Consider the following 115,343-nt stretch of genomic DNA (forward strand, 5'->3'; position numbering starts at 1 on the left):
CCATGCCCCGTTTTTAAACAAATACTAAAAATGATTAAATTCAAAACAATAACTCTGTTTTTAATGTTATTTATGTCAATTGGCTCGGCTTTTTCTCAGACCAAAAATGAAAATTATAAAGGTAACTATTTTCCAGTTGTAGGACCTATGCCATTAGTGGTTGATGGAATTTTAGACGACTGGGATAATAAATTATCTGTATCTAAAGTTTCTTATGAAAAATATGATTTGAGTCTTCAATACACAGCGTATAGGCGTGGTTGGCCTAGAAAGGACTATATTGCTTTAGGTTTAAAAGTGAAAGGAGACAACCCAAAATTCTTAGCAGATAAAATAAAGTTCAATCTGAGATACATGTCTGCACCTGGTAATTTCGTTACGTATAGAGAATGTCATCGGTACGGAAGGAAACTTAGTATAAGTATAAGGAAAAGGTGTTTAGAGTATGGTGATATCGTAGAGAAGAAAGTGGCATTTAATTTTGATTATATCTCTGAGTTAGATCAATTCACTATTAGTAAAGATTCGCTATGGGACGAAGCCAGAGGACATTATAACTCTGTAACAGGGTATCAAGAAGCAAGCTACTATGATGGAGAGTATACTTATTTCGAAGCAATCATACCTGTTCCCAAGGCTTCATCAGGTCAGAAGCCTTATTTAACAATGTTGTTTAGCAATGCCCTTTTTTCAGAGACATATAAGGGGTACGCAGGTCAATTTCGTTCAGTTGCACAATGCGGTAAATTCTGTCCTCATCCATCTGGTTGGGTAGAACCACCCAAAGTAGGGGCAGTTCAGATATCTGCCTCACTCAGCGCGCCTGGTTCATCATACTCAGTAGCAGCAACCACCAACTTGAAAGAGGTTGCCATTTCTACGGATGCTGGAGTCAATACAGGCACAGATCCTGAAGCCGAAATGACTTTGATGATTTATAATACTGATGACCTTAACGCAATCACTGAAGGCCCTGTATCAGTGTTTTCGGGTGATATTGGATTAGGCGTAGGTATCGGCGGAACTTATGTCCAAAGCTTAAATAGTGATGTGTGGGGGGTTGGATTATCTGCAGGGTTTGTTGGTTTACCTGACGCACAAATGGGGATCAATACTGGTGTATTGATTAATAAATTCGATACCGAAGCTGAATTAATAAACATGATAAAGATGTTTAATAATCCAACTGCTGAAAGATGTGGTTTGAGTGTCCCATGGTCATTTTTAAAAGGGAAACGAGTCATGATCAAGTCTTGGGGGCGTGTGGTAAACATTAGCCATTATAATCATGTCCCCGCTTGTACAGCCGACAATGCAAAGCCTAGCGAATATAACTGGGATAAAGGGAACACAAATAATAAAAATGATATCATAGTGCTTGATAGCTTGATTTATGAAAATGGATGTTATGTTTCTACAACTTGTTGTGGATACAAATATGAAGTTAATAAGGAGCATTGTAAATGGCCTAAAAATCGACCATATGAAAAGAGTGATCCTTACATTGGTCTCCTAGAGGCATTACATCACGGTTGGCTACATTGATTTTATTTTGCTAAAATTATGAGGAGTTAAATATATTGCAATATACTACATATTTTGAAATGGCTGGATTGAGTAATATACAACTCATATTTATTTCCGCATCTTTATTTATTCCATTATGTGCAACTTTTATTAACTTAAGAGCAGATAAACTTGTTTTACCTGGTAAAGTAAAACGTCTTAAAAGCTTTTCTCTAATTTTTGGTTGTATTACTGGAACAATTGGTCTTATAGGCTCTTATGGTATTATTCGTGATTATAATGAATTAAAAAATCAATATACTTATGGAAATATTGAAGTAGTGACCGGTTTAGTCAGAGGAGTAACACTTCAGAAAAAAAATGGAGATAAGGAGTCTTTTGTCGTAGGTAATCAAAAATTTTCATACTCTCATAACGAGGCCTCTAGTACTTTTAACAAAACACGTAAAGTTGGTGGACCTATTGTTGAAGGTTTACCTGTAAGAATAACTCATTATGACGGAAAAATAATCAAACTTGAGATTGGTAAATAGCTTGATACTTACGTATAGAGTCAAGTATTCATAATCCTCAATATAATAGCGGCCTTAATATGGGCCGCTTATTATGATAAATGTCGTGTAACAAACACTTCAAGGCTACCATTTTACAGAAATACCTTATGTATTAGTTGGTATAATTAAGCCCCCTAAAACTGAAGGAAGTTCAACCTGGCAGCAATACGACAGCTATTTATCATACGCTAGCCTAAATCCCATTTGTTCACGCTGAATGAGCATTCCACAAACCATTGATTCCATTAAAAGTAACAGTGAGCGAACCTTGCCTTCCGTACATTGCTTTTTGTCTTCTCTTGTCGCCCTTCTCGCAATCTCACTTTTATTAAGTCCATAGACATAGTGAAGAATAAAAAATGTCATTGGCCTTGGATTTTCCTCATCCATCATACAAGCAACCAACTTATCAATGACTAGAGCATCATCATCACATAGCTTATATCTTATGTCTGGAGTCACAGGCAGGACATTCGATAACCCACACATCTGTGTATACCAATGACAACCAGTATTGTTGTGTGACCAGTTCCCCCACCCTCTTAACAGTACTCGTGTACGTTCTAAATCTTGATCTTTCATATTGATACCATTACTTCAATTACATGTTGGTGTGAACTAAGCTGACTCGTAGAAATACTCAAAATTAGTACTCATCACGTCAGCTTTGGCCTTGTAGACTTTCTCAATGTCGTATAGGTCATACACCGTCCAGTTCTGCGGAGAGTGATAACTTTCTAACGTTTCTAAGCGAGATAGTCCGATACGTTCGATAAGTCCACGTCGGTACTCTTTCGAATTCCCCGATTTGTTCCCGTTGCATTCGTAGCACTGGCCATGGGCATTGTCTTCATTGAATCTAAGTTCAGGGGCTGCGCCTACAGAACGAAAGTGGCCGCAACACAGAGGCAAGTAGCGTCCACAGCTAGCACACGGTTTTCCGCTATCGCGTAACACGATAAAACGGTTAAATTGTTCTTGAGCTTTTTGAACTCGATACCCGTATTTCTTAATTTTCATTTGTCAGCCACAGCCCCATAAGTCCAGTAAAAAGAGCCGTTAGGTAGATGAGAAACAAACTATCGAAATGGAAGCCACGCCCAGCGAAGAGAAAGCTGAATTGCAAGAATGCTGACGATACCACTGCTATCGCACTAACCACCGTAAATAAGGCAAATAACAGACGTATCATGCGAACTCCATAAAGCGATATACTGCGTTTTGCATCTCTTGCTCGTCGTTAAATACTTGAAAAAGTGATTGGTTCCATATGACGTTAAAACAACCTTTGTAAATTTTTTCGAATTGTTCTTGGTCTGCGTTCTCAAAAGCGATAGACCAAGGCCGCTTTACTGTTCCTCCATTGGGGAGCATTTCTAAATCAAAATAACCAGCTTCGATCATCACTTGGTATCGGTAGTTCTCAATACACTTGTAAGCCTCTGGGTCGCAGTGACTTTCTCGCTGTTTTTTTATTTTCGATAAGACGATGTTGGCAATCTCAATACCATGTGTTTCATACATGTCTTCTCGTCCAGCCAACTGACAGAATTGCTTCGCAGTTTCATGTGCTATGTAATGCTCTGGTTCGCTGATTAGGCTTACGTCGGGAGACCAATACTCGAATCCTAGGTGTATCAACGCAAAAAATTTACGGTGGTGATCCAAAACACGGGCTTTCGCTTTAGACTTAGGCTTAATAGCCACAACGCGTCCACGCATCGTAGCAGCCTTTTCGCGCATTTCAGGTGTTGCGTACTGAATATAACCACCAGTACCAATTGCACCGATGATCTCTGTCGTTTCTTTTTTTGCCTTCACAGTTGAACAACTACGCACGTTTCAACTCCTTAAAGTGAATTCTTGGTTTCGCCAACTTTTGAGCCTTTTTGGCTTTCTCTATCATCAAGTCGATACGAAATTGAGTGTTCTCAGAGTCATCATCGTTAGCCGCGATCATCTGCTCATAATCTTTGAGAGTAATGCCATAATCATTCACTATGTCGTTTAACATCTGATTAGCTAACTCACGCGCTTTGCGCCACTCTCCACAATTGTGAAAGTGCTTGTAGATATCCTCATATTGTTCACTAGCAACTTTCTGATTTGCCATATTCAGGCTTTGCAACTTACCCTCGATAAACGGCAGATCAGATGGAATGCCCCACTTTTTAGAACCGGCATACCAAAACTTCGGTAGGTAGTAGATCATCTGTCCCCCTGCAATCGCTCTCGGATTTGTCGTTGTTGCTGGATGAATCTCTTTAGCTTTTCAATATCCGCTTGGAAACTGACAATAGCTTTCTCACCACCAGGAATGTTCCATTGCTGATGCTGCATAATGTTCTGCTGCAAACCTGCTACTTTAGATTCAGCTAGATGTATTTCGTTCTCAATTTGGGCTGTACAGTCAAGCTGGATTGGTGACTCTAGGTTTTTATTGCATCGTCCCTTGTTCTGCTCTTTGGCTAACCAAGAATTGATAAATCTAGGGATTCCACTTTTGGTCTTGCGTCTGGTGGGATTAGATTTCAACCAACCAAGCATGTTTCGAAATTCCTGATAAACATCTACAGACGGATACAGCTTTCTGAACTCGAATATGTCCTCCATGTACACGGAATAAATCTCACCACGACGATTCGTTGGAAATTCAAATTCAGATTCAGGTTTTCTGGTTTCAAGCAATTCATCATTGCTTGGAATAAGATCTTTTAAAGGATCAATGGTTGGTTCTATGACTGGTTCTGTTACCCAATTTTGGGTACCTTTCAAATCCGTTTTTGGGTACCTTTCAAGTCCAATTTTGGGTACCTTCGGAAGGTGTCCATTTTCGGGTACCTTCTCTTCAGGGCTCGTGGTTCTTGATGATTTTGGGACTTGATGCTTCACATCGTCTTCTATGCCTAACAATTCCCATACAACAACCTGATTCGTTGACCCCTTTCTTTTCCCAGAATCTCGAATGATCCCAAGCTCTTGCATTACCTTTAGGTTCGAACGAATTGTTTTGATGTTTAAGCGAGTATCGAGTTCTATACGCTCCGCACTCGGATATGCTCTATGATACTCATCAGCTCGATCGGCAAGAGATAGAAGAATTAACTTCATCGTGGCCTTGATATCTTGTCGCCACGCCCAATCTGTAGCTCGTCTACTCATATTCTTGACTTCCAGCGCTACGCTGCGCTTTTCTTATACGCCTAGAGGTAAACCAACAACCCTCTCACCAATCGTTAAGCGTTTGACTTTTATGGCGGTCAAACTCGCGCTGCTTTTCCAGCAATATATTCGTAAGCCCCTGATAACAATCAACGGTCTTTCCTGCCACGACTAACTCTTTAACCGTAAACTCTCCATCTCTGATGACGACTTGAACTGGAGCAGTGATTGTTACGATTTCAGAAACGGGAATTAATGATTTATCAATTACGCCTTTTTTCATTTGTCCATCCCATAAACTCGAATCGCAGCTAACTTGCTCGCGATAACTCGTGCAGCTGCTTCAATAGCAGCTGACTTAATAGCTTTCGCTTCTTTGTTGTCGATCATTTGGTCATCTGCGAGTGCTCGGCAAATCTCGACATTCGCTTCACCAAGTGCAGCCATCTCTTTGATCTGGATTTCGCTAAGCTCTTCCGCGTCAAGTTCGAGTTCCGCCATAGGAACAAACAAACCACCGCGTTGGCCTGCGCGATATTGAGCCAGAAAGTAGGTACCAGCGTGGATTTCCATTGCTTCTAGATCTTCATCATCGAAAAAACGGCAACCGTTTCGTTCATAGAGCTTGTTGTTGAAGGTGGTTTCAGACATACCAATTGCGCCAGCTAAAGCACCTCGACCTCCCTTGGTCTTCTTGATGATTTCTTTGACCACTTCTTTTTTCGAGTCAAATTTCACTAACATAATCAATAACTCCTTGTAGTTATGCAGTTTTCTTTGGTGCTGTATTATCTGGAAATACATCTTGGAACTTGCATTTAGCACCCAAAGAGCAGAGAGCATTAATTATCTGCCAGCATGTTTTTAGATTCGGGCTACGCCCTTTTTCATATCGATTAACTGTTGCTTGATAAACACCTAGCTCATCAGCAAGTTGCTGCTGAGTTATTCCTAAATTGGTACGGTAATCTTTAATTCGGTTCATATGTCCTCCGTCACATGAGGACATTTATACCAATTTGGAATTCTACATGCAATCGATATATTCCATAACGGTTGTTTTTAAAAAATACCGCAGTGGCATAATTAGCGAATGAAAACAAATTGGAATGAACTGGTTAAATCCAGGATGAAGACCTCAGGCATAACCCAATCAGATCTTGCTGAATTAATGGGAGTGGCTCAGGGAACTATTGCTCGCTACTTAAACGAGAAGCGAGAACCAAGCCTTGATACGATTGCCGAAATGATGAAGCACGTCGGACTTAGTCAAATGACTTTGCTTTCTGACGGCTCTGTTACACCTGATGGTTTTGCTAATGTAAAATCAATAGATGACCAACCTGAAACCAAAGGGCTATTCCCTTTAATCAGTTCGGTGCAAGCGGGACAATGGAGAGAAGCTTGCGAACCGTATAACGTTAAAGACGCACAAATGCTGGCAACAACTGAGAAAGCGAGTTCAAGTTCATTTTGGCTAACAGTTGAAGGCGATTCGATGACCGCACCGCCCGGTTCACCACTTAGTTTCCCTACGGGTGTTCGCGTTCTAGTCGATCCTGAGGTTGAAGCGGTTAATAAGTCACTGGTTGTTGCCAAGCTTGATGATGTTAACGAAGCCACATTCAAACAACTCATCATTGACGCTGGACAGAAGTTTCTCAGTCCGTTAAACCCATCATTCCCCAAACTGCCAATTAATGGTAACTGTAAGATTGTAGGTGTAGTGGTTGATGCTAAGATTAACGTCAAACTTACCTGAGCATAGAATCTACACAGAGTAATCCCCCCACCAATTTGATGATAACCGCCCTAGTGGCGGTTTTTTATTGTCTAAAATCTGCCCCCCATATTTCAGAATTCATCCTACCATCAAAAATAATTCCATTTTGGCATTTACATTTAAATACCATTATGGAATATTGATTATACCAAGGCGATGCCTTGAGGCTCTTTAAAACTGTTGGAAACCCAAAATAAACTGATACGCCCCGCTTTCGATGGCGTGAAACACTTAAACGGATGAGCGAGACCACTAGGTGGTACAAAACGTTTGAGAGCACCTATCAGCAAAGGGCTGATAGATGAGTAACGAAAGTAAATCTACGGTCACCCGACATAGTGAGGTGACTAGACCTATCCCATAGGTACTCTAGTAGTAACGGGCTTTGGCTTTCTTATGAGAGCCATTTTGAAATGCTCTTAACGGTCGGTCGATTTTGATAGTGACAACCGACTGAGCCTTGATAAATCGCGTTAGGGGCATTTCAAAATTGCGGTATCGGACCAGTCTTTAAGATCTGTGTATTAATTTTTATCCGGTACCGCAATTTACCCTAGTACACACACGTCCCAACAAGCACAAGACTTTCTTTAGAGGTATTAAAGAGCGCACCCATTGCAACCTCTCTCCCACCTAGCCAGCTCTGGCTTATGCGTGCTCTGTTTAATGTCTCTACTGAGGAATTGACTGTGGACAGACCTTCCCAAGAATCCGTTGAGCAGTTCTGGCTCTCGGTAAAAAAACTACCGCACGATCGAAAAATTATGACCGATTACTGCCGGAAGCATGGTTTCCGTAGTCCTGACTCGGTTGAAGAAAATTTTGAAACTGCATCTTCCCTCAAAATTCAAGGCAGCTTAGCTGTATAAGGACACCTTAAAATGGCTGATAAGTATTTCAAATTAACCTGTAATAAAAAGGTATCGCACAAAGCGGTAAAAGAATCTGGCGATTTGGAACCTGTAATTCACTACATTAAAGCCGCAACCCAAGAACTAGCCAAATCGGAAGCTGTTTGCAAGGTTGAAGCAACTCATCCACTATGCACCGAAAATGAAAATTCCGGATACAGTGATTTCTTCAAAGGCGTTAAGGCCGAAAAAATATCAGAAGAAGATTACAACGCAGCAATTATAGAATTAGAAGCCAAGGGGGTTGACGAAGGCGAGTTCATTCACTCAGATGAACAACAAATAAATGTTCCGGATACCCCGTACCCTACCCTAGGCCAAGATGGATACTACGACACAAAAGATCCTCAAGTTGAAGATTCCTCTTTCATTTACAGTAGCGAAACCGACAGTATGAAAGCTGCTAAGGTCTTCATTCTGAGAGTTGGCCATAGCCAATATGCTTACGGATTCCGATTTAAGTTTGGTGACTTCGATAAGCACGAAAAAATGAACTTAGATCGAACCGAAGAAAAACGTGACGACGCGATTGATAAAGCGGTGGAACGCCTTGAAAAATTCCTAGATTACCAAGATGAGTTTGGCCCCGAAGACCAAAAAACCTTTATCTCCGCAACGATGAAACATGATTTTTATCATGCATTCCTAGAACCTAGTGAACTGTTTATAACAGCACTATCACAGCACCCAGACGCAAAGAACGCATTAGAAGCCCACAGCGATTATTTAGAAGTTGTTGAAGGTCATTTTGCGGACATCTGGCCTTTAGATAAATCCCCAAATCAAGCAATTGAGCATGTGAACTCAATGGTAACGATTGGTGTTCTATACGATTTAGAAGCTTTCACCGAGAGCTTTAAACCTTACCTTCCTGCCGTACTAACCGAGAAAACGAAAGAGTCGATGAAACATATTGAAGATGTTATCGACAAGCCAGCAGCCAATGAATACATCATTGAACCTAACTGCTGGAAAGCCGCTCTCCCTGTAACCGATGAATTACACGTCGTTATTGCAATCCGAGATTGTGGTGACGAGGGGTGGCAATATGCTGTCGAAGGCAATCAGAAAGCAGAACGCGCATTCGGTGACGCTAACGACTTTGGCTGTGAGTTTGCCACCACCCGAAAAGAAGCGATCAAGATGGCTGGTCAGGCAATTATTGACGCTCTGTACAAGTACGATAGCTCATTAAGTCTAGCTAAGATTTTTATGAAATCTCCATACATTCAGGAGTTCGAAGAAAATTGCATTGAGGTGATGGATAGCGAAGACTTACCACCTAACGAATGTTCACCAATAGAAAATGCAGTACGTGAACGCCTAGCTCGTCGCCCTACAGCAAGAATGACAGAGGGCGAAGTAAAACTCGCTATGGATGCACTACAACCTCACATCACAGCTCAAACCGACATCGAAGAACTAGTGGAGACAATTAACGGCTTGGAAAGATGTGGGGTTTTATTTAATGAAAGTGAGGCTGAGTATCTAGTGGCCAGATGTACGGTTACTAAAAATAACATTCAACACAAACCAGCACATAATTTAGAAAATGAGTATGAATGCTTTATTGCTGAAATATTTTCTCGCATTAGTGATGGTAGCCCATATCTAACAACAGAGCAGTATGAAGAGGCAGGAGAGAAGCTTGCTGCCGTAGTAGATGAACTCACTAATTGGCACAACGGAGAACGGGAACACAACGGTAAATACTTAACTTTCGTTAAAGACAAAACACTAGAAAACATACGCAACATTGATTTTGATGATGCAAGCGAGGTGTCAAAATCATTTCTAAACATCCGAACTCTTCGCGCTGTCTTTCGAGAAAATATCGAACTTATTGAAAGTATGGAGCCAGCATCCAACACTCTGATATCAGAAGTAGAGCATCCATCTCTCTTGCTCGCCATAGCTGAACGCTTGGCACATGAAAATCACGCAGTAACACCTGAGCGTGCCTATACCCACTTATTAAAAATCATTACCAAAGACACCGACATTAACGCTTTAGCTGATTACATCAAACAGCTTAAAAATCCGGTGATCATTTGGCATTCAACTGAGTCGGTTAACCTAGTAATGAAGTTTACCGGCCAACCCAAAGCCGATGGTAATAATGAGCTTTCAAGTGGCAATAATGAACAAAAAGAAGCCCAAAAGTTACCAGAACAAGACAAAAAAGAACCAACCGATGGTAGTGGAAAGCCTAAGGTTACCAAAAACGCACCTTTATCCGAATCTGCTAATGATGAGCATCTTGCCGATTCTGATAACAACATTAGCGGCACTGACGTTCCTCAAAATATTGTAGAGCAAGAGCCAGCTAACGATCCTGAAATTCCAGATGTCGATTTAGACGAAAGCAATTCAAATATGGGTATTTGGAATCAGTCATTTAAAACCGATTTGAATTTCACTAAGCAAGACCCATCGACAGGTCGATTATCCATCAATGCTCAATACCGCCAAATGAAAGCAACCGAAATATTTGGTCCTCGTGGCAAAGGTTGGGGTGTCGATGTTAAGCGGGAGTGGATTGAGGACGGTTTGCCAATTTTCGCTAACGGTACGTATACCGGAGTGAATGAGTCCGTCCACAACATGGAAGTTGAGCTTTGGTACATCCACCCTAACAGTGGCGAACGATGCACATTAACAGCTTTTGGTGAGACTGAGCGTTTCTATTGGTCACACAATTACAGTCGCATGATCAAAAACGGAGAGTGCCGTAAAAAGTCACTTACCGACGCGACAGGTAAAGCGCTTTCAATGTTAGGCATTTGTGGTGACGTATACATGGGTGAATACGACGATGAAAACATCATCAACCGTTCGCAAATGACGAAGACAACCGACAATGCGCTTAAACAGCTTGAGTTTGATGCGAAAGCAACACAACAGGCGCTAGATAAGGCTAAGTCATACACTGACAAGTTCTCTACTGCTCCTTCTCTGGCAGAAATCAAGCGACTTCAAAAGCTAGCTGAAACAGCTCTGGATGCAATCCCTACCCACGACAAGGCAAGCAAAGCCAAGAAAGACAAAGCGCTTTCTCGAATCGCGGAGCAAGCAGAATCGGCAATAAAAGACTTCAACGCTGACATTAAAGATAAGGATCAGGCAAATGGCTGATAAGACAGAAAGCATGAACAATATTAACCAGCAGGTCTTTGACCTGTTGGAGCTGGCCAAACAAGAAGAATGGGACGAGCAAACCATTGCGGATAATTTGGCAGGTATCGAGTGTTCTATTGATGACAAACTCATGGCCTACCGTCGATACATGGATAAGTTAGAAACAGCAGCGAAGCTGGCAGATGCGGAGAAAAAAGTATATGCCGAGCAAGCAAAACCATACGGTGACCGCGCCAAGTCTTTAAAAGACGAACGCAGTCGAATGACCTACCCGCTTCTGAATTTATTCCAAATGTTAAATATCGAAAAAATGAAAGGTGCATACGGTACTTTTTACATCAAAAACAATCCAGCCAAACTTCGATACGAGGAAGCACACCTTCCTGAGAAATATCTAATACGCGAAGTTCGTTTTGTCCCTGATGAGGACGCAATAAGAAAAGCGCTAGATGATGGTGAAGAGCTAGATTTTGCTTGGTATGAGTCTCAGCCTCAACAAGTCGTACTGAGAAAATAAAAATGAGTATATTCACCCTACAAATTGAGCCTCACTTAGCTGAGGCATTTTTTCACTACTTAAAACAACGGGGCTATTCAATCTACCCACCAGTGAGCCCTTCTTCACCACAAGTAGCGAGGCGTGGTTCGAGCCGACACACTCTATCGACTAAGCCTACGGGTACACTCGTTGTCTCTATAGGGCTGCATCTTGAAGCAATGAAATTTCTCACTACTATAAAATAAGAAACCTATTGCATGAGCTAAATATAAACAACCAGTCTCATCGAGACGCTATTACCGTCGCTCGTCAATCTGCAAAAAACAGAGGTAATGCTATGAGTAACTCATACAAAGAAGAACTAAATGAACGTTTGATAAATGTCGTGAACACTAAATGCAACATTTTAGGGTGTGATAACTGTGACCTAAAATGGGATGGTGGTTGTAGCGCTACAAACTTGGAAGCAAAAATCATCGAAATTGAAATCAAAGAAATGAACTCTGACACAAGTTCAAATGATTAGGTAATCGGAGACTTCTAAAATGCGTGAAATGACCATTCCCCAATACAAACGCAATTATTATCCTGCTCTTTGCAGCCAAACTATTCGAAATTGGATCAGACAAGGAATCCTTCAGGCTCGTAAAACACCTACCGGCCGCTGGCTCATTTGCATACCTGACGCAGCGAATGACCCAGAGTTAACTACTACACCCAAAGCAGCACAGCTTCTAAAGTTGATGAACGGGGGCAGTTAACCTATGAATGCTCGCAAGCGAACTACTGGTCGTGAGCGCATTCCCAAACACTTGTATGTAGAAAAACGAAAAGGCCAAACAAGGTATCGCTTTACTCTTATCGATGGTACCAAAATGCTAATGCCAGCTGAGTTTTCTTTAGATGACATTATTGCAGCAGCTAACGCATACAATGACGAGCACAGACCAGCACAACACTTCCAAATTTCCCCTAGATCTAGAAAAGACAAATTCAACCGCCCGATGAATGAGTGGCTTGAGCATGTAATGGTTAGAATTAAAAACGAAGAAGAACTGTCAGCAGAAATCCTTAGACAAGTATCGAGTGATATAGCTCGACTTAATGAGTTTTTAGGAGACAAGTTTTCCAAGTCAATTAACTTAGAAACCATGAACGACTTTCTAAATACATATTATGGTGATAAATCCAAAGAGGTTTATAACAAGAAACTTTCTCGATTAAAGAAGATCTTTAGCTATCTAGCAGATGAATCCGCAATTGGTGAAAACTTCATGTTGAACAAAAAACCGAAACGGCTAAATGCTTCGGATAATAAGAAAGAACGCTTGGATTTAGATATAGAGGCATTCAAAGCAATTGAAAAAGAGGCCCCTCTATTTTTAAAAGTAGCTATGGGGTTATCGATTCAATCGACTCACGCAGTAGCTGAACTACATAGAATAAAATACCGGATACCAAAACCAAAACCGGATACGTGTGGAATTGTCTGGTTTGATACTCCAAAACCAGAGAACGGAGAAATGGTATTTGGTACCTTGTACATACACCGAGCAAAGGTTAAGAATGCTAAAACGTCTTATGTTGCTATTCCGGTGACAAGCGCTATTAAAGAAGTTGTAGAGCTATCTAAAACAGATAAGCTACATTGCCCTTACGTAGTGCATCGTAGACCTGCAAGAAACAATAATATAGCTAAGCAGTGTGACCACCGTTACCAAGTAACCAGTCGCATGATCAGCGAAACATTTTCCAAAGTACGCGACGAACTCGGTTTGTACTCTAACGTAGAAAAAGCAAAGCGCCCTACTTTCCATGAAATCCGGAGACTATCGGCAAAACTCATCGATGAAATGGGTGTAAACCCTCGCCAACGCATGGCACATGCCAGTGATAGAACCACTCAGATTTACACTGATAGTCACGACGTAGAATGGCATGAAGTACCAGCCATAAGCGTCGCAATATAGCCCATTTCAAGCGCTGTACAAACTACTGTATTTTACCACCTTTTTACCACCCTTTTACCACCCCCTCGAACTTTACTCAGTACTAACGCAGAGTAATAACAAGGGGAGAAAAAAGGACAAAAGAAGGAATTTCACTTGAATATCAATAAGTTACAGACACAAAAAAGCCCACCAGAAAGGTGGGCTTCTTCTAAAATTTGGTGGGTCCGGGCGAACTCGAATCGCCGACCCCTACCATGTCAAGGTAGTACTCTAACCAACTGAGCTACGGACCCAAATTTTTCATTCCTGACCATTCAATTCAGAATGGTGCGTCCGAGTGGACTCGAACCACCGACCCCCGCCATGTCAAGGCGATACTCTAACCAGCTGAGCTACGGACGCATATCTCTGGAACGAGAAGGATATTAGCTATATCCGATCAGGGGTGCAAGCATAAATTCATCAACTTTGAATCGTTTGGTGAAAATGTAAACTCAACACCCGTTTTCAGATGATTTTATCGGCAAGCCCTTCGTCTATTGGGGATAAAAGTGTGATCTATATAACTTTTACGATTTTGTTCAATTGTCGTAAGGCACTTCACTTAACATCCAAATTTGTAATGTCTGGGAAATATCAGGGCAAAAACCAAACAGAATTTGATATTTAGGCTCAAATGGCTCACCAATGTAGGTAGTGCGGATCAGTTTACCCGTTTTAACATCGACTTGAGTACTTACTCTTCCTTTAAAGTTTTGGAAAATCACAAACTGCTCGCTGTGATAAACCATCTGTTCACGATAAAACAAAAAGTGGTCTTGTGGCGTCTCCGTCAGTTTGCACTCCAGCGGCTTTAAGCTCTGCATTCCTTGCACGTATGGAGCTAGCAGCAACAGTGCAAATATCCATCCATATCGCATACGACTTCCCTATTCCGCTTTCTTTCTCAAAGTATAGGTCTTGGCGTATTGGTCGATACAAAAAAGGCTTTGATCTACACAAATCAAAGCCTTTAGGTTTATCGTTTGAGTGGTTGTATTAGTCGTCAGACTCAAACACCACATTGTAGTTTTCAGTATAAGTACAATTAGGTTGACGACTGCAGGTGAAAAATCGTCGTCCTTTAAATTCACCTTGGCTGGCAGTTTTGATGATCATCGGACTGCCGCATTTCTTACAAAAACGCACTTCTTTCTCAGGCTCGATCAAATCAATATGCGCCGCCAACAAACGGCGTAAACGCCCCACTTGATAACTGTGTTTTACAGAAGTTCCGATCAGAGGCAAGTTGGCAGATTTACATACGTGCATCAGCAACTTCTGACGCTCCACCTTACCTTTATTCAATTGCTGCCCGTTATCAAACTCGATAATTACGCGCGGTTCTAACGTTCTTGGGTCACAAATTACGTAGTCGAAATAACTGCGCGCGATGCGATTATTGGCCACGAAAAACTGCTTTTTATTCTTGATGTCTTTCGGAGCAACCAAAGTAGACATGTTCACCTTGGCAAACACGACAGCATGCTCTCCAACTGCGGCTCTTAGCGCGTTGAAAAAAGCACCTTCTTGCCCTCTTAGTAACGGACCTTTCGCACGATATGGATAGTCACGCGTGTCGTCGTGCTTAATCACGTACTTTTGAATAATAAAGAAGAATACAACCAGAAGAACAACAATGATAAAGATGTTGGTCATAGATAAAGTGCGCCCAAAACAACTAGTTGCTCAAAGCGTAAATGGAAATGCTATACAGAGCAACAAAACCTATCAATTTTGAGGTGCGATGACATAAGCAATGAAGAAAAGTTCGCGGAGGATAAGCAAAAACAAGCCAATCTTTCTAGGGATTGGCTCTTGTACGTTGTGCCTGATTAACAATCATTAAGCGTTAGCGTCTGGTTGATTGTCTGGCATGGCATCAATGAAAGTTGGCAGTTGGTTGCAAGCATCTACAATTGCGTTGATAACCGGATAAGGCGACATATCAACTCCAAAACGTTGCGCGTTGTAGACTTGAGGCACAAGGCAAATATCAACGATGCATGGTGAGTCAGTCACACTGTATTTACAGTTTCCATGCTCTTCTCGATATTTGGCCAGTTTCTCTTCTAACGCAGCAAAGCCTTGTTTGATCCAGTGATGAATCCACTCCTCTTTCTGCGCTTGTTCACAACCTAGTGTTTCTTCCAGATACTGCAAGACACGCAGATTGTTTAAAGGATGAATTTCCATGGCGATGTCCTGCGCCATCGCCAACGCTTGATAACGTAATGGCGTTTGTTCAGGAATGACCGACACATCTGGGTAATTTTCTTCAAGATATTGAATGATCGCGAGTGACTGGTTTAAGCGTAAGTCGCCATCCACCAGCACAGGTACCAGCTCTGAAGCGTTAAGATCGTGGTATTGCTCATTGTGCTGTTCACCGCCATTGCGAACTAAGTGAACAGACACTGAATCATACGCCAGTTGCTTTAAATTCAAGCATATACGCACTCGATATGCCGCCGAAGATCGCCAATATCCATAAAGAATGATGTCATCGCCCATGGCTTGTCCCTATTTTGCTGTTTAATGTTTCAAGTATTGACTAACTTGCTGATCAATAGCACCAAAAATAGTATTACCTTCAACATCAAACATCTCAAGTTTGATCGAATCACCAAACGACATAAAGTTTGTCGTTGGCTTGCCATCACGAATGGTTTCGATCATACGGACTTCCGCGATACATGAATAACCAACGCCACCTTCCTCAATCGAAGTGCCATGGTCAGTGCCTTGCTTGTTGGACACCGTGCCAGAACCGATGATTGCGCCAGCCGATAGTGGGCGCGTTTTTGTGGCATGAACGATTAAGTCTGCAAAGTCAAAAGTCATATCAACGCCAGCGTTAGGGCGACCAAACGGCTTGTGGTTGTAGGTGGAAACCAATGGTAAATGAACTTTGTTTTCATACCATGCATCGCCCAATTCATCAGGGGTAACCGCTACAGGAGAAAACGCCGAAGACGGTTTAGATTGGAAGAAACCAAACCCTTTTGCGAGCTCCGCAGGAATCAAACCACGCAGCGAGACGTCGTTCACCAACATAATGAGACGAATAGACTCTTGCGCCTCAGCAATGCTTGCGCCCATCGGAACATCGCCAGTTACAACGGCAACTTCGCCTTCAAAATCGATACCCCATTCGTCGCTGGCAAACTCAATATTGTCGCAAGGGCCAATAAACGCATCTGAACCACCTTGATACATCAATGGGTCAGTCCAAAAACTCTCTGGCATTTCTGCGCCGCGCGCTTTACGAACCAACTCGACATGGTTGACATAAGCACTGCCATCCGCCCACTGATAAGCTCGAGGTAACGGAGACTCACAGTAATGCGCCTCAAACTCTTCAAACCCAGTGACCGTGCCATTGTTCAGCGCGATGTAAATTTCTTCCAACTGTGGTGCAACAGCTTCCCAATTATCAAGTGCAACTTGCATGGTCGTTGCTAGATTTCTCGGGTGGAAAACTTCTGTTGCGGGCACGCAGCGCGTTAAGTCTTTGCTCACGACCATCAACAGACCGTCTCGAGTGCCATTTTTCTTGGTTGCTAATTTCATCCTTGCCCCTTACTTCTCTTGCCAGCTATAGACGTATTCTTTGTTTTCTACTTTATCCAGTTCATCCGAGAACTGGAGTGCATGACGGGTATCGATCATGACTGCGACCTCATCCGTAAACTTCTTCTTATATTCTCGACCCGCTTTAAACGCTTTAGGATGTGGGCCATGAGTAAAGCCTGCCGGATGAAACGTCACCATACCCGCTTCAATGTTATCGCGACTAAAGAAGTCACCTGCGTGGTAGAACAACACTTCGTCATAGTCATCATTGTTATGGTAGAACGGTACTTTAAGTGCTCCCGGGTCGCTCTCAATTGGACGAGGAACAAACGTGCACACCACAAATCCCGCTCCTACAAATGTAGTATGCGCCGACGGTGGCAAGTGGTAGCGATGTGACATAAGTGGACGAATATCACGCCAATTCACTTTCACTACCGCTAAGTCGCCATGCCAACCAATCGCATCTAACGGATTAAACGGATAGGTAATCACACTGACTTTATCGTGGCGTTTTACCTGAACCTCGGTGCGGTTTTCAGAATATTGCGCACGAAACTCATCATTGATAGATGGAACTTCCAACACCGCAGGGTCAAATACCGCGTGATTCCCTACCATGCCCTTTTCAGGCAAGGAATACGCTGCATCGGTGTTTTCAATCATAAGAATGAACATGGGTTCACTCGGCTCTAAACGCCAACTCGTTGAGCGCGGGATCATGACGTAATCCCCTTCGCTCACTTTCATATGACCATAGTCACAGTAAAGATCTGCCGTACCTTGGTGGATGAACAGCAGCTCGTCGCCATCAGCATTTCTTACCAAGAAATCCATCTTTTCATCCATGCGCCATACGCGTATTTTACAGTTCGCGTTGTGCAGCAAGTGCGGTACTGACCAAGGAGAGATTTGACTGGCTTTATCCACTAAGGTGAAGTCAAAAGCGCGTGGGCGTAAGTCACCTTCCCACTCACACCAACCGGTTGGCGCATGTTGATGATGAAAATGTGCCGCAGGGCCGAAGAACCCACTTCGGCCAGCTTCACGTTCATAAATTGCCTCATCCGGGAAATCCGCATGTGCTTGTTTAGAGCACACTCCCTCCCGATGCGGAAATGTGATCCATTTATGCATCGCTTAGTACTCCTCGGCGAATTTGATCTTCTTCAATCGATTCAAATAGCGCTTTGAAGTTACCTTCACCAAAGCCTTCATTGCCTTTGCGCTGAATGATTTCAAAGAACACAGGACCAATAACAGTCTGAGTAAAAATTTGCAGCAAGATTCCGTCTTTCATTGGCGCGCCATCAATCAAGATCTGCAAATCACGAAGTTTGCTGACATCCTCAGTATGGCCTTCAACGCGCTCATCGACTTTCTCGTAGTAGGTGTCTGGCGTTGGCATAAAGTCCATACCGCGGTCACGTAACGTTTGCACCGTTTGATAGATGTCATCCGTTGTCAGTGCGATATGCTGAATGCCTTCCCCGTTGTATTCGCGGATAAACTCTTCAATCTGCGATTTGTCATCCGAGGATTCATTGATTGGAATGCGGATTTTGCCACACGGCGCCGTCATTGCGCGGCTGACAAGGCCAGTCAGTTTACCTTCGATATCGAAGTATCGAATTTCTCGGAAGTTCCCGATGCGCTCATAAAAACCAGACCACACATCCATATTACCTTGCTTAACATTGTGCGTGAGATGGTCTATCTCGTACAAGCCAACGTCTGATTTTGCTAAGCGATCGTCTGCATCGTCATAAAAACGGAAATCGACGTCGTAGATGCTCTGCTTGCCATAACGATCAACGAAATAAAGCAAGCTTTCACCAATACCGTAAATGGCAGGGATACTCAGTTCCATCGGACCAATTTCAGTTTTGTATTCTGTGCCGCCGTTTTGAATAGCATGTTCAAGCGCAACCGTCGCGTCTTTCACACGAAACGCCATCCCACATACAGATGGGCCGTGAACTTTAGCAAACTCTTCCGCCTGGCTATGAGGCTGGGCGTTCACGATAAAGCTGATGTCACCTTGTCGATACAACCATGCTTCTTTCGAACGATGTTTGGCTATTTCAGCAAAACCTAGCGATGTAAATAACGCTTTTAGTTGTTCAATGCCTTTGCTGTCAGCAGCTGTGTATTCAACAAACTCAAATCCGTCTGTACCTAATGGGTTGTATGTGTCCACCATGACTTTCTCCTTGCGTCACTAATTTGTTTACAGCCTCACTGAGCTGTTTGAACTGATTTTTCTAACTTGGCGCAGGTAGAGAGAAATTGGAATACATAAGCCGAAATCTCTATTTCGATGGGTCTTACGGAGAAATGTAAAATTAATGTTACACCGCAAGACCATCAATGTACCCGGTTAAAAAGAAACCAAAATCAAATTGAATTTCAATCAATTAGGTTGATATTTTTCGATTTACGCCACATTGCCAAATGTAAACAACTTGTTACCATGGCGATTTTTATTGGCACCTAGCGACTTTAGATAAGTCTTTGGTTTCATTTAAAGAGAGGTTGGAAAGAGTGAAACAAGCGAGAGTTTCAAGACAACAAAGCGCAAGTAAAAAGCGGCCAAGCTCTTATTGAACTTGGCCTATCCAGTTGGCAGTGCGAGGATATGAGTAAACAGAGACGTCATTAATCCACAAATGTGATTTTGCTTCAAATACACCCTACTTATTTACAGTGCACCTTGCAGCAATTATTGACTGCTTTCATCAGTTACATATTTGCTTCGAGCCATAGTGCATTACTGTCTCCGCTCTCAATTACCAAATTGTCACTTGCTAAACCACTTTCGTGATTGCGTCGTCACTTCTGGCATTATCCTCGGTCAGAATCGTGTCAGGCAGTGATTTTCTTTGATTCAACGCAGCTTCACCTACATAAAGCTGTGCAATAAGAGAGATTCTGTTCCCTTTCGAGTCCGTGCCATTGATTTCGAATTCACATCGTTTCTCGGTATCGCCCTCGACCCCAAAAGAAAGAGACACCCAAATGACACAAATTAATCAAGAACGTCTAGTTGAACATTTCTGCCAACTGGTTCGTATCGACAGCGAATCTATGAATGAAAAACAAATTGCAGAAACGCTGGCTGAGCAACTGGGCGAACTAGGCTTTACGGTTCACAAACTTCCTGTACCAGAACACATTTCTAATGGCTTCAACGTGTACGCACGTTTAGAAGGGAAAAAAGAAGGCTCAATCCTAATGAGCTGTCACATGGATACGGTAACGCCGGGCATTGGTATCGAGCCGATCATCGAAGACGGTATCATCCGCTCGAAAGGCAACACCATTCTTGGCAGTGACGACAAATCTGGCATCGCTGCCATCATGGAAGCAGTGCGCTGCATCCAAGCTGAAAACCTAGAACACAAAACGCTCGAATTGGCGTTCACCGTACATGAAGAAGGTGGCCTGTTCGGTTCTGAATACTTCGATATGTCTCACGTAACCTCAACAGAAGCGATCGTACTGGACACAGGTGGCCCAATTGGAACTATCGTAACGGCTGCTCCGGGCCAACAAAAGACCGTCGCAACCATCAAAGGCCGCCCTGCACATGCAGGTCTTGCACCGGAAGAAGGCATCAGTGCGATCATGGTTGCGGCAGACGCAATCAACCAAATGAAACTGCTTCGCATCGACGAAGAAACCACAGCGAACATCGGCATGGTCAACGGTGGTCAGGCAACCAACATTGTGATGCCAGAGCTTAAAATCGTTGCTGAAGCTCGCTCTCTAAATGGAGAGAAACTAGAAGCCCAAGTCAACCACATGATTTCAACATTTGAGTCGGTATGCGAAAAACATGGCGCAGAAGTCGAAATCGAATCTAGCCGCGCGTACGACGCCTTTGTTATCGAAGAAGACAACGCGCACGTAACCGCAATCAAAGCGGCGTTTGCAGATATGGGTATCGAAGCGTTCACGAAAGGCACTGGCGGCGGCAGCGATGCGAACAACTTCAACAAGAAAGGTCTGACAACCGTGAATCTATCTACGGGTATGGCTAAAGTACACACCACGGAAGAGTTCATCGCCGTTGACGATATGGTAAAAATATCTGAGTTCGTTAAGCATTTTTTGGTGAAGTAGCCTCGCTCAAATATTTAGATTAACTTCCGACTTTCATCCCCTTCTCGCCCTGCGCGAAGGGGATTTTTATTTTTGCCCTCCATAAATATTCTTCCCTTAATGCCAACTTGGCAATCAACCGCGATAAAAATTCTACTAGCTCACTTTTTGAGACCGAACAGCCCGGCTTTTAGCACCTTGTTACAACCATGTTAAAACTCGATTGTGCAGACAATTTATACAATATACATTTTGAGCACCTTTCAGGATGAATAGAGTGAGACAAGGATGAAATTACCTAAACTACTTTTGCTAGCATCGATAATGAGTCCGATACTGGCTACACCGAGCTACGCAGTGCCGTATCCGGCTGGCGTGACGCTTGCAGAGACGCAAGAAATTACGCTCAACAACGGGGCGGAAGTCACCTCTATCGATCCTGCAAAACAAGCCGCGGAGCCTGCGTTCAACCTTGGTCGAGACTTGTTTGAAGGCTTAACCATTCAGGACAAACAAGGCAAAACGATTCCTGGGATTGCAGAATCTTGGACGGTGAATGACAACAATACGGTTTACACTTTCCACTTGCGCGATGCGAAATGGTCAAACGGCGACGCAGTGACCGCTCAAGATTTTGTCTACAGTTGGCAACGATTGCTCGACCCTAACACGGCATCACCTTACGCTTGGTTTGCCGCCATACCGAATATCCTAAACTCGCAAGCCATTATGAAAGGCGAAGCAAAACCTGATTCATTGGGCGTGAAAGCGTTGGATGAAAAAACCTTCCAAGTCACTTTGGAGCAGCCAATTCCGTTCTTCATAAAACTCCTGAGCCACCCCGTTCTTGCTCCGGTTCATCAAACAACGGTAGAGGAACACGGCAGTAACTGGACACAACCTGAGAACATCGTAACCAACGGCGCGTTTACCGTTTCGGAGTGGAAGGTAAACGAGAAGATGGTAATGAAGAAAAACCCGCACTATTGGGATGCAAACAACGTCGTCTTAGATAAAATCACTTGGCTGCCGATCGGTGATGCGAATGTCGTGCTAAATCGCTACCTAGCAGGCGAAATTGATCAGGTCATGTCGATTCCTGCCGCACAAAAAAGGAAACTAATAAGCAAACTACCTCAAGATGTGGCTGATACAAGTGCTTCGCTAGGTTCGACTTTTTACTACCTAAATACGCAAGAAGGGCCGACCAAAGATCGTCGAGTTCGCCAAGCCCTCTCCTACGCCATTGATCGCAATCTACTGACTGATTCGATTTTAAGAAATGGTGGCATTCCGATGTTCACGCTAGTACCACCGCAAACCGATGGGTTTCAATCGCACACACCGGAATATTCAAAGTGGGACCAGATCCAACGAATTGACGAAGCAAAGCGTTTGTTAGCAGAGGCAGGCTACAACCAAAGTAACCCACTTAAGTTGACGTTTACCGTCCCGACTTTCTCGATGGATGTAAAAATGGCGACAGCCATGGCGGGCATGTGGAAGAGCCGTTTAGGCGCACAAGTCACCATTAAGCAGTTGGAACCTAAAGTCTTCTATGCCTTGAAAGAACCCACAGAAATTACGCGCGGCGGTTGGACAGCCGACTACAACGAGGCATCGACTTGGTTAGATATCTTCGTCTCAAATGGCGAGTACAACGATTCACGTTACCACAACCCGAAATACGATGAGTTGATGTCGCAATCTAAGACCCTGAGCGACCCATCTGACCTATATCTACAAGCAGAAAGCATGTTGATTGATGATATGGCGATAATTCCAGTTTACCGTCCCGGCAACGATCAATACCTGATCAAGCCTTATGTCGGTGGCTACGAGCGCACTAACCCCGAGTCCTCGTACTACCGCAAGAATGTCTATGTGAAAGTCCACTAAAGGCATGTTTCGGCCTGTGTCGATAAGGTAACTAGCACTTACATTGCCAATACATGGCATACCTTCTCGAACCTCTCTTTCCTCGGTAATGAGCACAGGCCAATTTTTTTCACCTTTTATTCGACGCGGCGGGATGTGGCGTCGTTTTACCAAAGGATGATGGATCATGATTTGGTACATTCTGAGACGGCTAGCCATCGCCGTTCCAACCTTGTTGTTTATTGCGCTGGTTTCTTTCTGGTTGATGCACATCGCGCCGGGTGGCCCGTTTGATATGGAACGCCCAATGCCAGAAATCGTGCGCGCCAACATCGAAGCAAAATTCCACCTTGATGAACCGTTTCTGGTTCAGTTTTGGATTTACATTACAAACTTTGTGCAGGGTGATTTAGGCCCAAGCTTTGTTTACCAAGACTTCTCTGTCACTCAACTGGTTGCCCAATCTTGGCCCGTATCGGCAATGCTTGGGATGCTTTCTTTTTGCATCTCAGTCCCACTTGGGATGCTGCTCGGCACTATTGCCGCATTAAAGCGCAATAGCCGTTTGGACTACGGATTAATGACACTCTCGATGACGGGCGTGGTTGTTCCTGCTTTTGTTTTGGCTCCCGTGCTTGTCACCATTTTTGCGATTCAGCTTGGTTGGCTCCCCGCTGGTGGCTGGGAAGGTGGGCAATTAGCTTTTCTTGTTTTGCCGGTATTAAGTCTCGCCATTGGATCAGTCGCTAGCATCGCGCGTGTCATGCGAGGCGCGATGATTGAAACCCTCAATCAGCCTTACATTCGCACCGCAAAAGCGAAGGGATTATCGACCGCCTACATCTTGTTCCACCATGCACTGCGTCCGTCATTGATCCCCGTCGTCGCTATGCTCGGGCCTGCGTTTGTCTCTGTCGTGACGGGCTCTGTCATCATCGACATCTTTTTCGGCACTGGTGGTATGGGCCAGCACTTTGTCTCTGGTGCACTGAATCGCGACTACGGCTTAGTAATGGGCATCACCTTAATTGTCGCCTCACTCACCATCTTCTTTAATCTTGTGGTCGATTTGTTGTACACGGTGATCGACCCACGTATCCGAGTTTAGGAGTCAAACATGTTATCGATTAAGAAACCGGATACTCAATCCTTACAAGACCAAGTCGGAGACAATATCGAAGAGGTGGAAGGTCGTAGTTTGTGGCAAGACGCCTGGGCTCGTTTTCGAAAAAACCGCGCCGCGATGACATCGGTTTATGTGCTCACGCTCATCACTTTGTGCATCACGTTTGGCCCCTCGATTGCGGCCTTTGGACACGATGAGATTGATTGGGACGTACTCGCCGACCCATACGAACTAGGGAAGCCATCACTTAGCAGCGGCCATTACTTTGGTACCGACGATCTCGGCCAAGACCTGTTTGCCCGCACGATGCAAGGCGGTCGCCTTTCAATTTTAGTTGGCTTTGTGGGCGCGTTAGTCGCCGTCGTTATCGGAACGATTTGGGGCAGCATTTCAGGCTACCTAGGCGGCGTTGTAGATAGCGTGATGATGCGCATCATCGAAGTGTTGGATTCAGTACCATTTATGTTCATGGTCATCCTTTTCGTCACCCTCTTTGGCAACAACATCTACCTGATTTTTATCGTAATTGGCATGGTGTCATGGCTGGGAATCGCTCGCGTGGTACGCGGCGTGACCTTCGGGATTAAAAAGCGCGAGTTCATCGAAGCGGCACATTCCATTGGCGTGTCAAAGTTCACCATCGTTCGTCGTCACGTGCTGCCAAACGTATTGGGAATTGTAATGGTCTATTCATCGCTCATGGTGCCCGGTTTCATCATGTTTGAATCCTTCTTAAGCTTTTTAGGCTTAGGTGTTCAACCGCCAGACACCAGTTGGGGAATACTGATTTCCGAAGGTGCAAAAACCATTGACGTTGCCTTGTGGATGCTGCTTTTTCCATCCCTGTTCTTGGTCACAACCCTATTCTGTTTCAACTTCATCGGCGATGGCTTACGCGACGCTCTTGACCCAAAAGATCGATAAGGACAACTCCATGCTATCTATTGAAAACATGAACGTGCGCTTCGATACGCCAGACGGACAAGTGCAAGCGGTCAGTAACCTTTCCTACTCTATTAAAGCAGGAGAAACGCTCGGCATTGTGGGTGAATCAGGCTCTGGTAAAAGCCAATCGGTATTTGCGCTGATGGGGCTCACCGCCGACAACGGTAATGTCTCCGGTGAAGCCTTATTTCATGGCGAGAACTTACTCTCAATGTCCAAGAAACAGCTCAACCGTATTCGCGCCGAGAAAATCGGCATGATCTTCCAAGATCCCATGACCTCTCTGAATCCATTTATGAAGATAGGTAAACAGCTAAGCGAAGTGTTGATGGTGCACAAAGGCATGAGTCGCAAGCAAGCCATCGCGGAATCAATACACATGTTAGATGCGGTGCGAATCCCATCGCCGGACACTCGCCTGAATCAATACCCGCACGAGCTGTCTGGTGGCATGCGCCAACGTGTGATGATTGCCATGGCGCTCCTGTGTAAACCAGAGCTGCTCATCGCTGATGAGCCAACCACCGCATTGGACGTGACCGTACAAGCCCAAATTTTGACTCTGTTACGTGAGTTACAAAAAGAGTTCAATACCGCGATATTGCTGATCACGCACGACATGGGCGTTGTTGCCGAAATGTGTGACCGCGTGTTGGTGATGTACGGTGGACAAAAAATGGAACAAGCGGATACGGACACCCTCTTTGCTCAGCCCGCACACCCTTATACCCAAGGCTTACTGAGAGCAATTCCGTCGATCACCGAAGACATGCCTCGTTTGCCAACCATCCCTGGCAATCCACCGAGCGCCTTGATTAACCACCAAGGCTGCCCGTTTAGAGATCGCTGTGATTACCGACTCGCTCGCTGCCAAGCCGAAACGCCGAAGTTTATGCCGCTCAATGGTCGTCAATCCATCGCCTGCCATGTCAAAGCCCAAAGCAGCATTTCACTCATCCACCAGTCGGCTTAAGGAAACGTTATGAATCAGAAAGAAGTGTTATTGTCCGCTCGCGACCTGCAAGTGCATTTTCCTGTTTCGCGACACCTCATTCCGAGCCGAAGAAAGATCGTACAAGCCGTCAACGGCATCGATTTGGATGTTTATCGAGGCGAAACGCTCGGCATTGTTGGCGAATCAGGCTGCGGAAAATCCACCTTAGCGCGTGCTCTGCTGCGCTTAGTTGAACCCACGCACGGTAAGCTCACTTGGAAAGGTGAAGACATGCGTGGCTTCAGCAAAAACAAGTTAGCACGTCGTCGCCAAGAATTTCAGATGATATTCCAAGACCCATCGGCGAGCCTCAATCCGAGATTGACGATTTCAGAATGTATCGCAGAGCCGTTACTCACACACCAACCTCAACTCAAACGCGCCGAAGTCGAAAAACGCGTCATTGCGATGATGGACAAAGTGGGTCTGTTGGCAAGCCAACGTAACCGATATCCGCATGAGTTTTCTGGCGGTCAGTGCCAACGTGTTGGCATCGCGCGCGCCTTAATTCTCAATCCGGACTTAGTGGTGTGTGATGAACCCGTCAGCGCATTGGATGTCTCGATTCAAGCGCAGGTCATTAATTTGCTCGACGACCTTAAACAAGAAATGGGACTGACACTGGTGATGATCGCTCATGACCTAAGCGTTGTGCGTCATATCAGCGACCGAGTAATGGTGATGTACCTTGGCAAACCAATGGAAGTGGGACGCTACGACCAAGTGTTCGACGATGCTCAGCATCCCTACACAAAAGCATTGCTTTCTGCGGTACCGATTGCCAATCCGCAACTTGCACGCAACCGCGACATCCAATTGTTGCCCGGAGACCTCCCTTCTCCGCTCAACCCACCCAGCGGTTGTGTTTTTAGAACCCGATGCCCAGAAGCTACGGAACTATGTGGGCAGCAAAGCCCAGTCAAAACAGGCACTGAGCAACATCATATTTACTGTTCAAACATGATTTAGGACGTTTTCATGAATACAACAAACTCGGTTAACCAACGCCTTTCATCGCTACGCGACGCAATGGCAAACTACAAGGTTTCGGCCTACATCGTCACAAACAATGATCCCCACAATAGTGAGTATTCCGCTGACCATTGGGCTGGACGCACGTGGATTTCTGGCTTTACTGGCTCGGCTGGTAATGTCGTCATAACTCAACAAGGCGGTGGATTGTGGACAGATGGTCGCTACTACATTCAAGCAGAAGAACAATTACATGGAACAGGGTTAGACCTTTTCAAAGCGCGTCAGCCGGAAACCCCCACCATTCCTAAATGGCTTGCGAATACCCTCGACGAAAACAGCGCGATTGCCGTGGATGGACGCTCGATCAGCTACGCATTTTACCAAGAACTTAAACAAGCGCTTGAGCCAAAGAACATCGAGATTGTTCTCGACCTCGATCTGATAACGCCAATCTGGACTGACCGCCCGAGCAGACCGAGCGCAGAAATTTTTGACCATCCGGTTGCGTTTTCTGGTGTAGAAACCAAACAAAAACTCGCAGATATTCGTAAATGGCTCAATGAAAACCATGCGGACTGTTTATTGGTTTCAACCCTTGACGATGTGATGTGGACACTGAATATTCGTGGCGGTGACACGCTTTACTGCCCGGTTTCAGAATCCTACCTTATTGTCGAGCGAGACCGCGCGACGGCGTTCATCGATAAACAAAAGTTACCAGCCGAGATAGAGAAGAATCTGACTACGCAAGGTGTGAGCGTTCGTCACTACGAGTACGTCAGCCAGTATTTGAATCAGCAATGTGAAGGCTTGTCGCTTGCTTTTAGCCCAGTTTATACCGACAGCTTGCTGGTTAACTCCATTGAGCAGAACCTTTCACTAAAGCCAATGCCTTGCCCGGTCACCGATATGAAAGCCATCAAAAATCAGACCGAGTTAGCCAATCTCGAACAGTCATTGACGGACGATGGTGTGGCTGTCGTGAAGTTCATGAGCTGGTTAGAAGACCAAGTCCCAAGCGGGCTTGTTACTGAGCTGTCAGCCGAGGCTCAATTGAAAAACTATCGCCGTCAAACTCGCCATTATGTGAACGACAGTTTCCGGACGATTGCAGGCTTCGCCGCACATGGCGCGAAAATGCATTACGCCGCCGATGAAGAAAGCAATGCCGTTGTCAATGAAAGCAATTTCTTCCTTGTAGATTCTGGCGGTCAATACCTTGGCGGCACAACAGACATCACCCGTACTTTCCACTTCGGGTCACCGACCATTAAACAGCGCAAAGACTACACGTTAGTGCTGAAAGCGGTCATCCGACTGACTCAGACTCGATTTATGAAAGGCTCTACGGGTGCCAATCTCGACATCATGGCGCGAGGTGTGCTGTGGCAACATGGTATTGATTACAAATGCGGTACAGGACATGGTGTGGGTATTTGTTTGAATGTCCATGAAGGGCCACAAAACTTCTCGCAAAGCCACCGCGAAGTTGAGCTAAAACCTGGCATGGTGATCACCAATGAGCCCGGTATTTACCGTGAAGGTGAATACGGTGTTCGGATCGAAAACATCATGAAAGTGGTTGAAGTCGAGCAAAATGAGTTCGGTATTTTTTATGGCTTCGAGACCATTACGCTGGCACCAATCGCCACGAACATGCTTGATGTCTCTTTGCTAGGCCATGATGAAATTAACTGGCTAAATCAATACCATTCTCGCGTCTACCAAGCACTCAGCCCTTCTCTTGATGAGCACGACAAAGCTTGGCTTCAGCGCGCAACTCAGTTTGTAGAACTTTAGACAAACTGCCCTATCTCCCGATTTCATTTTCATTTCAAACTCCCTGTTTGATTGCCAGCCTTCGGGCTGGCTTTTTTTATCCGCCTATGTGCGCACCTCTTCTTGTTGCTGAAAGCTTTTCTTTGCACAAATAAATGCCAACGATTAACGCTCATTAGTCGTCACAGAAAGCACTACATACGCTCCGCCGATGACCAGATACAAAAACGCCCTGCCAATATGACAGGGCGTTTATTTGTGTAAAAATGCGTTACTCTCGGCAAGCTTCCGCGTCAAAATCTACAACAATCGCGGCATTTTCAAAACTGCCAGAGACTTTGATATAGCCCCAATAATTGGCTTGGCTTGAAACGGTTATGCACTCTTTGTTACCAGCATTGTCTGACCAACCATGTAGGTTTGAACCATCTGGCCAGCCTAGGTTGCTGTATTCAATTTTGAGGTCACCCGTGCCATTGCCAGTTGAGATAGCAATATTCGCATGTTCATTAACTGCCGGCACACTCAGCCAAATGGTTTGCTGATTTGACAAACAGACAGGCTCTCCAGCATTTAAACGACCACCACTCACTTTGCTTTGTACCGCGCAATCTTGCGGAAGCGTACTACTACCGCCAGTCGCCGAAACCGTCACATTGTGGGTCGCGATAGCTGTCAAACCGTCATTATCTGTCACTGTTAAACTGACCGTGTACTGACCTTCACTCCCATATTGGTGCGTCGGCTGGGTTTGTGTGCTGATCGTGCCATCACCGAAGTCCCACAACACACTGACGATTTGCCCGTCTGTATCCGTACTGTTCTCACTGTTGAATGTAATGCTTTCACCGACTTTTCCCTCATTGTTTGCGGTTATTACTGCATTAGGAGCGCCACCTGAAACCAATGACTGTTGCCACTGTTCAAACTCGCTCTGGTATAGGTTTGCCCATTGATTGATGGTCGCCTTGTAATTGCTCCAATTACCTTGGCGTGTTTCCACCAGCATTTGGTTTACATCATCTTTATGTCGCTCGAACATAAATCGAACGGCCAGATAGCCCCAGCGATAAATTCGGTCAACATCAAAGCCATCATATGTGGTTTCAAAAACCTCGCTCAAGGTGTAAGTTGAGCCGTCTCGAATCGTATCTAACGCCGCTTGATTGTCTTTTTCGTTTGCGATGTATTCTGCAATGCCTTCACTCCACCACACTACCTTTTCAGTTGGATGACCAAAACCGCCATAAAGGTCGAATCGGCCATCTAGGTAATGCACGTATTCATGTTCTAAGTTCCAAACAAAATGGTCAGGGTTCGCATAAGACGCTTCATAAGCGACAAAGTTAGGAATATTGCCCGGCTTGGACGGGTCACCCTCAAGGTACATGCCGCCGTTGTTGGTACTGATATCAAAGATTGGCCCCGCATATTTGCCGTAGTCATCGCTGGAATCAAAAATATTCACTTGAAGCTGTGTATTATGATCATCAGCGACTGGCTGCTCGCCTGTTTCCAAAGATTGATGAAAATACCCTTCTTCGTAACCCATTTTGCTACAAGCGGCCACATGCTGCTCTTGCGTCATGTTTTGCGACAGAATACGGATGGTTGAGCTACAAGTGTAGGTTTGCGATAACACCAAACCTTTGAGCTTGGTTTCGAAATCACAAATTCCGTACTCGCTGCATTCGGCGTAGTACGAGACCGTATCCGCAGCAGCAAGCCAAACGGCATCGCCTTTTCCGTACATCTCGTAGCGAGCAAAAATATCTTTTAATTTGCTACTCACCGTTGTGGCGGCACTGCCCGAATATTTGGTCAGACGCCCCAATTCGCGACCCGCATTTGCCACCATGAACTCGTCACTCGCTCCTATCGAGGACTCTCTCAACGCAAAGTCACCCAATGCTTTTGCAAGTTCGGTTTGGTTACCGATGGTTTGCAAATATTGGTCGTTCCACTGACCACCAAATAAGATGGTGAACACCCCATTCACCGCGTTGCGCATGTACCAGTTTTGAGCGTATTGGTCATTCCAGCGCGTCAGCCACTCCGTCACTTGCGGTAAATAAGCGTGTTGCAGCCCCGCACTGTCCATCGTGATGATCACTTCACTTAATACCTTGCCGTGCGGGTCGCTGTTTTCGTAAAAATTAGCGTTGTTTACAAACGCGTCTACCGCCTCTTGCACTGCGGGCGTGACCCAAGCAACAAACGAGATATTGTTGTTGTAAAACTCGGCGTAATAGCCAGCGCGCAAATACAAGTACAAGGCTTCAAGCTCATCACTACCGCCACCAGTATAGGCTTTCGCCAAAGTCACCGTATGCTTTGCCACGTTGTACATGTGGTCAGAATCAAACGCCGCTTCTTGCACTCGGCTTTGAGCAGAGAACAGCTCGTTGATGCAACTTGCACCTTGAGTTTTTATCGCGCTGATCAAGTCGTTGCTGTTGGTGGTTGTGAACAATTCTACGTCACAAACCACGCTTGCCGCTTCAACCGATTGGGTTGCCCGCGTACGTAAGGTCTGTTTCGGTAGCTGTGGTAACAATTCTGTCGGTGCATACTCAGGCTGCGCCGTTTCTACACCATGTTCGTGCTGATGATGTTCAACTTTCTCTGTGACTTGCGCTACTGGCTCGCTCATTGCGAACGCAGCAGTGCTGCTCAGGGTTGCCGCAATCGCGACGCTGAGGGTTTTCAGTTCCATCTTTGTTCTTCTATATAATGTGTTCCTTAAATGCCGATACCACGTGACATCACTTCGTGCTCTTTTCACAACGAAGAGCACCCTCATATAAATCTGATTGAGCTTTAAAATAAACAATTCATTAACAAACAAATTTAGCGGTATCACTTTTTAGTACCCAATTCGCCACACTACGAACTTTATTAAAATCGATTTGCTCAATAGACTTTGATGAACTAGCACTTAAAGACGCTACAACGAAGGATTTTGGCGTTATGAAAAAACCAAGCTACACTGTCGCTCTCCCAACATATTTAGAATGAAATCTATGACCGATGCCGATATCGAACTTCAGCACCTGTGGTTAGAAATCCAAACGCAACGCTGGCAAAACGTGTCCCGTTTTTTATTCAGTTACTACTGCTATAAAAACAATTTAGTAAATAAAAACAACAAGGTTTGTTGGGAAACAGCCCGTGATTCGTTGCCAGCCTCTATCTGCCTTAAAACTCGTAAACAGGCGGTGATTGAGCCTTTAATTCCTGAAGAAACCGTGGTTGGTTTGCTCAAAGCCATCAGCAAAGATGGAGAGATGACGTTTGATGTAATGACGGCTACGCTTAACGCGTTTTTGCACTATGTGGTGATCAGCAAACAGGAGAAGCTACAACTTAAACCCAACATGCCAGCGAGTTGGTATCAGCAGCATCACAAGCCTGTATTCGCCCGTTTTGAGCAAGCGGGAATAGAAATTCAACAAATCAAATAGCCCCCCTATCGAGCCGCAGACGTAAAAAAGCGCCCACAAGGAGGCGCGTTCGGTCAAAGGGTGAGTAATTCCTGGACGAGAAAGCTCTGAGCAACCGAAAAAGGCTTATTTATTCTTGAATCCCACGAATACGGACATTGCGTCTGCGTAAGATCTCCAACGTCACGAGCAAACACACGGACATAAAAATCAGCAAGGTTGCAACAGCCAAAATTGTCGGGCTGATTTGTTCTCGGATCCCTGACCACATCTGCCTTGGGACGGTTTTTTGTTCTGCGCCTGTTAAAAACAACGCCACGACCACTTCATCAAACGACGTGCCAAACGCAAACAATCCACCGGAAATCATGCCGGGACGGATCAACGGAAAAGTCACGTGCCTAAAGGTATAAACCGGATTTGCGCCCAAACTGGCCGCCGCTTTGACGAGGCTTTGATCAAAACCACTCAGCGTCGCGCTCACTGTGATCACGACAAAAGGCGTACCTAGCGCGGCATGCGCTAAGATAATGCCAAAATAAGTCTGAGATAAACCCAACCGAGTGTAGAAAAAATACATCGCAGCGGCAGAAATAATCACAGGCACAATCATTGGAGAGATCAGCAACGCCATAATGGCATTTCTAAACGGCAAATTGCTGTTGGCTAGTCCCAATGCAGCTAACGTACCCAAACCCGTCGCGATCAAGGTAGCCATGAGCGCAATAAACGTGCTGTTTTTGAGTGCCAATAACCACTGCTCATTGGTGAACATTTCTTGATACCAGCGTACAGAATAGGCGTCTGCGTCCAAGTTCAGCATACCTTCTGTAAACGTAAAATAAGGGGTGGCATTAAACGACAAGGGGATGATTGTCAGAATAGGCGCAATGAGAAAGAACAGCACCAGTCCACAAAATACCAAGTAGCCTGCGTAAGCCATTCTCTCACTTTTTGAAGCGTAGTTTGGTAGTGCCATGGTTATCCTCCTACCTTAATGTTATTTATGCCAACCACACGGTTAAACACATAAAACAGCGCGAGCACGACAAACAAAAGCAGCCCACCTAACGCCCCCGCCATTCCCCAGTTGAGCGAGGTTTGCATGTGGTACGCAATCATATTGGAGATCATTTGCCCACTCCTTCCTCCCACGAGTGCCGGCGTAATGTAAAAACCAATCGAAAGAATGAACGTGAGCAACGCTCCAGCGCCAATACCCGGTAAAGTAAGCGGCATGTAGACTTTGACGAATGCAACAAGAGGGGACGCCCCTAAGGAACGAGCGGCGCGGAAATACGTTGGACTGATGCCTTTCATTACACTGTAGAGCGGCAGAAGCATAAAAGGCAATAAGATGTGTACCATAGAAACAACCGTACCAAAGGTATTGTGTATCATCTGAATTCGCTCAGACGTTAAACCAGACCAAATCAGTAAATCATTAATCACCCCCTGATTTTGCAACAACACAATCCAAGAGGTCGTACGGACCAATAGTGACGTCCAAAAAGGCAGTAGCACCACAATCAACAGCAAGTTGGCGCGTTTGTCTGGCAAGTTTGCTAACAGATACGCCACGGGATAAGCCATCAACAAACAAATCACGGTAATTAAGATCGACATCCAAAAGGTTTTAAAGAAAAGGTCAACGTAGATCTGCCGTTTTTCTGGTTGCGCTTCAATCTCGCCCATTTCGTTCACCTGCATATCCAATGCCGCAAGGTAATGGTTGACGGTTATCGCACCGCTCAGGTTCTTAAAAGCAACCCAATGTTTTGCATCCGTCCAGCGTTTATCGAGCCTACTCAGTTCTTTTATTGACGTAGGAAGCACTTCTAAACGAGACAATTTTCGTCCAGTTTTCATCATCAAACTGCGCATGCCAGAGACTTCTATGTTCATGCGATTGGCGATTTTAGGCAGGGCTTTGGTCTCATACAGTGCCAGCAGCTCAACCGAAAATACCTCTACCACTTCGGAATCTGGCAATCCTTGATAATCCCAATGCGCTAACGCTTGGATTGTTTTCGGCAAGGCCTGCGGAATATCTCGGTTGTCGACACTGCGATAAAGCATTTCTAAAATAGGAAACGCAAATGTGAGCAAAATAAAGCATACCAACGGCAACGTCAGCATGATTGAGCGTAGGTTTTTATTGCGCTCCGCTTTTTGTAGTTGGGCTCTGAGATCGCTCTGTTGGTGATTCACATGTCGTTCGATTTCCAGTACCGAATCTAACGAGGTTAGCTCTCGACTCATGCCGCCACCTCCTCGGTTTCCGGTTGAATCGCATCTAGCGCATGGCAATCTGTACTTTGCCACCCAATTCGACAAACCGTTCCCGGAATAAGGTTCAGATGCGTTCGGTTGTCGTTCGGCACTTTCACGACAAACTGACCAACCAGTTCAACGTCGACCACTAACCGATAATGATCACCGTGATAAATTAACTCACGCAGCACGCCTTCAATTTGGTTATCACACGATTCGTCATCAGGCTGGATGGAAATTTTCTCTGGTCGAATAGACAAGGTGGTGCGCTCGCCGTTTTGGGTCACTCGAACCGGTTTGGCAACGAAGTGAGCGGGGCCGACCTGGACTTGGCATCGCTCTGATTGCCACTCTTTTACCACACCCGAAAGCTGATTATTTTCACCAATAAACTGAGCGACGAACGCGTTACTCGGAGATTCATACAGCTCCGTTGGCGGGGCAAGTTGCTGCACTTCGCCTTGATTAAAAACTGCGATTCGGTCAGACATAGTGAGCGCTTCATCTTGGTCATGCGTGACATACAAAATCGTAATACCGAGCTTTTCGTGCAGGTGTTTAATCTCCATCTGCATTTGCTCACGAAGTTGTTTGTCCAACGCGCCCAAAGGCTCATCCATCAGGACGAGTTTCGGTTCAAACACAAGCGCCCTCGCTAACGCGACACGTTGTTGCTGCCCGCCAGATAACTGCTTTGGATAACGACTAGCAACGTGCCCCAACTCGACCATGTCCAGTGCGCTCTGTACTTTATTTTGAATGGTTTGATTATCGAGCTTGCGCACTTTTAGAGGAAAAGCGAGGTTCTCCGCAATCGTCATGTGAGGAAACAGCGCGTAGTTTTGAAATACCATTCCGATGTCGCGTTTATGTGGCGCGAGATTGTTTACCGGAACGCTATCAATGTAAATCTCTCCGCCTGTTGCCGTTTCAAAACCCGCCAGCATCATCAGACACGTTGTTTTGCCTGATCCAGAAGGCCCCAACATGGTGACAAACTCTCCGGGTGCGATGTCTAAGTTGAAGTCTTTAACCACCAAGTTTGCACCGTCGTAGGTTTTCTTAACATGTTGAAAGCTCACATAATCCTTGTTTGCTGTGCTCATGGCATCCCTCCGTTCATTTTTGTATAGCGAAAATAAGTAGAGCGCCACAAAGCGCCCTACTCACTAGCTCAATTACAGATTGTATTTTGATAGGTCTAAGCGGGTAGCAAGCGCGTGCTCCACCATCTGGATCACTTGTTGACGCTCCTCACCTTTAAGCAGTTGGCGCGGTGCACGAACTTGCTCTGAACCACGGCCACACACTTGTTCAGCAAGCTTAATGCATTGAACCAGCGTAGGAATGGTGTCGAGACGCAGCAGCGGTAAGAACCAACGGTAAATCTCTAACGCTTCTGCATAACGGCCTTGGCTCGCCAGCTTGTAAATTGCAACGGATTCTTCTGGGAACGCATTGGTTAAGCCAGAAATCCAGCCTGTCGCTCCTAACATCAGCGACTCAAGCGCAATATCATCAACACCGCTGAACACGGTAAAACGATCATCGAACTTGTTGTAAAGCTCAGTGATACGACGCGTGTCGGTAGTCGACTCTTTGATTGCAACAATGCTGTCAAACTCAGCCAGCTTCGCCATGATATCGAGATTTACATCGACGCCGTACGCAACAGGGTTGTTGTAAATCATGATAGGCATCTCTGGTGTCGCTTCTGCCAGCGTGCGGTAGTAATCATATGTTTCGCTTTCAGACGTGCGGTAGACCATCGCAGGCATCACCATACACCCGTCGATACCAATTTTGTGCGCGTCTTGCATGTAATCGATAGCCGCTGTGGTAATTGACTCTGCCGTACCAGCAATAAGAGGAACACGACCATTAACCACTTCTTTGGCAGCTTGTAGCACCTGACGCTTTTCTTCCGGATATAGCGCGCAGTTCTCACCTACCGTACCAAGGCAAATAATACCGTTCACACCATCTTTAATTTGGTTATCGATAACGGTTTGTGTTGCGTCTAGGTCAATGGACTGATCTTGACGAAACTGCGTACTGACCGCCGGATAAACACCTTTCCAATCTACTTTCATGAACTTCCTTTCCTTTATGTATATTGTATGCAATTTATAAAGACGAGCGAAAATGCTCAAATTTGGCTTTCAACGCCATGTTTTAACAACACCGCTTTTACTGCGGCTAAATCAGCCAAGGCACTGCCAACCGATTTATATAAGGTAATCACCTCGTCACTTTGACGCCCTTGCACTTGCTGAGCGCAAAGCTCAGGCAACTCCCCATAAATGTCTTCAGGTGTGAATACCCCCTCTTGAATTGGGATCAGCAAATCTCCCGCTTCCGCCAACACATTAATGCGACTGTCGACATACACATTCGCTCTTTGCACCGAGACAGAATCGCATTCACGCTTGTCTAAGTCGTGATTACCGACCAGATCAATGTGTGCTCCTGACTGCACATCAGAGCCATTAAACAAAGGCTGAGCAGACGCAGTAATGCAACTGATGATGTCGACTTGATCAATCACTTGCTCAACGTTTTCGACCACAGACACAGAGAACTGGCGCGCTTCTGGCAGTGATTGATATTCAGAGGAAGACAGAACCTGATCCACCGTTGCGGCAGCCTTTTCTGGGTTTCGTCCCCAAACATAAACCTGTTTGAGTGGCCGAATCGCTGCGTAAGCCCACGCAAAATAAGGGGCTAAGTTGCCAGTACCACAAATCAACAAGCGGGAGGCATTTTTGCGCGCTAAGTAATCGGCGGCTAAAGCAGATGCGGCAGCTGTACGCCAAAAAGTTAAGACTTTACCGTCCACCAGCGCGATGGGTTCACCATCTCCGCGTTTGAAGACCAACAACTTAGATGCCAAAGTATCTTTGCCTTGCAGAGGATTCTCAGGAAAGTAAGTAAATGCCTTAACGGCAATCAGTTCTTGGTTCCATGCGGGCAGTAAAGCAAAAGCTTCATACTTTCCCTCTTCTAATGACATCACTCTGCGCTGCGGAATCGTGGCAGGCTGCGCATAGATGTCTCGCATGGTTTCAATCAAAGAGTGCATACTCAAACTTTGCGCGACTTGCTGTGCATCGATGACTTTCATCACTTCTCCAAAATAGGTACGTTGAGTTCCAATGTGGGGTTTAACTCATCAATCGAGAAATAAGCCCCTACAGTTAACGCCTAATTAAGCAGCCAAGTATTGAACTCTTCATTCAACTCATCGGCATAATCAGACCACCATTCGTCGTTAATCAAAAACGCCGTTTTAAAGTTCTGAGGCGCGGTCGGCAGGTTCGCCAGAATCTCTGGGCTTACTTCTGCGGAAGAAGACTTACGAGTCGGGCCATACGCGACGTATTTAGCTTGATCTGCCAAAGGCTTAGTACCCGAAGAAAAAGCAATGAAATCGAGGGCAAGTTTGGTATTCGCGCTTCCTTTAGGAATAGCCCAGCCGTTCATGTAACCCATTTGGTGATCCCAAATGATGCGAAATGGTTGGCCTTCATCTTTACGCGCGTTGTGTATCCGGCCATTGAAAGCAGACGCGATTACCACTTCTTTATCTGCCAACATTTGTGGTGGCTGCGCACCTGTCGTCCACCAAAGCACTTGCGGTTTGATGGTGTCGAGTTTGGCAAAGGCGCGTGCTCGCCCCTCTTCAGTTTCTAGTAGGCGGTAAACTTCGTCGGGTTTAACGCCATCGGCCAATAATGCCCATTCAAGGTTACCTTGAGGTTGCTTTTGTAGCGCTCGTCGACCGGGAAAGTTTGTTAAGTCAAAAAGGTCCGTCAACTTGGTTGGTGCCGCTTTACCTTTGAAAGCATCCTCGTTCACTGCCAAGACGGTCGATACGACGATGGTGTTAATCGCACACTCGTGGATCGCCCCATCGATGAAATCCTCTTTTGCTGGTGTCCCGTCAGCGCCGGGAGGCAGAATACTCGGGTTGACAGGTTCCAAAAGCCCTTCCGCGCAGCCTCGAACAATGTCTGGTTTATCCAGCGAGACCAAATCCCAACGCACGTTGTTTGCTTCTACTTGCGCTTTAATCTCCGCCAAACCGCCACTGAAATCCTCCGATACGATCTCAACACCAGTCTTTTGGATGAATGGTTTGTGGTAAGCCTCTACTTGGCTTTTGGTGAACGCGCCACCCCATGAGACGACCGTTAGTTTATCTTCAGCGTATGCCGAGGTACCCAACAGCATTCCTGAAATCAACATCACCAGTGGTGTTTTCGTCATTCGTGACATGGTTTACTCCTTTGGTTGTTTTTCTGGAGGTATCCGTTACGGCTGTTGGACACCACATTTGTTAAATTTTCGTTAACATTAGCATTAAATATATTTTATACAATATTTAATTTTAAAATTTTTTAGGCAAATCGCTGTAGTGTGAACGGCGCAATATTCACCGATGTTGGCTTATCTGCAACGAGCTCAGAGATTAGGTCTGCAGTGATCGCCGCTTGAGTCAATCCCAAGTGCTGATGACCAAATGCCAGTAATACCTTGCCATTAAAACACTGGTCGATTACCGGCAACGAGTCGATTGTTGAAGGTCGATTTCCCATCCACTTTTCCTGCTGTTTCAACGGATTTAAACCGGACTCAAACATCGCGTTCCCCTGCTGATACAACATCTCTGCGCGCTTCATGTTTGGTGGCGATTTCACATCGGCATACTCGACCGTTCCCGCCAAACGTAAGCCTTCAAACATGGGCGTCATAATGAACTTTCTGTCCGCAGAACTGATAGGAAACGGCAATGACTCACGCTTGTCATTCATCATGAGATGGTAGCCTCGCTCAGCTTGTATCGGGACATTCACACCGGTTAACTGGCGAACCAAAGCTTTAGAATGAACACCCGCTGCGACCACAATTTTGTCAAAAGACATTCGCTGAGTATTGACCAAGACATCGCCGTTTTTACTTACTGAGTCTACTTCTTCATGGACAAGTGAACCTCCGAGTTTTTCAAATGCATTACTTAGCTCAACGCAGAGTGCATAAGGGTTTATTGTATGTCCTGTTTCTGGGAAAAAGACGCCAAACCGAACCTTTCTGCTGAGTTCAGGAAGCCGACGTCGGATTTCGTTTTGCGTCCAAATCTCGTACCGAACACCTTGTTCCGCTAACGCATCAAGCGTACTTTGATAACCTTCAAACAAGCTTTCGCTTTCAAACGTCAGCAGTGAACCATCCATCTTAATCAGCCCACTTTTTCCGATCGAATCTAATAGCAGATTCCAACTCTGAACGGCTCGCGTGTTAAGGCCTGTTATCGCCTGCGTGGAAGCTTTTGCCGCTGAAGGTTTCGCTTTCAATAAAAAGCGTGTCATCCACCCTACGGTATTGGGCAAGTCTTGCCAACGAATAGAAACTGGACTTGTCGAACTCAATAACATCTTAGGTAATTGAGGGATCAAGGCCGGCGTGGCAAGAGGAAAAACTTGCTCGGTCGCGATGTGCCCGGCATTACCTTTCGAGCACCCATTGCCCACTCCATTCGGATCAAAAATGGTGACGCGATACCCCTGCTGTTGCAGTTTTAAGCCAATCGATAAACCGATGATTCCCGCCCCTATAACCGCGATGCTTTGATTTCTGAGTTCTTCCTTACCCAACATGAATATGCTCCAAGTCACATTTGAAAAAGCAGATTGTATACAATATATTTTACATTACGATAACATCAAGCTCGTTCGATTCAACCCATTTCTTCAGCAAGGAGAGAAAAATGAGACAAGGAACCTTTTTCTGTATCGATGCCCATACCTGTGGAAACCCAGTGAGATTGGTGGCTGGTGGTGTTCCACCACTTGAGGGCAACACGATGAGTGAAAAGCGTCAGTATTTCTTAGAGCATTATGATTGGATTCGACAAGCACTGATGTTTGAACCGCGTGGCCATTCAATGATGTCGGGCTCCGTTGTTTTACCGCCTTGCAGCGACAATGCAGATGCTTCCATCCTTTTTATTGAAACCAGCGGCTGCCTGCCTATGTGTGGACACGGCACCATTGGTACCGTGACCACCGCCATCGAAAATCGTTTGATTACGCCGAAAGAGGAAGGACGTTTGATCCTCGACGTGCCAGCCGGCCAAATAGAAGTCCACTACCAAACCAAAGGTGACAAGGTCACGTCAGTAAAGATTTTTAATGTTCCAGCTTATCTTGCGCATCAAGATGTCACGGTTGAAATCGAAGGTTTGGGAGAAATCACCGTAGATGTCGCTTACGGCGGCAACTACTACGTCATTGTTGATCCACAAGAAAATTATGCGGGACTCGAGCACTACTCCCCTGATGAGATTTTAATGCTCTCCCCCAAAGTGCGCACCGCCGTTTCTAATGCAGTGGAATGCATCCATCCAAATGATCCCACGGTTTGCGGCGTTTCCCATGTACTTTGGACAGGGAAACCAACGCAAGACGGCGCAACGGCTCGCAATGCCGTTTTTTATGGCGATAAGGCACTCGACCGCTCGCCATGTGGAACAGGCACGAGTGCACGCATGGCGCAATGGCACGCGAAAGGAAAACTCAAATCAGGCGAAGATTTCGTGCATGAAAGCATCATCGGCAGCCTATTTAACGGCCGTATTGAGGGTATCACCGAAGTAAACGGGCAAACGGCGATTTTGCCGAGCATTGAAGGTTGGGCACAAGTGTATGGCCACAACACCATTTGGGTCGATGACGAAGACCCGTACGCGTACGGATTTGAAGTGAAATAAGGACAGTAAGGAAGAACAATGAATTCGCAAAACTCACAGGTGTTTTACGCCACCAACGCCTTTACCGGTGAACGATTAACGACGGCGTTCCCCGTTCATGGAGAGATGGAAGTTAACCAAGCTGCAGAAGCTGCAGCCAAAGTTGCACGCAGCTTTCGCCGACTCAGCAACGAAAAGCGCGCCAACCTACTCTGCTCTATTGCGTCAGAGTTAGAAGCAAGACGTGAAGATATTGTCGCGTGTGCGCATTTAGAAACAGCGCTTCCACAGGCACGTTTAGAGGGGGAAGTCGGCAGAACGGCTAACCAGCTACGATTGTTCGCAGAGGTTGTAAAATCTGGCAGTTATCATCAAGCCATCTTCGATACACCAAATCCTGAACGCCAACCTCTACCAAAGCCTGACATTCGTCGCCAACAAATTGCCATTGGCCCTGTCGCCGTCTTTGGTGCTTCGAACTTTCCGCTGGCATTCTCAGCCGCGGGTGGCGATACCGCATCTGCACTAGCGGCTGGCTGTCCGGTTATTGTTAAAGGTCATACCGCGCATCCGGGAACGAGCCAAATCGTCGCCGAATGTATTGAAAACGCACTGAATAAAGAAGACCTGCCTTCAGCTATTTTTACTTTGCTTCAAGGTAACAAACGTGAACTTGGCCAAGCGTTAGTGACACATCCAAAGATTAAAGCCGTTGGGTTCACAGGCTCAGTTAGTGGAGGGCGTGCCTTATTCAACCTTGCTCAACAGAGACCTGAGCCGATCCCTTTTTATGGAGAACTCGGCGCCATTAACCCAACCTTTATTCTCCCAGAAGCGATGAAGAACAACGCTTCACTTGCCGAGCAGTTTGTCGCATCAATGACCATGGGTTGCGGCCAGTTTTGTACAAAACCGGGAGTAGTGTTCGCGTTGAATACTCCAGAAACACAAGCCTTTATCGAAACCGCTCAGGCTTTGATTCGTCAACAGTTCCCTTCTACGCTTCTCACTCAAGGTATCCGAGAAACCTATGAGAACGAAGTCGTAAAGCGGGCCGCTGATCAGGGTATTAACGTGACTTACTCTCAGGCTGATTCTCCAAATGTCGCCTCTGCGCTGTTTGTCACCGACAGCCAAAACTGGCGCACAAACCCAGAATGGGAAGAAGAGATTTTCGGCCCTCAATCAGTGATTGTTATCTGTAAGGACTTCGAGGACTTACTCGATCTAAGTGAAACACTGAGCGGCACCCTCACCGCTACCATCCACGCGACTGAAACAGATGCCCCACTCGCTGAGCAGTTGATTCCATGCCTGGAAGAAATTGCCGGACGCCTAGTGTTCAATGGCTGGCCAACTGGCGTAGAGGTTGGTTATGCGATGGTTCATGGTGGGCCGTATCCTGCGTCGACCCATGCGGCATCAACCTCTGTCGGAGCAGAGGCCATTCACCGTTGGTTACGCCCGGTCGCTTACCAAGCGTTGCCAGAAAGCTTGTTGCCCGATTCATTAAAAACGTCTAACCCGTTAAACATCCAACGCGCTATCGACGGTAAAACATCATAACAGGCAACATACACTTAGCTAAATGGTTCAAAAAGGCACCAGTTGGTGCCTTTTAATTCACTCTACTTCTCAAAACCTTATTTCGTAGTTGGCTTAAGCCGGAAAAACAATAAACTACTAGAGTTAAATGGATTGGATACAATATTTATTTTTGAGGGGAGCCTTCAATGTCACAAAAACCTGTTTTTAAGACGCGTACTCAGCTCGTTGAAGAAGCAATTCGAACTCAGATCCTGAAGGGCGAGTTAAAAACTGGTCAGCCTTTACGTCAGGATGCGTTAGCAAAAGAGTTCAATGTCAGCCGAATTCCTGTGCGTGAAGCACTAGTACAATTGGAAGCGCAGGGTTTAGTCAGTTTCGAGCCACATAAAGGCGCGACAGTGACTGAACTGTCTCCAGATAAAATCGATGAGCTATTTGAACTGCGTGCGGTTGTGGAATGCCACATTCTGGAACGTGCGATTCAAAACATGACGGATGAAGATCTAGAACGCGCTCGTGAAGTTCGTGAACGTTTCGAAGCGGTGGTAAATAGTGGCGACGAAGTGGAAGAATGGAGTAACTATAACTACGAATTCCACAAAGCGTTATACGCACCTGCCAACATGCCAGAAACCATGGATGTGATTTACAACTTAAATACCAAATGCGATCGCTACATTCGTATGCAGTTGTTGTTCACCACTGGCATTAAAAAAGCGGAACAAGAACATTTGACCTTGTTTGAAATGTGCCAGAACAGAGATATTGATGGCGCAAAATATCTGTTGAAAAAACACATTCTAGAAGCAGGTACAGCTATTCGTAACTTGCTGTTAGAAAGACAGAGCCCAAATAACTAAACAGATAACTTAGGGGAATCACGGATGAATGTTGGACCTAAATTTCTGTTGGCGGCGCTGCGACAAAAAATAAAAGATGAAGGGCTGTGTTACAGCTCTTTATCAGAGAAAAGTGGCATTCCTCTCTCGAGTATTAAACGACACCTTCACAATCCCTCTCTCGGATTGGATAAAATTCTCCTCTACCTAAACTACCTAAATACTGACCTCATCGAGCTAGCCAATTTAGCCAATCAACTCCAGCATGAAAACGAACAAATGCTGACGGATGAACAAAGTGCACTCTTTCTCGAACACCCCTACCTCCTCGACTTCATCTATATGGTGACATCTCGAAATCTTGAGCCGAAAAAGATTGCGGAAATGTACAACCTAACAGAGACAAGCCTGCGTTTTTATCTCCGCATTGCTGAGATTCTCGGTTATGTGGAGGATTTTGGTGATGGTTTGTTTTATCGCTCCGGCCGCCGATTTTTGATGGAAGAAGGCTCAGCTCTCGACTCTCTATTTCGTGAACGTTTTCAGAAAGAATCACTTTCGCATGAAGTCAGCCCCGGTATTTGTATTGGTCGTATTCGTCTGACCGAAGCGCAGCGATTGCAGTTAGAAGATGATGTTTACAATAAACTGGTCAAGTTCAATGCGCTCAATACCTCCAACCAAGATGGCGAGTTAACTAACGTTTTAATGCGTTGCACTCCAGGAACACAAATATTTTTCTCTGACGGATTACCTAATATTGATGGGAATTTATTAAAGTATGTTTCTCAGCTCAATCAACGTGTTTAAATTAAATCGCACATACCAATATTAATTCCAAACTTAAAATAAATTGAACAAGTCAGTATACTTGGTCAAACCAACCCATTTAATTGACATTAAATTCTGTTAAAACACGTTATTTAAATATCCACATATAAATATACTGCTAAAACACTAACCTACCTTCCGTTAAACCTATCACAATATTTAAATATAAATTTGCGTATAAACAGTTGAAATTTATACATTCATCAATGCTAAGGAAATAAAAACAAACAGATTAAATAATTATAAAATCATCACTTGTAGGGACATACAAATATGAAATTTCAGTATTCTATTGCAACGGCAGTTACTCTAGCGTTATTACAAGGCTGTGGCGGTGGTAGCGACGGCGCTTCTCCATCCATCAATACGTCAACCAATTCGGCATGGACGCAAGGCGATTACAGCAAAACCTCTAACGAATTTGCCAACCGATGTGAAACGCCAAGAACGGGCTTAGATCCGTACGCGGGTTACCAACCATACCCAGACAAAGCCGGTTCAGCGTTGCAAGAAAAACTCTTTTTACGTGCTTTTACCAATGAAACTTACCTTTGGTACGATGAAGTACCGGATAGAAACCCAAGCTTTTACAGCAGTGTCATTGCTTATTTCCACTCACTCGTGACTTCTGAAACAACTGCAACTGGAAAAACGAAAGATCGCTTTCACTTCGCTATTCCTTATGATGATGAAATGAAATCCTCACAATCGGGATTGGTTGCTGGGTTTGGATTTAATTGGTCGTTCATTCAAGCGACAGAGCCTCGAGACGTTCGTATTTCTTATACGGAAGACAACTCTCCAGCCGCATTAAACGGTATTGTTCGTGGAGATAAGTTAATAAAGATTGGCTCAATCGATGTGGTTAATACTTCAAACAACGCAGAAATTAACACGATTAATACCACGCTATTTAGTCCAGAAATAAATAAAGAGTATTCGTTTACATTTGAAACCGTAGATGGATACAGAAAGTCAGTAATACTGAAAGCCGCAGATGTTGCGACTTCTCCGGTTCGTAATGCGAAAGTCATCGAGCACAACGGTAAAAAAGTCGGTTACCTGCAATACAACTCGTTCGAGCCAAGTGCACAAACACCGCTCATTAACACCTTTAATAAATTGGCAGAAGCTCTGGTTGATGAAATTGTTATCGATTTACGATACAACGGCGGCGGTTTAGTGCTGCAATCTTCTCAAGTTGGATACATGCTCAGCGGCGCGGATAAAAATCGTGTCTTTAGTGAGCTTATTCACAACGATAAGATCATGAAAACCATACCTAATGGCGACAATGTATACCCATTTACTAACGTAGCCATCGACTGGGCAGCAGGCAAGTTCTCAGACCAAGTGTTGCCTACTCTAGGCAAGCAGCAAGTTTATGTGCTGACCTCTGGCGGTACTGCCTCTTCAAGTGAATTACTGATGAATGCACTGCGCGGTATTGATGTTAATGTTATCCAAATTGGCTCAACCACAATGGGTAAACCTTATGGATTCGCACCCGAGCAGAACTGTGGCACCATGTACTACACGATTCAGTTTAAATCTGCGAACGAAAAACAATTTGGCGACTTTGCCGACGGTTTTGTTCCAACACCTAAGAGCCAAATTAGCAGCAGCCTTGGTTTAGATAATCGAGTTGAAGGTTGTTGGGTAGATGACGACCTAACGAAGCCGCTAGGCGATACATCCGAGCGCATGCTATCTGCCGCACTCAACTACATGGATACAGGAACTTGTCCACAAGTGTCGCCTGCGAGTTTCAACACAATGCCACTTAACAGCGACTCTCCAGCACTTAAGGATCACCGTTCACCACTAAGAACAGAGGCTATACATGTTGAGATCAACTAGATCAAGGCGCGCAACAGCTATAAGACTTTGTGCTTGTCTTGGACTAACACTACCGATTTTGGGGTGTGAAGCAATGTCACGAGAACCTGTTGAAGCCTTAAGCACTAAAACCACGCCGGAGGCCGTAAAGGAAGTACAAGCTGCGATTGCACAAATTCAAGGTACGCCAGCACCAAGAATCGCAAGCAACGTATTTGAATCGTCTCCGCACTTGTTGATTGAGAAAGGCAGAGTTAAAGGCAAGGATAACGTGCTACTAGACGGTAGCTATACCGATTTTCCTGACCAGTACACATTGCAGATTCGCGGTACAACCTGCGGGCTGTTCCACGCGAAAACAGACCAGTTTGTGCGACTAACAGCACTGAATTGTGAACCAGTCACCAAACGTTGATCAAAAAGCCCGCTAAAAACTGCGGGCTTTTCTTATCTATTCTGCTGAACAAATACAACTAGATAAAATTATTTCAGCTCAAGCCAAGTCTTTCTTTGCTGCTTGTCCATGAATGACCAAGCCATAAAACGACTGATCTTTTGGCCTTGGCTCATTTCCACCACACGAATCGCTTTAACTCCCAGCTTTTCTAGCTGCTTACGCGTCGGACGCACGTTGTCTTTTTTCGAAATCAACGTCGTAAACCACAGCACTTGAGAGCTAAATGCTTGGCTTTCATTGGCCATTCGACGAATAAACGCCGCTTCCCCACCTTCACACCAAAGCTCGGCGTTTTGACCACCAAAGTTCAACGTTGGCTTGCCCTGCTTCACTGGGCTATTTTGCGACTTGACCCCTTTTTTTCGCTGGTTTGCTTTTAGGTTGTCGAGTTTACGCTGACTGCCCATCGCCGCATCTTCTGCTGAACGATGAAACGGCGGGTTACAGGTCGTCACATCAAAGCGATCATTTGGCTGAATTACACCGCGATAGATGTGTGACTCGCTCATTTGTTGTACGAGTTCAATTTTTCCGTTTAACGCGACGTTGCGTTCAACGATATTGGCTGCGGAGTCTATGGATTTCGGATCAACATCGCTGCCCGTATAGTGCCAGCCATATTGAGTAACACCGACGATCGGATAAATACAGTTTGCTCCAACACCCACATCCAGCGCGCGTACGTTCTGATGACGGTATTTTCCTTTGACTTCACCATCAAGCAGTTCGGCAACGCGGTGAATGTAGTCCGCGCGGCCCGGAATTGGCGGACATAAATAGTGCTCAGGAATATCCCAAAAATTAATGTCGTAATACGCCGCGAGAAGTGCTTTGTTCAGCATTTTCACTGCATTCGGATCAGAGAAGTTGATTGAATCCTCGCCTTTAGGATTCTTGATAACAAACGATGCCAGCGCAGGCTCACTGGCGATTAGCTTTTTGAAATCATAGCGACCACGATGCGCATTACTTTCATGCAAGCCACTTTTAGCAATCTTGATAAAATCCACATCGCTCTTTTCTGCCGATAGTTTCGCTTTCACTGCTGCTTTCTTTTTTACACGCTTCGGCTTGGCCTTGTTAACGTCGTTATCATGCTTTGGTTTAGCTGCTTTAGACGGAGCCTGTTTCGCGTTGTGGCTATTGTTCTTCATTCGAATTCGCTTTTAAATCGAGGTAAATCATAAACAGACGAGCATCAAATTCGAGTTGGTGATACTCAGGTTCCATGTAACAACACAGTTGGTAAAACGCTTTATCGTGATTCTTCTCGCGAGTATGAGCCAGCTCATGCACCACTAACATTCGCAATAATGCCTCCGGCGCGTCTTTGAAAACGTTTGCAATACGAATTTCGTTTTTTGACTTAAGCTTCCCGCCATGATTTCGGCTAATCACACTATGAAGCCCAAGCGCGTTGTTCACCGCATGAATTTTCTTATCGTAGACTACTTTACTGATTGGTGAGGCTTTCTTCATATAGCGGTTTTTAATCGCTATTGCATACTCGTAGAGAGCCTTCTCGCTTTTGATTTGGTGTCTATCTGGATAGCGCTTTTCGAACCAAGGGATCAGTTTTCCATTGTCGACCAATGAGCTCACCTGCTCAACGATGTTCTGAGGATAGCCTTGAATGTATCGAAGTGACGGATGCATGAGTGTTAAGTCTGCTATGACAAAATAAAGGCGCTAAATATACCTGAGATAAAGGACAGTTTCACCTTGGCTTTCGTCTTTCATTTGTATAGAAAGGTCGTTAAACTTCGCCTCCCAATGATAATGGAGAGAAATTCAATGAAACGTGTCGTTCTTTACGTCAAAGACAAATGCCCTCACTGCAAAGATGCTCAACGTTATCTTGATTCGAAAAACATTAATTACCGCCTTTGTAACGCAAAGATGCAACGCGGTCGTAAAGAGCTTGATGCACTTGGTGCTCGCTCTGTACCTGTATTGAAGATTGGTGACCGAGTAATGATCGGTTGGAATCCGAAGAACTTCGAAAAGATGTACAGTGGCAGTTAATCGCCTATAAATGGATAGTGACAAGAGCTTCTGAATTAAGAAGCTCTTTTTGTATCAGACGTAACGTTTCACAAAATCAATAAACGTCCGATCTGCGATAGATAAATACCCTTCTTTCCGCCAAGCTAGTGCCAAATCGAGCGTTACTGGTGGATGAAACGGAATGCCAAAAACCCCCTTCTCGTTTTGAGTAACAAGCTCGAGCAGGGCCGTAATGGCAAACTCCTGCCTGACGATGCTCAATATCAGCGGCAGCAAGTTGGTTTCAAAGGAAGATTTCATGCTGAAACCGTGCTCTTCACTGACATGGTCTAAAAATTCTCGATGAAAATATCCGTGTTGGAACATCACCAATTCATGCTCGAAAAATTCATCAAACGTTATGGCTTCGCGCTGCGCTAGCTCATGCTCGGGAGCAACAACGGCCACCATTTGGCTGCTGAACAAATGGTCCGTTTCTAGATCTTCGGGTACATCGTCACAGCTGATCACGCCGATATCGAGTTGTCCATTGAGCAACATTCGACGAATAGATTGCGTGCCAGCCTCAACAAGCGTCAGTTTTAGATCAGGAAACTGGCTCTTAAACGCCATCACGATTCTCGGGAAGAAGTAACTCCCCATCATAGAAGGCGTGCCAAGGCGCACTTCTCCTTTTGCTAAACCTTTTAGTTCATCAATCGCTAATTGCGCGTCGTGCAGTTGTTGAATCACTCGCTGCGCGTGAATGAGTAAGGTTTCCCCCTCTTTCGTTAGGCTGATTTTCTTATCTTCACGACGAAACAACGTCACGCCGAGTGACTGTTCGAATTTTTTTATCGAAATGCTTAACGCTGGTTGCGCGATATGAAGTGCCTTAGCTGCGTGAGTGACATTGCCATGCTCAGCAACAGCCAGAAAATGTTTCAGTTGTTTCGATTCCATAAGATCAAAAATATATCGTATCCATATTTTTAATATATTTTTTTAATCCATATCCAACTGATAGATTGATCACAATCTCCTTTATTGCTCCTATCAGGCAGGAAACATGGTCAGCTTTGGTACTCCGGAATACAAACGCATTACGCTATCTCTGGCGCTTGGCTCTTTTTTGGTTTTTTCTAACCTATACCTTTTACAACCTATGCTGCCGACCTTCGCAACGCTGTTTTCCATTTCAGAAACGCAGGTTAACTGGTTGTTTGCTGCCTCAACGTTAGCGCTTTCATTCAGTTTGGTGCCAATGGCGGTCTTGTCCGAATCCATTGGTCGTAAGCCAGTGATGATGGTTGGCTTGTTCTCTATTCCTGCCATTTCTGCGTTGATGCTACTCGGAGACTCATTTATATTTTTAGTGGCATGCCGAGCATTAATCGGAATCGCTTTAGCCGCATTTGCCGCTGTTGCCGTCGCATACATGGCAGAAGAACTTGATAAGCACGCATTTTCAATGGCCATTGGTACTTACATTGCAGCAAACTCATTAGGTGGCATCGCAGGACGTATTAGCGGCGGTTTGTTGGCGGATAACTTTAGTGTCGATGTCGCCATCGAAGTCATGATGGTTGTAACACTGATTGGCGTAATCTGCGTGCACTACTTATTGCCAAAGCAGCGCAACTTCACACCTTCATCCAGCAGCTTAAGACACCAAAATCGCGCCATTATTGGCCACTTCCGAAATCAGCGGGTTTGGTTTGCAATGCTCATCGGCGGCCTTAACTTTGCGTTGTTCGTCAATCTTTACTCCGTAATGGGGTTTCGCTTAGTTAGTGCGCCGCATAACGTTCCGGTCGGTCTGGCATCGTTGATATTCATCTGTTATCTGGGAGGAACTTTTTCTTCTCGATGCGCAGGGCATTGGAGCAAACGTTACTCTTCTATTCTAGGTATGTTCTTAGGCGCTGTGGTTAGCATGGCAGGCATGTGGATTGCGGCTTTTGAGAGCCTCGCCGCTATGCTTATCGGTCTTCTGCTGATTAGTTTTGGCGCGTTTTTTACCCATACTTTGGCTTACGGCTGGGTAGGCCAAAACGCAACACAAGCAAAAGCAACCGCAACAGCTTTGTACTTGGTGCACTACTATGTTGGCGGAAGTTTAGGTGGTTTTTTATTGCTCTACTGTTGGCAACATGGCGGTTGGCCAACCGTACTGCTTGGCGGAAGCGTTTTGTATGCCGTGATGTTTGCTGCCATTGCCTATTTAAAACACATTTGTGAAAGCGTAGATACCGACAGCAACACTGATGTAGCAAGCTTGGGAAGAAGTTAATCGACTTCTCTGCTATGCTTGCGCCAAATTCATAAAAGCAAGAAAGTCGTATGCCAACGAGCTCAACACAAGAAACACCGAATACAGATATTAAGGCGATCACGCAACAAGTCGAACAATGGCTTAATGATGTCGTGATTGGTCTGAATTTGTGTCCTTTCGCTGCAAAGCCGCAGCGTAACAAACAAATTAAGATTTTTGTCAGCGAAGCAACACAAGAAGAAGCGCTGCTTGAGGATATTCTGCTGCAACTTATTGAACTCAGCACCACCGAACCAGAAAAGCTGGAAACAACATTGGTCGTCGTACCTAACATGCTGCAAGATTTCTGGGACTACAACTTCTGCATCGATTGGGTTGAAGGACTGATCAAACAACAGGATTGGGAAGGTATATTCCAAGTGGCGACTTTTCATCCCGACTATTGCTTCGGTGGTGCAGCGCCAGAAGATGACGAGAACTTAACCAATCGATCACCATACCCAATCTTCCATCTTATACGAGAAGAGAGTATGGAAAAGGTGTTGAAGCACTACCCTGACCCTGAGTCTATTCCCGACACAAACATCGCGCGAGTTTCTGCTCTTTCAGAAGAAGAACGTAAAAAGCTCTTCCCTTATCTATTTCGTTAAGCCACAGTTTAGAACCTCAAGAGACGATTTCTAATCAGTTAGATTCTGATCTCTTGGGGATTAAAGTGCGGTTTGGTATCATTGCCCCTTCAATCGATTCAATGGACATTAGAATGCAACTGTCAAAGCTAACCCAAGAGATTTTTGATCACTTATACCGTGACATCACCGAGTTCCGTAGTACGTTCGACCTACCAGTCGCAGACGCTGCAAGCCTAGATGCACAAGCAGACACACTACACACCTCTTTGGCGATCGAAGAGCTAACAGAGCTAGCAGAAGCAGATTGTAAAACTGAACAAGCCGATGCGATTGTAGACAGCGTTTACGTTCTAATGGGTCGTCTAGTTCACCTTGGTCACAGCAAAGTAGAAGATAACCTAGCGATCAGCTACCTTATTGATCTTTTACTGAACGTTGCAGTAAACCGCGGAATCGACTTTATTCCTTGCTGGGACGAAGTTCATTCAAGCAACATGAGCAAAGTATGCCGCAATGAGCAAGAGTATACTGAGACCGAAGCCTTCTACGCAGAGCAAGGTATCAAGTTGATGGCTGTACAAAAAGGCGAATACATCATCGCAAAATGTGCGGAAGACTTCGTGTCTGAAGGCAAAACCGTACGTAAAGGCAAAGTGCTCAAGTCGGTTTACTACCGTCCAGCGGACTTAAAACCGCTAACTCAATAAATACTTGATTAAGTATTCAAGAAACAAAAAAACGACCTTATACGGGTCGTTTTTATTTTATCAGCACAAACCTAGGCTCTAATCGAAGATCAAATACGGTCTCTCGTCTATCATCACTTTTCTGACCTGAGTTTTGAACACTTCAGCGAGACCAGTCTCGGAAAGCACCTCATCCGCCCTGCCCGACGCATGCAACACACCATTACTGAGCAATAACACTTTGTCGGCATGTTTAAGGGTGCGATTCAAATCATGATTCGCCACGAGCACGCTAATACCTTGCGCCGCGATAGCATTGATTAACTGATACAACAAACCTTCTTGAGCGATGTCGAGCGGAGCGGCTGGCTCATCTAAAATCAACAACTGCGAGTATGGATTTATCGTTCTCCACACTTGTAAGCATACACCCGCTAAGCGTACGCGTTGCCACTCGCCTCCTGATAGCGTTTGAATGCTGCGGTGCAACTTATCTTGCAGTTGGACGAGCTCGACCACCATATTAACGGCATCACGAACTTTACCATCAGTGATCGCAGTGCCACTTGGCAAGGACAACGCAAGATATTGAAAAACATCGACGTTAAATGCAGGTCTAGATTGCTGACATAAGTAACCGCGAACATGAGCTTGTTCCGACAAAGATAACGTAAGCAAGTTCTTGTCATCCACATGAACTTCACCGCTCGCTCCGTCCCTGCCAGTTAATGTGCCAGAAATCGCTGCGAGTAACGTACTCTTACCAGAGCCGTTTGGTCCGACAACGTGGACGACTTCGCCATCTTTGCATTCAAATGAAAGTGGCAGTAAACGACTTCCAACCGCTATATGCTTAACGCGCATCATGACTCTTCACCAACATCCAAATGAAAATAGGCGCACCGATAGAAGTCGTCATCACACCTAAAGGCAGTTCTGCGGAATCCAGCAATAGTCGCGCACCAATATCTGCAAAAACAAGTAAAGCTGCGCCAGATATCGCCGACAGTGGCAACAAGTAACGGTTTTCTGTGCCAAACGCTAATCGCAGCAAATGCGGAACCACCAAACCAACAAAGCTAATGATGCCACCTAATGCGACGGAGCAACCAACCAACACTGAGATAGCTAAAATCAACTTCCAGCGCATCTGATGGACATCGACACCGAGTTGAGTGGCATGAATCTCTCCCAGCATTAACTTATCGAGTGGTTTACCTTGGCAACATAGCCAAACTAGAACAGGTAACATGACTAATGTTACCGTGTGCTGATACCAACTCGCGCCACCAATGCTCCCCATAAGCCAGTACATTAGCTGGCGTAGACTTAAATCGTCACTGAAGTAAAAAGCCCATGTCACGATGGCACTGGATAAAATACCCAACGCGACACCGACTAACAGTAAACGCGCTGTCGTGAGATGCATCGCCCGAGCAATACCAACCAATATCAGCGTGAACAACATCGAGCCAGCTATCGCCGCCAACATAAAGATCATAGGCGTTGGCAGCACAGGCAATGCAAACATCACCAAAACCATCGCCAAACTTGCGCCCCCAGAAATGCCAAGCACGCCCGGCTCTGCCAGCACATTCCCCAACAAAACTTGTAGTGTGGCACCAGATACGGCCAATGCAGCTCCTATCATTGCTGCTGCGACCAATCTTGGCAGACGCAAATCCAGTAATAGCTTTTGCTCAAATACAGAGAGGGATTGAAAAGGAGAAAGGAAAACCTCTCCGACCATCAAATGAATAGTAGAGAGTAAAACGAGTACGACTGACATAATCACGAGATTACGCTGCCAGCGTCGCTCCTTGTTCAAGATAAGTTGTTGAAAATCCATAGTGGCCGATAAAAACAAACGAGGCTTAACCTTACAGTTAAGCCTCGGTAGATTGCAATTAACTTCTAAGAGTAATGTTGGATTAATCGTAAACCAACTCACCCTCTTCAAAACGCGTTTTCACTTCACAAACCATCAGTGCAGCACGTTGACCAATAGCGACATGACGATTTGGGAAGACAATCGCTTCGTTATCATTTTTAGCCATCAGAGGCTTGTCGCCATCATGACCAAAGACTTCACCATGAACAAACGAAGTAAAATTCTCCACGTTGTCGTCAAACATGAAATCGAAATCATCATGCAAGCGGACGATAGTGCGACTTACGCGATATTTAATACACGGTTTCGATAAGTGCTCTGGCTGAGCTTCTGCAATCAAATTACGCAGAGCCAAGTCAAATGCCGTTAATCTGTCCAGAGCATTTTCACCAATTCTGGCGACGCGGCCAAGCTCCATCGTTAGCGCTTGTGCACCGTAATTCTCTGCACTGTACCAACTGAACGTACTTGATGGTGAATTGGATAACAACACAGCTTCAATATGCGCACTATCGAGAAAATCCACCAACGCTTTGCTGCGAACTGGGTGGCGCGTTTTTGGGCTTACCGCAAACGTATAATGTTTCGAACCACGAATTGCACAATGCAAATCCAGGTGCCAACGCGTTTTTGGGTCTGTATCTTGATAGAAATCTCGCACCAACAGTTTCAGCGTATCAGCAATCGCCAGTTCTTTCGTTGGTTCGTGCTCTTTTTCATCGAATAGACGATTGAGGTTTTCTTCTAGGAATCGTGTATGCGCCAGAGTTGACTCAGGGTGAGCAATAATGAATAGGCAACGTGCATCGACTTTCTGGAATCCAGATTCGATGTCTTTAATGATCGAATCCACCAGCTCCATCGGTGCGGTTTCATCCCCGTGAATACCACAAGAGATGATGATGTTCTTCGTTTCCTGAGTCGGGTTTTCAGGAATGACTTCTAGCACACCACGCTGATAGAGTTTGAGTTGTACGCCGTTTGATAGCACCTGCTCCGCTGGCGCTACATCAATATGAACATCTAACGTGTCAGTTAAAAACGATTGGCGAAAGAGAGACTTCGTCATGCGTTACTCCTTAATAGCACGGCGGGTATGTTAATAAATTGTACAAAGGATTTTTGTTGCTGCGATCTCACTTATGAGTAGAAACCGCTAAATTTATCAAAAATCCGATACCCATTTGCGCCATGCACTCAAATCAAGCATTGAGGCGTTTATTTTTTAAACAATTACAAAGTGTTAGGGCTGTGAACTTTACCACAGCCTTCTGTAAGATCATTATGATTTGATCAAGTTTGAGTGTCTGTTAACCTTTTGAGCCGATTTTTTCGGCGGTGTGCGGATTCTTTATACAACACATGGTCATTTGCTTTGTCACTGCTTCTATGAGCAAACGGCTATGCGAACCAAAGAAACCGCCAGTACCACCAAATAGTTCGAACTGAAGCCCTATCCGAGCAAGATTCATCGACTAGGGTCAACAAAACTCAACCTCTTATTGGCTACGCTGCGCAAGTAGGCGTTCAAACTCATCGACTTTGTCGCGTACAAGCTCCACGCTTTGTTGCCAGAAGTCTGGTTTGGTTAAGTCCATCGATAGATGTTTTTCAACCACCTCTTCTGCCATCATGTTGCCAGTATCACGCAGTAAATTAACGTAATCAATGTAGAAGTTTTCACCTTTAGCTTCACGTTGCGCATAAATGCCTTTACTGAACAAGAAGCCGAATAGATACGGATAGTTATAGAAACTCACATCGGCGATCGAGAAGTGCAGCTTGCTCGCCCAAAAATAGGGGTCAGCTTCACTCATCACGTCTCCGTACCAATCTTTCCACGTTTCTGACATCAGATTACAGAAATCCTGAGCGGTTAATTCTCCCTCCTGACGACGTTCGTAGAATGCTTTTTCAAACTCGTATCGAACAGGAATATTGATCATTAACGCCAGCGCAGAAGACAACTCTTCCCAAAGCATTTCGAGTTTGTCGTCCACACTTTCTGCTTTCGAGATCAAATGATCGCGTACGATATTCTCTGCAAAAATAGAAGCGGTTTCTGCCAGTGTCATTGGGTAGTAAGTTTGGCAAAGCGGCAGATCTCGAATAACCCAGTTATGGAAGGCATGACCAAGTTCGTGAGCCAATGTCATCAAATCAGAACGGCTACCACTCCACGTCATGAATACCAACGGTGTGCGCGTGGCTGGTAGCTTAGTGCAGTACGCCCCCAAACGTTTATTGGCATTTGGCGCCGCATCTATCCAACCGTTTTGAACCATTAAACGCACAAACTCAGACATCTCTGGGTTGACGGTTTCAAACGCTTCGCAAATCACATCGATTGCTTCATTGAAATCGTAGACTTTAGCATCACCGCTTAATGCAGGCATTGCAGCAAGGTGGTTCCACGGTTTCATCTCATCCAAACCGTGCACTTGCGCCATCAATTTACCGGCTTTTTGACCAATATCACGACTGTCCTTCGCCACTTTCATCATGGCAGCCAAGGTTTCAGATTGAATGCGGCTACCGTACAAACTTGGATCTAAAAAGTGTACCTCTCGCTTAGTCGAGCGCTTTTTGTTTTCAGTTAAACGCCAGCCTGCAAGTGCATTTAAAATCGCGGCGAAAGACTCTTGGTGCGTTTCCATTGCTTTTTGGACGCCACGCCATGCCGCTTCTTGGCGGTCAAACTCTGAACCGTAAAGGATACTTGCAGCTTGGGAGAAACCGAGCTCTTCAGTAGTGCCATCAGCATGGTCTAACGTAACCTTTAACGAACCCGTCAAGTTGTCGTACAAATTGCCCCACGCGGATTTTCCGTCCACACTCATCGCAGCTAAAAGCTTTTCTTCTTCCATACTCAAGCGTGTATCTGCCAGTTTTCTCGACTCCATAATAGAGAAAGCTTGACCGCTGATGTCTGGATTTTCGTGATCGAGAACGCGAGCAATGAACTCATCATCTGCATGCGTTAAGGTAAGTTCAAAAGCACTAAACGCTTGAGACAATTCAGAGAAAATACGCATCATACGACCAGAAAGCGCTTTCGCTTCGGCGTTAGTAGCGTTCACTGAGGAGTAGCAATTGGCGAAGTTGTAGACCGTGCCCGCCAAGCGACTTGCTGCTTCGTTGGTCAGAATGGCATTTTGCATCACTTCCACATTTTCACAATCTTGCGATTGCTTATTCAGCAGGTCAATACATTGCTCAACAAGTGCGATATCGTCTTGAATTCGAGGGTCGGCAAGGTCGTTGTAAACGATGGATAAGTCCCAACTAGGAGTGGTCATTTTTTAGAGTTCCTTTTGATGTAATCGAATCGGTCTTTCCTCTTCCTCCTAACAAAATAGGATTTAGAAAGCCGATTTCTTCCATGACTAGGGCTGCTTTTCTTCCTTGATTTGTTTCACGTTGAAGGCCAACAGCGCCTGATTTTAATCTTCTACAAGAGGCACGCCTATTGAACGAACTGAGGCGTAAATTTGGTCATCAATAGTAATTGTTATATGAGTGACTGAGGCATTTCCTATCGCCAATGTCGAATACCATTGAGGATTGCGCCAATCCACGCCCAAAACATGAGCGAGAACTATTCGAATTACGCCACCATGCGTGACAATTAACAAGTTGTCATTGATATCGTTAATGATTTGAGACCAAGCGCGACTAACGCGCTGAGAAAATGTGCTTAAGCTCTCGGCATTAGGCAACGAATGGTGAGCGGGTGATTGCCAAAAGGCATCGAGTTTTTTCCAATGTTCAGTAAGCAAATCAAATGGCATGCCGTCGAAGTCACCAAAGTCCATTTCTTGCAGATCGTCTTCGGTGGTCATAGGCAACAATTGTTGCTCAGCTAATACTTGCGCCAAATCGTGACAACGAGAAAGCGGCGACGATATTATCCCCGCTACGTCGTATCCTTTGGTTTTCCAAGCCATGGCGATTCGCTGCTGCTCGGCCTCTTTCACTTTGAGATCAGTCTGACCATGTAAGCCAGGCGCGGCGTCTACTTTTCCATGACGCATAAGATAGATATTGAGCGTTTTCATTACCTTCGTATCCTATTCTTTAAGAACCAATGGCAACCCTGCCGCAACAAACGTAACTCGAGAGCATACTTGAGCAAGCTGTTGATTCATGCGCCCTGCATTATCAACAAAATAGCGGCTCACAGCACCCAGCGGCACGATGCCCATTCCCACCTCGTTAGAGACAAAAATCAGTGTCGCGCGAGAATTTTCAACCGCTTGAGTGAGCTTTTCTATCTCTTGTTCTAATGACTCGTTACTGCAGGCTTCACCTAGCTCAAAAATCCAGTTGTTCAGCCACAGCGTTAAGCAATCAACCAATACAACGTCATTAGCATCAAAATGAGCAAGTAAATCAGGAAGTCGAAGGTGGCATTCGTGTTCATGCCACCCTTCCCCACGTTGAGCTTGATGATGCTTAATCCGCTCTCGCATCTCATCATCAAATGGCAACGCAGTAGCGACATAATGTAATGACTTATTCTGCTTTTCGGACAACTGTCTTGCGGTTTGTTCAGCAAGTTTCGATTTTCCTGAACGAGCACCACCGAGAATTAACTGCTTCATATATTTTGATAAAACGCGATTAGAGTAAGGTAAACCAAGAGTTCAGAAAGCTGCTGCGCTGCACCTAAGCAATCGCCAGTAAAACCGCCAATGCGCTTAGTCAGCCAACGTTTGAATGCAAATCGAAATGCAAACAAAACGATGACGATAAATGATGTCTGCATTACTCCGAGAAAGAGCGAAGCCACGCCCGCAGTAAACAGCAAAATGGCAACTTCAGACGAGGACTGCTTGTTCGCAAGCGGCTTGCTTTTTGAGGTGTCACTGTCACTCACATAAGGCATGTCGTAAATTAGCGTTGCAGCGAGGGCACGACTCGTGGTGTAGGCCACAACAATAACGAGCCAAAAATCAGGCAAATGCACCAACTCGCTCCAAAGGACAAACTTCGCCAACAATGCCATCACTAATGTTGCGGCGCCATAAGTCCCGATGCGGCTGTCCTTCATGATAGAAAGACGACGCTCAACCGTCATACCGCCGCCAATGCCATCCGCCATATCAGTCAAACCATCTTCGTGAAAAGCACCGGTGAGCAACAGGCTGAACGCCATCGTTAATACAAGAGCAACGGAATCAGGGAAAATAAGTTGAGTGAAGTAGAACACAAGCGCGCAAAGCACACCAAGAATCACACCAACCAAGGCAAAATATCGCCCGGCTTGGTTCATACGCTCTTCGCTGTAAGGTAAGTCACTCGGTACAGGCAAGCGGCTAAAAAAGCTCACAGCCAAGAGGAATAGCTCCATTTGATAACGTAGCGTTGCTTGTCTTGAACTTTTTGACTCAGACACTAAACCGTTACTCCCGCACTCTCAAAACTGGCCATTTTATTATAGAACTGTGCAGCGGCCTTCAATAGCGGCAATGCCAACGCAGCACCTGTTCCTTCACCGAGGCGGAGCCCTAAATCCAGCAAAGGTTCGGCTTTTAATGACTCCAACACAAACTTGTGTCCGTTTTCTTCTGAACGATGTGCAAACAGCATGTAGTCACGTGTTTCTTCGTCTAGTAACGTGGCAACATACGCCGCGACAGAGACAATAAAACCATCGACAAGCACTGGCGTTTTCAAACGCTTCGCCTCAAGGAACGCCCCGACCATCTGTACGATTTCAAATCCACCAATTTGCGATAATACGGCTTTGGCGTCTAGACCTCGACAACGACTTACCCCTTGAGCAACCAACTTTAACTTTCGGCTCAACTGCTCTGAGTTGATGCCCGTACCAAGACCAACACAGTGGTTTACCTCAAGCGGGCTGAGTGCAGCCAATAATGCGGAAGCCGAGCTGGTATTTCCAATGCCCATCTCGCCAAACATCAGTAAGTTAGATCCTGAATAGATGGTGCTTTGCGCCACTCTTGCACCATATTCCAAACCAAGCGCTACTTGTTCAGAAGACATCGCCGCTTGCTTTGAAAAATTGGCAGTGCCATTTCCTAAACGCTGCTCAATTAAATTCGGATGAGATTTAAACTCAGGAACCATGACTTCGATTGGCGCAAGCATACCGCAGTCAATCACTTTGAATTCGATTTGGTTTACATCGCAAAAGCAGTTAATTGCCGCACCTCCAGCAAGGAAGTTCGCAACCATTTGCTGGGTAACTTCACTCGGTGCGATGCTAATGCCTTCTTTCGCAACACCATGGTCGCCAGAAAACACCAACATCGTTGGCTTGCGAATAACAATCTCTTCTACGGCTTGTGCTTGATCTTGGCTTTGAATCAACGCTAACTGCAATGCGACTTTTTCTAGCAACCCTAAAGCACCTAAGGGTTTGGTTTTGTTATCAATGCGCGTTTGAATATCTACGGAAAAAGAGCAATCCATGTTTGGTATTCCTTCAAGTAATTGGTGTTCGTTCGATAGAAACGTTGTCTACAGTTGCGTATGCATTACGACGAGACAAGATAAAAGGCTGACGACGAATGAGAGAATAAGTGTACGCCTCTTTCATTCTATTTCATCTGATTTTCTCTTTTTGCTGATGTTTTTAGCATTCTGACTGTCATATTGACAATAATATGATTCTAGGTGGCTGTTTTTACATAAATAGAAAATTGATACGAATACATATCACCTGGGTATCCAGCACAAAAAACCAAGCCCATACAACCAAGCAAATCATTGAAATCTATAACCAAAAAACAAACCAAAGTGACTAAAACCAAGCATTTATAACATGTCTAACACCTAATAAACTCAACGATTGGCACAACAAATGCTTGAATTAACTTGTCCCAATAAAATGGAGAGAGAATTATGTTTGCCAATCAAAGTCGTCGCCCTGCTAAGAGAAGCAAGCCCAAACCGCAGCGCAAAACCCGGCGCTCAATTCCCTTATCACTCTCCTGAGCCTAAGACCCGTAAATAACGGGTCTTTTTTTAACATGCGATATCGAGCTCGCCACTGCACAAATTTGATGGCGAGTTGCGGCTTATTCTTGCTCTTTCAGCGTGTTGGCATAAGCTACTAATGCCTAAGCACCTGTTCTCTAAAGAGGAAGCATACAATGACAAACGATGTTAACACTTGCGTAATCATCGCTGGCGCAACTGGGTTAGTCGGCAGCAAAGTGGTCGAAAACCTCATTGCTCAGTCAGGTATTTCTCATTTGTACTCCCTCTCCAGACGCCCACTTAAAGACATTTATGACCCAACAAACAAGATCATTCCAATCATTGATGCAGAGCTCACTATTCATCAATGGAATGAAAATCAAACAACGCCCGATATAGGTTTCATTTGTTTGGGCACGACTCTCAAGCAAGCTGGCAGTAAAGAAAACCTACGTAAAGTCGATGTCGAACTGGTCACTTCGGTCGCACAGCAAATGAAAATGGTCGGCGTAAAACGCCTTGCGGTGGTGTCTAGTTTAGGTGCCAACCGTTCCTCTCCTTCTCACTACCTTGCTTGCAAAGGACAAATGGAGCAGAACATTGAAAAAATGGGATTTGATGAAGTGGTGTTTGTGCGTCCAGGCCCTTTAGTTGGTGAACGCGATCACCCGCGAAGTGATGAAAAGCTTGTTCAAGCTTTATTCAAAGTCATTCGCCCACTTATGATAGGGAAATTGTCTAACTTTCTGCCGATTAAAGCCGAAGAAGTGGCCAAAGCGATGATTTATCAAGTTTACAGTTATCAGGAAAATTCGGTTGTTTATCTACAAAGAAAAGAAATGCTCGACCTACTGCATCATTATGACTAGTCATTTTGCTTAAAAATCACGCTAAACAGTAAGTTCACGAGATTTATCTCTCATTTTTATATTCATTTTAGATCTATCTAATACCTGTTTGTCATTTTTAAAGTTATATCCTGAGCGTTATCTTACGGCATCAGTATATAACCCCGTATAAAAAACAGTCGGCGTTTCACGCCAGATTGATAAGGTCAGATTATGGATTTTGCAGTGATAGCCTCTCTTGCCGTGTTTATAGGCATATTATTCTTTCTTTTTACCCAGCAACAAAAACAGAACACCCTTTCTCGTCTCGTTTTAATTGGTCTTGTTACTGGCTCTCTTTTTGGCTTGGCTCTTCAGCTTATTCACGGTGAAGGCAGCGACGTCATTTCGAAAACACTAGAATGGGTTGGTATTGTTGGTAGCGGCTATGTCGGCTTGCTAAAAATGGTGATCATGCCACTTGTGTTGGTTTCGATGATTTCTGCGGTAGTAAAACTGGAGAAAGGTGGCTCACTTGGCAAAATCTCTGGTCTGACGATTTCTGTGTTGCTAGTCACCACAGCAATTTCGGCTTTGATCGGTATTCTTGTTACTTCTGCGTTTGGTCTGTCAGCGGAAGGGCTAACTGAAGGCGCTCGTGAAACGGCTCGAATTGCGGTTCTTGAAAGCCGAGCGGGTACAGTAAGCGATCTAACAATTCCACAAATGCTAGTAAGCTTTATTCCGACAAACCCATTTGCAGACTTAACGGGAGCACGCTCAACCTCAATCATTGCTGTTGTCATTTTTGGTGTACTAACTGGTATTGCAGCTCGCAAAGTAATGATGGAAAAAGAGGAATTGGAATCACCAATTCGCACGTTTGTTGAAGCGGCTCAATCTATCGTTATGCGCTTAGTAAAAATGATCATGGCGCTTACACCTTACGGTATTGCTGCATTGATGGCGAAAGTGGTTGCAACCTCAAATGCATCCGACATCCTAAACCTACTTGGTTTTATCGTCGCGTCATACGTCGCTATTGGTTTGATGTTTGTTGTGCACGGCATTTTGGTTTCATTCGTTGGCGTTAGCCCTGTTGAATACTTCAAGAAAATTTGGCCTGTATTGACGTTTGCGTTCACTTCTCGCAGTTCGGCGGCAACCATCCCATTGAATATTGAAGCGCAAGTGACCAAGCTCAATGTGCCACCAGCGATCGCGAACCTATCTGCTTCTTTCGGTGCAACAATTGGTCAGAATGGCTGTGCGGGTATCTACCCTGCGATGCTAGCGGTGATGGTAGCCCCAACAATGGGTATTAACCCACTAGACGTAAACTTCATTCTTTCTCTGATTGCGATCATTACTATCAGCTCGTTTGGTATTGCGGGCGTTGGTGGCGGTGCAACATTTGCGGCATTGATTGTTCTTCCAGCAATGGGCTTGCCTGTAACGATCGCTGCACTTTTGATCTCAATTGAACCTCTGATTGATATGGCTCGTACTGCGCTGAACGTTTCTGGCTCAATGACGGCAGGCACCATTGCAAGCCGAGTGTTGAAGTCCTCAGAAGCTGAAACGGCTCTTGAAGAAACGAAAGCCTAATCCTTATTTGCTGCCTAAGCAGACAAATGCAAAACTTCAAGCCGATGGTTCGCCATCGGCTTTTTCATTTTCACAACTTCACCTTGCATCTTTCGTTGCTAGTCAAGGCGTTGAATGGTCTAATACTCTTATCGGTTCCGTAAACGGTAAGCAGAATGCACCAAGATAATCAGCCCACTTTTTTCTTCTTTGACTACGAGACTTGGGGTACAAATCCCGCGAAAGATCGTCCAAGCCAATTTGCTGGTGTTCGCACAGATGAAAACTTCAATATCATCGGCGAACCTCTGGTGATGTACTGCCAGCTTCCTGCTGATTATCTACCTTCTCCGGAAGCTGCATTAATTACGGGTATTACGCCGCAAAAGGCGATGCAAGAAGGTCTATCCGAGCCTGAGTTCATTGCTAAGATTCACGCCGAGTTATCGAAACCCAAAACCACCAGCCTAGGCTACAACAGCATTCGTTTTGATGACGAAGTGACGCGTTACACCTGTTATCGCAACTTTATCGACCCATACGCGTGGAGCTGGCAAAACGGCAACTCGCGTTGGGATTTGCTCGATGTATTGCGTGCATGCCATGCGTTGCGTCCTGAAGGCGTAGAATGGCCAGAGAATGAAGACGGCTTCACCAGTTTCAAGTTAGAACATTTATCGGTTAAAAATGGCATTGAGCACAGTAATGCGCACGACGCGATGGCTGACGTTATCGCAACGATTGAGATGGCTAAGAAAGTCAAAGCCGCGCAGCCAAAACTGTTCGATTACTTCTTCTCTATGCGCCACAAACGTAAGCTGAATGAACTGGTTGATATTGTAAACATGACACCGCTGATGCATGTCTCAGGCATGTTAGGTCGCGAATGCCAATACACCAGCTGGATTGTGCCTGTCGCGTGGCATCCAACGAATAACAACGCGGTTATTACGATTGATTTAGCCAAAGATCCGCAGCCAATTCTTGAACTTTCAACCGAAGAGTTGCACGAACGTCTCTACACCAAGCGTGAAGACCTCGGCGACCTACTACCCGTACCGGTGAAACTGGTTCACCTCAATAAGTGCCCTATTTTAGCACCAGCGAAAACGTTGACGGCGGAAAACGCAGAAAACATCTGCATTGATCGTCAGAAGTGTCTCGATAATTTGGCACTACTTCGCCAGCACCCTGAGATTAGAGAAAAACTAATCGGCTTGTTCTCTATCGAGCGTCAATTTGAAAAAAGCGATGATGTGGACACTCAACTTTACGATGGCTTCTTCTCTCCAGCCGACCGTGCAGCGATGGATATTATCCGCGAAACCGATCCAAACAATCTTGCTGCCTTAGATATCGAGTTTGACGATAAACGCATCAAACCGCTGCTATTCAGATACCGTGCTCGTAACTTCCCAAGCACTCTCGATGAGCAAGAGCAACGACGCTGGGCACTTCATTGCCGAGAGGTATTTGAAAGCCAAATCGAAGAGTATATGCTGAATTTAGAAAACTTAGTTCACGAACATGAAAGTGACGAAAAGAAGATTGCAATATTAAAATCCGTTTACCGTTATGTAGAGAGCCTAGCCTCCTAATTTCTACTTATCCAAGCGCACCTTATGGTGTGCTTGTCGTTTATATGCTGTCAAAATGATAAAAGATCGATTCTTACAACTGATCCAACTGCTCATCTCCCTCTTACTCATCATGGGAGCACTTGGAATCGGAATTACTATTCAAAAATTCACTGGCGTTTCTGTTCCCGGAAGTGTCATCGGTATGCTTGTACTGTTTTTCTCCATGACACTTGGCCTTGTCAAAGTGGATTGGGTAAAACCGGGCGCAACGCTATTCATTCGCTACATGATCTTACTATTTGTCCCAATCAGTGTGGGACTCATGCAGCACTTCGATATGCTACTTGAGAATGCATTGCCAATCATAGCTAGTGCAGTCGGTGGTTCACTCATTGTCTTGGTCAGCCTTGCTTGGCTACTGGACTACTTGCTAAAGGAGAAACATTAATATGTGGTTAATTGTCACTATTGTCGTTTTCCTGATTGCTCGCCAAATCGCAATTAAGATCAACAGCCCACTTGCAAACCCTTTGTTGATCAGTATTGCAGTACTGATTCCTTTATTAACGTACCTCAATGTACCGTTTGAGACATACTACGCCGACAACGAAGGCATCAGCTTTTTACTACAACCAGCGGTTGTAGCGTTGGCTTACCCTTTGTACGAGCAACTCCCTCAAATCAAAGCCAACTGGCGAATCATAACGTTTGCTTGTACGCTCGGTAGTATTATGTCAATGGCAACCACAACCCTCATCGCCGTTGCATTTAAAGCTGACATCAGTTTAATCGCGAGCCTAGTAGGTAAGTCAGTGACCACTCCGATTGCAATGGAAATCTCAAGCCACCTTGGTGGCGAAGCGGCAGTCGCTGCAATCTTAGTACTGATCGTAGGTCTTCTTGGCGCTATTTTGGCGTACCCAATCTACAACCTAATCGGCATTAAGCATCCAATTGCTCGTGGTTTGACGATGGGCACAGTATCGCACGCGCTTGGTACTGCGACTTGCGCAGAGAAACAACCTGGCGACGCTGCATTTTCATCGTTAGCGTTGGTGCTATGCGGCATCATCACCTCCATTCTAGCTCCGAGCTTTTTTGGTTTAGCAGTCTGGCTATATCAATAAGTCATTGTGACGGTCTGTCCTCCTTCCGACAGGCCGTCACTTCCCTTTTCTCATCGTAGTGCGCCGTTGAAAACGCTTTTCGCTACAAAGCACACTTCCCATCTAACGTGTCCTAACAAGATTCATAACTAAACACTATCTTTCGCTGCTAGCATATTTTCATTACTTGGGTATATGAATATCCATTGATATAGTTATTTATGAGACGAAGTTAACGCTCAACACGATTGCAATCGAATACATGTGTGAGCTCACTCTAATTATGTAACAGAAATATCAATTGCATTATTTAACGTGATCCAAAGCACGGAACATTTCTCTCCTTTGCATAGAATAACTGTCCATGCAATAACAAGGATTCAACATGAAAAGTCGCATTGAACAGGCGCTAGCAAGCGCTCCTGAAGCACTTTCAAAACAACTTGCTCCTATCGTCCTAGCCGACGATTTTGATGCTACTCTTTCAGCGCAGCAGTTTGAGCAATTGCTTTCAGCTACCAGCCTATCAGATAAAGAGCTGCGTGTTGCTCTACTTCCTTTTGCCGCTGCATATTCTTACGCTCCTATTTCTGAGTTCTATGTTGGTGCAATTGTTCGCGGCTTGTCTGGCCGTCTGTACTTTGGTGCAAACATGGAGTTCTTTGGTGTTCAGTTAGGCCAAACTGTTCACGCAGAACAATCTGCAATTAGCCACGCTTGGATGAAAGGCGAACACGGTGTCAAAGACATCACCATCAACTTTAGCCCTTGTGGTCACTGCCGCCAGTTCATGAACGAACTGTCGACTGCTAAAGAGTTGAAAGTTCAACTACCTGAGCGCGACGAAAAGTCATTACATGAATACTTACCAGAAGCTTTTGGTCCAGCAGACCTTGGTATTGAATCTGGTTTGATGGCCGAAGTAAAACACCAATTTGTGTGTGATGATGAAGACGCATTGATTCAACAAGCAGTCGAAGCGATGAACATGAGCCATGCGCCGTATACCAATAACCTCAGTGGTTTGGCATTAGAGCTCGCGAACGGTCGTGTGTTTAAAGGTGCTTATGCAGAAAACGCCGCATTTAACCCAAGCCTTCCACCGCTGCAAGTAGCACTGATTCAAGTGTTGTTGGCAGGCGAAACCTTCGACAGCATTAAGGCTGCCGCTCTAGTTGAAAACTCTGAGGGTAAAATCAGTCACCTAGCAGACACACAGTCTACGTTAGAAGCGCTAAACCCAGACATTCCCGTCAGTTTTGTTAACGTATAAAATTCACTAATATGTCATTAAAAGCTCTACAACATGTAGAGCTTTTTTATTGACAAAAAACCACAAGCAAACGTTTGCTTCGCAATGAAAAATCAGTATGATCCCCTGCAATTTCTGTCTCATCACTTTATTTTGTAAGGGAACACTATGTTCGGTACTGCAACCAGCGCAAATGCTACCCGTGTATTACTATTAGGCTCTGGTGAGCTTGGTAAAGAAGTGGCAATTGAATGCCAACGACTAGGTCTAGAAGTGATTGCTTGTGACCGTTATGCAGACGCACCTGCGATGCAAGTCGCTCATCGTAGCTACGTGCTCGATATGTTGGATGGTAAGGCTCTAGAAGAGATCATAAACAAAGAGCAGCCAGCTTACGTTGTTCCAGAAATAGAAGCTATCGCGACCGACAAACTTGTCGAGCTTGAAGAGAAAGGCCTGAATGTTGTGCCAACTGCGAAAGCGACCAAGCTCACAATGAACCGTGAAGGGATTCGTCGCTTAGCCGCAGAAGAACTAGACCTATCCACCTCCCCTTACCGATTTGCAGACAACTACGATGACTTTAAAGCCGCAGTAGAGCACGTAGGTATCCCATGTGTGGTCAAACCTGTCATGAGTTCATCTGGCAAGGGACAGAGTGTCATCAAAACGGAAGACGATATTGAAAAAGCATGGGACTACGCACAAGAAGGCGGCCGAACTGGCGCAGGTCGAGTCATCGTTGAAGGCTTTATCGATTTTGATTACGAGATTACTTTGTTGACCGTTAGAGCAGTGGACGGTGTTCACTTCTGTGCGCCAATTGGCCACCGTCAAGAAGATGGTGATTACCGTGAATCATGGCAGCCACAAGCAATGTCGGAAAATGCAATCAAAGCAGCAGAGTACACGGCAGAGAAAGTCGTAAACGCTTTAGGTGGGTACGGTATTTTCGGCGTAGAGCTCTTTGTTAAAGGTGACAAGGTTATTTTCAATGAAGTGTCTCCTCGTCCGCATGACACTGGCATGGTTACGATGATCTCTCAAGAGATGTCCGAGTTTGCTCTTCATGTTCGCGCATTTACTGGAATGCCGATTAACAAAATCGTTCAGTATGGCCCTTCTGCATCAGCGGTGATCCTAGGTCAAGGCACATCAACGGACATTCGTTTCGACAACCTTGCGAAGGCTTTAGCGCAACCTCAAACTCAAGTGCGCTTATTTGGCAAACCAGAAATCGATGGTCGTCGTCGTTTGGGTGTCGTGTTAACTCGCCGTAAAACTATTGAAGAGTCTGTTCAAGACGCGGTCGAAAACGCAAAGAAAGTAAAAATCGTTTACTAATCTTTGAGTTCTCAACAATCAAAAAAAGCGCAGCTTTATATCGCTGCGCTTTTCTTTTATTTGCGAGTTCTATTCATAAACTCACTAGTACGGAAATCGTCTTACTGAGCTTCAATTAAGTACACTTCTTCAGAGAAGCGGCTTAAACCCTTCTTCGCGATCTTTGGATGATGTTCATCAGCTTGATCGACGTTTAAGCATGTTACCTTGTAGCCTGCAAACAACTGTTGAATTTCTTCCAATGGCACACTAAATGGAGGACCAGCCATTTCCTCTTGCGGATAGTTCAATGTCACAAGCAAAATACGACCGCCCGGATTCAAAAGCTGCTTCAAGCGCACTACGTACTCTTCTCGCATATCTTGCGGCAAAGCCACCAACGCAGCGCGATCATAAACAATATCGGCTTGAGAAACCGGAGCCGTAAAGAAATCACCAGTATAAATCGACAGTTCATCAAACTGATACAACTCGTGCATACCACTAATTGGGGTCACAGTTGGTGTATAAAAGTGTTCAGCAAAGAAAGAACGCACCGCTATTTGGCTCAGCTCAACCCCTTCCACAGAATCATGTTTCGTTGCTAACCAAACGAGATCTTCAGACTTACCACACAAAGGAACCAAGACTTTATCTTCACGTTTCGGATTCGCATGGTGCCAGTACGCTGGCAATAGAGGGTTCACATCTTCCAAATGAAAACCGATTTGATTACTGGCCCACTTACTGTGCCAAAATTCTTGATCTCTCATTCTTACTTTCTACTTGTTGGCTGATTTTCGTTTTGTGGGGTAAGACTAATGATTTTTTTAAATTTGTCTATGCCGTTCATCTTTGGTTAATACTGCGATGATAGGATGTCATCGTTCCTTGGAGAACAAACTCTTTATTCTCTAAGCAGAATAAAGAAAAGAGAAATGGTGATCTAACGCACGATTCCTCCAAGAGGTTAATTTTTAGCCTTGGGATCTTTCGGAAAGTCCCCATAAATAAGTTAGTACCTAATTTGCCCAGTCTTAGCGACTTTTACGTTCCCATTTTCTAAGTGCAAGCAAGTTAAGGAGAGTGAATGAGCTTATTTCTACGTACTACAGCATTGATGCTTTTGGTACTAAGCCGTGCGCCGGCATTCGCCGCACTTCCTAATGCCCCAAGTAATGAACAAAATCGTTCCCCTAGTCAAAACGAGGTTTGTTCTAAACTATTTAAACACAGCCTTAGCGGCTTGTATGGAATCCAATCCATCGACTCTCGTCCAACCCAGCCTTATTCAGATTTCGATATTCTTTACAGCAAAGCGCATCAAGCCCAATTCGAGCTTGAAACCATTTGTAAAAGTACCGCCCTACTCAACGATGCTCAGCCATATTTCGCTGGCGTAAAATCTAAACATCGCGCCGAAGAAAAAATCTCACATGAACTGGATGGCCAAGTAGAACGCATTACCGACTTAGCTCGTGCGACTATTGTGGCGGAAGATGTGGCAAGTTTGGTCTCTATTTACGAAACGCTAGAGCGCGAAACAACTATCGTTAAAGTCAAAAACCGCTTTAAGAAACCTGGCCCTTCTGGCTACCGTGATCTGAACTTGTTAGTCCGTTTGCCAAAAACGAATTTGATTGCAGAAGTACAGCTGCACTTAAAAGCGATTGCGGATGTAAAAAATGGTCCTGAACACGACCTGTATGAGCAAATTCAAAAGCTTGAACGTCAAGCATCAATGGAAAAGCGAAATCTAAGCGAGATTGAAATGGCTTCCATTAAGAATATGCGTAGCCAAGCGAAAAACTTATACCAACAAGCTTGGCAGCCTTACTTAACGACGCATTTAGAAGCGGCATAAACAAAAACGCAGCCTGAGAAACAACAAAACCACCGCAATGCGGTGGTTTTCGTTTGTATGAAAACATCAAATTTCATACATAACAAAAGACCACGACTAAGCGTGATCTATTTGATTGGTTTTACTGTTCTTTTTTTAGATTTTCTACACGAGCTTTTAACTTCTGGCCCGGGCGAAACGTAACTACACGTCGAGCAGTAATTGGAATATCTTCACCGGTTTTCGGGTTACGACCAGGTCGTTCATTCTTGTCACGAAGATCAAAGTTACCAAAACCTGACAGTTTTACCTGTTCGCCACTTTCCAGTGCCTTACGAATCTCTTCAAAGAACACTTCCACCGTTTCCTTGGCGTCCCGTTTACTAAATCCTAATTTATCAAACAGGTTTTCTGCCAATTCGGCTTTTGTGAGCGCCATAAAACTTTCCTCAAAGCTATGTTAAACAATGCTACCTAGTGTAGCGCCAGAGCAGTTTTACCCTACCAATTCAACAACATATCGGGGTTACATCAGGAAGTGTATGACAAGCTTATGATTTTCGCCAACTTTTTTCTTTGCGAATAAAAGGAATGCCGATGTATAAATTATTGTTAAATAGCGACATTTCAATATTTTTTGTTTAGTGAATGCTTAATTACAAAAAATATCCAGTCAATATGACTAAACAATAATAACAAAACAACATTAATCACTATTTAATAAAAATATCAGAGATTGGCTATTTTACAGACACATGACATAAAACTTGTCGGTATTTCAGTGATTTGTATGTAACTTGATACGTAACAATTAGTTCAAAGGTACGACCACTCCATATAGCTAATGTGCTTTGAGAAAGCTTGATTTAATCCACGGTTCTCATTGTTTCACCATGACGCAATGCATGAAGGTTTGATACTGTGATTACCACTTAGTTGATTAACCAACTAAGCGCACATCTACCTCATATACACTAAGGCGACCATGATTAATCAGATCATTAATATTCTTTTTCCTGTGTTCGCTCTTGTCGGTGTGGGCTATCTTGTCGGGCGCTATATCAAACCTGATTTTCGCCCTATAAATCGAATTAATATCGATGTATTCACGCCAGCTCTAGTGTTTTCCTCATTAGTGAGCATGCCGCTCGACTCTGAACAAGGTCCCCTGCTCTTAGCCGCCATCATCGCGGTTTTAATTCCGGGGTTACTCATGATTCCGATTTGTAAAATCACCGGGCTAACATTTAAAGCTTGGGCTCCACCTCATATGTTTCGAAATAGCGGGAACCTTGCGATACCGTTGTTCACTTATACATTTGGCGAAGTTGCCCTTTCTTCTGCTGTACTGCTGTTTGTAGTATCAGCTTGCTTACATATCAGCGTAGGTGTGATGTTGTTAAGTAACGGTAATCCATTGAAACAAATCATGAAGATGCCAATTTTCTTATCGGCATCGCTCGCATTATGTTTGAACTTATCAGGTATTGGCGCGTGGACACCGTTGTATGAAGCAACAGCACTACTAGGGCAAGCCGCTGTTCCGGTAATGCTGCTTTCTCTTGGTTCACAAATGTGCAATCTAAGACTGGATGGATTAAAAGTTGGCGTTTTGTGTACCGTTCAATCGTTAACGACTGGCGCAATCGCGTTTGCAATCATTTATTGGTTTATTCCTTTACCAACCATGCAACTACAAATGATGGTGCTGTTCACCATGCTACCTCCTGCGGTCATGAATTATCTATTTGCAGAGCGACTGAATATCGAACCGATGACAGTGGCATCCATGGTGTTGTTTGGGAACTTCTTTAGCGTATTGACGTTGCCATTGCTCCTAAGTTACACGCTGTCGTTGGCGTAAGTGAACCTTGAGAGTCCATAGTTGCTGTTGGTAGGCAAACCTGAAGGTTTGGATTTTCGACACAATCTTTCTATGTAATCTTGTTTCACAATCTATGGTTGTATGTGCGGAATAGGCATAAAAAAACCCTGCCAACTTGGCAGGGTTTTCAGTCTCTTAAAAAGTTTGTTACGCTGCGTTAATTAGTCGCGCAGAGCTGCACCAAACTTCTCAGATACGTGAGCAACGATAGCATCAACCGCACCAGCGATGTCTGCATCTTCAAGCGTACGCTCAAGTGACTGTAGAGTCAGAGCGATAGCTAAGCTCTTCTTACCTTCTTCAACGCCTTTACCTACGTAAACGTCGAACAGCTTCGCATCTTTAAGGAACTCGCCACCTTGCTCTAGACAAGCGTTAACGATGTCACCAGATGCAACAGCTTCGTCCACGACTACTGCGATATCACGACGGTTTGAAGGGAACTTAGAAAGCGCTACCGCTTCTGGGATCACTTTGCTGTTGATTGCAGACCATTCGATTTCGAATACGATAGTGCGACCGTTTAGACCGAACTTACGCTCAAGCTCAGGGTGAACAGTACCGATCACGCCCACTTCTTTGCCATCTACGATGATTGCCGCAGATTGACCTGGGTGAAGAGCTGGGTTAGCTTTTTTGCTTTCAGGTGACAGTGCAGCGAAAGAGTACGCTTTTTCGTTAGCAGACAGTTCTAGAACTGCTTCTAGGTCGCCTTTAAGGTCGAAGAAATCAACCGTGTTAGCTTCGATATCCCAATGTTCTTCACCGCGAGTACCAGCGATAGCACCCGCTAGCATAGGCTCTTGGCGCATGCCGTTTTCTGAAGATTCACATGGGATGAAACGTAGGCCGTATTCGAATAGACGAACGCGTGGCTGTTGACGCTTCTGGTTGTGAACAACCGTGTTCAGCAGACCTTGGATAAGACCAAGACGCATTGCTGACATGTCTGCAGAAATTGGGTTTGGAAGTACTAGAGGCTCAACACCAGGTACAACTAGCTTTTGCTGCTCAGGCTCAACGAAGCTGTATGTGATTGCTTCGTGGTAACCACGGTCAACAAGAAGATCACGAACGCGTTTCAGTGGAAGATCCGCTTCAACGTGGTTGTGCATCTTAAGTGCTGCCGCTGGGTGTTGGTTAGGAATGTTGTCGTAACCGTAGATACGACCAACTTCTTCAATCAGGTCTTGTTCGATAGCGATATCGAAACGCCATGTTGGCGCTACTGCCATCCAACCTTCTTCTGAAGCTTCAACAGTCAAACCTAGGCGCTCTAGGATTTCTACCACGTCAGCATCAGCGATGTGGTGACCTAGTAGGTTGTCTAGTTTAGTGCGACGTAGAGCAACTTTGTTTGGCTTAGGTAGGTCTGCTTCAGACTCTACTGCAACAACAGGAGCTACTTCACCGCCACAGATTTCAACAAGAAGCTGAGTTGCACGCTCCATAGCGCTCACTTGTAGTGCGTAATCCACACCACGCTCGAAACGCATTGAAGAATCAGTGTGCAGACCGTAGCTACGTGCACGACCACGGATGTGGTCAGGCGCGAAGAATGCACACTCAAGTAGAACATCTTTAGTCTCAGTTGTTACACCAGACTCTTCACCACCAAAGATACCTGCGATTGCAAGTGCTTTGCTGTGGTCAGCTACAACTAATGTATCTGCGTTTAGTTCTGCTTCGCTGCCATCAAGAAGTGTTAGCTTCTCACCTTGCTCCGCCATACGAACTACGATGCCACCTTCGATCTTCGCTAGATCGAACGCGTGCATTGGTTGGCCTTGCTCTAGAAGCACGTAGTTAGTGATGTCTACTACAGGGTCGATAGAGCGGATACCACAACGACGCAATTTCTCTTGCATCCATAGTGGCGTTTCAGCTTGAACGTTTACGTTCTTAACCACACGACCTAGGTAACGTGGACATGCAGCAGGTGCTTTCACTTCGATAGACACTTTGTCTTCGATTGAAGCTGCTACTGCTTCTACTGATGGCTCAGTCACGTCAGCGCGGTTTAGTACGCCGACTTCACGAGCTAGACCACGAATGCTGAAACAGTCTGCGCGGTTTGCTGTTAGGTCTACGTCTACTGTTACGTCGTCTAGACCTAGGAATTCACGGAAATCGGTACCGATTACTGCGTCTTCTGCTAGCTCCATGATGCCGTCTGACTCAACGTCGATACCTAGTTCAGTGAATGAACAAAGCATGCCATGAGATGGTTGGCCACGTAGTTTCGCTTTTTTGATTTTGAAATCACCAGGAAGAACAGCACCAACTGTTGCTACTGCTACTTTCAGACCTTGGCGACAGTTGTGCGCGCCACAAACGATGTCTAGAAGCTCTTCTTCGCCAACATCAACTTTAGTTACGCGCAGTTTGTCTGCATCTGGGTGTTGACCACATTCAACAACGTGACCGACTTTAACGCCAGTAAAAGAACCAGCAACAGGAAGAACGTCGTCTACCTCTAGGCCGGCCATTGTAATTTGGTGAGTTAGCTCGTCAGTAGTAACCGCAGGGTTTACCCACTCACGAAGCCATGATTCGCTGAATTTCATGTTGATGAACCCTCTGGATTACTTGAACTGTTTAAGGAAACGAAGGTCGTTCTCGAAGAACGCACGTAGGTCGTTCACGCCGTAACGAAGCATTGTTAGACGCTCAACACCCATACCGAATGCGAAACCAGAGTATTTTTCAGGATCGATGCCTACGCTACGTAGTACGTTCGGGTGAACCATACCGCAGCCTAGTACTTCTAACCATTTACCATTTTTGCCTTTCACGTCTACTTCTGCTGAAGGCTCAGTGAATGGGAAGTAAGATGGACGGAAACGTACTTCTACTTCTTCTTCGAAGAAGTTGCATAGGAAATCGTGCAGAATGCCTTTCAGCTGTGCGAAGTTTACGTTCTCATCAACCAGCATACCTTCCACTTGGTGGAACATTGGGGTATGAGTTTGGTCGTAGTCGTTACGGTATACACGGCCCGGTGCGATGAAACGAAATGGTGGTTTACCATTTTCCATCGTACGGATCTGTACGCCTGACGTATGAGTACGAAGCATCAAATCTGGATTGAAGAAGAAAGTATCGTGGTCAGTACGCGCTGGGTGATCAGCGGCGATGTTTAGCGCATCGAAGTTGTGGAATGCATCTTCGATCTCTGGGCCTGCTTCGGTGTTAAAACCAAGTTCGCCAAAGAACTTCTCGATACGCTCTACAGTACGAGTTACTGGGTGTAAACCACCGTTTTCAATACGACGACCTGGTAGTGTTACGTCGATTGTTTCTTCTGCTAGTTTCGCTTCAAGCTCTGCACGTTGTAGTGCGTCTTTACGAGCTGCGATAGCTTGCTGAACTACGCCTTTCGCTTTGTTGATCTCTTGACCAGCTTCACGGCGCTCTTCTGGTGGTAGTTTACCTAGGCTTTGAAGTTGAGCAGTTAGCTCACCTTTTTTACCCAGATACTGAACACGCACTTCATCAAGTGCGACTAGCGATTCGGCAGCTTCAATTGCAGTGCTCGCGCTAGCAATGATCTCTTCTAGATGTTGCATCGTTTCCTCATCTACCTGTTGGTAGTGTCCATAAGGGAGTGATTGGTTTTTTGATAGCTGTACATAGTAGCCAAACCAGACACCAATGCCAAATTGAATTATGAAAAGAAGAGGTTATTGAATAAAAAGAACACAAAAACGTAAAAAAAGCACTGTTATCGAACTTAACAGTGTGCGAGCGCTTATGTAACAAGCACCAGTTTCATAAATAAGCTTACAAACATAGAAGGGGGAAATGCATTAACTTGGTAGCTGAATCTCACCATTCAAATCATTCTGCACTGATTAGTTTTGTCGGACAGAAACCGGCTCTTGCGTTACGTACTTTTGAACAGCCCGAACTCTATTTTTACCTTCTTGCTTCGCTAAATAAACGGATTCATCGGCTGCGCGAATCAAATCGGTGTACGTACTCATGTTTTCTGTTCGCTCTGCAACGCCAACACTGATGCTACCTCTCCACGGTTCATAACACGTTGGAACGAGCATTTGAGACACCTGTTTTCTTACCATTTCCGCAACATGTAACCCGCCGTCCAGTCCTGTGTCTGGACAAATAACAAAGAACTCATCACCTCCCAATCTGCACACGATATCATCGCTACGAAAATGATATTTAAGTGCTTGTGCAAGCTCGATTAACACCAAGTCCCCGGCCTCATGCCCACACGTGTCATTGACTTGTTTAAAATAATCCGCATCAATCATGATACAAACCAAAGGCAGTGTTTTGTGCTCCGTGTCATCCCAAAGCTTTTTCAACGTTTTGATTGCACTGCGTCGATTAGGAAGTTGAGTTAATGAGTCCGTTAATGACAGCGCTTCCAGCTGCTTATTTGCCGTTAACAACTGGTTCGTTCTTGCTTCTACTTTTTCTTCTAATTCCAAATTGAGTTTTAAGAGATCACGATTACGTTCGGACACTTGAGAAAACAGCGCATTGAGTGCTTCTAGTAATGGCTCGGTAGACGCGTTAGCTTGTTGCTCTTGTTCGCGATAAGCTTCTAAAGGAGAAACGCCTCGTTCGATGGCTTTGATCTGTTTCGCCATATTTTGATCGATGCCAAGAATGTGGTACGCCAACCAATGAATGAGAAAATCCAACAACTGCTCCGCTGATTGCCGATTATCTTCGTTAATAAAACTTTGCATGCTGACAATATCGCCCATAAAAGTGCGATGTACTTGAATATGCTTTTGGAGATGCTCGTGATGAATCCCCACTTCTCTCATTAAATTTTCCTCTTCTTTGAAGTGAAATTCGGCATAACGAGAGAGTTCAAATAACGCGCTCTGAATATCCGCTATCGAAATCGTGTTTCGCGTCAAAAGTTTGCCGTACTTATTAATAAACTCAACGAGATACTGGTGTTGATCGTCAACATCTTCGATTCCTGTTTCAAAATAGATGTCCCAACGAAATGAATTCAACGTTACTACTCCCAATATCAATGAGTCTATATCAAGTCACCATGCCGCAACCTGAAATACCACAATAAATATAGGGAATAGTAACGATAAAAGTTTTCTAACGCCTCACTGAGTAGTCAAAATAATGACAAAGATCTCCATGATGGATTATTTTCGCTAAGCAATTCAGCAAATCTAAAAATAATACTGTATAGAGAGCTCAATAAAATCGTCGTCTCGAGCAAAATAAAGTAAATCTGTCGGCGTATCATTTTTAAATAACCACGCATCAACTTGCCACTTCAGATGGTTCGATATTCTGCTAGAGGCTTCTAACTTTGCGTTATAAACATCTGAGTTATCCAAATCTTGCGTAATCCCAGTGAGAATTTCAGTTCCATCCTCATCATTTAAGGCAAAGCGGACACCTGCAAACACATCATTTTGACCGATGTTCTGTGCGTTATTTCCCCGACTATCATAGAGGTACTCTCCAATAAGGCCGACATCCCAAACCGTATCAAAAGCGCCGACGATGGTATATTCGAAACCCGTCACCACGCCAACATGATGGTCATAACTATCCCGATATACACTTTCAAGCTTCCATAACCAATCTCCGACAATGCCTTGAACATCAATACCGACATGACTCATCAGCGCATAATATGGTTTGAGTTCACCTTGCTCGAATCGAAAATAGGGATCTCGATTGGTCCCGTACAAATAGCTCAAACCAATATCCCAATCACCCAGCATTTTGGAATATCGAAATGCCACATCAATGTATTTCTCTTCCCTACTCGATTCATAAATAGCGTTGTCAGAAACAACAGGCTCCGTACGTAAACGTCCGTCTTGACCAGCAAAAGTACGCTCCCGAAAATAAGGAAGTACCATGGCATGAAAAGCGCCCCAATCTTTAATCGCCGTAAAATGTACCATTGGCTGACCCAGTTTATCTTCGCTATCAACCGCTTCCACGGCATCTGTTTGGTTCACAACATCAACCAGATGCGCGGACTCGGTGACGCCCCAAAACACTTTACTGATCCCAACTCTAAGCTCGTAATCATCCCAATACGTGAGAAAAAGCGCTTCTCTAATGTCACCGTGGGTTCTTTCATCATCGAGGCTATCGACTCGAAAAAACGGTGTGAAGGTGAAGCTACTCTCTCCGCTTTGGAAGTCCCAGTAAAGTTCAGGCTGAACTACAACAGAGCTTTGGCCTTTACTCTGCCCTTGCAGCCCTTGAGAGAGAAATTGTCGATGCTCCACATTCAATTGCCCCGCAAGCTCAAATGCGAACAGCGAGGGCGTTACCAACATCGCGAGTATTCCGCCAAGTTGGTTTACTCCTTTGCCCATATTCATACCACTCCCTTATTTAACTCGCTTGAGCACGTTTTTGTTGAAGTCGTTCTCTTCCAACCCTGTTTGAAAGCGCAAATCGCTAGTGTTCAATTCTGTACTTTTGCCAGTTTGGTGATTCGTCATTGCCATGGTATGTGCACGCCAATATTTATCGAGGTACTGCTTATAATTAGCGAAAGTTAGAGTTTTCAATAACGCGCCTTTTCGGTCGTAAAACTCGATTTTGAGAGGGCGATAATGCGCCTTGTCAAGCCATACTACCTGCTTGGTATAACCGGAGTTCTTGTCCGTTGGGATTTGCTCTAGAACGAATACGTCTTGCCCGTTAAACTTCTCATCCTTGAGGTGGTTAAAGCGGTATTTTTCGATTTCAAATGAACTCAAGTCTTCATACGCAAACTCGCTTCCCATAAACGGGCCCGACTTATTACGTGACGAAATTCGCTTTACTCGCTTTAAGGCAGGTAAATACAACCATTGGTCATCCGCACCAATGGTATGAGAATGGTTGAGAAAAGCCGTGCCCGTGACATCCCGAGGCTGGTCAAAAATGGTCAGCCCTTTGTCGCCATCCCCTTCAACTTCGAGAGATTTCAATCGCATAAGACGCGTACTGCTTTCACCTTGTGCGTTCTTTAAAATCATCTCCATGGTTGCGATAGAGTCGCCCCAACCTTCATCTCTTGCTTTTCGCTCCTGAGCAATTTCTAGCCCTTTATCTTCATTCGCATAAGTGAATGGCGATGCAACTAGCGAAGCCGACAACATCAAAACTTGCAATACGTGGTTCATTTTTTTCATGGTTCAATTCCTTTTAATTCTGAGTTATGACTGAGTTGCCGTGATGGTGGACGACGCTTTCAAGCGCGCGTTATCAGACGGACTTTTTTGTAAGTACGCTTTTTTATCGAATAGCATTAGTAAGGTTGGGAGGAATAAGAAGTCCACAACCAAAGCGATGAAGATAACAATGGCGCTGAGTTGCCCCATATCCGCATTCAGCCTGAAGCTAGACATTGCCAATACAGAAAAACCTGCCACTAAAACCACCGTAGTGATCCACAGTGCGCGGCCAACGGTATGAAAGGCGTAACGAACGGCTTGCTCTGCAGTTTGCCCCTCGCGGCGCGCTCTTTGATATTTGGAAAGGAAGTGAACGGCATCATCGACCACAATCCCAAGCGTCAATGTCACAACAACGGATAAGCCGAGGTTGATTTCACCCGATATCAGTGCCCACAAACCAAAGCCAATGACCGCTGGCGCAATATTGGGCATCAAACTAATTAGCCCTAATCTCACGGAGCGAAGTGCAAAAATCAGCAAGGCAGAAATTAAAATAAGCGTGATCGGTAAAGTGGACAGCATGCTAGCCATATTCGTCTCTCCAATATGGGCGAACATTAATGACGGGCTTGATGCAACCACTTGATACTGAGGGGCATGCTCTGCAAACCATTGATAGATTCTGTTTTCTAAATCGACCAGTTCCACACTGCCGAGGTTTGCCACGGTCAACACCATTTTGATCGAGGATTTATCGACATTGATTTGATTATTGAGGTCAAGGCCGTACGGCAAAGACATTTCGTAAAGCAGTAGATATTGCGCTGCGAGCTCTCGCTCTTGAGGGAGCGAGTAATACGCCTCATCATCACCATGCATGTTCTTGTTGAGACGCTTATAAACATCTGCCAATGTCGCAACATGGTCTGTTTCAGGCTGGCCTCGTAGCCAACTAGAAAACTCACCTATCGTGTTAAGAAAATCAGGAGCGGCAATACCTTGAGACTCGTTGGTTTTAATCGCAATGCTGATGTTGGTCATGCCGCTGATTCGCTCTTCCATAAAATCAGCAGCCTGACGAAACTCGTTACGTTGACCAAAATACTCTACCGATTCGTCATTCACCTTGTTAAGTGGGATAAGACTCGCGCACACGACAATGACAGCAACCGAAAGTGGCAACAAGGCTCTTCGTTGCGAAACCACAAAGTCACCTAAGCGATCCATGACATGTTTTTGGTCTTGTGACGTTTCCATTTTTACGTGGATAGGCAGCAACTTGAGCAACGCTGGCAACAAGGTAACGGAAAGAAAACAGGCGACCATAACACCTAAAGCAGACAAGTTACCGAAGTCTCGCAGGACAGGAGAATCGGACATATTCATCATCAAGAAGCCAATCGCGGTTGTTACGGATGTAATCAGAATAGGCACGAAATTCAAAGCGATACTGCGCTCGATTGACTGCACTTTCGTGAACCCGTTTTTCATTGATTGACGCATGGTCGCAATCACATGAACACAGTCAGCAACCGCAAGCGTCATGATCAACGTTGGAACATTTACCGTCGCAGTGCTTAAGAACATTCCAGCCCAACCGGAAATGCCCATGGTCGCCATCACAGAACCAATGATGACAATCAGCGTCGCTATCACACTTAGAATGGAACGCAGCATGATAGTCAAAAAGACCAAAATCACAACGAGCATGGTTGGCACTAATGTCGAGCTGTCATCTTGCGCAGCAGTCATAAAAGCGTGGTTCATAGCAATAATGCCCGCTTTATGAAAAGTCACGTCAGGATACGCGCGTTGGTAGCGGTCAATCATGGCATTGATACTCGACACCACCTCCTCCACTTCTGCGGTCTTATCCATCTCGGGCAACTGGACAGTAATATTCACCACGGTGACATCGCCTTTCTCTGACACCAATGCGCTTTTTAAAACAGGCTCACTGAGTGCAATGCTTTTGACCTTGGAAATTCGATCTGGGGTCAGTTCGTATTCACTGTACAGAAGATCTTCAACCAACAGATCATCGTCAAAGGCTTCTGTGTGTTGATAGTTAGCGATAGAGTCAACACGGCTCGAGTATGGGACTTGCCAAGCGTCGACTGTTATTTTCTGGATAAGAGACAAGGTCTGCGGGGTAAAAATGTCGCCATCTTCAGGCGCGATGACGATGGCAAGGTTGTCCGTTTTTGCGAACGTGGTTTGGATTTCATCAAACGCAAGCAGTTGCTTGTTAGTACCATCAAAGAAAATGTCGTAATCTCCTCTGAAATACAGGTTTTTACCTCCTATTGTAGCGACAATAATCAAGAAAATAGTTGCTAGTAGAACGAGCAAACTGTATTTGGTGGGTATCTTCCCCAAACCAATTCCTTGGTGTTGCTGAGCTTTACGGTGTGGCATCACCCTCTCCTTTGTGACGTTTCGTCAAATTTAAAAACTAAAAAAATCAGCCAGCGCTGTTTTCTAGTTTTTACGTAACTTTTCAAATGCCTCTCTAGGTTCTTCACCTTAAGCATCATCTTTTAAGTCAAATATTGACGATTCGTCACTTTAGTGTGATAAAAAAGCCAATCATCGTTTGGATTGGCTTCCGTAACCGATTTAGCGGTTCACTGTTTCTAAGTAAGCAATCTCTTCGCTAAAGAGTTCCTGTTCTACTCGACGCCAGGTTTTCCGATAGTCCCACTCTGTAGAAAGTGGCGCCCAACCTAAGCCGTCTAATAACATATTCGCATTGTGCAACACAGAAAATGGGTCTTGGATTCGTTGTATACAGCGACTATTCGATGCGTTTTGCGCAAGCGCGTTAGAACCAAATGCGATAGACCAGTTAGCAAACACAATAGCATCCGCACCTATAGCAGGAGAAAACTTTAGATCTCCGCACTCTACTGCATTATTGACCAACGCATCTGCACCGGAAATCACTTCTTCTTCTAGCCGATTCAGCTCATTCAAACGTTCAGGTGATGCTTTTTCCAACACCCAAGGCGTTTTAGCTACAATCGCGCAAGTCGACAGCACTGGCTCCATTCGAGCGTAAATACGATAGCCTACATGCATCGCAATAATTTTCTCTCGAGTATTGCCATCGAAGTTTGCCGTGCGCTCGAAAAATATCGCTTCGCTTTTTAACGAATGGATACAAAGCGCAAGTATTACGTCTTCTTTGCTGCAAAAATGATTGTAGATGGTGCCCTTAGAGTAAGAGCTAGCCGAGGTCAGCTTATCCATAGTGAGGTTCGCAAACCCCTGCTCTTGGACGAGTGACTTAGCCAGTTGAATAAGCTCAACTTCTCTATCCGCAATCGCTTGTTGCTTTTTGGTTAGCCCGGACGAGACACGACACCCGTCTCGCTTACCATCCTTTTTACAGCGAAAGTTAAACATAATCCTTTGATCCGTATACCCACACACTCCTGATAATTGTAACACGATTATGTAAAACAGGAACGTCACCATTTTTGACGAACCGTCATAATTGACACTTCGTCATAATAGATCAAAAAACAAACATTACAAGTATGAATTTATCCATAACGAAAAATTACAAAAATCTATAGTTTTATCATTAAAATGCAAAAACAAAGGCTAGACAAACTGATGTGCTGAAGATTTAGGCGAGAGATAGACGTTAAGCCAAGAGCTTACAAACTCGATATTTCCCAATACCTAAGATGCAAGCCATTGGCTCTGAGAGATAAGTGAATGGATTAAATTGAAAGGCTTGGTTTATCCCCTGCTGCTGCAATTGCGTAGCGAATATCGTCAATAAAACGAGATTCTGTTTCTACAATTCCATCAGAGAATGTCACTGGTTGATGTGGCCCAGCAAGTAGAACTACGTTTGTGAAGTCGGAAACATTAAAGTTTTCAGCGACAACATTCTTCGAGTGAAAATCAATCACCGTTTTCGCTACTTGATCTTCAAGCTCCAGCAACTGTTCTTCCGTAATTTTCATTCGCGCCAAAGCAACACGAACGCATTTATCATGTGTCGTTGTTTGCTCTTTGATTATCTCGGTGTACTTATCGTTTAACTTCGAGTTTTCTGCGTAGCTGTAGTACAGCGGGCCGTGCAACGTAATACTTTTGTTTTCATCTACGTAAACAAGGTCTAGCAACTCTAGTGCACCCAGATAATCAGACATGCTTTGCTCTGATAAGTCGTATTTCTTCTTTAAAATTGTGTATCCATCTTTTCCGCGCAACATCCTCAGTTCACGATAAAAATCGTAAAGATGTGGGAACTGAAAAAACACTTCATCTTGTGTTCGACTAAAATAATCTTCATCTTCACCTTGCAACTGATTGGCTAACTTTTGCAATTCATCCAATGTACAGTCAATCGCACGACAGTATTCAAGCAGTTTATCTAACGCGAGGTTGGTACTGGTTAAATGTCTCTTAAAAGTGGACAATGGCATGCCCATTTTTTCAGATAGCTCTCGATATGTTAGCCCCTTTGTTTTAATCGCTTGTCGTAAAGCGGCTAGCAAATATTCGGGAGTCAGATCTCTCATCTACTATTCCTTTTGGCAATGTTACAGCTTTATAATATTTGTAACAATTTAGAGCTTATTAGCAAGCTATAAGTTCATATTTTTATAATAAATTCTTGAATTAATATACCAACAACACCATTCAACACGCAAATGACATAACTCAAAAGACATTGAACTTGGTTATATATATCTAAGTCATTTAATAATAAAAGAAATAAAATCAGTTTACCTGATCGCAATTTGTATGGCTTAGATAATTAAAACAAGAAGATAACACCAGATCACATAACTAGTTTTAGAATATTCACCCTACTTAAAGCCAGCCAATAAAATGAATAAAAATTCACACTCACAAAAAAGCCCTAGGATTAGAATTTGAGTTTTTTTAACATTTAGGAGTGAAGCTATGGCTTACTCAAACCACTTGAGGGAGAGTCTAAAGAAGGCGAAGAACCGATGTAGCCTCGCCAATCAAAAGCAATTCTATTCCACGAGCTTTACAGCGGTACCAAAAGCAAGGATTTCAGATGAACCATCGACAATTGAGCTTGTAGTAAAGCGAATTCCTACAATCGCATCAGCGCCTTTCTGGTTCGCTTGCTCGACCATACGTTGAATAGCAATGTCACGTGCTTCGGTCATCATTTCGGTGTATCCGCGGATCTCTCCACCAACAATGCTTTTTAGACCAGCCATTAGGTCTCTGCCTATATGCTTAGATTGAACAACGTTGCCCGTCACCACTCCTCTGACTTCTGCTATTTCCTTGCCTGGAATCGTATCTGTTGTTGTGTAAATCATGTCGTGCCCTTAATTCTATGAAGTAAATACAGTACGTTACCACCAAGCCTTTAAATATGAAATCAAGATAGTGTTAGTAAGTTATATAGAAGTGGCTGTGCGTGAATACCTTTATTGAAAGTATTCAATGTGAGAGGAGTGTAACCAGAAGTGATGCAAACAAGTAAAAAAACGCACAGAAGAGAAATTACAGATAATAAAAAAGGAGAGCAAATGCTCTCCTTTCCTTAAACCTAAACTGCTAATTAAAGAGCAGCTTTCGCTTTTTCAACTAGAACTGCAAATGCAGCTTTGTCGAATACTGCGATGTCCGCAAGGATCTTACGGTCGATCTCGATAGATGCTTTCTTAAGACCGTTGATGAAACGGCTGTAAGATAGACCATTTTGACGAGATGCCGCGTTGATACGTGCAATCCATAGTTGACGGAATTGACGTTTCTTAGCGCGACGGTCACGGTAAGCGTATTGACCAGCTTTAGTAACTGCTTGGAAAGCTACGCGGTAAACACGTGAACGTGCACCGTAGTAACCTTTAGCTTGTTTTAGAACTTTCTTATGACGTGCACGAGCTTGTACACCACGTTTTACGCGAGGCATTATGCTTCTCCTAAACTAAACGATTGATAACTAAAAAGAATTAAGCGTATGGCAACATACGGATTACTGCAGCCACTTCACAACGTGGAAGGATTGCATTTGGACGTAGTTGACGCTTGTTCTTAGTAGTACGCTTAGTCAGGATGTGACGTTTAGTAGCGTGCTTGTACTTAATACCACCAGCAGTTTTCTTAAAACGCTTAGCAGCACCTTTGTTGGTTTTCATCTTAGGCATGATGAATAACTCCGCATTGAGTAGTTTAATAAACAATGTAATTAGGGCGAACAAAACCCATCCGTTGCCTTTTATTCAAAGGGAAACGGCTGGGTTTCAATTACTTTATGAGCCGTTAATTACTTCTTTTTAGGGGCTAGCACCATGATCATCTGACGACCTTCAATACGGCTAGGGAAAGCTTCTACTACAGCAATTTCTGCAGTGTCTTCTTTCAAGCGGTTTAGAACGTCGACACCGATGTCTTGGTGTGCCATCTCTCGGCCACGGAAGCGAATTGTTACCTTCACTTTGTTGCCTTCTTCAAGGAAACGCGTCAGGTTGCGTAGTTTTACCTGATAGTCTCCAATATCAGTTCCAGGACGGAATTTTACTTCCTTGATCTGGACCTGCTTTTGCTTCTTCTTCTGCTCTTTAGCAGATTTGCTCTTCTCGAAGAGGAACTTACCATAGTCCATCACACGACAAACTGGTGGCTCGGCGTTAGGGCTGATCTCAACGAGATCCATACCAGCTTCTTCAGCAGCTGCAATGGCTTCTTGAATCGATACAACACCAACTGATTCACCGTCAGCGCCTGTTAGTCGAACTTCACGAATACCACGAATTTCACCGTTGATACGGTGCGGGTTTTGTTTTACCGGCTGTTGGCCACGTCTTCCGCCTTTAATAGCTTATTCCTCCAGATTGAGCTTACGGCTAGAGATCTCGTCTTGGATGTATGCGATGAAGTCATCCACTTTAAATTTACCAAGATCTTTGCCTTTACGAGTACGTACTGCAATTTCGCCAGCTTCCATTTCTTGGTCACCAACAACAAGCATATACGGTACACGCTTCAAAGTATGTTCGCGGATTTTAAAGCCAATCTTCTCATTTCTCAAGTCCGCTTTAGCTCTAATTCCACTTTTTTGTAGTTTTTGTACGATTTCTTGAACATAACCTGACTGTTTATCAGTAATGTTCATAAGAACTGCTTGTTCTGGCGCCAACCAAGTTGGGAAGAAACCAGCATATTCTTCGATAAGGATACCGATGAAACGTTCTAGAGAACCTAGAATTGCACGGTGAATCATTACCGGAACAAGACGTTCGTTGTTTTCACCTACGTAAGTTGCACCTAGGCGACCAGGTAGGTTGAAGTCTAGCTGAACTGTACCACATTGCCATGCACGGTCTAGACAGTCATATAGCGTAAACTCGATCTTAGGACCGTAGAATGCACCCTCGCCTTCTTGAATCTCGTATGGAATTTCCATTGATTCTAGAGACTGTTTCAATGCTTCTTCAGATTGATCCCAGATTTCATCTGAACCTACACGTTTTTCTGGACGAGTAGACAGTTTCACTACGATGTTGTCAAAACCAAATGTTTGGTACGTATCGTAAACCATCTTAATACAGCTTGTTACTTCCTCTTGGATTTGACTCTCAGTACAGAAAATGTGAGCGTCATCCTGAGTAAAGCCACGTACACGCATAATGCCGTGTAGTGCGCCAGATGGTTCGTTACGGTGACATGAGCCAAACTCTGCCATACGTAGCGGAAGATCACGGTACGATTTCAGACCTTGGTTAAAGATCTGAACGTGACCAGGACAGTTCATTGGTTTGATTGCGTATTCACGGTTTTCAGAAGAAGTTGTGAACATCGCGTCTGCGTATTTATCCCAGTGACCAGAACGTTCCCAAAGAACGCGGTCCATCATTAGTGGGCCTTTCACTTCTTGGTAGTCGTATTCGTTTAGTTTGTCACGAACGAACACTTCTAGATCACGGAAGATAGACCAACCATTGTGATGCCAGAACACCATACCCGGTGCTTCTTGTTGCATGTGGAATAGGTCTAATTGCTTACCGATTTTACGGTGGTCACGCTTCGCCGCTTCTTCTAGACGAGTTAGGTGCGCTTTCAGTGCTTTCTTATCGTGGAAAGCAGTACCGTAGATACGTTGAAGCATTTTGTTGTCGCTGTTACCACGCCAGTAAGCGCCTGCAACATTCAATAAAGTGAAGTGTTGACAGAAGCCCATGTTAGGAACGTGAGGACCACGACACATGTCAATGTATTCTTCATGGTGGTATAGGCCCGGACGATCATCACGAGATACGTTTTCGTCTAGGATTTCCACTTTGTACGGTTCACCACGTGATTCAAATGTATCACGTGCTTCCTGCCAGCTTACTTTTTTCTTAACAACTTCGTACTTGGTTTTCGCAAGTTCTTTCATGCGCTTTTCGATCTTTTCAAGATCTTCTTGCGTTAGAGACTCGTCTAGGTCGATGTCGTAGTAGAAGCCATTGTCGATGGTAGGACCAATCGCCATTTTAGCTTGTGGGTATAGCTGTTTTAGAGCGTGACCAAGAAGGTGAGCACAAGAGTGACGAACGATTTCTAGACCGTCAACTTCATCTTTTACTGTGATGATTTCTAGGCTTGCGTCTTCTTCAATTAGATCACACGCATCAACGCGGTTACCGTTAACACGACCAGCAATCGTTGCTTTTGCAAGACCGGGACCGATCGATTGCGCAACTTCCATTGTAGATACTGGGTTGTCAAATTGACGCTGACTGCCGTCAGGAAGAGTAATAATAGGCATGCTATGTCCTTTACAGTGGTGTTGCATACCAAGCAACACATGTTATTCAAATTTAGAAGCTATTTGTTGATAAATAGTTGAGAAGCGATAGAGGTCGCTCAGTAACACGAATACCGGACCGCTATCGGAAGAGCGATTGTACCTAGCTCACATTTAGATTGCAAAGCGCGATTTCAGTTTGTCATTGAAAGTTCACTACTAAATAAGCTACTCGGCGAAAAACACCATTGGTATAATTAGCGGCACGAAACAATGAGTGACACTATAGTTAATTTATTGAGTAATCTATATTTAGGTATTCATCATGAAGAAAAATCGATGGCAACCTACAATATTGGCTTTTGCTTTTTGGTTGCCTGCTTCCACTTTTGCCTCTAACGATCTTTACGGACCACTTCGATCTTACGCTCAATCGCCAATCCAAGTGGTCAGTCATACCAACCATCTCCGCTCTGGGTTTAACTTGCCTTCAGAGTACATAGAAGCTTATGGCTCGGCGACAATAGCGAGTGTTTGGGCTCATACCGACGAATACGCTTTGGATTATTACCACAACCAATTAGAAATTGGAGCTAAGTGGCAAGTCAGTTCTCAATGGCAATGGGAACTCAATTATCGCTGGGTATTTGCTGCAGATAATCATCTGGATGGCTTAACAGAGAGCTTTCATGACCTATTTGGAATTGGACAAAACGGGCGAGATAAAGTTGATAAAAACCGCTTTTACATCTCAATGCCGCAATATGACGTGTTGGAAGACGGCTTCGAAGGCCAAACCATCGCGAACAACCTCTCGACGTACGTTCAATACCAAATATTGCAAAATGAACGTCATGGTCTTTCGCTAGGAGGAAGCCTCTATTATAACAAAGTCGCGCACGGTACCTTTAAAGGCAGTAACTTTGAGCAAGGCGTGCAACTCAATTACTCTTATCTGTACGGAGCACACGCTTTCTATTCAATGTTCGGGATGACTTTTCGTTCTGACGATCGTGCTCTTCTCGATTTACCTTACCGCCACAACACCGCTGCAATGGCGGGCGGATATCGTTATGCACCTTGGGAAAACCACCACTTTATTGTTGAATACCACTGGTATCAAGGATCCACAGAGGGGCCAGCAGAATTTGCCGATGCGTCAAATGAAATTGTGATGGGATATCGCTATCTCATGGGCAACTCTGCCCTTGAAATCATGGCGATAGAGAATGCGAGAAATATGGATAACAGTACCGATATCGCATTCACGATTGGATATCGGTACCTACTTTCATCTGACTCGGAAAGCGAGTTTTTATAGACTCAAGGTTGGTGCCACTGCGGCTGCCACTTGCGCATCAGTGGCATTGATTGGCAATGTGAATGAGCGATACTGATCACCTGAGAAGCTCAAAGAACGGTCAATTTCAGCCAAACAGTGGATCACCTGCCCTTCCAAAATGAAAGACAGCTCAATTTCCTTTGAAGACACAAACCCGCTATTGCGAAACTCAAGCTCTTGATAGATACCAGAACGGGAGGCAAAAGAGCCGCCGCGCAAGAAGCCTTTTTCGACATCTGCTTTCACCATAGTAAAACCAGCTTGTTCAATCGCTCGAATAACGCGAGATGCCACTGGTAGTGGTTTCACTTCAATGTAATCGCGATCTCGTGGGTCGATGGCAAAATCAATATCCAGAGTGGTTTCTACCCAAACATTACACTGGTTCTTCAATGCGCTAACCGCAGTGATAGGTGTTTCATCATGCAGTTTTAGCTCGAAAGGCACTTGTTTTTCTTCATTCGGTTGAATCACAAACGGGTCAACCGCCTTGAGCTGGTCGATAGTGAAGGTTTGATAACTTACGCTATCGTCCACTTCAACTTTCATTTCTGTGTTCAATTTAATGGTGATAGCGTCGATCTGCTGTTCAACATCCCCACCTTTGATATGAACATGTCCCTTCAGCGTCGCACCTTGAAACACGCTCATTTCATCCAAAATAGTATCCACTTTTGCAGATCCAATACCCAACGATGCTTTTAATTTCTTAAACATGCCTTTCCTTTTTTGCGACTGTTTTTATTAGTTGTGCTTTGTTTACACAATTGCCTTATAAGCTGCAAGCAATAGACCGCAAGAATACGGCTTGATTCCATTATCGATTCAAAAAATATCAAATCAGCCAAATCATTCAGCAAGCAAATGCCCGTTATTTGTATCTAAATGTCGTATTTGTCGATAACTATTTGCAATTTGTACTTAAATTGAGCAGTATTTGTATAGTCAATTTAAAAGGTATCATTATGTCTGCGCCACTCTACATGCAAATCAAACAATTTATCCTCGATAAAATTGATTCCGGAGATTGGATGGTCGGACAGCGCATTGCGACTGAAATCGAGCTGACTGAACAGTTCGGTGTAAGCCGAATGACAGTAAACAAAGCGATACGAGATTTGGTGAATGAAGGAAAACTACAGCGTCGCCCAAGGTTGGGAACGTTCGTTTGTGACCCTAGTGAGAAATCAGAATCCCCATTACTAGATATTCGCAATATAGCGGAAGAAGTCAGTGACCGAGGACGCCTATACAGCAGTAAAGTAGTTCAACAAGTCGCGATAAAAGCGGATGATAGCATTGCAATAAAACTTGGTGTAATGCTTGGTACAACAGTGTTTTACAGTGAGATCATTCACTATGAAGACAGCACACCTATTCAGTTAGAACTGCGTTGGGTAAACAGCCAATACGCCCCGAGTTATCTTAACCAAGACTTCACCCAAATTACTCCTAATCAGTACCTATCTAATAACTGTCCGTTGAGCGCGATTGAACACACGGTTGAAGCCATTGTTCCCGATAATCGCATCAAACTGGATTTGAAAATGCAGGCCAATGAACCTTGTCTTCTTCTTAATCGTAGAACATGGAGCCAAGACAAATTGGTCAGTACAGCTCTACTCTACCACCCAGGTAACAAGTACAAGCTGAGCTCTAAAGTTCTGCTCTAGGTGCATATAAATAGCCTTTCTCACTACGTTTTGATCACATTTTAGCAACATCACGCTTGTCATCGCATTCTTTTTGACCTATTTATTTGTATATACATTTAAAGATACAAATCAAAGTAGGAACTGAGAGAATGGATTTGCTGATTGAGAATGCCCGATTAGTTAGCATGGAACGAGGTGAAGCAGGTTACTTACCAACGCCACCAGCCCGTGTTGGTATTCAAACTGGTAAAATCGCGGCTATCAGTGCTCATCCAGTTGGAAGTGACACCCCTCAAATAGAAGCGCTTCTGTCTCCTCAACACTATTCGCAAACTATCGACCTACAAGGTCAACTTCTGACGCCGGGACTCATTGATTGCCACACCCACTTAATTTACGCGGGGAATCGCGCTAATGAATTTGAGATGCGCTTAAACGGCGTGCCTTATCAGGAAATAGCGAAGCAAGGTGGCGGTATCCTTTCCAGCGTAAAGGCCACTCGAGCAGCTACTGAAGAGCAATTAATTGAGCTCGCGTTGCCTCGTTTAGATGGCTTGTTAGCAAGTGGGGTTACGTCGGTTGAAGTAAAATCAGGCTACGGCTTGACGCTCAAAGACGAACTAAAAATGCTGCGTGCTGCAAAAGCCTTAGAACAAGAGCGTAAAGTCAAAATCACAACTACCCTTCTTGCCGCTCATGCTTTACCGCCTGAATTTGAAGGTCGCGCAGACGATTACATCGAACATATTTGTCAGGAAATCATCCCAATCGTCGCAGAGGAAAACTTGGCTACCAGTGTGGATGTGTTTTGTGAGTCTATCGGTTTTAATTTGGATCAAACCGAAAAAGTATTTGCGACAGCGAAACAATATGGCTTACACGTAAAAGGCCACACAGAGCAACTATCGAACCTTGGTGGCACTGAATTGACTGCACGGTACGGAGGCCTTTCGGCTGACCATATCGAATATCTCGATGAAGACGGTGTGATCGCCCTTTCGAAATCCGATACCGTAGCCACACTACTACCCGGTGCTTTTTACTTTTTGAGAGAAACTCAGTTACCACCGATTGAGCTACTAAGGAAGTACCACGTGCCAATGGCCATCGCCACCGATGTAAACCCAGGTACATCTCCCTTTTCCGACCTGACTCTAATGATGAATATGGCATGCACCCTATTTCGTCTCACGCCACAAGAAGCATTGCGCGGCGTAACGCAACATGCTGCACGAGCACTTGGCTACACCAACTCACGAGGAGTGATAAAAACAGGTTTCGATGCGGACTTTGCTATCTGGGATATCGAACACCCAGCAGATTTAAGTTACCAAGTCGGAGCAAAACGCCTCGTAGGTCGTATAGTAAATGGTGAATATGTTTCACACGGAGGCTTTTAATATGTCTCAGTCAGATTTACACCAGCAAAAATTTCACTGGCAAGGCCGTCATGATGCTGAAGATGGCAAATTGGGTCAACGCATTCACCACGTCGTTAAACATCAAAAAACAAGCGAGCTAGAGAGAGCCTCTCAAGGCGTATCCATTCTGGGTTTTGCTACCGACGCAGGCGTTGCGAGAAACAAAGGCCGAATTGGAGCGAAAAAAGCACCAGATTTGATTCGTAGAGCGTTAGCGAATCTCGCTTGGCATAAAGATGCCCCGCTTTATGATCTTGGGACTGTCGTTTGCGATGATGACTTGTTAGAAGAAAGCCAATCACGCTGTGCAAACCTCATTTCAGAAGCGCTACCTCACACGCCAACTATCGTTTTGGGGGGCGGACACGAAATTGCGTGGGCATCGTTTTCTGGTCTAGCGGAATATTTCAAAACGCATCATCCAGAAAAAAAGCCAAAAATTGGCATCATTAACTTCGATGCGCACTTCGATTTGCGTGCGTTCGAAAGTTCATTAGCGGATGTAAAACCAAGCTCAGGTACACCATTCAACCAAATTCATCATTTTTGTCAGCGTAATAATTGGGCTTTCCATTACGCCTGTTTGGGGGTGAGTCGCAGCAGCAACACGCAAGCTTTGTTCCAAAAAGCAGACGAGCTGAACGTATGGTATGTAGAAGATAGTCAACTCAATTACTTGAATCACAGCTACCACCTAACCCAACTGCAACACTTTATCGACGATTGTGACTATCTCTATCTCACCATTGATTTGGATGTATTCCCAGCAGCAACCGCGCCAGGCGTAAGTGCTCCTGCGGCTAGAGGTGTAAGTTACGACACAATCGCACCTTTTTTAGAACGAATTCTTCACTACAAAAACAAGCTTATGTTAGCTGACATCGCAGAGTACAACCCGAATTACGATGTCGATAGTCAAACCGCTCGCTTAGCTGCCCGTTTGTGTTGGGACATCGCCAACGCCATGGTGGAGAAAGAACATAAACCTCAGCCTATTAAATAACCATCACTTTGAAACCTAAGTGAATTTGGAATAACAAGACCAAGCAAGCACTTGGTCATCACGAGAAACTAAAGGAGTCTGAAAATGACACAGCGCCAGGGACAAGATCCACGACTTGATACAAGCAGAACAATTCGTGCACCTCACGGAAATAAACTGCGCGCAAAATCTTGGCTTACAGAAGCCCCACTTCGTATGCTGATGAACAACCTAGATCCTGATGTGGCAGAACATCCACATTCATTAGTGGTATACGGCGGCATTGGTCGCGCAGCACGAAACTGGGAATGTTACGACAAGATTGTAGAAGTACTGGAAAGACTCGAAGATGACCAAACGCTTTTAGTGCAATCAGGTAAACCTGTGGGTGTTTTTCCAACCCACAAAAACGCACCGCGCGTGCTCATTGCCAACTCAAACTTGGTTCCGCATTGGGCAAATTGGGAACACTTCAACGAGCTTGATAAGCAAGGTTTGATGATGTACGGCCAAATGACCGCGGGTAGCTGGATTTATATCGGTTCACAAGGCATCGTCCAAGGCACTTACGAAACCTTCGTGTCAGTTGCGAAAAAGCACTTTAACGGCGATGCAAAAGGTCGCTGGGTTCTAACTGGTGGTCTTGGTGGCATGGGTGGCGCTCAGCCACTTGCGGGCACCATGGCAGGTTTTTCAATGATTGCCGTTGAGTGTGACGAATCACGTATCGATTACCGTCTACGCACTGGTTATGTTGACCAAAAAGCGACTTCCCTAGACGAAGCACTCGCAATCATCACAGAATCGGACACGCCAGTATCTGTTGGCCTTCTAGGTAACGCGGCCGACGTTTTCTCAGAGCTTGTTGAGCGCAATATCACACCAGATGTAGTTACTGACCAAACCTCTGCGCATGACCCATTAAATGGTTACCTACCACAAGGTTGGAGCATGTCTCACGCAGCAGAAATGCGTCTGCAAGATGAAGCCGCTGTTGTAAAAGCAGCGAAGAAATCCATGGCAGTACAAGTGCAAGCGATGCTTGATCTGCAAAGCCGTGGCGCGGCGACACTCGATTACGGTAACAACATTCGTCAGATGGCACTGGAAGAAGGCGTAGAAAATGCGTTTGATTTCCCAGGTTTCGTTCCTGCTTATATTCGTCCTTTATTCTGTGAAGGCATTGGGCCTTTCCGTTGGGCAGCTCTATCAGGTGATCCAGAAGACATTTACAAAACCGACCAAAAAGTAAAAGAGTTGATTCCTGACAACCCACATCTGCATAACTGGTTAGATATGGCGCGTGAGCGTATTCAGTTCCAAGGTCTTCCGGCTCGTATTTGCTGGGTAGGTTTGAAAGATCGTGAGCGCCTTGGTCAAGCGTTCAACGAAATGGTGAAAAATGGTGAGCTGAAAGCTCCTATCGTTATTGGTCGCGACCACTTAGATTCAGGCTCTGTAGCAAGCCCGAACCGAGAAACAGAAGGCATGATGGACGGCTCTGACGCAGTATCAGACTGGCCACTATTAAACGCATTATTGAACACTGCTGGCGGCGCAACATGGGTATCACTTCATCACGGTGGTGGCGTCGGTATGGGCTTCTCCCAACACTCGGGTATGGTCATTTGTTGTGACGGTAGTGACGATGCTTCTCAACGCATTGCTCGCGTACTGCATAACGACCCTGCAACGGGTGTAATGCGTCATGCTGATGCGGGATATGATATCGCCAAACAATGTGCAGCCGAGCAAGGACTGGATTTACCAATGCTCAACGAAGAACTGAAGAAGCTCAAGTAAGGATGAAAGAGATGTTAAATTTAACGCTAAAGCCAGGTCATATTAGCTTAAACGAACTGCGTCAAGTGAGCCGTTCCCCGGTTAACCTTACTTTGGACCCAGAGGCCATTCCGGGCATTGAAGAAAGTACTCAAGTCGTCGATCGCGTCATTGCGGAAGATCGTACCGTCTATGGTATCAACACCGGTTTCGGTCTTTTGGCAAACACTCGAATTGCACCGGAAGACTTAGAAACGCTGCAAAGAAGCATTGTTTTATCTCACGCTGCGGGTATCGGCAAATTCATGTCTGATGAAACCGTCCGCCTCATGATGGTTTTAAAAATCAACAGCTTGGCTCGTGGATTTTCTGGCATTCGTTTGAAAGTCATCAACATGTTGATTGATTTGGTCAATGCACAAGTTTATCCATGCGTCCCTCAAAAAGGCTCGGTGGGCGCTTCAGGCGATTTGGCTCCCCTAGCCCACATGAGTACGGTGCTGCTTGGTGAAGGTCAAGCACGTCACAATGGCCAAATCGTATCCGGCTACGAAGCACTAAAAATTGCTGGTCTTGAGCCTATTACACTAGCGCCAAAAGAAGGCTTGGCGTTACTCAATGGTACACAGGCTTCAACAGCATTCGCGCTAGAAGGTCTGTTTATTGCCGAGGATCTTTTCGCGTCAGCAACCGTGTGTGGCGCCATGTCTGTAGAAGCCGCACTAGGTAGCCGACGTCCGTTCGACCCTCGAATCCACCGCGTACGTGGTCATCGTAGCCAAATGGACGCAGCACTCGCATACCGTCACCTACTGGATACATCAAGTGAAATTGGTGAATCGCACACTAACTGTGAAAAAGTGCAAGACCCATACTCACTGCGTTGTCAGCCGCAAGTAATGGGCGCGTGTTTGCAGCAAATTCGTAACTCCGCTGAAGTATTGCAAGTAGAAGCGAACTCCGTTTCTGATAACCCATTAGTATTTGCAGAAGATAACGACATCATCTCCGGCGGTAACTTCCATGCAGAACCTGTTGCGATGGCAGCCGATAACTTAGCTCTCGCCATTGCAGAAATTGGCAGTTTGTCTGAACGTCGTATGGCACTTCTCATCGACAGCGCGCTATCAAAACTACCGCCATTCTTAGTCGATAATGGTGGCGTGAACTCTGGCTTCATGATTGCTCAAGTAACCTCTGCGGCATTAGCAAGTGAAAATAAGACCCTTGCTCACCCAGCCTCAGTAGACAGCTTACCAACATCAGCAAACCAAGAAGACCACGTGTCAATGGCGACATTCGCGGCTCGAAGACTGAGAGAAATGGGTGAAAACACTCGCGGCATTCTGGCTGTCGAATATCTATCGGCGGCGCAAGGTTTGGATTTCAGGGCGCCAAATAAATCGTCTGAGCGAATCGAAATTGCAAAACAGATGCTGCGTGAAAAAGTGTCGTTCTACGATAAAGACCGTTACTTTGCACCCGATATCGAGCAAGCAAACACGTTGTTGAAACTCGCTCTACATAACGCACTGATGCCAGAGAACCTTCTGCCAAGCGTACATTAACCTGTAGAAGCAAACTTCAGTCTAGGCTCCACCTCTTCGTGGAGCCTTTTTTGTGTCTATACTCTTAACAATTCGTGAGTGATATCAGAGTCGCGCGACGCACTTATTCGCATCATAAATGGATAAGCCATTCAAGCATGTGTTTTTAAACGTTTATCTGCTGATTTGGGTGCGCATTGTCAAAATGCAGTGAACTTTCTACTGGATGGACCATTGCTACTCAGATATTCGCATATAATCCCTTACAGTTTTGGTTACTACTTAATAATTATGTTTCTAACACCTTATTTTTCAAACAATAATCATCAATTTCAATTCACTCGTGAACAAGCAAGTCACTTTGCTAAGCGCGTGGCTGGTGATTACAACCCTATTCATGATGAAGATAACAAACGCTTTTGTGTGCCTGGCGACCTGCTATTTGCCGTTCTACTAAGTAAAGAAGGCATCAGCCAAAAAATGCGCTTTCGTTTCTCTGGCATGGTAAATGATGGCATTGAGCTGCATATTGAAAATAAGTGTGAAAAAGAAAGCGCAGTCGTAGATGAGGCAGGCAAAGAATACTTGCACATGTCTCGTGAAGGCGAAACCAACCACAACCCGGCTTTTATTGAGCATGTGGTAACAAATTACGTGCAGTTTTCTGGCATGAACTTCCCGCACATCATGGTTCCTCTTATGGAAGAGAAACAAATGATGATCAACTGTCAGCGTCCACTGGTTATTTATGAAAGCATGGAAGTGGAATTTTCACGCTTAGACCTTACACATCCTGAAGTGGATTTCACTGGTGCGACGTTTGATGTAGATGGCAAGCGTGGCGTGGTGACTTTGAACTTCGCATTCAAAGAAGACGGTGAAGTGGTCGGTAAAGGTATTAAACGCATGGTAGCGAGTGGTTTGAAGCCATACGATCAAGAAGCCGTTGACGACCTTGTACACCGCTTTAATGAGCGTAAGGATGCATTCCTAGCAAAGTTCGTTAAGGCAGCGTAACAGACTGCCGAATTAGCGATAATAATCGGATACCAAAAAGAAGGCCCAACGATTAATGTTGGGCTTTCTTTTTACTTAAAAAATGAGTCGATGGCAGCTCGGTATTCAAATCCAGCGACGAACTTGGTTTTTATAATCCAAGTATTCATCACCAAACAACCTTTCCAATACATGTTCTTCTGGTTTGATTTGAAATCGATTCATATAACTGACAAACAACACACCGCAAAGCACCACACTTAAATGTTGCCACCATAAACCCACCGCAATGATGAGCAGTAACAACGCCATGTACATTGGGTTACGTGAGAAGGCAAACACGCCAGTTCTTACAACGGAAGATGCTGCATCAGGTTTTACTGGGTTCACGGTAGTCTTTACTTTGCGAAATTCATATACACCGGCAATCCCCATGTAGCCAGACAACAAAGTTAGTGCGCCGACTACAAACTCAACAAAGGGCACTCGAATGTTCATGCTCGGCGTCAAGACTTTAAGCCCGTACATCAAGAGTATGACCAGCATAAACACCGCAACAGGTGGGACTTTGAGTTCAAGTTTTCTCAAGGTTCAGATCCTTTGAAATGGAATGTTCATCATTGGGCAAAAAGCCCAGTTGGACTGGGCTTGATGTCATTATACCAAAGTTAACAGTGCTTGAACGGGATGCTTAGGCTTTGTTCCTTCAAAGCGTTTTACTTGGCTTCGGCAAGAATAACCAGTAATCAAACATCTTTCGTTATCTAACTTATCTAGGTTTGGTTTCCAACTTAAATTGTATATGTCTTTCGACATCGACAGCTTATCAACCTCGTGGCCAAATGTACCCGCCATGCCACAACAACCAACCGGTACTGTATTCAATACCGCGCCAAAGTGAGCAAAAATAGCGCCCCATTCTTTCTCTGCGTTCGGCATTTTGGTTTTTTCAGTGCAGTGCGCAAACAAGTACCACGGTTCCTGGTTTTCCCGTTGCTTTGCTACTTCAAACGCTTCCAACCTTGGGTACAGCCATTCGTGTGCCGTTAGCACATCGAAATCGCCTCGCTTGCTACCGAGTACTTCCGCGTACTCATCTCGATAGCACAGCACCAATGCCGGATCAACGCCGACCAACGGAATGTCTAAGTCCGCCACCATAGCCAAGAACTTCGCCGTATCAGCCGCGGTATCTTTAAACTGGCGTAGGAAGCCTTTGATGTGTTGCGCTTTACCATTTGGCTTAAATGGCAAAAGCACTGGATGCATACCTAGCTTTTTAACCAACTTGACGAAGTCTTCAACAACGTCCGCATCGTAATAACTGGTAAATGGGTCTTGAACGATTAATACGTGCTTGCTCTTTTCAGTCGAAGACAAACCACTCAACGCTTGCAGATCATACGGCGTTGTCAGCGACTCTACGCGCTGTTTCAACGTAGGAACAGACAACAACGGCGCATCCACATACCCTACTGTTGAAGCCGTTAAACTCTTCACCCACGACTGTTTCAATACGCCGTTCACGACTGCTGGTGCCTTTGCCATCATTGGCAGCATGGTTTCAATGTTGGCAACCAAATAATCTTTTGCCGGACGCTGATAGCGCGAGTGATAAATGTTTAAAAAGCGGGAACGGAAACTTGGAACATCCACTTTGATCGGACATTGGCTCGCACACGCTTTACACGCTAAGCAGCCGTTCATTGCTTCATAAACTTCATGAGAGAAATCGTATTCGTGACGACGATTAATGGAATGACGCACACGATCAATCATGGTTTTGATCGATGTTTTGTTTTCTAACGTTTGCTTTTCTAGGTCAAGAATATCAATACCTTGCTCAGTAAGCTGACGCAACCATTCACGAACCAATCCAGCGCGCCCTTTTGGCGAATGACGACGATCAGCCGTCACTTTCATCGATGGACACATCGGCGAACTGGTATCGTAGTTAAAGCACAAACCGTTCCCGTTACATTCCATCGCTTGCTTAAAGCTGTCACGTACTTGTACGTCAATTTGGCGATCATAGTAACCACGTTTGGTGTCGGTTACTTTTACCAACTCTGCATCGCTATCAAGTGGCGTACAGATTTTGCCTGGGTTCATTTTATTATGTGGGTCGAATGCAGCTTTTACGCGTCGAAGCTCAGTAAACAACTCTTTGCCAAAGAACTCCGGACCATATTCCGAGCGGAAACCTTTACCGTGCTCACCCCACATCAGGCCGCCGTATTTCGCTACCAGCTTGACGACTTCATCAGAGACTTCATGCATCAATGCTTCTTGGTGCGGGTCGCACAAATCCAACGCAGGACGCACGTGCAGCACCCCTGCATCAACGTGACCAAACATACCGTAATTCAGAGACTTGCTATCTAATAGTTCGCGGAACTCTACGATGAAATCGGCCAAGTTTTCTGGTGGTACACACGTATCTTCAGCGAATGCAACCGGTTTAGCGCGTCCTTTTGCAGCGCCTAACAAACCCACCGCTTTTTTACGCATGTTGTAGATACGTCCAATACTCGCTACATCGTTACAAACTTGGTAGCCGATAATGCCCGCTTCTTCTGTTTCCAACATGATATCGAGTTTGGCGGTTAACGCCGCGACCTGCGCAGTAACTTCTTCTTCGTCTTGCCCTGCGTATTCCACCATATTAATGCCAAGCATTTCTTTGTTTGGCACGTCGGTGATCAGATCGCTCACGGTGTGCCAGACAATGTCTTTCTTCGCGAGATTAAGTACTTTTGAGTCAACAGTTTCGACAGAAAGAGCTTTCGCTTCGACCATAAATGGCGCGTTGCGCAGTGCAGAGTCAAAGCTGTTGTATTTCACGTTAACTAAGGTACGCGCTTTCGGAATTGGCGTCAGGTTTAGCTTCGCTTCCGTAATAAAGGCCAATGAGCCTTCTGCTCCACACAGCACTCGTGTGATATCGAAGCGGTCATCTTCTTCATTTAACGCGTTCTTTAAGTCGTAGCCCGTTAGGAAGCGGTTGAGAGGAGGGAATTTATCCACAATCTGCTGGCGTTTATCTCGACAAACTGATTCCGTCACTTGTAACGCCGTAGCGGCAAACTCGCCTTCTTTTGGATAACCATGAGACAAATCAGACTCTAAAATCGAGCCGTCAGCAAACACCGCTTGCAACGACAGTACATGATCAGACGTTTTCCCGTATTTAAGAGAGCCTTGACCAGAGGCGTCGGTATTTACCATCCCGCCAATCGTTGCGCGGTTGCTGGTCGACAAATCTGGAGAGAAAAAGTAGCCGTAAGGACGAACCGCATCGTTCAACTGATCTTTCACAACACCAGTTTGAACGCGAACCCACCCTTCATCTTCATTCACTTCCAATACTTTGTTCATGTGGCGAGACAAATCCACCACAATGCCTTTGGTCAGCGACTGGCCATTTGTACCGGTACCGCCACCACGAGGGGAGAATGTGATTCTTTCGTACTTTTCTTGATTGCTCAGTTTCCCGATGAGAGAAACATCTTGAGTCGTTCGAGGATGGACGACTGCTTGAGGAAGTTGCTGGTAAACGCTGTTGTCAGTAGCGACAGCTAAACGACTTGAATATTGGCTTTCGATGTCGCCAGTGAATCCGGCTTGCTCAAGCTCTTTCAGAAAACGAAGAACAAGAGGATCGACATCAGTTTGCGAGTGTAATCTTGGTAACATTTGCTTCCTGCCCCTACGACGCTGATCCCATCAGCTGCGGGTTATCTAATTATTTGCTCATTTCTCATACAGCGCAGCTATCAGCACAACAAGACGCCGCAAAAAAAGTGAGAGGAGTAATATTCTTTGAATTTCGTCACTTTACAACATTTAAAAAGGCGATCAAATCAGAATCTCAATACAATAATTAAACTTATGCTTTATTTTTTGAGGCTTGATGCCTTACATTGGGATAGAAATCGCGTTTCTAGATGAGCTTTCAGAATGAAAAAAAATAAAGTTGTTACCACGGAAGATATCCTTCTAAAACTTTGCCAGTCTGTTTCTGGCGTTCTTACTTCGGCCACCTCTTCTCAAGTTAATTACTCCGCAATGGTTCAAAAGATCAACAAGACCAGCCTCAAACCAGATTTTGGCTGTTTTGTCCTATTTGATGGCGGATTTACCGGACTTGTAGTGATTAACTTTACTGCAAAAGCCGCTTTAGAGATTTACACCAACTACATGCGTAACATGGGCATGCCAGAAGAAGAATTGGCTATCTCCCATACTTCTGATGAAGTTGCAGACGTATTGGGTGAACTCATGAATCAATTGGTCGGTGACTTTACCAATAAAATCCGTAAAGAACTGCAAACCAACATCACGCAAAACCAACCGAAGATGCTGGCGCTGAACAAGCAGGTAATTTTGCAAGTTGATACCAATTTGGATCGCCCTCAAGCACGTCGTGTGACGTTCTCGACCGCGAACAACAACATTTTCTATTTAGAGCTAGCGATGGACAAAACAGAGTTCATCCAGCTTGAAGAATTTGAAATTGCAGAAGATGAAAACCCAGATGACATCTTAGAAGCCGCGCGTAAAAACATGGCAGAAAAAGAGTCGGAATCTTCGAACTCTAAAGATGAGGCTGACGACTTACTGAGCCAACTGGGTTTGTAACCGTCAGCCACGCCATCCCAAGAGAAGTCATCTCGATAAGGTAATATCGTTTCGCCTAATTAAGACGACCTAAAAACGCCTAGCCTCGCTCCTTGCGGGGCTTATTTTTTCTCGGAAGAAACCACTTCCACCTCGCCTTGTATTTCGTTTTTATGTCAAAAAAGGTAATATGTCTGACTTCGTAAATTTTCTGCTTTCGTTACTGGTTGTCGATGGATAAACAAAAAGCTCTGAAAAAAATCGCCAAGTGTTTGGAACTGGGTAACTCCGCCAACGTGAATGAGGCGGCAAACGCCATCAAGATGGCGCATCGCCTTATGCTCAAATATGGTTTGGACAAAGACGATATTGAGTTTATCAAAATGGGAAAAACTCAATCTTCCCATTTGTTGCCGTCCAACATCAGTTCTACCCTATTGCGCGTGATTCGTGGCATTAACACTAAGTTTGGTGTTGAAGCCGTCTTGTTGAATCATAAAGGGCTTAAACGCGTTGAGTTTATTGGTGAAGCCGATCGCGCGATCTTTGCTGCCTTTGCTTTCGACATCATCTATCGAGAATTGAATGAAAGCACCGGCCAGTTCCGTAATAGCTTTGCAGGTTCAGGTACGTCTTCAATGGAAGTGACTCGTCGCGTTAACTCTTTTGTTTCTGGCTGGGTAGAAGGCGCACTTGAAAAGCTACCTGTGATCTCACCAGATGAAGAGTCTGCAAACAAAATCAATGATTACATTGATAAAGAGTTTCAGAACATCGACCGCGAAACGTTCAAAAAGCAATTAAGAGAAGCCATGAAGAATCTGACGGAAGACTACGAAGTCGGATTAAAGAAAGGCAGAAAAGTCTCTGTAAACCGTGGTGTCGGTGGAGAACAAGCCAGAAAAATGTTGGGCAACACCTCGAAATAAGCGCAACATACTCAACTAGATACGTAAAAGTGGGTTGATATTGAGCGTTATAAGAAAATTCTTACACAGCTTTCTATCAATCTTACTTTCGCATAACAAATATCAATATCTACTGATTCATAATTCGCATCCCATTATGAGGCACTCTTTCGCCTCAGTTTTATACGGAGATTTTCCCTTGAAAAAGATGTCTATTGCACTGGCACTAGTGCTAGCTCTTACAGGCTGTCAAGCTACTCAACGCCAAAATGCAACAACGGGTGAATACGAAACGAACTCTACCACGCAAGGCGCGCTAATTGGTGCTATTGCTGGTGCAGCGATCGGTTTGGCAACTGGTGATAACGCAAAAGAACGTCGTAAACATGCTCTTATTGGTGCGGCGGCAGGCGGTGCTACTGGAGCAGGCGTCGGTTATTACTTTGACCAACAAGAAGCAGAACTGCGTCGTGCGTTGCTAAACTCTGGCGTACAAGTACAGCGTGTAGGTGAAAACCAACTTCTACTTCGCATGGAAAATGGCATTGGCTTCTCTTCAAGCTCATACCAACTGGATGCAAGCATCCACAATACTCTACGTGGTGTTGCTCGTATTCTGGTTGAATACCCAGATACAAGCCTAGTCATTGATGGCTACACAGACAGCACTGGTAGCGAATCATACAACCAAACGCTTTCTGAGCGTCGCGCGGAATCTGTTCGTCAGTTCCTAGTGTCTCAAAAAGTGGCTCCAGGCCGTGCAATTGCACGTGGCTACGGTGAGCGCAATCCAATTTGCTCAAACCAAACTTCTGAAGGTCGTGCTTGCAACCGCCGTGTTGAAATCCAGATCTTGCCACTGAAGTAATTTGGTAGCACCATAACGGTAATAACAAAAATTACCGGAGCAGGCCTAGCAACTTACGCTAGGCCTGACACATTCAATGTCATTCAAAACCATCACCCTATCCTTTACGTTAAGCAGCTGTCTTTCTGTATCTGCATTTGCTTCTCAAGCACCAACATCCCCAGCAGAACAATTTGAACTGGCGCAGCAACTGGCTCTTTCTCCAAAATCAGATTCGCCATCGGATGTTCGCTATTGGCTAGAGCAATCCGCAAGCCAAGGCTATTTACCTGCACAGAAACAGCTGGCCGAAGACTATTCCCGAGGATTGACCGGTGCGGTTAATTACTCACAGGCAACGTATTGGTTTACCTCTGTAGCGTTGAATGACCCTCGCGACCGCGGGTTCTTGTTAGCGGACTTTGTTCAGCATCACCAAAAAGACATCACCACCAGCGATCTCGTTGAAGCGTGGTACCAATTAGCCTCGGACACAAACCCTCAAGCGGAAGAAGCTTACAACCACTATCTTGAAGAGCGCTTCAATCAACTGCGTGCAAAACAAGTCTCCGAAATTGTGGAATTAGATAAAGAAGCGACAAAAGAAGAGCAGCCTGTCGCTCCACAATCAACCGTAACGTCTGATAATGGCACGATTATGTGGTTGGCTATTGGTGGATTGGTGATCGCTCTAGCAGGCTTCGGCGGATGGGCAATTCTAAGAAAACAACAACGAGCCTTGGCCGCACTGTCTTCCCAAGAGGCAAACCAAACTCAGCAACTTGATGCGAAAGTAAAAGAGTTAGAGTTCACGAATAAACAATTGAAGCGTCAGCTGGAGAAAGTATTCAAAGAGTTTAAAAAGACTCGTAGCCAATCCGACAATCATAAAGTTGCGGTTGCCTGCGCGATGTTTGGTTACACACCACAAACCATTCCTGATAACCAAGCAGTGAAACTCCGCTATCGACAACTTTCAAAACTCTATCATCCAGATACTCGTGGAAGTGAAGAAGAGATGAAACGTTTGAACCAGGCGTTTAAAATCATCTCACAAAATGTTACAAAATCGTAAACCACAACTAGAGGGCGCTTGATGGCTAGCTTTAAGTCTAAGTAAAACAAGGTTCGCAATCGATCTCGCTCTCAAACAAATTAACAGACATTTAACGTCAATCTCTTTTTCATGCCATAATGCCCGGCGAAAAATAACACCTAACGACTCATATTTATCTAGGTGGGGAGAAAATCAATGTTCACTGAAGAAGGCACCTGCGATTGGTGTAAAAAACCTAGTTTTGTTACTCGTCACGATTATGTAGATGGCAAATATCATCACTCTTGCCAAGCCTGCTACGACATGGCGAAGATCGATGTTCGTCTATTTAACCAAGGCGAAATGCAAATGCGTGAGCGCATGGCACAACGAGCGAGCTAATCCGGTTAGAATCAATGGAACTGATTTTCAAAAGCGCCTTTTAGGGCGCTTTTTTGATCGCTTATGATTCACATCTCTTCCCCATAATCACGACGTAAACATGCTCATCGTGTAACTCATACCTGTATCGACCATCAAAAACCACTGTATAACACCAACAAAAGCACTGTGTATACAGTAGTAAACACCTGTATATACCACTCGGATAATGTTGCTAACTTCACACTTTTCAATCCATACCCAACATATCAAGAACAAAAACAATTCGTTAAAAATCAATATCTTAAAAAACCACTCAACTATCAACGATAGTTATCTCACGTACTCATCAGTAAAAATGGGTTGATCAGATACCCAAAACAAACTACTGTATACACATACAGCATGTATAAAGGAACAGTAAGATGCAGTTACAAAGTCAATCTCGTACATACTCACGTTACAACGTACTGGCACAAACCACTCAACCAATGGATGTGTCTGATCAGCTTCTTTCTAAGTTGGCAGTATTGTCACAGCAAAAACAATGGATTCTGTTTACCGCTGAGTGTCCTCGTCCTGATTTTGAGCAACTCACTGCTTCCAATATTTGCTGCAAAAACGTTATTCAGATGAAGCCGTCCCAACAGCTTTCTGAAGTCGAAATCGTTATCAAAGCCATTCAGTCTGGCAATGCCAGCGCGGTTGTCGCATCAAACAAAATTGCTCTTATGAACCAATCCATGTTGCGTGACATCGCTCAGCGTTATCAGTGTGAAGTCTTTTTCGTCGATGGCAGAGTAAACCAGTATCACTAACAAGATCGACGTTATCCATCCTGCATCTCGCCTCCTTTTAAGGGGGCATTTTTTGTATTAAAGAAAAGAGGCAAACGTTTGCTTTTTCTCTGGCGAGTTAAAATAGTTCTGGTATGATGCCCTCATTCGATTTATTCAGCTGATATTTTCCGCTGAATATCTTCTCCTTAAGACGTTTGATTAAGATGATAGGAATGTCGCAATGAGCCTTGCTAATCAAGTACTTGCCGTCAATGACGACCTGCCAATTCGCACCCACAAACCCGTACACAGCGGAAAAGTTCGTTCAGTTTACTGGTTAACTGAAGAAGACAGTGCCCGACTGATCAAAGAGAAAGGATACGATGTCGCACCAGATGCGCCCCTGGCCATCATGGTGATCAGCGATCGTATTTCTGCTTTCGATTGTATTTGGCATGGTGAAGGTGGGCTTAAAGGTGTTCCGGGTAAAGGTGCCGCATTGAATGCCATTTCAAATCATTGGTTTAAGCTTTTTAAAGACAACGGCTTAGCCGACAGCCACATCTTAGATATTCCTCACCCATTTGTTTGGATCGTTCAAAAAGCAAAACCGGTAAAAATTGAGGCAATCTGCCGTAAATACATCACTGGTTCCATGTGGCGTGCATACGCAAATGGTGAGCGCGATTTTTGTGGTATTCAACTTCCTGAAGGGTTAGAAAAAGATAAAGCGCTACCGGATTTGCTAATGACTCCGTCAACCAAAGGCATCCTAAAAGGCATTCCTGGCGTACCAGAAGCAGACGATGTGAACATCACTCGCCAAAATATCGTGGACAACTATGAAGCGTTTAACTTCTCAAGCGCAGAAGATATCGCTCAGTACGAAAAACTGTTGAAAGAAGGCTTTAACGTTATCAGCCAAGCGTTAGAAGAAATCGACCAAATCTTTGTCGATACCAAATTCGAATTTGGTTATGTTCATGACGCCGCAGGTAATGAAAAGCTGATCTACATGGATGAAGTTGGCACGCCAGATTCTTCTCGTATTTGGGATGCAAAGGAGTACCAAGCAGGTAACATCGTTGAAAACTCGAAAGAAGGTTTCCGTCAGTTCCTACTTAACCACTTTCCTGACCCAGATATCTTATTGAACAAAGAACGTATGCCAGAGCGCGAAGCTCTTGCACGCGATAACGATCTTCCTGTTGAATCTTTGATGGATATTTCAAGAACCTACATTGGTATCGCCGAGAAAATTACAGGTAAACCAATTACGTTAAGCGAAAATCCAAAAGCTGAAATCATCGAAATTCTCAGCAAAGAGTACGGTTTGATCGACTAGCTATCTGAAAGCTGATTGAAAATTGCCAACAAAAAAGTCCGCCTTGATGAGCGGACTTTTACTTTTTCGCCAGTTTAGATTAGATAATGTCTAACGTTGTGCCATTTGTCGTAGACGCCGACTTCGTCGTCACCTGATACTTTTTATCTTTGATGGTCGACACCAAGTACCACGTTGATTGAGCGGCATCAGCAGTAAAGGTCACTCGCATAAAGCCACGTTGTTTGATGTCAGCCCATTGCAGCTCGGAGACTAAATGCGGCAAGGTGTATTCCATTTGAGCAATCGCTACCGGATCCAACGCCAAATACTCTTCTAACCCCGGAGAGCTCACCGAGCTCGTCGCAAACTCGACCCCTATCGGATTGTTTGACACATCTTTTAACTCACTTGCCCACGCGTTGTGAGTATCGCCCGCTAAACACACAAAATTGCCACTACTTGCTTTGGCCAGTTGGTAGACTTTTTCACGCTCGACATAGTAACCATCCCAAGCATCGAGGTTGTAAGGCAGAGAAATGGGATCTGCACTTGGATCGGCAAGATAACCTGTGATCGCTGTATTCACCGCCAACAAAGCTTCTGTTTTCTTCTCTTCTGTTGACGTAAACAGTTGGAACATCGCCGTCATCACTGAACTTGGTAGCTCCATTCGCGACATCAAAACTTGTTGGCCTAGAACGTTCCATTTTGCATCGTGCGTGTTGAATTCATTCATCAACCAAGCAAGTTGTTCAGTGCCTAGCAGTTCTCTGTCTGCACTGCGTGATTGAGCAACTAACCCACCGATAGCTTCCATTGTTGGTGCACTGAGTGAGAAGTAATCCAACGGTTTATCACGACCGACAAGGCGCGTATCGAGCATCATGAGATTCACTAAGTTGCCAAATGAAAACTGACGATAAATCAACATGTTTGAGAATGTATTCTCACGAACTGGCAACCACTCAGTCCATGCAGCCGCAGCGGCGGCTCGACGGTCGATAAAGCGACCTTCGTCGTCTTGATGGTTCTCTGCGCCATTTTTCCATGTGTCATTAGCTAACTCGTGATCATCCCAAACTGCAATCATGGGCAGTTTGGCATGTAATGCTTGCAGATCGGCATCTTGACGATATTGGGCGTATCTTTTTCGGTAATCGTCCAGCGTGATACATTCTGCACCTTTGCTCGGTTCGCGCCCTAATGCAGCGGCATCTTCACTGGCATAGCCTCCAGCCCCATATTCATAAATGTAGTCACCAAGATGTAACACAACGTCAAATGGCGATTGTTCATGTTGATTTAAGATCTCGCGATAAACGTGGAAATAACCCGCTGGATAGTTGGCGCAAGACACCACCGCCATCGATGCTTTTTCTACACCATCCTCAGGCAGAGTTTGAGTTTGCCCTACCTCACTCATCATCTCGCCGACTATAAATCGGTAGTAGTACTGAGAATTGGCGTTGAGGTTTTGTACGTCCACTTTTACCGTGAAATCACGTCCTGTATCGGTAGTGAATACGCCACTTTGCACGACATTGGAAAACTCCATGTCGGATGCGACTTGCCAGCTCACATCCACGTAACTCGCGGCTGTAGTCACCCGCGTCCAAATAATCACTTGTGTTTGAGTCGGATCGCCACTGGCAACACCATGTTCAAAACTAACGGCAACGGATTCATTATCGTCGCTGCCACAACCGATTAAACCGGTAGCAACGGCGGTTGAAGAGACAACTTTCATAAAGTCTCGACGAGACAAAGACATACTGACTTCCTTTCTTATTGTGTTTTTGTTTTTGCCCAAATAACGCAACGAATAAAAATCTCCCTATCCGCAGACAAAAGAGTATTGATTCGAGCTCACAGCGCCGATTATTTGGGTCGGTAATTTGTCCTAAAAACACTAAGTTAGAAGCTAGTTATGACAATTGCATTTCCAAAGGTTACATTTTTGTTAAATTAAGTGTAAATACTCTGTATTCATCACACTTCCAACAAAAGTGGCATTGGACTAAGCCAATCAATAATATGAGCTAGACAGAGCAGGTGGAATGCATAGCACTTGAGATACGAAAAAAGCGACCCAGAGAGGTCGCTTTTGTGGTGATTCTATTTAAGCGTATAAGTGAGATTAGAAGGCCACGCTCAAAACTTGATATTCAGAACATCTTGCTCCGACGCATCGACCTTCAACTTACTGCGAGATTCAATATATTCAATCTGCTTTGAGTCGAGTGAATATGGCATGACAACACGTAATTCATTTATCCCTTCATGCTTTGCGAGCTGAGTTAAACGAACTAAGTTCGATTCATCACTTTGACGTGAAGACATCGATTTTAATGCCGCATCCCAGAGTCGATCTTCCGGTCGGCTCAACTCTGCAATGTTCTGCTTCCACATCAAACCAAAAATGGGCGCAATGGTCGCGAACGCCTCTAAGAAGGTCCATTTCTTACTTCCTGTAGCTCCTAAAAAGCTGGTGTAGTCGAACTCAATGCATGTCTTTCCTTGTTGATCCATTCTCTGCCCCCGACACTCGAAAATGAGATATACCAAATATCGTTCAACTATTTTGATATAGCAATGGGATATAAAAGAATAGTCTTTTATGCCCTTAATTACATTCAAAAGGAAATATTAAAACCAGCTTTGTAACAAGTGATGCACAGCTTCGCCATATATAAGCATTCAATTGATTAATATTTCAAACAGCAAACTAAAAACAGGGCTTAAGCGACGATGTCAATACCAAAAGCTTATAGATTCATCAGCTTAATACCAAGCCCAACACGGGTTTGAGAATGATCATAGTCGATCAGCGTTTCACCATAGCCATGGTAACCTTGAAGATATACACCAAGAATGTCATTGAAATAGAATGTGTAACCTAGTTCAACCCCACCTTTATCATCAGCAAAGTTGTAAAAACCGCGTGTATTGACCACGCCCGCACGGGTATAAACTTTCGCCCACAACTCGTAAGGTGCGTAGTAATTTTCCATGTCGTCATTTTCTGTGGTAATCACCCACCATGCATGTACGCCATACTCGACTGGGCCAGAAAAACGCTCGGCAGCGACATATAGACGATCCCAACTGCGTGACAGTTTGCTGGATTGACCGTTCGATTCATGTTTGTAACCGGCTTCAACATGATTGAACAACAACATGTTCGATTGATGCGCTAAGAACACTTGCGGCTTGTAGTTTGTTTCTCTAAATGGCGATGAGATATCAGAGTTTGCCAGTTGCCATAGGGACTTTTGAGTATAAGCCCCCATCAAAGCAGTGCCTGAGCTGAAGCGATAAAATGGAATTGATGCTGAGATCTGAAACTTCACTTCAAAATCTTGCAGTGAATCCATCTCTGAGCCCATTTCGCTGTAGGCGCTTTGGTTGATGTCTGTGGTGTATGTACCTAGAACATAGTTGTCTTCGTAGGTAGAGATATGGGTAATGTCTTTTCCGTAAGCAAGTACGGGGCACAACAAGAGCGGAATTACTTTATACTTCATCGTTATCCTTTTGCCGCCAAATCATAAAGCGGCAATATCATTCCTTATCATCGATAACTTCGACAATAAACAGCAAGGGAAAAGCGGTTAAGGCAATTTTCATTCCGGATTTTATAATTAGCTGAAGATTTTACAATAAGCCGTAGATACACAGCTCAATATCTACCAACTCGTTGATAAAATTCGTTTATTTGACATCCACCACACGGCTGGCTTTTTTGTACTGAACTTTCCACCCAGCCCATCTTGGAAGTTCCCAGCGTTTAGGGTCACCTTTGCGATTTCCTTCTGTGTAGATGACATGAACCAACTTGCGAGACACAAAATATTCCACATCAAGCTTGAGCTCAGCTAACACGAGCTTCAGAGGGTACTGCTCTGTGAAGTCGTTGTATTCCCACTCGGGAATGCCTTCAAATGGAAGGTCATCGGCCTCGAACAACTCGATGTCATCAACACTTTCAACGCCGAGCGTTGCCAGTTGTTCAGTCAGCCAAGTAGAAAAACAAAGTTCATCAATGACTTTCTTATCCACCAGTTCAGTATTCAGACCTAGAGAGTTGTAGATTTTCCAGTGCTGAATTTGTTGTTTTCGTAATGGAGCAAAGCCTGGCAACAACATTTCTTGTTCGATCATGTCGGCAATAGATTGAATCGCCACTTCACCTTGTAACGCTTGATGCTCAGTGAATATTGTCCGACCAGCGTACACTAAGTGCATAGTTGCTAGCGGAGTCTCATCTTCATATTGAGTATCACCTTGGTGCCATTCTCCCAGTTCGAGCGTTTTAATGAGGTCGAGCGAAATCGGCATCATGACAGATGCAAGGTTGAGCGTTTGTTTAACTCCCCTACCCGGTACGCTGTGGCTATCTAGCACCAAAGCCGCTTCACTTTTATCCGGAAAACGACTGTTTCGACCAACGACCATTTCCATCGAACCATTGCCAAGTGCATCTCGGCGACGCTCTCTCCGCACAAACACCAATTCAGGATGCAAAGCCGCTATCGCTTGAGTCAGTTGATCTCGTCGATAACGCGAAGCCACTTCCAATTGAGGCAATTCAAATACGTCCCGCATCTGCTTTGCTAAGCCTTGCGCTTCTTCCAGCACACTACTATCTACAATCACTGCAGGAAGCTGTTCTCCACGCACCAATCGAATCATTAGCGACGCGTCACACCCCAGAGGTTCTTCTTGCTCTAGAGCCTCTGCTGCCTCTCCCCCTTGCAGTTGATACAGCTGTGCAGGCACGGAGAGCGCTGCCGCTAAATCGATCATGGCTTCTTTTTCGGCTTTGGTCGGAATGCGAGTCACCAGATCGGCGAATAGCGCATCAATTGGCAGTGGATAGACTTTTTTGCCGTGCTCAGTTACGCCACCGTTATCGTCTAATGCACCCATAGCTTGCAAACACAGAAGAGCTGCGTTCAATGACTTTTCTGGAACCGCATCAAGAAAGTGCAGCTCAGATAAACGATAGCCACAACACGCCGCCGCAAGCATGGGCTCTACCAGCTCTTCACGATGCAACTCCGGTGGCGTGACCAGCTCTAATGGAGCATGTTCGCCAAATAAACGGATACAAGTGCCTTCTGCTACGCGCCCTGCACGCCCCATTCGCTGTGCTGCACTGGCTTTTGAAATGTTGGTTAATGTGAGAGCAGTACGTCCGTTGCGCTGAACCGTTCTTCGCTCCAAACCGCTATCAATTACAACGCGGATGTTAGGAATGGTAAGCGACGTTTCCGCGACATTGGTTGCCAGCACCACTTTGCGCTGCGCTTGAACAGTTAAAGCTCGATGTCGCTCTTCATCACTGACCGAGGCATGAAGTTTCACCACCAGCACATCATCCAAGTGCTGTAACATCTGCGCGCACTGAGCGATCTCTTTTCGACCTGGTAAGAACACCAAGATATCGCCTTCCTCATCTTCAAGGGCTTCTTTTACTGTTTTCACCACGTCATTTTCACACCCTTTTTTATTGGGCAGATGACGACTGTCTATTACTCGATGAGTCACCGAGACAGGAAAACAGCGCCCTTCTGAGCGAAGACGATGAGCATTAAGATAATGTGCGAGCTTTTCGCCCTCTAATGTGGCAGAAGTCACTATCAATCGATGCTGATTTTCTTGCTTCAAAATTGCGGTTAGTAGATCAATGTCCCAGCGACGCTCGTGAAATTCGTCCACTATCACGATGTCGAAGCTTGCAAGTTTGTCTTCCGCAAACCAACGCAACGCTACACCCGGCGTCACAAACACGACTTCCGTGTTCTCATCGAAATACGCATGCAGCTTGATCGCGTAACCAATTTTGTTACCTATCAGCTCACCAGATTGCTCCGCAAGAAACTCAGCTAATGAGGTACAAGCAATTCGACGTGGTTCGATGACCAAAACACGTCCGTGCTTTGCCGCCCAAAGAGGAAGGCGTGTTGACTTACCCGAACCCGTTTCTGCTTCCACGACGAGGTGATGGAGCTTCACGTGTTGGTCAAATTCAGCTTGTAAGCTATCGATAGGCAGTTGAAACATAAAGAATGGATTTTGTTGTGATAATGCTGAGCATTATACCCAAGTGAAAAAATCCTGCTTTAGGTATCTCTTACAACAAATATTGACGATATTTTCGTCGGTAAACGAGTTTTTTTGCGACATTACATTGATGTGCGTCAACGCATGTTTACAACTAAATGGTGAACCCGTTAAAATTTCGTGCGCATCCTTCAACCCTACATTAAGGCACCCAATGAACAACGATAAACGCCCACTATATATTCCATATGCGGGTCCGGCTCTTATGGCAACCCCTCTATTGAACAAAGGCAGTGCTTTTTCTGCTGAAGAACGTAGTTCATTCAACTTAGAAGGTCTGCTTCCAGAGACAACAGAAACAATTCAAGAACAGGTAGAACGTGCCTACCAACAATACAAGAGTTTCGAAAGCGACATGGATAAGCACATTTACCTGCGCAATATCCAAGATACCAACGAAACCCTATTCTACCGTTTAGTACAAAACCATATTTCTGAGATGATGCCGATCATCTACACGCCAACCGTTGGTGCTGCGTGTGAGAACTTCTCGAACATTTACCGTCGTGGTCGTGGTCTATTTATCTCTTACCCGAACCGTGATCGTATCGATGACCTGCTAAACAACGCAGCCAACCACAACGTAAAAGTGATTGTTGTGACTGATGGCGAACGAATCCTAGGTTTGGGTGACCAAGGTATCGGCGGTATGGGTATTCCTATCGGTAAGCTTTCTCTGTACACCGCATGTGGTGGTATCAGCCCTGCTTACACATTGCCTATCGTTCTGGATGTGGGTACAAACAACCCTCAACGTCTTGCTGATCCAATGTACATGGGCTGGCGTCATCCTCGTATTACGGGCCCTGACTACGATGCATTTGTAGAAGAATTCATCCAAGCGGTACAACGCCGTTGGCCGGATGCACTTATCCAGTTTGAAGACTTCGCGCAGAAAAATGCGATGCCTCTACTAGAGCGCTACAAAGACCGTATTTGTTGTTTCAACGATGACATCCAAGGTACGGCA

At 44.9% G+C, this 115,343-nt stretch carries 106 protein-coding genes and 2 tRNA genes (1 of these 108 running past the window's edge); 50 read left to right on the forward strand and 58 right to left on the reverse strand.

The window, feature by feature from the left end; translation table 11 throughout:
- On the forward strand, window positions 1-1,545 hold a 1,545-nt coding region (locus BIW15_RS14675), incomplete at its 5' end, for a hypothetical protein (RefSeq protein ID WP_218673959.1).
- A 35-nt stretch (window positions 1,546-1,580) separates the two neighbouring features.
- The gene (locus tag BIW15_RS14680) at window positions 1,581-2,060 is read left to right on the forward strand and encodes a hypothetical protein (RefSeq protein WP_140057023.1); all 480 of its coding nucleotides are present in this window, start codon (window positions 1,581-1,583) and stop codon (window positions 2,058-2,060) included.
- A gap of 195 nt (window positions 2,061-2,255) precedes the next feature.
- Here BIW15_RS14680 and BIW15_RS14685 read toward each other — a convergent pair whose 3' ends face one another.
- The 8 genes from BIW15_RS14685 to BIW15_RS14725 all read right to left on the reverse strand — a co-directional run bounded on the left by BIW15_RS14685 (window position 2,256) and on the right by BIW15_RS14725 (window position 6,228).
- The gene (locus BIW15_RS14685; RefSeq protein ID WP_077281212.1) at window positions 2,256-2,663 is read right to left on the reverse strand and encodes an antiterminator Q family protein; all 408 of its coding nucleotides are present in this window, start codon (window positions 2,661-2,663) and stop codon (window positions 2,256-2,258) included.
- A gap of 36 nt (window positions 2,664-2,699) precedes the next feature.
- On the reverse strand, window positions 2,700-3,101 hold the full coding sequence (locus BIW15_RS14690) for a recombination protein NinG (protein ID WP_005495404.1): 402 nt from the start codon (window positions 3,099-3,101) through the stop codon (window positions 2,700-2,702).
- A gap of 168 nt (window positions 3,102-3,269) precedes the next feature.
- A complete protein-coding gene (locus BIW15_RS14700; RefSeq protein WP_077281213.1) occupies window positions 3,270-3,920 on the reverse strand; it encodes a DUF1367 family protein in 651 nt (216 codons plus the stop codon).
- Window positions 3,913-4,293 carry a hypothetical protein gene (locus BIW15_RS14705; RefSeq protein ID WP_077281214.1) on the reverse strand — a complete coding sequence of 127 codons (381 nt, stop codon included), beginning with the start codon at window positions 4,291-4,293 and terminating at the stop codon, window positions 3,913-3,915. Before BIW15_RS14705 ends, BIW15_RS14700 begins: the two co-directional genes overlap by 8 nt.
- Window positions 4,290-5,243, reverse strand: a complete 954-nt coding sequence (locus BIW15_RS14710; RefSeq protein ID WP_077281215.1) for a helix-turn-helix domain-containing protein — start codon at window positions 5,241-5,243, stop codon at window positions 4,290-4,292. The genes BIW15_RS14705 and BIW15_RS14710 overlap by 4 nt, the downstream gene beginning before the upstream one ends.
- Before the next feature lie 64 nt (window positions 5,244-5,307).
- Entirely contained in the window at window positions 5,308-5,526 is a 219-nt protein-coding gene (locus tag BIW15_RS14715; protein ID WP_005495414.1) for a hypothetical protein, read from the reverse strand.
- Window positions 5,523-5,987: a YmfL family putative regulatory protein gene (locus tag BIW15_RS14720; protein WP_025526421.1), complete on the reverse strand. Its 465-nt coding sequence runs from the start codon at window positions 5,985-5,987 to the stop codon at window positions 5,523-5,525. The genes BIW15_RS14715 and BIW15_RS14720 overlap by 4 nt, the downstream gene beginning before the upstream one ends.
- Window positions 5,988-6,006: 19 nt before the next feature.
- A complete protein-coding gene (locus tag BIW15_RS14725) occupies window positions 6,007-6,228 on the reverse strand; it encodes a helix-turn-helix transcriptional regulator (RefSeq protein WP_021486590.1) in 222 nt (73 codons plus the stop codon).
- 108 nt (window positions 6,229-6,336) lie between these two features.
- Between BIW15_RS14725 and BIW15_RS14730 the strand changes: the two genes are divergently transcribed.
- From BIW15_RS14730 to BIW15_RS14755, 6 genes are all read left to right on the forward strand, one after another.
- Window positions 6,337-7,005, forward strand: coding sequence for a LexA family transcriptional regulator (locus tag BIW15_RS14730; protein ID WP_024702645.1), 669 nt, complete (start codon window positions 6,337-6,339; stop codon window positions 7,003-7,005).
- A gap of 710 nt (window positions 7,006-7,715) precedes the next feature.
- Window positions 7,716-7,895, forward strand: a complete 180-nt coding sequence (locus BIW15_RS24590; RefSeq protein ID WP_127463331.1) for a hypothetical protein — start codon at window positions 7,716-7,718, stop codon at window positions 7,893-7,895.
- A 12-nt stretch (window positions 7,896-7,907) separates the two neighbouring features.
- The gene (locus BIW15_RS14735; protein ID WP_077281217.1) at window positions 7,908-11,072 is read left to right on the forward strand and encodes a hypothetical protein; all 3,165 of its coding nucleotides are present in this window, start codon (window positions 7,908-7,910) and stop codon (window positions 11,070-11,072) included.
- Window positions 11,065-11,592 (forward strand): siphovirus Gp157 family protein, encoded by a 528-nt coding sequence (locus BIW15_RS14740; protein WP_021453095.1) that lies wholly within the window; start codon window positions 11,065-11,067, stop codon window positions 11,590-11,592. The genes BIW15_RS14735 and BIW15_RS14740 overlap by 8 nt, the downstream gene beginning before the upstream one ends.
- Window positions 11,593-11,911: 319 nt before the next feature.
- Window positions 11,912-12,100: a hypothetical protein gene (locus BIW15_RS14745; RefSeq protein ID WP_021453797.1), complete on the forward strand. Its 189-nt coding sequence runs from the start codon at window positions 11,912-11,914 to the stop codon at window positions 12,098-12,100.
- 238 nt (window positions 12,101-12,338) lie between these two features.
- Window positions 12,339-13,544, forward strand: a complete 1,206-nt coding sequence (locus BIW15_RS14755; protein ID WP_025542383.1) for a tyrosine-type recombinase/integrase — start codon at window positions 12,339-12,341, stop codon at window positions 13,542-13,544.
- A gap of 198 nt (window positions 13,545-13,742) precedes the next feature.
- Here the strand turns inward: BIW15_RS14755 and BIW15_RS14760 are convergent.
- The 9 genes from BIW15_RS14760 to BIW15_RS14800 form a co-directional block, all read right to left on the reverse strand.
- A tRNA-Val gene (locus BIW15_RS14760) sits at window positions 13,743-13,819 on the reverse strand.
- 32 nt (window positions 13,820-13,851) lie between these two features.
- A tRNA-Val gene (locus tag BIW15_RS14765) sits at window positions 13,852-13,928 on the reverse strand.
- Window positions 13,929-14,107: 179 nt separating this feature from the next.
- Complete coding sequence (locus BIW15_RS14770) at window positions 14,108-14,446, reverse strand: hypothetical protein (RefSeq protein ID WP_025606517.1); 339 nt, start codon at window positions 14,444-14,446, stop codon at window positions 14,108-14,110.
- A gap of 118 nt (window positions 14,447-14,564) precedes the next feature.
- Window positions 14,565-15,224 (reverse strand): DUF2726 domain-containing protein, encoded by a 660-nt coding sequence (locus tag BIW15_RS14775; protein WP_015296638.1) that lies wholly within the window; start codon window positions 15,222-15,224, stop codon window positions 14,565-14,567.
- A gap of 186 nt (window positions 15,225-15,410) precedes the next feature.
- Entirely contained in the window at window positions 15,411-16,079 is a 669-nt protein-coding gene (maiA, locus tag BIW15_RS14780; RefSeq protein WP_021454019.1) for a maleylacetoacetate isomerase, read from the reverse strand.
- A 21-nt stretch (window positions 16,080-16,100) separates the two neighbouring features.
- The gene (locus BIW15_RS14785) at window positions 16,101-17,138 is read right to left on the reverse strand and encodes a fumarylacetoacetate hydrolase family protein (RefSeq protein ID WP_077281218.1); all 1,038 of its coding nucleotides are present in this window, start codon (window positions 17,136-17,138) and stop codon (window positions 16,101-16,103) included.
- A 9-nt stretch (window positions 17,139-17,147) separates the two neighbouring features.
- Window positions 17,148-18,278: a homogentisate 1,2-dioxygenase gene (locus tag BIW15_RS14790; protein WP_025542616.1), complete on the reverse strand. Its 1,131-nt coding sequence runs from the start codon at window positions 18,276-18,278 to the stop codon at window positions 17,148-17,150.
- Window positions 18,271-19,344, reverse strand: coding sequence for a 4-hydroxyphenylpyruvate dioxygenase (hppD, locus tag BIW15_RS14795; RefSeq protein ID WP_017448597.1), 1,074 nt, complete (start codon window positions 19,342-19,344; stop codon window positions 18,271-18,273). Before hppD ends, BIW15_RS14790 begins: the two co-directional genes overlap by 8 nt.
- A gap of 604 nt (window positions 19,345-19,948) precedes the next feature.
- Window positions 19,949-20,155: a hypothetical protein gene (locus BIW15_RS14800; RefSeq protein ID WP_005495440.1), complete on the reverse strand. Its 207-nt coding sequence runs from the start codon at window positions 20,153-20,155 to the stop codon at window positions 19,949-19,951.
- A 4-nt stretch (window positions 20,156-20,159) separates the two neighbouring features.
- On the opposite strand from BIW15_RS14800, the gene BIW15_RS14805 reads away from it, so the two are divergent.
- The 7 genes from BIW15_RS14805 to BIW15_RS14835 all read left to right on the forward strand — a co-directional run bounded on the left by BIW15_RS14805 (window position 20,160) and on the right by BIW15_RS14835 (window position 28,963).
- Entirely contained in the window at window positions 20,160-21,266 is a 1,107-nt protein-coding gene (locus tag BIW15_RS14805) for a M20/M25/M40 family metallo-hydrolase (RefSeq protein ID WP_077281219.1), read from the forward strand.
- Between the two features lie 267 nt (window positions 21,267-21,533).
- Window positions 21,534-23,144, forward strand: a complete 1,611-nt coding sequence (locus tag BIW15_RS14810; protein ID WP_017448600.1) for a peptide ABC transporter substrate-binding protein — start codon at window positions 21,534-21,536, stop codon at window positions 23,142-23,144.
- A 166-nt stretch (window positions 23,145-23,310) separates the two neighbouring features.
- A complete protein-coding gene (gene oppB, locus BIW15_RS14815) occupies window positions 23,311-24,231 on the forward strand; it encodes an oligopeptide ABC transporter permease OppB (RefSeq protein ID WP_005454907.1) in 921 nt (306 codons plus the stop codon).
- Between the two features lie 9 nt (window positions 24,232-24,240).
- Window positions 24,241-25,173: an ABC transporter permease subunit gene (locus BIW15_RS14820; protein ID WP_077281220.1), complete on the forward strand. Its 933-nt coding sequence runs from the start codon at window positions 24,241-24,243 to the stop codon at window positions 25,171-25,173.
- A gap of 10 nt (window positions 25,174-25,183) precedes the next feature.
- Window positions 25,184-26,167 carry an ABC transporter ATP-binding protein gene (locus BIW15_RS14825; RefSeq protein WP_023623929.1) on the forward strand — a complete coding sequence of 328 codons (984 nt, stop codon included), beginning with the start codon at window positions 25,184-25,186 and terminating at the stop codon, window positions 26,165-26,167.
- Between the two features lie 9 nt (window positions 26,168-26,176).
- Window positions 26,177-27,157, forward strand: coding sequence for an ABC transporter ATP-binding protein (locus BIW15_RS14830; protein WP_005454798.1), 981 nt, complete (start codon window positions 26,177-26,179; stop codon window positions 27,155-27,157).
- Window positions 27,158-27,166: 9 nt separating this feature from the next.
- The gene (locus tag BIW15_RS14835) at window positions 27,167-28,963 is read left to right on the forward strand and encodes an aminopeptidase P family protein (RefSeq protein WP_005454994.1); all 1,797 of its coding nucleotides are present in this window, start codon (window positions 27,167-27,169) and stop codon (window positions 28,961-28,963) included.
- 250 nt (window positions 28,964-29,213) lie between these two features.
- On the opposite strand, the gene BIW15_RS14845 is transcribed toward BIW15_RS14835, so the two are convergent.
- Window positions 29,214-31,658: a collagenase gene (locus tag BIW15_RS14845; RefSeq protein WP_077281222.1), complete on the reverse strand. Its 2,445-nt coding sequence runs from the start codon at window positions 31,656-31,658 to the stop codon at window positions 29,214-29,216.
- A gap of 307 nt (window positions 31,659-31,965) precedes the next feature.
- On the opposite strand from BIW15_RS14845, the gene BIW15_RS14855 reads away from it, so the two are divergent.
- Window positions 31,966-32,406: a hypothetical protein gene (locus tag BIW15_RS14855; protein WP_025547428.1), complete on the forward strand. Its 441-nt coding sequence runs from the start codon at window positions 31,966-31,968 to the stop codon at window positions 32,404-32,406.
- Between the two features lie 109 nt (window positions 32,407-32,515).
- Here BIW15_RS14855 and BIW15_RS14860 read toward each other — a convergent pair whose 3' ends face one another.
- From BIW15_RS14860 to BIW15_RS14890, 7 genes are all read right to left on the reverse strand, one after another.
- Window positions 32,516-33,364 carry an ABC transporter permease gene (locus tag BIW15_RS14860; RefSeq protein ID WP_005455010.1) on the reverse strand — a complete coding sequence of 283 codons (849 nt, stop codon included), beginning with the start codon at window positions 33,362-33,364 and terminating at the stop codon, window positions 32,516-32,518.
- Between the two features lie 2 nt (window positions 33,365-33,366).
- Window positions 33,367-34,647: an ABC transporter permease gene (locus tag BIW15_RS14865; protein WP_077281224.1), complete on the reverse strand. Its 1,281-nt coding sequence runs from the start codon at window positions 34,645-34,647 to the stop codon at window positions 33,367-33,369.
- Window positions 34,644-35,765: an ABC transporter ATP-binding protein gene (locus BIW15_RS14870; protein ID WP_077281225.1), complete on the reverse strand. Its 1,122-nt coding sequence runs from the start codon at window positions 35,763-35,765 to the stop codon at window positions 34,644-34,646. Before BIW15_RS14870 ends, BIW15_RS14865 begins: the two co-directional genes overlap by 4 nt.
- 72 nt (window positions 35,766-35,837) lie before the next feature.
- Complete coding sequence (locus tag BIW15_RS14875) at window positions 35,838-36,752, reverse strand: dihydrodipicolinate synthase family protein (RefSeq protein ID WP_005454899.1); 915 nt, start codon at window positions 36,750-36,752, stop codon at window positions 35,838-35,840.
- Window positions 36,753-36,808: 56 nt separating this feature from the next.
- The gene (locus BIW15_RS14880; protein ID WP_077281226.1) at window positions 36,809-37,783 is read right to left on the reverse strand and encodes an ornithine cyclodeaminase family protein; all 975 of its coding nucleotides are present in this window, start codon (window positions 37,781-37,783) and stop codon (window positions 36,809-36,811) included.
- Between the two features lie 80 nt (window positions 37,784-37,863).
- A complete protein-coding gene (locus BIW15_RS14885) occupies window positions 37,864-38,937 on the reverse strand; it encodes a polyamine ABC transporter substrate-binding protein (RefSeq protein WP_005486727.1) in 1,074 nt (357 codons plus the stop codon).
- A 122-nt stretch (window positions 38,938-39,059) separates the two neighbouring features.
- Complete coding sequence (locus BIW15_RS14890; protein ID WP_077281227.1) at window positions 39,060-40,316, reverse strand: FAD-binding oxidoreductase; 1,257 nt, start codon at window positions 40,314-40,316, stop codon at window positions 39,060-39,062.
- A 110-nt stretch (window positions 40,317-40,426) separates the two neighbouring features.
- Here BIW15_RS14890 and BIW15_RS14895 point away from each other — a divergent pair, with 110 nt between their 5' ends.
- The 6 genes from BIW15_RS14895 (at window position 40,427) to BIW15_RS14920 (ending at window position 46,879) form a co-directional block, all read left to right on the forward strand.
- Complete coding sequence (locus tag BIW15_RS14895; protein ID WP_020903878.1) at window positions 40,427-41,428, forward strand: 4-hydroxyproline epimerase; 1,002 nt, start codon at window positions 40,427-40,429, stop codon at window positions 41,426-41,428.
- Window positions 41,429-41,446: 18 nt separating this feature from the next.
- Window positions 41,447-42,973: an aldehyde dehydrogenase (NADP(+)) gene (locus BIW15_RS14900; protein ID WP_077281228.1), complete on the forward strand. Its 1,527-nt coding sequence runs from the start codon at window positions 41,447-41,449 to the stop codon at window positions 42,971-42,973.
- 167 nt (window positions 42,974-43,140) lie between these two features.
- The gene (locus BIW15_RS14905; protein ID WP_005480641.1) at window positions 43,141-43,815 is read left to right on the forward strand and encodes a GntR family transcriptional regulator; all 675 of its coding nucleotides are present in this window, start codon (window positions 43,141-43,143) and stop codon (window positions 43,813-43,815) included.
- Between the two features lie 24 nt (window positions 43,816-43,839).
- Complete coding sequence (locus BIW15_RS14910; protein ID WP_077281229.1) at window positions 43,840-44,604, forward strand: transcriptional regulator; 765 nt, start codon at window positions 43,840-43,842, stop codon at window positions 44,602-44,604.
- A gap of 294 nt (window positions 44,605-44,898) precedes the next feature.
- Window positions 44,899-46,485: a S41 family peptidase gene (locus tag BIW15_RS14915; RefSeq protein WP_077281230.1), complete on the forward strand. Its 1,587-nt coding sequence runs from the start codon at window positions 44,899-44,901 to the stop codon at window positions 46,483-46,485.
- Window positions 46,486-46,558: 73 nt separating this feature from the next.
- Window positions 46,559-46,879 (forward strand): hypothetical protein, encoded by a 321-nt coding sequence (locus BIW15_RS14920; RefSeq protein ID WP_025556058.1) that lies wholly within the window; start codon window positions 46,559-46,561, stop codon window positions 46,877-46,879.
- Window positions 46,880-46,947: 68 nt separating this feature from the next.
- Here BIW15_RS14920 and rlmF read toward each other — a convergent pair whose 3' ends face one another.
- Both rlmF and BIW15_RS14930 read right to left on the reverse strand, forming a co-directional pair.
- Entirely contained in the window at window positions 46,948-48,075 is a 1,128-nt protein-coding gene (gene rlmF / locus BIW15_RS14925) for a 23S rRNA (adenine(1618)-N(6))-methyltransferase RlmF (protein ID WP_077281231.1), read from the reverse strand.
- On the reverse strand, window positions 48,062-48,577 hold the full coding sequence (locus BIW15_RS14930) for a M48 family metallopeptidase (protein ID WP_005454903.1): 516 nt from the start codon (window positions 48,575-48,577) through the stop codon (window positions 48,062-48,064). Before BIW15_RS14930 ends, rlmF begins: the two co-directional genes overlap by 14 nt.
- A 138-nt stretch (window positions 48,578-48,715) precedes the next feature.
- Between BIW15_RS14930 and BIW15_RS14935 the strand changes: the two genes are divergently transcribed.
- A complete protein-coding gene (locus tag BIW15_RS14935; protein WP_005454961.1) occupies window positions 48,716-48,946 on the forward strand; it encodes a glutaredoxin family protein in 231 nt (76 codons plus the stop codon).
- A 54-nt stretch (window positions 48,947-49,000) separates the two neighbouring features.
- Here the strand turns inward: BIW15_RS14935 and BIW15_RS14940 are convergent, their stop codons facing one another.
- Complete coding sequence (locus BIW15_RS14940; RefSeq protein ID WP_069498001.1) at window positions 49,001-49,870, reverse strand: LysR family transcriptional regulator; 870 nt, start codon at window positions 49,868-49,870, stop codon at window positions 49,001-49,003.
- 106 nt (window positions 49,871-49,976) lie between these two features.
- Here BIW15_RS14940 and BIW15_RS14945 point away from each other — a divergent pair, with 106 nt between their 5' ends.
- From BIW15_RS14945 to BIW15_RS14955, 3 genes are all read left to right on the forward strand, one after another.
- Window positions 49,977-51,200 (forward strand): MFS transporter, encoded by a 1,224-nt coding sequence (locus tag BIW15_RS14945; RefSeq protein WP_025634465.1) that lies wholly within the window; start codon window positions 49,977-49,979, stop codon window positions 51,198-51,200.
- 50 nt (window positions 51,201-51,250) lie between these two features.
- Window positions 51,251-51,832 carry a DUF1415 domain-containing protein gene (locus tag BIW15_RS14950; RefSeq protein ID WP_025818220.1) on the forward strand — a complete coding sequence of 194 codons (582 nt, stop codon included), beginning with the start codon at window positions 51,251-51,253 and terminating at the stop codon, window positions 51,830-51,832.
- A gap of 113 nt (window positions 51,833-51,945) precedes the next feature.
- On the forward strand, window positions 51,946-52,521 hold the full coding sequence (locus BIW15_RS14955) for a nucleoside triphosphate pyrophosphohydrolase family protein (protein WP_025499635.1): 576 nt from the start codon (window positions 51,946-51,948) through the stop codon (window positions 52,519-52,521).
- Between the two features lie 78 nt (window positions 52,522-52,599).
- Here the strand turns inward: BIW15_RS14955 and btuD are convergent, their stop codons facing one another.
- From btuD to cobT, 8 genes are all read right to left on the reverse strand, one after another.
- On the reverse strand, window positions 52,600-53,367 hold the full coding sequence (gene btuD, locus BIW15_RS14960; protein WP_023584289.1) for a vitamin B12 ABC transporter ATP-binding protein BtuD: 768 nt from the start codon (window positions 53,365-53,367) through the stop codon (window positions 52,600-52,602).
- Entirely contained in the window at window positions 53,354-54,349 is a 996-nt protein-coding gene (gene btuC / locus BIW15_RS14965; protein ID WP_025524388.1) for a vitamin B12 ABC transporter permease BtuC, read from the reverse strand. The genes btuD and btuC overlap by 14 nt, the downstream gene beginning before the upstream one ends.
- A gap of 82 nt (window positions 54,350-54,431) precedes the next feature.
- Window positions 54,432-55,460 (reverse strand): succinylglutamate desuccinylase, encoded by a 1,029-nt coding sequence (locus BIW15_RS14970; protein WP_005486687.1) that lies wholly within the window; start codon window positions 55,458-55,460, stop codon window positions 54,432-54,434.
- 430 nt (window positions 55,461-55,890) lie between these two features.
- A complete protein-coding gene (locus BIW15_RS14980) occupies window positions 55,891-57,690 on the reverse strand; it encodes a M3 family oligoendopeptidase (RefSeq protein ID WP_015296608.1) in 1,800 nt (599 codons plus the stop codon).
- A 144-nt stretch (window positions 57,691-57,834) separates the two neighbouring features.
- Window positions 57,835-58,449 (reverse strand): alpha-ribazole phosphatase, encoded by a 615-nt coding sequence (cobC, locus tag BIW15_RS14985; protein WP_077281233.1) that lies wholly within the window; start codon window positions 58,447-58,449, stop codon window positions 57,835-57,837.
- Window positions 58,450-58,461: 12 nt separating this feature from the next.
- Window positions 58,462-58,995 (reverse strand): bifunctional adenosylcobinamide kinase/adenosylcobinamide-phosphate guanylyltransferase, encoded by a 534-nt coding sequence (cobU, locus tag BIW15_RS14990; RefSeq protein ID WP_005454926.1) that lies wholly within the window; start codon window positions 58,993-58,995, stop codon window positions 58,462-58,464.
- Window positions 58,992-59,744: an adenosylcobinamide-GDP ribazoletransferase gene (locus tag BIW15_RS14995; protein ID WP_031776489.1), complete on the reverse strand. Its 753-nt coding sequence runs from the start codon at window positions 59,742-59,744 to the stop codon at window positions 58,992-58,994. Before BIW15_RS14995 ends, cobU begins: the two co-directional genes overlap by 4 nt.
- Window positions 59,745-59,788: 44 nt before the next feature.
- Window positions 59,789-60,832 (reverse strand): nicotinate-nucleotide--dimethylbenzimidazole phosphoribosyltransferase, encoded by a 1,044-nt coding sequence (gene cobT, locus BIW15_RS15000; protein ID WP_077281234.1) that lies wholly within the window; start codon window positions 60,830-60,832, stop codon window positions 59,789-59,791.
- 683 nt (window positions 60,833-61,515) lie between these two features.
- Between cobT and BIW15_RS15005 the strand changes: the two genes are divergently transcribed.
- The 7 genes from BIW15_RS15005 (at window position 61,516) to purT (ending at window position 69,038) form a co-directional block, all read left to right on the forward strand.
- Entirely contained in the window at window positions 61,516-62,211 is a 696-nt protein-coding gene (locus BIW15_RS15005; protein WP_017448627.1) for an NAD(P)H-binding protein, read from the forward strand.
- Between the two features lie 192 nt (window positions 62,212-62,403).
- A complete protein-coding gene (locus BIW15_RS15010; protein WP_005486634.1) occupies window positions 62,404-63,777 on the forward strand; it encodes an L-cystine transporter in 1,374 nt (457 codons plus the stop codon).
- 155 nt (window positions 63,778-63,932) lie between these two features.
- On the forward strand, window positions 63,933-65,354 hold the full coding sequence (gene sbcB, locus BIW15_RS15015; protein ID WP_077281235.1) for an exodeoxyribonuclease I: 1,422 nt from the start codon (window positions 63,933-63,935) through the stop codon (window positions 65,352-65,354).
- A gap of 55 nt (window positions 65,355-65,409) precedes the next feature.
- Window positions 65,410-65,784 (forward strand): CidA/LrgA family protein, encoded by a 375-nt coding sequence (locus tag BIW15_RS15020; RefSeq protein ID WP_077281236.1) that lies wholly within the window; start codon window positions 65,410-65,412, stop codon window positions 65,782-65,784.
- A gap of 1 nt (window position 65,785) precedes the next feature.
- The gene (locus BIW15_RS15025) at window positions 65,786-66,463 is read left to right on the forward strand and encodes an LrgB family protein (RefSeq protein ID WP_005454891.1); all 678 of its coding nucleotides are present in this window, start codon (window positions 65,786-65,788) and stop codon (window positions 66,461-66,463) included.
- Between the two features lie 364 nt (window positions 66,464-66,827).
- On the forward strand, window positions 66,828-67,715 hold the full coding sequence (cdd, locus tag BIW15_RS15030) for a cytidine deaminase (protein WP_020840481.1): 888 nt from the start codon (window positions 66,828-66,830) through the stop codon (window positions 67,713-67,715).
- A 147-nt stretch (window positions 67,716-67,862) separates the two neighbouring features.
- Window positions 67,863-69,038 carry a formate-dependent phosphoribosylglycinamide formyltransferase gene (purT, locus tag BIW15_RS15035; RefSeq protein ID WP_005495504.1) on the forward strand — a complete coding sequence of 392 codons (1,176 nt, stop codon included), beginning with the start codon at window positions 67,863-67,865 and terminating at the stop codon, window positions 69,036-69,038.
- A gap of 101 nt (window positions 69,039-69,139) precedes the next feature.
- On the opposite strand, the gene BIW15_RS15040 is transcribed toward purT, so the two are convergent.
- On the reverse strand, window positions 69,140-69,790 hold the full coding sequence (locus BIW15_RS15040) for a thiopurine S-methyltransferase (protein ID WP_077281237.1): 651 nt from the start codon (window positions 69,788-69,790) through the stop codon (window positions 69,140-69,142).
- A 317-nt stretch (window positions 69,791-70,107) separates the two neighbouring features.
- Between BIW15_RS15040 and BIW15_RS15045 the strand changes: the two genes are divergently transcribed.
- Window positions 70,108-70,881, forward strand: a complete 774-nt coding sequence (locus BIW15_RS15045) for a phosphoribosylglycinamide formyltransferase (protein WP_025546266.1) — start codon at window positions 70,108-70,110, stop codon at window positions 70,879-70,881.
- Window positions 70,882-71,002: 121 nt separating this feature from the next.
- Here BIW15_RS15045 and ihfA read toward each other — a convergent pair whose 3' ends face one another.
- Window positions 71,003-71,299, reverse strand: a complete 297-nt coding sequence (ihfA, locus tag BIW15_RS15050) for an integration host factor subunit alpha (RefSeq protein WP_005462650.1) — start codon at window positions 71,297-71,299, stop codon at window positions 71,003-71,005.
- A gap of 546 nt (window positions 71,300-71,845) precedes the next feature.
- On the opposite strand from ihfA, the gene BIW15_RS15055 reads away from it, so the two are divergent.
- Window positions 71,846-72,724 (forward strand): AEC family transporter, encoded by an 879-nt coding sequence (locus BIW15_RS15055; protein WP_021453198.1) that lies wholly within the window; start codon window positions 71,846-71,848, stop codon window positions 72,722-72,724.
- A gap of 182 nt (window positions 72,725-72,906) precedes the next feature.
- On the opposite strand, the gene pheT is transcribed toward BIW15_RS15055, so the two are convergent.
- The 13 genes from pheT to thrS form a co-directional block, all read right to left on the reverse strand.
- Entirely contained in the window at window positions 72,907-75,312 is a 2,406-nt protein-coding gene (gene pheT, locus BIW15_RS15060; protein WP_069493911.1) for a phenylalanine--tRNA ligase subunit beta, read from the reverse strand.
- Window positions 75,313-75,330: 18 nt separating this feature from the next.
- Window positions 75,331-76,314 carry a phenylalanine--tRNA ligase subunit alpha gene (gene pheS / locus BIW15_RS15065; RefSeq protein WP_015296599.1) on the reverse strand — a complete coding sequence of 328 codons (984 nt, stop codon included), beginning with the start codon at window positions 76,312-76,314 and terminating at the stop codon, window positions 75,331-75,333.
- A 285-nt stretch (window positions 76,315-76,599) separates the two neighbouring features.
- On the reverse strand, window positions 76,600-77,745 hold the full coding sequence (locus tag BIW15_RS15070; protein ID WP_029829941.1) for a GGDEF domain-containing protein: 1,146 nt from the start codon (window positions 77,743-77,745) through the stop codon (window positions 76,600-76,602).
- Window positions 77,746-77,919: 174 nt separating this feature from the next.
- A complete protein-coding gene (locus tag BIW15_RS15075; protein ID WP_179115295.1) occupies window positions 77,920-79,092 on the reverse strand; it encodes a hypothetical protein in 1,173 nt (390 codons plus the stop codon).
- 15 nt (window positions 79,093-79,107) lie between these two features.
- Complete coding sequence (locus BIW15_RS15080) at window positions 79,108-79,899, reverse strand: outer membrane lipoprotein-sorting protein (RefSeq protein WP_031849010.1); 792 nt, start codon at window positions 79,897-79,899, stop codon at window positions 79,108-79,110.
- 24 nt (window positions 79,900-79,923) lie between these two features.
- Window positions 79,924-82,302: an RND family transporter gene (locus tag BIW15_RS15085; RefSeq protein ID WP_069493912.1), complete on the reverse strand. Its 2,379-nt coding sequence runs from the start codon at window positions 82,300-82,302 to the stop codon at window positions 79,924-79,926.
- Between the two features lie 201 nt (window positions 82,303-82,503).
- Window positions 82,504-83,292 (reverse strand): TetR/AcrR family transcriptional regulator, encoded by a 789-nt coding sequence (locus tag BIW15_RS15090; protein ID WP_005462636.1) that lies wholly within the window; start codon window positions 83,290-83,292, stop codon window positions 82,504-82,506.
- Between the two features lie 323 nt (window positions 83,293-83,615).
- On the reverse strand, window positions 83,616-84,425 hold the full coding sequence (locus BIW15_RS15095; protein WP_005462617.1) for a helix-turn-helix transcriptional regulator: 810 nt from the start codon (window positions 84,423-84,425) through the stop codon (window positions 83,616-83,618).
- Between the two features lie 465 nt (window positions 84,426-84,890).
- A complete protein-coding gene (locus BIW15_RS15100) occupies window positions 84,891-85,208 on the reverse strand; it encodes a heavy metal-binding domain-containing protein (RefSeq protein ID WP_005462608.1) in 318 nt (105 codons plus the stop codon).
- A 245-nt stretch (window positions 85,209-85,453) separates the two neighbouring features.
- Window positions 85,454-85,807 (reverse strand): 50S ribosomal protein L20, encoded by a 354-nt coding sequence (gene rplT / locus BIW15_RS15105; protein ID WP_004727974.1) that lies wholly within the window; start codon window positions 85,805-85,807, stop codon window positions 85,454-85,456.
- Between the two features lie 40 nt (window positions 85,808-85,847).
- A complete protein-coding gene (gene rpmI, locus BIW15_RS15110) occupies window positions 85,848-86,042 on the reverse strand; it encodes a 50S ribosomal protein L35 (protein WP_005462620.1) in 195 nt (64 codons plus the stop codon).
- Window positions 86,043-86,161: 119 nt separating this feature from the next.
- Complete coding sequence (gene infC, locus BIW15_RS15115; RefSeq protein WP_071651979.1) at window positions 86,162-86,713, reverse strand: translation initiation factor IF-3; 552 nt, start codon at window positions 86,711-86,713, stop codon at window positions 86,162-86,164.
- Window positions 86,714-86,716: 3 nt separating this feature from the next.
- Window positions 86,717-88,645, reverse strand: coding sequence for a threonine--tRNA ligase (gene thrS, locus BIW15_RS15120; RefSeq protein ID WP_005490070.1), 1,929 nt, complete (start codon window positions 88,643-88,645; stop codon window positions 86,717-86,719).
- A 304-nt stretch (window positions 88,646-88,949) separates the two neighbouring features.
- Here thrS and BIW15_RS15125 point away from each other — a divergent pair, with 304 nt between their 5' ends.
- Window positions 88,950-89,945, forward strand: a complete 996-nt coding sequence (locus BIW15_RS15125) for a DUF3187 family protein (protein WP_077281240.1) — start codon at window positions 88,950-88,952, stop codon at window positions 89,943-89,945.
- On the opposite strand, the gene BIW15_RS15130 is transcribed toward BIW15_RS15125, so the two are convergent.
- Window positions 89,940-90,683: a sporulation protein gene (locus BIW15_RS15130; protein WP_077281241.1), complete on the reverse strand. Its 744-nt coding sequence runs from the start codon at window positions 90,681-90,683 to the stop codon at window positions 89,940-89,942. The two genes, BIW15_RS15125 and BIW15_RS15130, sit on opposite strands and share 6 nt — an antisense overlap.
- Window positions 90,684-90,931: 248 nt before the next feature.
- Between BIW15_RS15130 and hutC the strand changes: the two genes are divergently transcribed.
- The 6 genes from hutC (at window position 90,932) to BIW15_RS15160 (ending at window position 98,370) form a co-directional block, all read left to right on the forward strand.
- A complete protein-coding gene (gene hutC, locus BIW15_RS15135) occupies window positions 90,932-91,639 on the forward strand; it encodes a histidine utilization repressor (RefSeq protein ID WP_024702683.1) in 708 nt (235 codons plus the stop codon).
- Window positions 91,640-91,770: 131 nt separating this feature from the next.
- Entirely contained in the window at window positions 91,771-93,021 is a 1,251-nt protein-coding gene (gene hutI / locus BIW15_RS15140) for an imidazolonepropionase (protein ID WP_077281242.1), read from the forward strand.
- Window position 93,022: 1 nt separating this feature from the next.
- Window positions 93,023-94,045 carry a formimidoylglutamase gene (gene hutG, locus BIW15_RS15145; protein WP_077281243.1) on the forward strand — a complete coding sequence of 341 codons (1,023 nt, stop codon included), beginning with the start codon at window positions 93,023-93,025 and terminating at the stop codon, window positions 94,043-94,045.
- 84 nt (window positions 94,046-94,129) lie between these two features.
- The gene (gene hutU, locus BIW15_RS15150; protein WP_005462647.1) at window positions 94,130-95,827 is read left to right on the forward strand and encodes a urocanate hydratase; all 1,698 of its coding nucleotides are present in this window, start codon (window positions 94,130-94,132) and stop codon (window positions 95,825-95,827) included.
- An 11-nt stretch (window positions 95,828-95,838) separates the two neighbouring features.
- Window positions 95,839-97,374, forward strand: a complete 1,536-nt coding sequence (hutH, locus tag BIW15_RS15155) for a histidine ammonia-lyase (RefSeq protein WP_025502080.1) — start codon at window positions 95,839-95,841, stop codon at window positions 97,372-97,374.
- A 270-nt stretch (window positions 97,375-97,644) separates the two neighbouring features.
- Window positions 97,645-98,370 carry a DUF3581 domain-containing protein gene (locus tag BIW15_RS15160; RefSeq protein ID WP_005462640.1) on the forward strand — a complete coding sequence of 242 codons (726 nt, stop codon included), beginning with the start codon at window positions 97,645-97,647 and terminating at the stop codon, window positions 98,368-98,370.
- A gap of 105 nt (window positions 98,371-98,475) precedes the next feature.
- Here BIW15_RS15160 and BIW15_RS15165 read toward each other — a convergent pair whose 3' ends face one another.
- Together BIW15_RS15165 and BIW15_RS15170 are read right to left on the reverse strand one after the other, a co-directional pair.
- Window positions 98,476-98,937 carry an isoprenylcysteine carboxylmethyltransferase family protein gene (locus BIW15_RS15165; protein ID WP_005495530.1) on the reverse strand — a complete coding sequence of 154 codons (462 nt, stop codon included), beginning with the start codon at window positions 98,935-98,937 and terminating at the stop codon, window positions 98,476-98,478.
- Between the two features lie 69 nt (window positions 98,938-99,006).
- On the reverse strand, window positions 99,007-102,045 hold the full coding sequence (locus BIW15_RS15170) for an FAD-binding and (Fe-S)-binding domain-containing protein (protein WP_077281244.1): 3,039 nt from the start codon (window positions 102,043-102,045) through the stop codon (window positions 99,007-99,009).
- A 264-nt stretch (window positions 102,046-102,309) separates the two neighbouring features.
- Here BIW15_RS15170 and BIW15_RS15175 point away from each other — a divergent pair, with 264 nt between their 5' ends.
- The 7 genes from BIW15_RS15175 (at window position 102,310) to BIW15_RS15205 (ending at window position 108,265) form a co-directional block, all read left to right on the forward strand.
- Entirely contained in the window at window positions 102,310-102,990 is a 681-nt protein-coding gene (locus BIW15_RS15175) for a DUF3334 family protein (RefSeq protein ID WP_025526321.1), read from the forward strand.
- A gap of 212 nt (window positions 102,991-103,202) precedes the next feature.
- Window positions 103,203-103,898 carry a DUF2786 domain-containing protein gene (locus BIW15_RS15180; RefSeq protein WP_005462644.1) on the forward strand — a complete coding sequence of 232 codons (696 nt, stop codon included), beginning with the start codon at window positions 103,203-103,205 and terminating at the stop codon, window positions 103,896-103,898.
- Between the two features lie 187 nt (window positions 103,899-104,085).
- The gene (locus BIW15_RS15185) at window positions 104,086-104,745 is read left to right on the forward strand and encodes an OmpA family protein (RefSeq protein ID WP_005495535.1); all 660 of its coding nucleotides are present in this window, start codon (window positions 104,086-104,088) and stop codon (window positions 104,743-104,745) included.
- Window positions 104,746-104,821: 76 nt separating this feature from the next.
- Complete coding sequence (locus BIW15_RS15190; protein WP_075110664.1) at window positions 104,822-105,799, forward strand: J domain-containing protein; 978 nt, start codon at window positions 104,822-104,824, stop codon at window positions 105,797-105,799.
- A gap of 177 nt (window positions 105,800-105,976) precedes the next feature.
- The gene (locus BIW15_RS15195) at window positions 105,977-106,162 is read left to right on the forward strand and encodes a hypothetical protein (RefSeq protein ID WP_005462602.1); all 186 of its coding nucleotides are present in this window, start codon (window positions 105,977-105,979) and stop codon (window positions 106,160-106,162) included.
- Between the two features lie 404 nt (window positions 106,163-106,566).
- Entirely contained in the window at window positions 106,567-106,959 is a 393-nt protein-coding gene (locus tag BIW15_RS15200; RefSeq protein ID WP_017448643.1) for a SulA-like leucine-rich domain-containing protein, read from the forward strand.
- A gap of 202 nt (window positions 106,960-107,161) precedes the next feature.
- Window positions 107,162-108,265 carry a phosphoribosylaminoimidazolesuccinocarboxamide synthase gene (locus BIW15_RS15205; RefSeq protein WP_020903915.1) on the forward strand — a complete coding sequence of 368 codons (1,104 nt, stop codon included), beginning with the start codon at window positions 107,162-107,164 and terminating at the stop codon, window positions 108,263-108,265.
- A gap of 79 nt (window positions 108,266-108,344) precedes the next feature.
- Here BIW15_RS15205 and BIW15_RS15210 read toward each other — a convergent pair whose 3' ends face one another.
- The 4 genes from BIW15_RS15210 to BIW15_RS15225 all read right to left on the reverse strand — a co-directional run bounded on the left by BIW15_RS15210 (window position 108,345) and on the right by BIW15_RS15225 (window position 114,313).
- Entirely contained in the window at window positions 108,345-110,018 is a 1,674-nt protein-coding gene (locus tag BIW15_RS15210) for an alkaline phosphatase (protein WP_077281245.1), read from the reverse strand.
- Between the two features lie 380 nt (window positions 110,019-110,398).
- Entirely contained in the window at window positions 110,399-110,776 is a 378-nt protein-coding gene (locus BIW15_RS15215; protein WP_005462601.1) for a hypothetical protein, read from the reverse strand.
- Window positions 110,777-111,012: 236 nt separating this feature from the next.
- Window positions 111,013-111,771 carry a phospholipase A gene (locus tag BIW15_RS15220; protein ID WP_005462596.1) on the reverse strand — a complete coding sequence of 253 codons (759 nt, stop codon included), beginning with the start codon at window positions 111,769-111,771 and terminating at the stop codon, window positions 111,013-111,015.
- Window positions 111,772-111,958: 187 nt separating this feature from the next.
- Window positions 111,959-114,313 carry a helicase-related protein gene (locus tag BIW15_RS15225; RefSeq protein WP_077281246.1) on the reverse strand — a complete coding sequence of 785 codons (2,355 nt, stop codon included), beginning with the start codon at window positions 114,311-114,313 and terminating at the stop codon, window positions 111,959-111,961.
- Window positions 114,314-114,527: 214 nt separating this feature from the next.
- Here BIW15_RS15225 and BIW15_RS15230 point away from each other — a divergent pair, with 214 nt between their 5' ends.
- Window positions 114,528-115,343, forward strand: partial view of an NAD-dependent malic enzyme gene (locus BIW15_RS15230; protein WP_077281247.1) — the 5' end (the start) only. The gene runs 873 nt beyond the window's last position; only the first 816 of its 1,689 coding nucleotides appear in the window; the start codon lies at window positions 114,528-114,530; the stop codon falls past the right edge of the window.

The sequence above is a fragment of the Vibrio sp. SALL6 genome, from assembly GCF_002002385.1.
Taxonomy (GTDB): Bacteria; Pseudomonadota; Gammaproteobacteria; order Enterobacterales; family Vibrionaceae; genus Vibrio; species Vibrio parahaemolyticus.

Coding starts and splice junctions, on each gene's coding strand:
- BIW15_RS14900 (WP_077281228.1), top strand. CDS start 41,447: ATGAATTCGCAAAACTCACAGGTGTTTTACGCCACCAACGCCTTTACC.
- BIW15_RS14845 (WP_077281222.1), bottom strand. CDS start 31,658: ATGGAACTGAAAACCCTCAGCGTCGCGATTGCGGCAACCCTGAGCAGC.
- BIW15_RS14775 (WP_015296638.1), bottom strand. CDS start 15,224: ATGACCAACATCTTTATCATTGTTGTTCTTCTGGTTGTATTCTTCTTT.
- BIW15_RS14930 (WP_005454903.1), bottom strand. CDS start 48,577: ATGCATCCGTCACTTCGATACATTCAAGGCTATCCTCAGAACATCGTT.
- BIW15_RS14915 (WP_077281230.1), top strand. CDS start 44,899: ATGAAATTTCAGTATTCTATTGCAACGGCAGTTACTCTAGCGTTATTA.
- BIW15_RS15200 (WP_017448643.1), top strand. CDS start 106,567: ATGCAGTTACAAAGTCAATCTCGTACATACTCACGTTACAACGTACTG.
- rpmI (WP_005462620.1), bottom strand. CDS start 86,042: ATGCCTAAGATGAAAACCAACAAAGGTGCTGCTAAGCGTTTTAAGAAA.
- BIW15_RS14865 (WP_077281224.1), bottom strand. CDS start 34,647: ATGAGTCGAGAGCTAACCTCGTTAGATTCGGTACTGGAAATCGAACGA.
- BIW15_RS14870 (WP_077281225.1), bottom strand. CDS start 35,765: ATGAGCACAGCAAACAAGGATTATGTGAGCTTTCAACATGTTAAGAAA.
- BIW15_RS15210 (WP_077281245.1), bottom strand. CDS start 110,018: ATGTCTTTGTCTCGTCGAGACTTTATGAAAGTTGTCTCTTCAACCGCC.
- BIW15_RS15075 (WP_179115295.1), bottom strand. CDS start 79,092: ATGGGCAAAGGAGTAAACCAACTTGGCGGAATACTCGCGATGTTGGTA.
- BIW15_RS14725 (WP_021486590.1), bottom strand. CDS start 6,228: ATGAACCGAATTAAAGATTACCGTACCAATTTAGGAATAACTCAGCAG.
- BIW15_RS15080 (WP_031849010.1), bottom strand. CDS start 79,899: ATGAAAAAAATGAACCACGTATTGCAAGTTTTGATGTTGTCGGCTTCG.
- BIW15_RS14935 (WP_005454961.1), top strand. CDS start 48,716: ATGAAACGTGTCGTTCTTTACGTCAAAGACAAATGCCCTCACTGCAAA.
- BIW15_RS14885 (WP_005486727.1), bottom strand. CDS start 38,937: ATGTCACGAATGACGAAAACACCACTGGTGATGTTGATTTCAGGAATG.
- BIW15_RS14805 (WP_077281219.1), top strand. CDS start 20,160: ATGACACAAATTAATCAAGAACGTCTAGTTGAACATTTCTGCCAACTG.
- hutI (WP_077281242.1), top strand. CDS start 91,771: ATGGATTTGCTGATTGAGAATGCCCGATTAGTTAGCATGGAACGAGGT.
- cobT (WP_077281234.1), bottom strand. CDS start 60,832: ATGGATTGCTCTTTTTCCGTAGATATTCAAACGCGCATTGATAACAAA.
- BIW15_RS14980 (WP_015296608.1), bottom strand. CDS start 57,690: ATGACCACTCCTAGTTGGGACTTATCCATCGTTTACAACGACCTTGCC.
- BIW15_RS14810 (WP_017448600.1), top strand. CDS start 21,534: ATGAAATTACCTAAACTACTTTTGCTAGCATCGATAATGAGTCCGATA.
- BIW15_RS15195 (WP_005462602.1), top strand. CDS start 105,977: ATGTTCACTGAAGAAGGCACCTGCGATTGGTGTAAAAAACCTAGTTTT.
- BIW15_RS15175 (WP_025526321.1), top strand. CDS start 102,310: ATGAAAAAAAATAAAGTTGTTACCACGGAAGATATCCTTCTAAAACTT.
- cobC (WP_077281233.1), bottom strand. CDS start 58,449: ATGAAAACGCTCAATATCTATCTTATGCGTCATGGAAAAGTAGACGCC.
- BIW15_RS14995 (WP_031776489.1), bottom strand. CDS start 59,744: ATGGAGCTATTCCTCTTGGCTGTGAGCTTTTTTAGCCGCTTGCCTGTA.
- BIW15_RS15005 (WP_017448627.1), top strand. CDS start 61,516: ATGACAAACGATGTTAACACTTGCGTAATCATCGCTGGCGCAACTGGG.
- BIW15_RS14790 (WP_025542616.1), bottom strand. CDS start 18,278: ATGCATAAATGGATCACATTTCCGCATCGGGAGGGAGTGTGCTCTAAA.
- BIW15_RS15085 (WP_069493912.1), bottom strand. CDS start 82,302: ATGCCACACCGTAAAGCTCAGCAACACCAAGGAATTGGTTTGGGGAAG.
- hutC (WP_024702683.1), top strand. CDS start 90,932: ATGTCTGCGCCACTCTACATGCAAATCAAACAATTTATCCTCGATAAA.
- BIW15_RS15160 (WP_005462640.1), top strand. CDS start 97,645: ATGTTTCTAACACCTTATTTTTCAAACAATAATCATCAATTTCAATTC.
- BIW15_RS15055 (WP_021453198.1), top strand. CDS start 71,846: ATGATTAATCAGATCATTAATATTCTTTTTCCTGTGTTCGCTCTTGTC.
- BIW15_RS15215 (WP_005462601.1), bottom strand. CDS start 110,776: ATGGATCAACAAGGAAAGACATGCATTGAGTTCGACTACACCAGCTTT.
- cobU (WP_005454926.1), bottom strand. CDS start 58,995: ATGAAGCAGTTAATTCTCGGTGGTGCTCGTTCAGGAAAATCGAAACTT.
- BIW15_RS14910 (WP_077281229.1), top strand. CDS start 43,840: ATGAATGTTGGACCTAAATTTCTGTTGGCGGCGCTGCGACAAAAAATA.
- BIW15_RS14875 (WP_005454899.1), bottom strand. CDS start 36,752: ATGAAAGTAGATTGGAAAGGTGTTTATCCGGCGGTCAGTACGCAGTTT.
- BIW15_RS14945 (WP_025634465.1), top strand. CDS start 49,977: ATGGTCAGCTTTGGTACTCCGGAATACAAACGCATTACGCTATCTCTG.
- BIW15_RS15225 (WP_077281246.1), bottom strand. CDS start 114,313: ATGTTTCAACTGCCTATCGATAGCTTACAAGCTGAATTTGACCAACAC.
- hppD (WP_017448597.1), bottom strand. CDS start 19,344: ATGGTGGACACATACAACCCATTAGGTACAGACGGATTTGAGTTTGTT.
- BIW15_RS15045 (WP_025546266.1), top strand. CDS start 70,108: ATGAGCTTATTTCTACGTACTACAGCATTGATGCTTTTGGTACTAAGC.
- BIW15_RS15095 (WP_005462617.1), bottom strand. CDS start 84,425: ATGAGAGATCTGACTCCCGAATATTTGCTAGCCGCTTTACGACAAGCG.
- BIW15_RS14715 (WP_005495414.1), bottom strand. CDS start 5,526: ATGAAAAAAGGCGTAATTGATAAATCATTAATTCCCGTTTCTGAAATC.
- BIW15_RS15185 (WP_005495535.1), top strand. CDS start 104,086: ATGTCTATTGCACTGGCACTAGTGCTAGCTCTTACAGGCTGTCAAGCT.
- BIW15_RS15025 (WP_005454891.1), top strand. CDS start 65,786: ATGTGGTTAATTGTCACTATTGTCGTTTTCCTGATTGCTCGCCAAATC.
- BIW15_RS14830 (WP_005454798.1), top strand. CDS start 26,177: ATGAATCAGAAAGAAGTGTTATTGTCCGCTCGCGACCTGCAAGTGCAT.
- BIW15_RS15220 (WP_005462596.1), bottom strand. CDS start 111,771: ATGAAGTATAAAGTAATTCCGCTCTTGTTGTGCCCCGTACTTGCTTAC.
- BIW15_RS14770 (WP_025606517.1), bottom strand. CDS start 14,446: ATGCGATATGGATGGATATTTGCACTGTTGCTGCTAGCTCCATACGTG.
- ihfA (WP_005462650.1), bottom strand. CDS start 71,299: ATGGCGCTCACAAAAGCCGAATTGGCAGAAAACCTGTTTGATAAATTA.
- oppB (WP_005454907.1), top strand. CDS start 23,311: ATGATTTGGTACATTCTGAGACGGCTAGCCATCGCCGTTCCAACCTTG.
- BIW15_RS14950 (WP_025818220.1), top strand. CDS start 51,251: ATGCCAACGAGCTCAACACAAGAAACACCGAATACAGATATTAAGGCG.
- BIW15_RS14745 (WP_021453797.1), top strand. CDS start 11,912: ATGAGTAACTCATACAAAGAAGAACTAAATGAACGTTTGATAAATGTC.
- pheS (WP_015296599.1), bottom strand. CDS start 76,314: ATGCAACATCTAGAAGAGATCATTGCTAGCGCGAGCACTGCAATTGAA.
- BIW15_RS14855 (WP_025547428.1), top strand. CDS start 31,966: ATGACCGATGCCGATATCGAACTTCAGCACCTGTGGTTAGAAATCCAA.
- sbcB (WP_077281235.1), top strand. CDS start 63,933: ATGCACCAAGATAATCAGCCCACTTTTTTCTTCTTTGACTACGAGACT.
- pheT (WP_069493911.1), bottom strand. CDS start 75,312: ATGAAATTCAGCGAATCATGGCTTCGTGAGTGGGTAAACCCTGCGGTT.
- cdd (WP_020840481.1), top strand. CDS start 66,828: ATGAAAAGTCGCATTGAACAGGCGCTAGCAAGCGCTCCTGAAGCACTT.
- BIW15_RS14920 (WP_025556058.1), top strand. CDS start 46,559: ATGTCACGAGAACCTGTTGAAGCCTTAAGCACTAAAACCACGCCGGAG.
- rplT (WP_004727974.1), bottom strand. CDS start 85,807: ATGCCTCGCGTAAAACGTGGTGTACAAGCTCGTGCACGTCATAAGAAA.
- BIW15_RS14860 (WP_005455010.1), bottom strand. CDS start 33,364: ATGGCACTACCAAACTACGCTTCAAAAAGTGAGAGAATGGCTTACGCA.
- BIW15_RS15180 (WP_005462644.1), top strand. CDS start 103,203: ATGGATAAACAAAAAGCTCTGAAAAAAATCGCCAAGTGTTTGGAACTG.
- BIW15_RS14690 (WP_005495404.1), bottom strand. CDS start 3,101: ATGAAAATTAAGAAATACGGGTATCGAGTTCAAAAAGCTCAAGAACAA.
- BIW15_RS14720 (WP_025526421.1), bottom strand. CDS start 5,987: ATGTTAGTGAAATTTGACTCGAAAAAAGAAGTGGTCAAAGAAATCATC.
- BIW15_RS14755 (WP_025542383.1), top strand. CDS start 12,339: ATGAATGCTCGCAAGCGAACTACTGGTCGTGAGCGCATTCCCAAACAC.
- BIW15_RS14730 (WP_024702645.1), top strand. CDS start 6,337: ATGAAAACAAATTGGAATGAACTGGTTAAATCCAGGATGAAGACCTCA.
- BIW15_RS14835 (WP_005454994.1), top strand. CDS start 27,167: ATGAATACAACAAACTCGGTTAACCAACGCCTTTCATCGCTACGCGAC.
- BIW15_RS14955 (WP_025499635.1), top strand. CDS start 51,946: ATGCAACTGTCAAAGCTAACCCAAGAGATTTTTGATCACTTATACCGT.
- BIW15_RS15170 (WP_077281244.1), bottom strand. CDS start 102,045: ATGTTACCAAGATTACACTCGCAAACTGATGTCGATCCTCTTGTTCTT.
- BIW15_RS14940 (WP_069498001.1), bottom strand. CDS start 49,870: ATGGAATCGAAACAACTGAAACATTTTCTGGCTGTTGCTGAGCATGGC.
- BIW15_RS15190 (WP_075110664.1), top strand. CDS start 104,822: ATGTCATTCAAAACCATCACCCTATCCTTTACGTTAAGCAGCTGTCTT.
- BIW15_RS15100 (WP_005462608.1), bottom strand. CDS start 85,208: ATGATTTACACAACAACAGATACGATTCCAGGCAAGGAAATAGCAGAA.
- BIW15_RS14785 (WP_077281218.1), bottom strand. CDS start 17,138: ATGAAATTAGCAACCAAGAAAAATGGCACTCGAGACGGTCTGTTGATG.
- btuD (WP_023584289.1), bottom strand. CDS start 53,367: ATGATGCGCGTTAAGCATATAGCGGTTGGAAGTCGTTTACTGCCACTT.
- BIW15_RS14970 (WP_005486687.1), bottom strand. CDS start 55,460: ATGACGAAGTCTCTCTTTCGCCAATCGTTTTTAACTGACACGTTAGAT.
- BIW15_RS14710 (WP_077281215.1), bottom strand. CDS start 5,243: ATGAGTAGACGAGCTACAGATTGGGCGTGGCGACAAGATATCAAGGCC.
- BIW15_RS14890 (WP_077281227.1), bottom strand. CDS start 40,316: ATGTTGGGTAAGGAAGAACTCAGAAATCAAAGCATCGCGGTTATAGGG.
- BIW15_RS15205 (WP_020903915.1), top strand. CDS start 107,162: ATGAGCCTTGCTAATCAAGTACTTGCCGTCAATGACGACCTGCCAATT.
- hutH (WP_025502080.1), top strand. CDS start 95,839: ATGTTAAATTTAACGCTAAAGCCAGGTCATATTAGCTTAAACGAACTG.
- BIW15_RS14895 (WP_020903878.1), top strand. CDS start 40,427: ATGAGACAAGGAACCTTTTTCTGTATCGATGCCCATACCTGTGGAAAC.
- maiA (WP_021454019.1), bottom strand. CDS start 16,079: ATGGGCGATGACATCATTCTTTATGGATATTGGCGATCTTCGGCGGCA.
- BIW15_RS15010 (WP_005486634.1), top strand. CDS start 62,404: ATGGATTTTGCAGTGATAGCCTCTCTTGCCGTGTTTATAGGCATATTA.
- thrS (WP_005490070.1), bottom strand. CDS start 88,645: ATGCCTATTATTACTCTTCCTGACGGCAGTCAGCGTCAATTTGACAAC.
- BIW15_RS15090 (WP_005462636.1), bottom strand. CDS start 83,292: ATGTTTAACTTTCGCTGTAAAAAGGATGGTAAGCGAGACGGGTGTCGT.
- BIW15_RS14685 (WP_077281212.1), bottom strand. CDS start 2,663: ATGAAAGATCAAGATTTAGAACGTACACGAGTACTGTTAAGAGGGTGG.
- BIW15_RS15125 (WP_077281240.1), top strand. CDS start 88,950: ATGAAGAAAAATCGATGGCAACCTACAATATTGGCTTTTGCTTTTTGG.
- BIW15_RS14905 (WP_005480641.1), top strand. CDS start 43,141: ATGTCACAAAAACCTGTTTTTAAGACGCGTACTCAGCTCGTTGAAGAA.
- BIW15_RS14735 (WP_077281217.1), top strand. CDS start 7,908: ATGGCTGATAAGTATTTCAAATTAACCTGTAATAAAAAGGTATCGCAC.
- hutG (WP_077281243.1), top strand. CDS start 93,023: ATGTCTCAGTCAGATTTACACCAGCAAAAATTTCACTGGCAAGGCCGT.
- BIW15_RS14740 (WP_021453095.1), top strand. CDS start 11,065: ATGGCTGATAAGACAGAAAGCATGAACAATATTAACCAGCAGGTCTTT.
- BIW15_RS15020 (WP_077281236.1), top strand. CDS start 65,410: ATGATAAAAGATCGATTCTTACAACTGATCCAACTGCTCATCTCCCTC.
- BIW15_RS14705 (WP_077281214.1), bottom strand. CDS start 4,293: ATGATCTACTACCTACCGAAGTTTTGGTATGCCGGTTCTAAAAAGTGG.
- BIW15_RS14880 (WP_077281226.1), bottom strand. CDS start 37,783: ATGAAAGTCATCGATGCACAGCAAGTCGCGCAAAGTTTGAGTATGCAC.
- btuC (WP_025524388.1), bottom strand. CDS start 54,349: ATGGATTTTCAACAACTTATCTTGAACAAGGAGCGACGCTGGCAGCGT.
- BIW15_RS15040 (WP_077281237.1), bottom strand. CDS start 69,790: ATGAGAGATCAAGAATTTTGGCACAGTAAGTGGGCCAGTAATCAAATC.
- BIW15_RS15130 (WP_077281241.1), bottom strand. CDS start 90,683: ATGTTTAAGAAATTAAAAGCATCGTTGGGTATTGGATCTGCAAAAGTG.
- BIW15_RS14825 (WP_023623929.1), top strand. CDS start 25,184: ATGCTATCTATTGAAAACATGAACGTGCGCTTCGATACGCCAGACGGA.
- rlmF (WP_077281231.1), bottom strand. CDS start 48,075: ATGAAGAACAATAGCCACAACGCGAAACAGGCTCCGTCTAAAGCAGCT.
- BIW15_RS14820 (WP_077281220.1), top strand. CDS start 24,241: ATGTTATCGATTAAGAAACCGGATACTCAATCCTTACAAGACCAAGTC.
- hutU (WP_005462647.1), top strand. CDS start 94,130: ATGACACAGCGCCAGGGACAAGATCCACGACTTGATACAAGCAGAACA.
- purT (WP_005495504.1), top strand. CDS start 67,863: ATGTTCGGTACTGCAACCAGCGCAAATGCTACCCGTGTATTACTATTA.